109 protein-coding genes, 1 tRNA gene and 2 pseudogenes (2 of these 112 only partly in view) are annotated in these 112510 nt (G+C 65.6%); 65 read left to right on the top strand and 47 right to left on the bottom strand.

All coding sequences use genetic code 11. From position 1 onward, the window contains the following. A protein-coding gene (gene ilvA, locus ACZ5KP_RS03325) for a threonine ammonia-lyase (protein WP_460919879.1) crosses the window boundary here: on the top strand, positions 1 to 267 show its 3' portion. 945 nt of this gene lie to the left of the window's left edge; only the last 267 of its 1212 coding nucleotides appear in the window; its start codon lies off the left edge, out of view; its stop codon occupies positions 265 to 267. Between the two features lie 445 nt (positions 268 to 712). After that, positions 713 to 2107, top strand: coding sequence for an O-acetylhomoserine aminocarboxypropyltransferase/cysteine synthase family protein (locus ACZ5KP_RS03320; protein WP_460919877.1), 1395 nt, complete (start codon positions 713 to 715; stop codon positions 2105 to 2107). 81 nt (positions 2108 to 2188) lie between these two features. Here ACZ5KP_RS03320 and ACZ5KP_RS03315 read toward each other — a convergent pair whose 3' ends face one another. Further along, positions 2189 to 2866, bottom strand: a complete 678-nt coding sequence (locus ACZ5KP_RS03315) for a class I SAM-dependent methyltransferase (protein WP_460919875.1) — start codon at positions 2864 to 2866, stop codon at positions 2189 to 2191. 274 nt (positions 2867 to 3140) lie between these two features. On the opposite strand from ACZ5KP_RS03315, the gene metX reads away from it, so the two are divergent. Beyond that, positions 3141 to 4376 (top strand): homoserine O-acetyltransferase MetX, encoded by a 1236-nt coding sequence (gene metX, locus ACZ5KP_RS03310; RefSeq protein WP_460919873.1) that lies wholly within the window; start codon positions 3141 to 3143, stop codon positions 4374 to 4376. Positions 4377 to 4388: 12 nt separating this feature from the next. Here the strand turns inward: metX and ACZ5KP_RS03305 are convergent, their stop codons facing one another. After that, positions 4389 to 6113, bottom strand: coding sequence for a histidine kinase N-terminal 7TM domain-containing protein (locus tag ACZ5KP_RS03305; RefSeq protein WP_460919871.1), 1725 nt, complete (start codon positions 6111 to 6113; stop codon positions 4389 to 4391). 73 nt (positions 6114 to 6186) lie between these two features. After that, positions 6187 to 6828: a phosphoserine phosphatase SerB gene (gene serB, locus ACZ5KP_RS03300; protein WP_460919869.1), complete on the bottom strand. Its 642-nt coding sequence runs from the start codon at positions 6826 to 6828 to the stop codon at positions 6187 to 6189. A gap of 427 nt (positions 6829 to 7255) precedes the next feature. On the opposite strand from serB, the gene ACZ5KP_RS03295 reads away from it, so the two are divergent. From ACZ5KP_RS03295 to ACZ5KP_RS03270, 6 genes are all read left to right on the top strand, one after another. Further along, a complete protein-coding gene (locus ACZ5KP_RS03295; protein WP_460919867.1) occupies positions 7256 to 8434 on the top strand; it encodes a BMP family lipoprotein in 1179 nt (392 codons plus the stop codon). Between the two features lie 51 nt (positions 8435 to 8485). Continuing rightward, a complete protein-coding gene (locus tag ACZ5KP_RS03290; RefSeq protein ID WP_460919865.1) occupies positions 8486 to 10162 on the top strand; it encodes an ABC transporter ATP-binding protein in 1677 nt (558 codons plus the stop codon). Further along, positions 10159 to 11364 carry an ABC transporter permease gene (locus tag ACZ5KP_RS03285; protein ID WP_460919863.1) on the top strand — a complete coding sequence of 402 codons (1206 nt, stop codon included), beginning with the start codon at positions 10159 to 10161 and terminating at the stop codon, positions 11362 to 11364. The genes ACZ5KP_RS03290 and ACZ5KP_RS03285 overlap by 4 nt, the downstream gene beginning before the upstream one ends. Further along, the gene (locus ACZ5KP_RS03280) at positions 11361 to 12614 is read left to right on the top strand and encodes an ABC transporter permease (RefSeq protein WP_460919861.1); all 1254 of its coding nucleotides are present in this window, start codon (positions 11361 to 11363) and stop codon (positions 12612 to 12614) included. Before ACZ5KP_RS03285 ends, ACZ5KP_RS03280 begins: the two co-directional genes overlap by 4 nt. Positions 12615 to 12731: 117 nt before the next feature. Then, entirely contained in the window at positions 12732 to 13928 is a 1197-nt protein-coding gene (locus tag ACZ5KP_RS03275) for an MFS transporter (protein WP_460919859.1), read from the top strand. 284 nt (positions 13929 to 14212) lie between these two features. Next, entirely contained in the window at positions 14213 to 15535 is a 1323-nt protein-coding gene (locus ACZ5KP_RS03270) for an oxidoreductase (protein ID WP_460919857.1), read from the top strand. Positions 15536 to 15622: 87 nt separating this feature from the next. Here the strand turns inward: ACZ5KP_RS03270 and ACZ5KP_RS03265 are convergent, their stop codons facing one another. The 3 genes from ACZ5KP_RS03265 to ACZ5KP_RS03255 form a co-directional block, all read right to left on the bottom strand. Continuing rightward, the gene (locus ACZ5KP_RS03265; protein ID WP_460919855.1) at positions 15623 to 18412 is read right to left on the bottom strand and encodes a class I tRNA ligase family protein; all 2790 of its coding nucleotides are present in this window, start codon (positions 18410 to 18412) and stop codon (positions 15623 to 15625) included. Between the two features lie 86 nt (positions 18413 to 18498). Next, entirely contained in the window at positions 18499 to 18654 is a 156-nt protein-coding gene (locus ACZ5KP_RS03260) for a hypothetical protein (protein ID WP_460919853.1), read from the bottom strand. Then, a complete protein-coding gene (locus ACZ5KP_RS03255; protein WP_460919851.1) occupies positions 18654 to 18866 on the bottom strand; it encodes a zinc ribbon domain-containing protein in 213 nt (70 codons plus the stop codon). Before ACZ5KP_RS03255 ends, ACZ5KP_RS03260 begins: the two co-directional genes overlap by 1 nt. Before the next feature lie 194 nt (positions 18867 to 19060). Here ACZ5KP_RS03255 and nth point away from each other — a divergent pair, with 194 nt between their 5' ends. Then, entirely contained in the window at positions 19061 to 19744 is a 684-nt protein-coding gene (gene nth, locus ACZ5KP_RS03250) for an endonuclease III (RefSeq protein ID WP_460919849.1), read from the top strand. 91 nt (positions 19745 to 19835) lie between these two features. Here nth and ACZ5KP_RS03245 read toward each other — a convergent pair whose 3' ends face one another. Beyond that, entirely contained in the window at positions 19836 to 20441 is a 606-nt protein-coding gene (locus ACZ5KP_RS03245; RefSeq protein ID WP_460919847.1) for a DUF7321 family protein, read from the bottom strand. A 308-nt stretch (positions 20442 to 20749) separates the two neighbouring features. On the opposite strand from ACZ5KP_RS03245, the gene ACZ5KP_RS03240 reads away from it, so the two are divergent. The 16 genes from ACZ5KP_RS03240 to ACZ5KP_RS03165 all read left to right on the top strand — a co-directional run bounded on the left by ACZ5KP_RS03240 (position 20750) and on the right by ACZ5KP_RS03165 (position 32654). Then, complete coding sequence (locus ACZ5KP_RS03240) at positions 20750 to 21640, top strand: DUF7319 domain-containing protein (protein WP_460919845.1); 891 nt, start codon at positions 20750 to 20752, stop codon at positions 21638 to 21640. A 228-nt stretch (positions 21641 to 21868) separates the two neighbouring features. Then, complete coding sequence (locus tag ACZ5KP_RS03235) at positions 21869 to 22573, top strand: plastocyanin/azurin family copper-binding protein (protein WP_460919843.1); 705 nt, start codon at positions 21869 to 21871, stop codon at positions 22571 to 22573. A gap of 1 nt (position 22574) precedes the next feature. Continuing rightward, on the top strand, positions 22575 to 22961 hold the full coding sequence (locus tag ACZ5KP_RS03230; RefSeq protein ID WP_460919841.1) for a DUF7318 family protein: 387 nt from the start codon (positions 22575 to 22577) through the stop codon (positions 22959 to 22961). Positions 22962 to 22963: 2 nt separating this feature from the next. Further along, positions 22964 to 23815: a ubiquinol-cytochrome c reductase iron-sulfur subunit gene (locus ACZ5KP_RS03225; protein WP_460919840.1), complete on the top strand. Its 852-nt coding sequence runs from the start codon at positions 22964 to 22966 to the stop codon at positions 23813 to 23815. A gap of 1 nt (position 23816) precedes the next feature. Beyond that, a complete protein-coding gene (locus ACZ5KP_RS03220) occupies positions 23817 to 24623 on the top strand; it encodes a cytochrome b (protein WP_460919838.1) in 807 nt (268 codons plus the stop codon). Between the two features lie 7 nt (positions 24624 to 24630). After that, the gene (locus ACZ5KP_RS03215; RefSeq protein ID WP_460919836.1) at positions 24631 to 25572 is read left to right on the top strand and encodes a cytochrome b family protein; all 942 of its coding nucleotides are present in this window, start codon (positions 24631 to 24633) and stop codon (positions 25570 to 25572) included. Positions 25573 to 25575: 3 nt separating this feature from the next. Continuing rightward, on the top strand, positions 25576 to 25950 hold the full coding sequence (locus ACZ5KP_RS03210; RefSeq protein WP_460919834.1) for a DUF7315 family membrane protein: 375 nt from the start codon (positions 25576 to 25578) through the stop codon (positions 25948 to 25950). 7 nt (positions 25951 to 25957) lie between these two features. Then, positions 25958 to 26224: a DUF7314 family protein gene (locus tag ACZ5KP_RS03205; protein ID WP_460919832.1), complete on the top strand. Its 267-nt coding sequence runs from the start codon at positions 25958 to 25960 to the stop codon at positions 26222 to 26224. A 148-nt stretch (positions 26225 to 26372) separates the two neighbouring features. After that, entirely contained in the window at positions 26373 to 26663 is a 291-nt protein-coding gene (locus ACZ5KP_RS03200) for a 50S ribosomal protein L21e (RefSeq protein WP_460919830.1), read from the top strand. Then, a complete protein-coding gene (locus tag ACZ5KP_RS03195) occupies positions 26660 to 27016 on the top strand; it encodes an RNA polymerase Rpb4 family protein (RefSeq protein ID WP_460919828.1) in 357 nt (118 codons plus the stop codon). Before ACZ5KP_RS03200 ends, ACZ5KP_RS03195 begins: the two co-directional genes overlap by 4 nt. A gap of 101 nt (positions 27017 to 27117) precedes the next feature. Beyond that, the gene (locus ACZ5KP_RS03190) at positions 27118 to 27699 is read left to right on the top strand and encodes a DUF655 domain-containing protein (RefSeq protein ID WP_460919826.1); all 582 of its coding nucleotides are present in this window, start codon (positions 27118 to 27120) and stop codon (positions 27697 to 27699) included. A gap of 109 nt (positions 27700 to 27808) precedes the next feature. Next, positions 27809 to 28666 carry a 16S ribosomal RNA methyltransferase A gene (locus ACZ5KP_RS03185; RefSeq protein ID WP_460919824.1) on the top strand — a complete coding sequence of 286 codons (858 nt, stop codon included), beginning with the start codon at positions 27809 to 27811 and terminating at the stop codon, positions 28664 to 28666. Position 28667: 1 nt separating this feature from the next. Next, positions 28668 to 29903 (top strand): mechanosensitive ion channel family protein, encoded by a 1236-nt coding sequence (locus tag ACZ5KP_RS03180; RefSeq protein WP_460919822.1) that lies wholly within the window; start codon positions 28668 to 28670, stop codon positions 29901 to 29903. Positions 29904 to 29907: 4 nt separating this feature from the next. Next, positions 29908 to 30492 carry a HemK2/MTQ2 family protein methyltransferase gene (locus ACZ5KP_RS03175; RefSeq protein WP_460919820.1) on the top strand — a complete coding sequence of 195 codons (585 nt, stop codon included), beginning with the start codon at positions 29908 to 29910 and terminating at the stop codon, positions 30490 to 30492. Between the two features lie 69 nt (positions 30493 to 30561). Then, on the top strand, positions 30562 to 31575 hold the full coding sequence (locus ACZ5KP_RS03170) for a 5-methyltetrahydropteroyltriglutamate--homocysteine methyltransferase (protein ID WP_460919818.1): 1014 nt from the start codon (positions 30562 to 30564) through the stop codon (positions 31573 to 31575). After that, positions 31572 to 32654 (top strand): methionine synthase, encoded by a 1083-nt coding sequence (locus tag ACZ5KP_RS03165; RefSeq protein ID WP_460919816.1) that lies wholly within the window; start codon positions 31572 to 31574, stop codon positions 32652 to 32654. The genes ACZ5KP_RS03170 and ACZ5KP_RS03165 overlap by 4 nt, the downstream gene beginning before the upstream one ends. A gap of 53 nt (positions 32655 to 32707) precedes the next feature. Here the strand turns inward: ACZ5KP_RS03165 and ACZ5KP_RS03160 are convergent, their stop codons facing one another. The 6 genes from ACZ5KP_RS03160 to rpl7ae all read right to left on the bottom strand — a co-directional run bounded on the left by ACZ5KP_RS03160 (position 32708) and on the right by rpl7ae (position 37134). Continuing rightward, positions 32708 to 33076: a hypothetical protein gene (locus tag ACZ5KP_RS03160; RefSeq protein WP_460919814.1), complete on the bottom strand. Its 369-nt coding sequence runs from the start codon at positions 33074 to 33076 to the stop codon at positions 32708 to 32710. Then, positions 33073 to 35601 carry a penicillin acylase family protein gene (locus ACZ5KP_RS03155; protein ID WP_460919812.1) on the bottom strand — a complete coding sequence of 843 codons (2529 nt, stop codon included), beginning with the start codon at positions 35599 to 35601 and terminating at the stop codon, positions 33073 to 33075. Before ACZ5KP_RS03155 ends, ACZ5KP_RS03160 begins: the two co-directional genes overlap by 4 nt. Positions 35602 to 35705: 104 nt before the next feature. Then, positions 35706 to 36164 (bottom strand): nucleoside-diphosphate kinase, encoded by a 459-nt coding sequence (ndk, locus tag ACZ5KP_RS03150; RefSeq protein ID WP_460919810.1) that lies wholly within the window; start codon positions 36162 to 36164, stop codon positions 35706 to 35708. Further along, complete coding sequence (locus ACZ5KP_RS03145; RefSeq protein ID WP_460919808.1) at positions 36161 to 36538, bottom strand: 50S ribosomal protein L24e; 378 nt, start codon at positions 36536 to 36538, stop codon at positions 36161 to 36163. The genes ndk and ACZ5KP_RS03145 overlap by 4 nt, the downstream gene beginning before the upstream one ends. A gap of 2 nt (positions 36539 to 36540) precedes the next feature. Further along, positions 36541 to 36765: a 30S ribosomal protein S28e gene (locus tag ACZ5KP_RS03140; RefSeq protein WP_020445117.1), complete on the bottom strand. Its 225-nt coding sequence runs from the start codon at positions 36763 to 36765 to the stop codon at positions 36541 to 36543. Positions 36766 to 36771: 6 nt separating this feature from the next. Next, positions 36772 to 37134 (bottom strand): 50S ribosomal protein L7Ae, encoded by a 363-nt coding sequence (gene rpl7ae, locus ACZ5KP_RS03135; protein WP_460919805.1) that lies wholly within the window; start codon positions 37132 to 37134, stop codon positions 36772 to 36774. A gap of 823 nt (positions 37135 to 37957) precedes the next feature. Between rpl7ae and ACZ5KP_RS03130 the strand changes: the two genes are divergently transcribed. From ACZ5KP_RS03130 to ACZ5KP_RS03120, 3 genes are all read left to right on the top strand, one after another. After that, positions 37958 to 38524, top strand: a complete 567-nt coding sequence (locus tag ACZ5KP_RS03130) for a hypothetical protein (protein ID WP_460919803.1) — start codon at positions 37958 to 37960, stop codon at positions 38522 to 38524. 1 nt (position 38525) lies between these two features. Then, positions 38526 to 39476: a tyrosine-type recombinase/integrase gene (locus tag ACZ5KP_RS03125; protein WP_460919801.1), complete on the top strand. Its 951-nt coding sequence runs from the start codon at positions 38526 to 38528 to the stop codon at positions 39474 to 39476. 95 nt (positions 39477 to 39571) lie between these two features. After that, on the top strand, positions 39572 to 40873 hold the full coding sequence (locus ACZ5KP_RS03120) for a hypothetical protein (RefSeq protein WP_460919799.1): 1302 nt from the start codon (positions 39572 to 39574) through the stop codon (positions 40871 to 40873). Positions 40874 to 41158: 285 nt separating this feature from the next. Here the strand turns inward: ACZ5KP_RS03120 and ACZ5KP_RS03115 are convergent, their stop codons facing one another. Beyond that, positions 41159 to 41422, bottom strand: a complete 264-nt coding sequence (locus ACZ5KP_RS03115) for a hypothetical protein (protein WP_460919797.1) — start codon at positions 41420 to 41422, stop codon at positions 41159 to 41161. After that, the gene (locus tag ACZ5KP_RS03110) at positions 41419 to 41862 is read right to left on the bottom strand and encodes a hypothetical protein (RefSeq protein ID WP_460919795.1); all 444 of its coding nucleotides are present in this window, start codon (positions 41860 to 41862) and stop codon (positions 41419 to 41421) included. The genes ACZ5KP_RS03115 and ACZ5KP_RS03110 overlap by 4 nt, the downstream gene beginning before the upstream one ends. A 170-nt stretch (positions 41863 to 42032) precedes the next feature. Between ACZ5KP_RS03110 and ACZ5KP_RS03105 the strand changes: the two genes are divergently transcribed. Then, positions 42033 to 42218 carry a DeoR family transcriptional regulator gene (locus tag ACZ5KP_RS03105; RefSeq protein ID WP_460919793.1) on the top strand — a complete coding sequence of 62 codons (186 nt, stop codon included), beginning with the start codon at positions 42033 to 42035 and terminating at the stop codon, positions 42216 to 42218. 11 nt (positions 42219 to 42229) lie between these two features. On the opposite strand, the gene ACZ5KP_RS03100 is transcribed toward ACZ5KP_RS03105, so the two are convergent. Both ACZ5KP_RS03100 and ACZ5KP_RS03095 read right to left on the bottom strand, forming a co-directional pair. Further along, the gene (locus tag ACZ5KP_RS03100; RefSeq protein ID WP_460919791.1) at positions 42230 to 42751 is read right to left on the bottom strand and encodes a type II toxin-antitoxin system antitoxin SocA domain-containing protein; all 522 of its coding nucleotides are present in this window, start codon (positions 42749 to 42751) and stop codon (positions 42230 to 42232) included. Positions 42752 to 42783: 32 nt separating this feature from the next. Then, a complete protein-coding gene (locus ACZ5KP_RS03095; RefSeq protein WP_464761875.1) occupies positions 42784 to 43488 on the bottom strand; it encodes a hypothetical protein in 705 nt (234 codons plus the stop codon). A gap of 159 nt (positions 43489 to 43647) precedes the next feature. Here ACZ5KP_RS03095 and ACZ5KP_RS03090 point away from each other — a divergent pair, with 159 nt between their 5' ends. Further along, positions 43648 to 44301, top strand: coding sequence for a recombinase family protein (locus tag ACZ5KP_RS03090; protein WP_460919787.1), 654 nt, complete (start codon positions 43648 to 43650; stop codon positions 44299 to 44301). Between the two features lie 8 nt (positions 44302 to 44309). Here the strand turns inward: ACZ5KP_RS03090 and ACZ5KP_RS03085 are convergent, their stop codons facing one another. The 3 genes and pseudogenes from ACZ5KP_RS03085 to ACZ5KP_RS03075 all read right to left on the bottom strand — a co-directional run. After that, the gene (locus tag ACZ5KP_RS03085; protein WP_460919785.1) at positions 44310 to 44606 is read right to left on the bottom strand and encodes a DUF3892 domain-containing protein; all 297 of its coding nucleotides are present in this window, start codon (positions 44604 to 44606) and stop codon (positions 44310 to 44312) included. Positions 44607 to 44839: 233 nt separating this feature from the next. Beyond that, positions 44840 to 45187, bottom strand: a pseudogene (locus ACZ5KP_RS03080) (TIR domain-containing protein); the annotation flags it as partial. A gap of 165 nt (positions 45188 to 45352) precedes the next feature. Next, positions 45353 to 45904, bottom strand: a pseudogene (locus ACZ5KP_RS03075) (TATA-box-binding protein); the annotation flags it as partial. Positions 45905 to 46516: 612 nt separating this feature from the next. On the opposite strand from ACZ5KP_RS03075, the gene ACZ5KP_RS03070 reads away from it, so the two are divergent. The 4 genes from ACZ5KP_RS03070 to ACZ5KP_RS03055 all read left to right on the top strand — a co-directional run bounded on the left by ACZ5KP_RS03070 (position 46517) and on the right by ACZ5KP_RS03055 (position 49333). Then, positions 46517 to 46990: a hypothetical protein gene (locus ACZ5KP_RS03070; protein ID WP_460919783.1), complete on the top strand. Its 474-nt coding sequence runs from the start codon at positions 46517 to 46519 to the stop codon at positions 46988 to 46990. Further along, a complete protein-coding gene (locus ACZ5KP_RS03065) occupies positions 46983 to 47231 on the top strand; it encodes a hypothetical protein (protein ID WP_460919781.1) in 249 nt (82 codons plus the stop codon). The genes ACZ5KP_RS03070 and ACZ5KP_RS03065 overlap by 8 nt, the downstream gene beginning before the upstream one ends. A 149-nt stretch (positions 47232 to 47380) precedes the next feature. Then, positions 47381 to 48151 (top strand): hypothetical protein, encoded by a 771-nt coding sequence (locus tag ACZ5KP_RS03060; protein ID WP_460919779.1) that lies wholly within the window; start codon positions 47381 to 47383, stop codon positions 48149 to 48151. A 291-nt stretch (positions 48152 to 48442) separates the two neighbouring features. Beyond that, on the top strand, positions 48443 to 49333 hold the full coding sequence (locus tag ACZ5KP_RS03055; protein WP_460919777.1) for a dihydrodipicolinate synthase family protein: 891 nt from the start codon (positions 48443 to 48445) through the stop codon (positions 49331 to 49333). Positions 49334 to 49340: 7 nt separating this feature from the next. Here the strand turns inward: ACZ5KP_RS03055 and tmcA are convergent, their stop codons facing one another. The 5 genes from tmcA to ACZ5KP_RS03030 all read right to left on the bottom strand — a co-directional run bounded on the left by tmcA (position 49341) and on the right by ACZ5KP_RS03030 (position 54688). Next, positions 49341 to 51791 carry a tRNA(Met) cytidine acetyltransferase TmcA gene (tmcA, locus tag ACZ5KP_RS03050; RefSeq protein ID WP_460919775.1) on the bottom strand — a complete coding sequence of 817 codons (2451 nt, stop codon included), beginning with the start codon at positions 51789 to 51791 and terminating at the stop codon, positions 49341 to 49343. Positions 51792 to 51888: 97 nt separating this feature from the next. Beyond that, a complete protein-coding gene (locus ACZ5KP_RS03045) occupies positions 51889 to 52956 on the bottom strand; it encodes a CNNM domain-containing protein (RefSeq protein ID WP_460919773.1) in 1068 nt (355 codons plus the stop codon). A 98-nt stretch (positions 52957 to 53054) separates the two neighbouring features. Further along, complete coding sequence (locus ACZ5KP_RS03040) at positions 53055 to 53204, bottom strand: DUF7344 domain-containing protein (protein ID WP_460919771.1); 150 nt, start codon at positions 53202 to 53204, stop codon at positions 53055 to 53057. Positions 53205 to 53288: 84 nt separating this feature from the next. Further along, positions 53289 to 53362: transfer RNA gene (locus ACZ5KP_RS03035), tRNA-Lys, on the bottom strand. Positions 53363 to 53413: 51 nt separating this feature from the next. Continuing rightward, positions 53414 to 54688 (bottom strand): MFS transporter, encoded by a 1275-nt coding sequence (locus ACZ5KP_RS03030; protein ID WP_460919769.1) that lies wholly within the window; start codon positions 54686 to 54688, stop codon positions 53414 to 53416. Positions 54689 to 54912: 224 nt separating this feature from the next. Here ACZ5KP_RS03030 and ACZ5KP_RS03025 point away from each other — a divergent pair, with 224 nt between their 5' ends. Continuing rightward, complete coding sequence (locus ACZ5KP_RS03025; protein WP_460919767.1) at positions 54913 to 56364, top strand: DHH family phosphoesterase; 1452 nt, start codon at positions 54913 to 54915, stop codon at positions 56362 to 56364. A gap of 310 nt (positions 56365 to 56674) precedes the next feature. Here ACZ5KP_RS03025 and ACZ5KP_RS03020 read toward each other — a convergent pair whose 3' ends face one another. Next, positions 56675 to 56989, bottom strand: a complete 315-nt coding sequence (locus tag ACZ5KP_RS03020; protein ID WP_460919765.1) for a PRC-barrel domain-containing protein — start codon at positions 56987 to 56989, stop codon at positions 56675 to 56677. 126 nt (positions 56990 to 57115) lie between these two features. Between ACZ5KP_RS03020 and ACZ5KP_RS03015 the strand changes: the two genes are divergently transcribed. From ACZ5KP_RS03015 to ACZ5KP_RS03000, 4 genes are all read left to right on the top strand, one after another. Further along, complete coding sequence (locus tag ACZ5KP_RS03015; RefSeq protein WP_460919763.1) at positions 57116 to 57301, top strand: hypothetical protein; 186 nt, start codon at positions 57116 to 57118, stop codon at positions 57299 to 57301. Between the two features lie 83 nt (positions 57302 to 57384). Further along, the gene (locus tag ACZ5KP_RS03010; RefSeq protein WP_460919761.1) at positions 57385 to 60543 is read left to right on the top strand and encodes an FAD-binding and (Fe-S)-binding domain-containing protein; all 3159 of its coding nucleotides are present in this window, start codon (positions 57385 to 57387) and stop codon (positions 60541 to 60543) included. A 76-nt stretch (positions 60544 to 60619) separates the two neighbouring features. Beyond that, positions 60620 to 61603: an NAD-dependent epimerase/dehydratase family protein gene (locus ACZ5KP_RS03005; RefSeq protein ID WP_460919759.1), complete on the top strand. Its 984-nt coding sequence runs from the start codon at positions 60620 to 60622 to the stop codon at positions 61601 to 61603. 74 nt (positions 61604 to 61677) lie between these two features. Continuing rightward, complete coding sequence (locus ACZ5KP_RS03000; RefSeq protein WP_460919757.1) at positions 61678 to 62736, top strand: NAD(P)-dependent glycerol-1-phosphate dehydrogenase; 1059 nt, start codon at positions 61678 to 61680, stop codon at positions 62734 to 62736. Positions 62737 to 62796: 60 nt separating this feature from the next. Here the strand turns inward: ACZ5KP_RS03000 and ACZ5KP_RS02995 are convergent, their stop codons facing one another. Beyond that, the gene (locus tag ACZ5KP_RS02995) at positions 62797 to 63114 is read right to left on the bottom strand and encodes a hypothetical protein (RefSeq protein ID WP_460919755.1); all 318 of its coding nucleotides are present in this window, start codon (positions 63112 to 63114) and stop codon (positions 62797 to 62799) included. Positions 63115 to 63234: 120 nt separating this feature from the next. Next, positions 63235 to 63465, bottom strand: coding sequence for an Lrp/AsnC ligand binding domain-containing protein (locus tag ACZ5KP_RS02990; RefSeq protein ID WP_460919753.1), 231 nt, complete (start codon positions 63463 to 63465; stop codon positions 63235 to 63237). A gap of 120 nt (positions 63466 to 63585) precedes the next feature. Here ACZ5KP_RS02990 and ACZ5KP_RS02985 point away from each other — a divergent pair, with 120 nt between their 5' ends. Together ACZ5KP_RS02985 and ACZ5KP_RS02980 are read left to right on the top strand one after the other, a co-directional pair. Continuing rightward, complete coding sequence (locus tag ACZ5KP_RS02985; RefSeq protein ID WP_460919751.1) at positions 63586 to 64272, top strand: potassium channel family protein; 687 nt, start codon at positions 63586 to 63588, stop codon at positions 64270 to 64272. After that, entirely contained in the window at positions 64272 to 64502 is a 231-nt protein-coding gene (locus ACZ5KP_RS02980; protein ID WP_460919749.1) for an Lrp/AsnC family transcriptional regulator, read from the top strand. Before ACZ5KP_RS02985 ends, ACZ5KP_RS02980 begins: the two co-directional genes overlap by 1 nt. Before the next feature lie 154 nt (positions 64503 to 64656). On the opposite strand, the gene ACZ5KP_RS02975 is transcribed toward ACZ5KP_RS02980, so the two are convergent. Together ACZ5KP_RS02975 and ACZ5KP_RS02970 are read right to left on the bottom strand one after the other, a co-directional pair. Continuing rightward, positions 64657 to 65190 (bottom strand): DUF5813 family protein, encoded by a 534-nt coding sequence (locus ACZ5KP_RS02975; protein WP_460919747.1) that lies wholly within the window; start codon positions 65188 to 65190, stop codon positions 64657 to 64659. Between the two features lie 61 nt (positions 65191 to 65251). Next, positions 65252 to 65635, bottom strand: a complete 384-nt coding sequence (locus tag ACZ5KP_RS02970) for a DUF7522 family protein (RefSeq protein WP_460919745.1) — start codon at positions 65633 to 65635, stop codon at positions 65252 to 65254. Positions 65636 to 65774: 139 nt separating this feature from the next. Here ACZ5KP_RS02970 and ACZ5KP_RS02965 point away from each other — a divergent pair, with 139 nt between their 5' ends. From ACZ5KP_RS02965 to ACZ5KP_RS02950, 4 genes are all read left to right on the top strand, one after another. Next, the gene (locus tag ACZ5KP_RS02965; protein WP_460919743.1) at positions 65775 to 66599 is read left to right on the top strand and encodes a zinc-ribbon domain-containing protein; all 825 of its coding nucleotides are present in this window, start codon (positions 65775 to 65777) and stop codon (positions 66597 to 66599) included. A 200-nt stretch (positions 66600 to 66799) separates the two neighbouring features. After that, entirely contained in the window at positions 66800 to 67768 is a 969-nt protein-coding gene (locus ACZ5KP_RS02960; RefSeq protein ID WP_460919741.1) for a transcription initiation factor IIB, read from the top strand. 116 nt (positions 67769 to 67884) lie between these two features. Further along, on the top strand, positions 67885 to 68577 hold the full coding sequence (locus ACZ5KP_RS02955; protein WP_460919739.1) for a type I 3-dehydroquinate dehydratase: 693 nt from the start codon (positions 67885 to 67887) through the stop codon (positions 68575 to 68577). A gap of 25 nt (positions 68578 to 68602) precedes the next feature. Further along, positions 68603 to 69028, top strand: a complete 426-nt coding sequence (locus ACZ5KP_RS02950) for a DUF6677 family protein (RefSeq protein ID WP_460919737.1) — start codon at positions 68603 to 68605, stop codon at positions 69026 to 69028. Positions 69029 to 69736: 708 nt separating this feature from the next. On the opposite strand, the gene ACZ5KP_RS02945 is transcribed toward ACZ5KP_RS02950, so the two are convergent. After that, positions 69737 to 70465 (bottom strand): sugar phosphate isomerase/epimerase family protein, encoded by a 729-nt coding sequence (locus tag ACZ5KP_RS02945; RefSeq protein WP_460919735.1) that lies wholly within the window; start codon positions 70463 to 70465, stop codon positions 69737 to 69739. A gap of 105 nt (positions 70466 to 70570) precedes the next feature. Continuing rightward, positions 70571 to 71716: a Gfo/Idh/MocA family protein gene (locus tag ACZ5KP_RS02940; RefSeq protein ID WP_460919733.1), complete on the bottom strand. Its 1146-nt coding sequence runs from the start codon at positions 71714 to 71716 to the stop codon at positions 70571 to 70573. 113 nt (positions 71717 to 71829) lie between these two features. Between ACZ5KP_RS02940 and ACZ5KP_RS02935 the strand changes: the two genes are divergently transcribed. The 3 genes from ACZ5KP_RS02935 (at position 71830) to ACZ5KP_RS02925 (ending at position 74367) form a co-directional block, all read left to right on the top strand. After that, positions 71830 to 72600, top strand: a complete 771-nt coding sequence (locus ACZ5KP_RS02935; protein WP_460919731.1) for a carbohydrate deacetylase — start codon at positions 71830 to 71832, stop codon at positions 72598 to 72600. A 138-nt stretch (positions 72601 to 72738) separates the two neighbouring features. Continuing rightward, positions 72739 to 73965 (top strand): Gfo/Idh/MocA family protein, encoded by a 1227-nt coding sequence (locus ACZ5KP_RS02930; RefSeq protein WP_460919728.1) that lies wholly within the window; start codon positions 72739 to 72741, stop codon positions 73963 to 73965. Between the two features lie 42 nt (positions 73966 to 74007). Further along, positions 74008 to 74367 (top strand): hypothetical protein, encoded by a 360-nt coding sequence (locus ACZ5KP_RS02925; RefSeq protein WP_460919726.1) that lies wholly within the window; start codon positions 74008 to 74010, stop codon positions 74365 to 74367. A gap of 52 nt (positions 74368 to 74419) precedes the next feature. Here ACZ5KP_RS02925 and ACZ5KP_RS02920 read toward each other — a convergent pair whose 3' ends face one another. Both ACZ5KP_RS02920 and ACZ5KP_RS02915 read right to left on the bottom strand, forming a co-directional pair. Next, positions 74420 to 75454, bottom strand: a complete 1035-nt coding sequence (locus ACZ5KP_RS02920; protein WP_460919724.1) for a Gfo/Idh/MocA family protein — start codon at positions 75452 to 75454, stop codon at positions 74420 to 74422. A 125-nt stretch (positions 75455 to 75579) separates the two neighbouring features. Then, positions 75580 to 75807: a DUF6199 family natural product biosynthesis protein gene (locus tag ACZ5KP_RS02915; protein WP_460919722.1), complete on the bottom strand. Its 228-nt coding sequence runs from the start codon at positions 75805 to 75807 to the stop codon at positions 75580 to 75582. 108 nt (positions 75808 to 75915) lie between these two features. Between ACZ5KP_RS02915 and ACZ5KP_RS02910 the strand changes: the two genes are divergently transcribed. Next, positions 75916 to 77484, top strand: a complete 1569-nt coding sequence (locus ACZ5KP_RS02910) for an oligosaccharide flippase family protein (protein WP_460919720.1) — start codon at positions 75916 to 75918, stop codon at positions 77482 to 77484. Between the two features lie 18 nt (positions 77485 to 77502). Here the strand turns inward: ACZ5KP_RS02910 and ACZ5KP_RS02905 are convergent, their stop codons facing one another. The 4 genes from ACZ5KP_RS02905 to ACZ5KP_RS02890 form a co-directional block, all read right to left on the bottom strand. Continuing rightward, positions 77503 to 77784, bottom strand: coding sequence for a hypothetical protein (locus ACZ5KP_RS02905; protein ID WP_460919718.1), 282 nt, complete (start codon positions 77782 to 77784; stop codon positions 77503 to 77505). 115 nt (positions 77785 to 77899) lie between these two features. Then, the gene (locus ACZ5KP_RS02900) at positions 77900 to 79015 is read right to left on the bottom strand and encodes a DoxX family protein (protein ID WP_460919716.1); all 1116 of its coding nucleotides are present in this window, start codon (positions 79013 to 79015) and stop codon (positions 77900 to 77902) included. Positions 79016 to 79116: 101 nt separating this feature from the next. Continuing rightward, the gene (locus ACZ5KP_RS02895) at positions 79117 to 80127 is read right to left on the bottom strand and encodes a hypothetical protein (RefSeq protein WP_460919714.1); all 1011 of its coding nucleotides are present in this window, start codon (positions 80125 to 80127) and stop codon (positions 79117 to 79119) included. A gap of 141 nt (positions 80128 to 80268) precedes the next feature. Continuing rightward, complete coding sequence (locus tag ACZ5KP_RS02890) at positions 80269 to 81357, bottom strand: glucose 1-dehydrogenase (RefSeq protein WP_460919713.1); 1089 nt, start codon at positions 81355 to 81357, stop codon at positions 80269 to 80271. A gap of 221 nt (positions 81358 to 81578) precedes the next feature. Between ACZ5KP_RS02890 and ACZ5KP_RS02885 the strand changes: the two genes are divergently transcribed. The 4 genes from ACZ5KP_RS02885 (at position 81579) to ACZ5KP_RS02870 (ending at position 85653) form a co-directional block, all read left to right on the top strand. Next, positions 81579 to 82832: a Gfo/Idh/MocA family protein gene (locus ACZ5KP_RS02885; RefSeq protein ID WP_460919711.1), complete on the top strand. Its 1254-nt coding sequence runs from the start codon at positions 81579 to 81581 to the stop codon at positions 82830 to 82832. A 611-nt stretch (positions 82833 to 83443) separates the two neighbouring features. Then, a complete protein-coding gene (locus ACZ5KP_RS02880) occupies positions 83444 to 83782 on the top strand; it encodes a cupin domain-containing protein (RefSeq protein ID WP_460919709.1) in 339 nt (112 codons plus the stop codon). A gap of 87 nt (positions 83783 to 83869) precedes the next feature. Continuing rightward, positions 83870 to 85006, top strand: coding sequence for a pyruvate dehydrogenase (acetyl-transferring) E1 component subunit alpha (pdhA, locus tag ACZ5KP_RS02875; RefSeq protein WP_460919707.1), 1137 nt, complete (start codon positions 83870 to 83872; stop codon positions 85004 to 85006). A gap of 77 nt (positions 85007 to 85083) precedes the next feature. Then, positions 85084 to 85653, top strand: a complete 570-nt coding sequence (locus ACZ5KP_RS02870; protein ID WP_460919705.1) for an acyltransferase — start codon at positions 85084 to 85086, stop codon at positions 85651 to 85653. A 114-nt stretch (positions 85654 to 85767) separates the two neighbouring features. On the opposite strand, the gene ACZ5KP_RS02865 is transcribed toward ACZ5KP_RS02870, so the two are convergent. From ACZ5KP_RS02865 to ACZ5KP_RS02850, 4 genes are all read right to left on the bottom strand, one after another. Beyond that, positions 85768 to 86565, bottom strand: a complete 798-nt coding sequence (locus ACZ5KP_RS02865; protein WP_460919703.1) for a mechanosensitive ion channel family protein — start codon at positions 86563 to 86565, stop codon at positions 85768 to 85770. Next, a complete protein-coding gene (gene dacZ / locus ACZ5KP_RS02860; RefSeq protein WP_460919701.1) occupies positions 86565 to 87374 on the bottom strand; it encodes a diadenylate cyclase DacZ in 810 nt (269 codons plus the stop codon). Before dacZ ends, ACZ5KP_RS02865 begins: the two co-directional genes overlap by 1 nt. 174 nt (positions 87375 to 87548) lie before the next feature. Next, positions 87549 to 88478 (bottom strand): DUF106 domain-containing protein, encoded by a 930-nt coding sequence (locus ACZ5KP_RS02855; protein WP_460919699.1) that lies wholly within the window; start codon positions 88476 to 88478, stop codon positions 87549 to 87551. A gap of 153 nt (positions 88479 to 88631) precedes the next feature. Beyond that, positions 88632 to 89279, bottom strand: coding sequence for an adenylate kinase (locus ACZ5KP_RS02850; protein ID WP_460919697.1), 648 nt, complete (start codon positions 89277 to 89279; stop codon positions 88632 to 88634). A gap of 116 nt (positions 89280 to 89395) precedes the next feature. On the opposite strand from ACZ5KP_RS02850, the gene ACZ5KP_RS02845 reads away from it, so the two are divergent. Continuing rightward, positions 89396 to 89872, top strand: coding sequence for a hypothetical protein (locus ACZ5KP_RS02845; protein ID WP_460919695.1), 477 nt, complete (start codon positions 89396 to 89398; stop codon positions 89870 to 89872). A gap of 954 nt (positions 89873 to 90826) precedes the next feature. Here the strand turns inward: ACZ5KP_RS02845 and trpB are convergent. The 5 genes from trpB to gyrB form a co-directional block, all read right to left on the bottom strand. Further along, a complete protein-coding gene (gene trpB / locus ACZ5KP_RS02840; RefSeq protein WP_460919693.1) occupies positions 90827 to 91981 on the bottom strand; it encodes a tryptophan synthase subunit beta in 1155 nt (384 codons plus the stop codon). 115 nt (positions 91982 to 92096) lie between these two features. After that, positions 92097 to 93476 carry a GTPase HflX gene (gene hflX / locus ACZ5KP_RS02835; protein ID WP_460919691.1) on the bottom strand — a complete coding sequence of 460 codons (1380 nt, stop codon included), beginning with the start codon at positions 93474 to 93476 and terminating at the stop codon, positions 92097 to 92099. A gap of 400 nt (positions 93477 to 93876) precedes the next feature. After that, positions 93877 to 94191 (bottom strand): nucleoside triphosphate pyrophosphohydrolase, encoded by a 315-nt coding sequence (locus tag ACZ5KP_RS02830; RefSeq protein ID WP_460919689.1) that lies wholly within the window; start codon positions 94189 to 94191, stop codon positions 93877 to 93879. Position 94192: 1 nt separating this feature from the next. Then, positions 94193 to 96796 carry a DNA gyrase subunit A gene (gene gyrA, locus ACZ5KP_RS02825; RefSeq protein ID WP_460919687.1) on the bottom strand — a complete coding sequence of 868 codons (2604 nt, stop codon included), beginning with the start codon at positions 96794 to 96796 and terminating at the stop codon, positions 94193 to 94195. 99 nt (positions 96797 to 96895) lie between these two features. Beyond that, positions 96896 to 98866, bottom strand: coding sequence for a DNA topoisomerase (ATP-hydrolyzing) subunit B (gene gyrB / locus ACZ5KP_RS02820; RefSeq protein WP_460919685.1), 1971 nt, complete (start codon positions 98864 to 98866; stop codon positions 96896 to 96898). A gap of 364 nt (positions 98867 to 99230) precedes the next feature. Between gyrB and ACZ5KP_RS02815 the strand changes: the two genes are divergently transcribed. From ACZ5KP_RS02815 to rad50, 10 genes are all read left to right on the top strand, one after another. Continuing rightward, complete coding sequence (locus tag ACZ5KP_RS02815; protein WP_460919683.1) at positions 99231 to 101699, top strand: DNA topoisomerase VI subunit B; 2469 nt, start codon at positions 99231 to 99233, stop codon at positions 101697 to 101699. A gap of 75 nt (positions 101700 to 101774) precedes the next feature. Beyond that, on the top strand, positions 101775 to 102875 hold the full coding sequence (locus ACZ5KP_RS02810; RefSeq protein WP_460919681.1) for a DNA topoisomerase IV subunit A: 1101 nt from the start codon (positions 101775 to 101777) through the stop codon (positions 102873 to 102875). A gap of 114 nt (positions 102876 to 102989) precedes the next feature. Beyond that, positions 102990 to 103205, top strand: a complete 216-nt coding sequence (locus ACZ5KP_RS02805) for a hypothetical protein (protein ID WP_460919679.1) — start codon at positions 102990 to 102992, stop codon at positions 103203 to 103205. A gap of 79 nt (positions 103206 to 103284) precedes the next feature. Further along, positions 103285 to 103773: a hypothetical protein gene (locus ACZ5KP_RS02800; RefSeq protein WP_460919677.1), complete on the top strand. Its 489-nt coding sequence runs from the start codon at positions 103285 to 103287 to the stop codon at positions 103771 to 103773. A 200-nt stretch (positions 103774 to 103973) separates the two neighbouring features. After that, positions 103974 to 104285 (top strand): DUF7518 family protein, encoded by a 312-nt coding sequence (locus ACZ5KP_RS02795; RefSeq protein WP_460919675.1) that lies wholly within the window; start codon positions 103974 to 103976, stop codon positions 104283 to 104285. 28 nt (positions 104286 to 104313) lie between these two features. After that, a complete protein-coding gene (gene smc / locus ACZ5KP_RS02790) occupies positions 104314 to 107886 on the top strand; it encodes a chromosome segregation protein SMC (RefSeq protein WP_460919673.1) in 3573 nt (1190 codons plus the stop codon). Next, positions 107879 to 109153: a segregation/condensation protein A gene (locus tag ACZ5KP_RS02785; protein WP_460919672.1), complete on the top strand. Its 1275-nt coding sequence runs from the start codon at positions 107879 to 107881 to the stop codon at positions 109151 to 109153. Before smc ends, ACZ5KP_RS02785 begins: the two co-directional genes overlap by 8 nt. Positions 109154 to 109248: 95 nt before the next feature. Further along, positions 109249 to 110622, top strand: a complete 1374-nt coding sequence (locus tag ACZ5KP_RS02780; RefSeq protein WP_460919670.1) for a phosphohexomutase domain-containing protein — start codon at positions 109249 to 109251, stop codon at positions 110620 to 110622. Positions 110623 to 110719: 97 nt separating this feature from the next. Beyond that, positions 110720 to 112315: a DNA double-strand break repair protein Mre11 gene (mre11, locus tag ACZ5KP_RS02775; protein WP_460919668.1), complete on the top strand. Its 1596-nt coding sequence runs from the start codon at positions 110720 to 110722 to the stop codon at positions 112313 to 112315. Positions 112316 to 112331: 16 nt separating this feature from the next. Further along, positions 112332 to 112510, top strand: partial view of a DNA double-strand break repair ATPase Rad50 gene (gene rad50 / locus ACZ5KP_RS02770; protein ID WP_460919666.1) — the beginning only. 2503 nt of this gene lie beyond the right edge of the window; only the first 179 of its 2682 coding nucleotides appear in the window; its start codon is at positions 112332 to 112334; its stop codon lies beyond the right edge, outside the window.

Raw genomic sequence — 112510 nt, 5'->3', positions numbered from 1 at the left:
ATTATTCGGGGACTCGTCGAGACCGGACGGTACGTCAAACTCCGGACCGTGCTCAAGGACCGCCCCGGCGCACTCGACGACCTGATCTCGATCCTCTCCGAACAGAAGGCCAACATCTACCGCATCCAGCACGACCGCAGCTCCCGCGACATCGACATGAACGCCGCCGAGGTCGAACTCGACCTCGAGACTCGCGGGCACGAGCACGTCGCGGACCTCCTCGACGCGATGGAGGACCGGGGCTACGAGGTCGAACTGCTGGTCTGACTGCGCCGCAACGGACCGCGAACCCCCACCGCTTACCGCGAGCCGACGAATCCACCGCACGCAAACTCGCTCGACCAATCACAGGGTGGGACTGGAAGGGGCCGACCGCTCGATCCGGCCCCGGCGACGGTGAGCCGAGTGCAAGCGAGGCGAACCTCGACAGACTCGCTGCGCTCGTCTGTCGGTGCAAGCACTGGACTGAGCGACCGGAGTCCCGTCGAGCGAAGCGAGGCAGGGCTCGGAAGACGAGCGGAGCGAGTCTTCCGGTGGGAGCGAAGGAAGCGCGCAGCGAGCCGCGGCCGGTCGAGCGGGAGGGGGCTTCCTGACTATTCGCGGTCGCGGCTGCTGCTGCGTCGAGGACTCACTCAACCGATGAGGACCAGTTCACGTCAGGTCTTGCCGTAACTGGTGGTTATAGACGGCTGCAGCCATATGCATCTCGTACATGAGTAACGAGGACTCCCAGGACGCGGAGCCCCAGCCCAGCGGTGCCGAGAGCGGTGGGGGGTGCGGGAAGTGCGGCCATCGCATCGGCACGCGGGCCGTCCACGCCGGGCAGGAAGAGCCCGACCCCACCACAGGAGCCCGCGCACCGCCGATCCACCAGACGACGTCCTACGTCTTCCCGGACGCCGAGGACGCTGCAGCGCGCTACGCGCTCGAACGCGGCGGGCACCTCTACTCGCGGATCTCGAATCCCACGACCGAGATGCTCGAGGAGCGCCTCGCCTCCCTGGAGAACGGCGCCGGCGCGGTCGCGACCGACAGCGGGATGGCCGCACTCGACTCGATCACGCTGATCCTCGCGCGAGCGGGCGACAACGTCGTCTGCTCGACGGACACCTACGGCGGGACGACCACGTACCTCTCGAAGACGGCCGAGCGCCGCGGCATCGAGGCCCGGTTCGTCGACACGCTGGACTACGAGGCATACGAGGACGCGATCGACTCCGACACCGCGTACGTCCACCTCGAGACGATCGGCAACCCCTCGCTCGTGACGCCGGACTTCGAGCGCGTCGCCGAGATCGCGCACGACCGCGACGTGCCGGTCGTCGTCGACAACACGTTCGCGACGCCCGCACTGTGTCGCCCGCTCGACTACGGCGCCGACGTCGTCTGGGACTCGACGACGAAGTGGCTCCACGGCGCCGGCACTACGGTCGGCGGCGTCGTCGTCGACGGCGGCGAGTTCGACTGGGCCGCGGGCGGCTACGAGGAACTCGCCGGCGAGAACCCGGCCTACGACGGCGTCGACTTCAGCGAACGATTTTCCGAGGCGCCGCTGGCTGCCGCGGTGCGACTCCGCGCACTCCGCAGCCTCGGGAACCAGCAGACGCCCTTCGACGCGTGGCAGACCCTCCAGGGCATCGAGACCCTCTCGCTACGGATGCGACAGCACTGCGAGAACGCCGCGATCGTCGCGGAGTATCTCGCGGACCACGAGGCGGTCGCCTGGGTGGCCTACCCCGGTCTCGAATCACACGAGACCCACGAGAACGCACAGCGGTATCTGGGCGATCCGCCCGAGGAGGCGAGCCGCGGTGCCGGAACCGCCGTCGACGGCTACGGTGGCATGATCGCGTTCGGGCTCGAGGCTGGATTCGAGGCGGGTAAACGGTTCTGTGAGGAGGCCGAGCTCGCGAGCTTCCTCGCGAACGTCGGCGACGCGAAGACGCTCGTCATCCACCCGGCGTCGACGACCCACGCGCAGTTGACCGAGGAGGAACAGCACGAGGCCGGCGTCTCCCCCGACCTGTTGCGGCTGTCGGTGGGGATCGAGGATCCCGCCGATATTCTGGCGGATATCGACGCTGGAATCGAGGCCGCGACGGAGTAGGCGATCGGTCGACGTCGATACGCCGACGATTTCCATCGTCGATCGATTCGGGCGACCGAGCCTCGACGACGCGCTGGCGTCTCAGCCTGAGACCGTCCCGGTCATGACGTAGTACTCGTGGTGGGGCTCGCGTCCCCAGAGAACGGGATCCTGGAGCCCGTCGTACTCAACGTCGCGCAGTCCGTGCCGTTCGAGCACGTCTCGAAGCGCCTCGGGTCGCACGCCGTCGTACATCGGCAGGTCGCCGTGCATCTCTTCGTACTCGTCCCAGGGCTCGTCGTGGTCCCAGTACCCCTCGACCAGGAGGATTCGGCTGTCGGGTTCGACGACGCGTCGCCATTCCTCGATCGCAGCCGCGGGATTCGGGAGCGTCCAGAGGAGGTGCCTTGCAGTAACGAGTTCCACGCCGTCGCTGGCGACGGGAAGCGTCTCCGCGTCGCCGCGGACGATTTCGGCCGTCAGGTCCAGCCGATCGACTTTCCGTCGCGCTTCGGCGAGCATCCCCGGCGCGAAGTCGACGCCGGTGACCTCGTGGCCGAGCTCCGCCAAGAGCGTCGAGACGACGGCGGTCCCACAGCCGACGTCGAGCACCCGCCGCGGCGCCTCCCCGGTCCACTCGTCGAGGACCGTCAGCCAGCGTTCGTGTTGTTCCTCGGAGTGGATCCCGTGCTGGCTCTCGTCGTCGAACGTCGCCGCGCGGCGGTCCCAGTGTTGCTGGACGAGCCGTTTCGTCGCGTCGCCGTCGCTTGCTCGCGTCACGCGTCGATCACACCGATCACTCGGGGAGAAACAAGGCCGACCGTCTTATCGTTGTGGTCGCCCGGAGGCGGTTGCGGGCACGTGACCGGGGAGCCACGACAGACTCCTGCAGATGTTGCCGTAACTGTGGGTTATATCCATTTTGAACTATATGCATGTAGTTAATGACAACGTCGCCCAGTTCGCGCCGTGGCGTCGGCACGGAGCACCGCGCGATCAGCCGACGGAGTCGCCGATCGACAGCCCCCTATGCCCCGCCCGCGGAGGTGTGCTCATGTCGACGACGGTAACGACCGAGGACATCGGCGCCTTCGAGTTCGAGTGCGGCGAGTCGATCCCGTCCCTCGAGGTCGCGTACGAGACCTACGGCGAGTTCACCGGCGACAACGCCGTCCTCGTCTGCCACGCGCTGACCGGGAGCGCCCACGTCGCGAATCGCGGCCTCTCCGAGGAGGAAGAAGCGGCGCTCGACGCACCCGTGACCGGCGGCCAGGCACGCGCCTGGTGGTCCGACGTCGTCGGTCCGGGCAAGGCCGTCGACACGAACGAGTACTTCGTCGTCTGCGTGAACGTCCCCGGCTCCTGCTACGGGACCACCGGCCCCGCCAGCGAGAATCCCGAGACGGGGGAGCCCTACGGCACCAATTTCCCGCCGGTCACGGTCGGCGACTGGACCCGGGTCCAGCGTGCGGTGCTCGACTCCCTCGGCGTGGGCCGCCTCCACGCGGTCGTCGGCGGCTCCGTCGGCGGGATGAACGTCCTCGACTGGATCTCCCGCTACCCCGACGACGTCCGGCGGGCGGTGCCCATCGCCGCGGCACCCCGCCTCGATGCCCAGTCGCTCGCGATCGAGGCGATCGCCCAGCGCGCGATCACCAGCGACTGTGACTGGAACGGCGGCGACTACTACGGCGAAGACCAGCCCGATCCCGACCACGGCCTCCAGATCGCCCGGCAGCTCGGGCACGTACTCTACCTCTCGAAGGCGTCGATGGAGGAGCGCTTCGGACGCCGTGCAGCGGGTCGGGAAGCCGAACGGGACGCGTTCCCGCGGGACCGCGCCGGCGAGTTCTTCCCCTACCGCGACGTCGAGTCCTACCTCGATTACAACGCCCGGAAGTTCGTCGAGCGCTTCGACGCCAACAGCTACCTCTATCTCACGCGGGCGATGGACAACTACGACCTCGCGGCGGGCTACGAGGACGACGCCGACGCGCTCGCGGCCTTCACCGGCGAGGCGCTGGTCATGAGCTTCACCGGCGACTGGCACTTCACCGTCGCGCAGGCGGCGGAGCTCTCCGACGCCTTCCGGGAGACCGACGCCCGCGTCGCCCACCACGTCGCCGAGTCCGATCACGGCCACGACGCGTTCCTCGTCGAGCCCGAGACCGTCGGCCCGCCGCTCTCGGACTTCCTCGACGCCGGCGTCGAGGGGAAGGCCGTGACCGACGCCGACGGCGACGTGCCCGAGGAGGACACGATTCCGCCGGTCCACTCGAGCCTGTTCTGAACCGATTCGACGCTACTCGTCCGCGGGCAGCCTGATCTCCACGGTGGTCCCGCTGTCGTCGACGTCGAACGTGGCCTCGCCGCCGAGACTTCCCGCGCCCCAGGTGACGAGCCACAGCCCGAGCCCGCTGCCGTGCTCCAGGTCGGTTTCGGAGCCAGCGCGGATCGGCTCGAGTTCGTGCTCGGGGATCCCCGGCCCGTCGTCGCTGATCGTGATCGTCGCCCAGTTTCCGTCGTGGTTGGCTGCGATCGTGACGCCGGGCCGATCTCCGTCCGCAGCCGAATTCCTCCCGTGTTCGACCGCGTTGTCGACGGCGGCCGTGATCACAGCTTCGAGCGACTGGGAATCCGTCTCCAGCGCGTAGCCTTCGGGAACGTCCACGACGACGTCCGCGCGATCGCGGTAGGGCGCAACGACCGAATCGACGAGGGCACGGAGGTCGACAGTCTGCGCGTTCCGGTCGGGATCCGCGAGCGCCTCCTCGATCGTCCTCGCCTGCTCGCCCAGCGAGAGCAGCCCGTCGGCCTCGTCGACGATCGTCGCCGCCATCGCGGCCCGCTCGGGATCGTCGGTTTCGGCCAGCTCCTCGCCGTACGCGCGCACGACCGTCATGTCGTTCCGGAGGTTGTGCCGCAGTACGCGATTCAGCACCGAGAGCTGCTGGCGCCGGCGCGTCTCCTCACTGACGTCCTGGAAGACGAGCGTGTGCCCGAGCAGCGATCCGCCGTCGCCGCGGACCGGCGAGACGGTGATTTCGAAGGGCTGCTTCCCCGATTTCGTCGCCAGGAGCACCCGGTGGCGACCCTCATCCAGCGGGATGGTCTCGCCGTCGACGCGTCGGGCGTCGTCGCGCTCGTCCGTCACTGCAGTCTGCCCGAGCTCGTCGATCGAGCGCCCGACCAGCTCGCCGTCGTTCCCGGAGCCGAGCAGCTCGACGGCGGCCGGGTTCGTCTCGACGATCCGGCCGCCGTCGTCGACGACCACGACGCCGTCACCGAACTCGGCGAGGAGGCGCTCGCGTCCGAGCCGCCGCGCCGCCGGCGGCGAGTCGAACAGCGGCGATCGGAAGAACACGGCCGTCGCGACGGCGTAGACGAGGCCGAACAGCAACGGCGTGGTCGTCACCTGTGGGTACGGGCCCAGTTCCAGCACCCAGGCGAGGCTGCCGGCGCCCAGCGCGACGACGACCCCGATCAGCGAGACGGCCTGGACGGTGTAGAGCGCTTCTCGCTCCACGATCACCTCGAGGAGGATTGCACCCGCCGCGAGCAACACGGCGTAGGAGTACGCCTTGTGGACGTAGAGCCACGGCTGCTTCTCGTAGGTCACGGTCGCCGCACCGAACGCTTCGTCGACGCGGTAGTCCGTCCACATGAGCGCGTGTTCGCCGCTGGTGATCACCGCGACCATCGTGATGGCGGGGACGACGAGCAGTCCGAGGACGATCGGCCGATCGAGCAGTGCTCGCCGACCCGTGTAGCCGGCGACGAACAGGAGGAAGGCGACGGGAGCGACGCCGTGGCCCAGCCAGATCGGAATCTCGAACAGTCGGCGCAGGCCGGGATCGAAGACGAGCAGCCCGGCGCCGTAGCCGATCGACCAGACCGCGGAGGCCCCCGCGCCGATCTGGAACCAGACGGATCCGGGTTTGGCCCAGCGGCCGCGAACCATCCAGCCCGAGGCGAGACAGAGCGCGCCGGAAACCAGGGAGAGAACGACAAGCGGAGAGACCGACATCGAGCCTACCGACGCACTGCACGTGTATCCGTATTGTGCCCGCGGCCGTCGTGAAACCGACGGCGACTGCGAATCAGGCCTCGAGATAGCCGTCGGCGACCAGGAGCTCGCGCAGCTCCGCCGTGGTCGTCACCTCGACGTCGCAGTGGGGCGCGACCGCGGCCTTGGGTTCGAACCCGACGGCCAGTCCGGCGACCTGCAACATCGGGAGGTCGTTCGCGCCGTCGCCGATCGCGACCGTCTCCGCGAGATCGACCGAGTGGTCCGCGGCCAGCGTCTCCAGCGCCTCGTCCTTCGTCCCCTCGATCAGCGGCCCCTCGACCGCCCCGGTGAGCGCGCCGTCGGCGACGGGGAGCCTGTTCGCGACGATCGTGTCGACGTCGACGCCCTCGCGGGCGAGCGCCTCGGCGACGCCGCGCTCGAAGCCGCCGGTGAGGATCGCGACGTGGTGGCCAGCCTCGCGCAGCGCAGCGATGAGCTCCGCGGCGTCGGGCCGGAGCACGACCTCCTCGAACGCACGCTGGGCGTCCTCGTCGGGGAGGTCCTCCAGGAGCGCCGCCCGCTGGCGGAGGCTCTCGGCGTACTCGATCTCGTCGTTCATCGCGCGCTCGGTGATCGTAGCCATGTCCTCCGCGACGCCGAACCGATCGCCGAGGAGCACCGTCATCTCCGAATCAGAGAGCGTTCCGTCGAAGTCGAACGCGAACAGCGCCATTACCCGACGTGATCCGGTCCGGGCCCATTAACGCGCCGATCCGGGCTGGCCCATTCCGGTGCCGCCTCCGTCTCGGTCCTCCGCACGCGATCCCCGGTAGCGGCTGGATTCTGTCGGCCCGTTCACCGGCCGATCTGGTCGAATGCGGACCAACGACGATCCGGTGACGCCCACTCCCGGCAATAGTTGTAAGCACATTGCCATCGTGGTTCTCATCACCTCTACCCGTTTTCTCCACACTTCGTTACTGATTTGTATCCACGCACGGACTGGTATTTACGGCGGTCTGAGGGGGATTGAACGCAAGATTCGAAGTATTCAATGAACGATTCACAAAGTCCAATCTCGGCGCTCGTTGATCTATCCTCATAATAAATTATATAATCAGCTACATATATATCCCGGTGGCCTACTTATTCCAATTGTTATGTCGTCCAACGGGGAAAATGACGAACGTACCGAACAGAGCACCGACTCGGGGGCACGGTCCCGCATCAATCGGCGGAACGTGCTCCGGTCCGGCGCCATCGTCGGCGGCGCGGCGCTGGCAGGCTGTCTGAGTGGCAGCGGCGGTGGCGACAGCGACGATGGCGGTGACGGCGGGAACGGGAGCGACGGTGGTAACGGCGGCGACACGACGAACGTCGCGATCGTCTCCAGCTCCGCCGGCTTCGGCGACCAGGCGTTCAACACGCTCGCGGTCCAGGGGCTCGAGGCCGCTGCGGAGGAGTACAACATCGAAATCCAGGAGGTCGAAGAGACGTCGCCCTCGAACTACGGGACGACGCAGGCGGACCTGGCCTCCACCTCGAACCCCGACTACGATCTCATCGTGCTCGTCGGCTACGAGCACAGTCCGGACCTCCAGACGAACGCCGCGGACTACCCCGACCAGAACTGGATGCTGATCAACGACCACGTCGACCAGCCGAACGTCGCGGGGCGCATCTGGGCGAACCACGAGATGTCGTACCTCGCTGGCGTGGCTGCGGGGACGATGACCACCCGAGAGTTCTCCTTCGGGTCCAGCTCCACCGATTCCGGCAGCGCTCACGTCGGCTTCGTCGGCGGCGTCGACGGGCCGCTCATCAACGCCTTCGAGGAGGCCTACATCGCGGGCGCCGAGTGGGTCAACTCCGACGTCGAGGTCAGCGTCGGCTACGTCGGCAACTACCAGGACACGCAGACCGCGACCAACATCGCCAGCTCACAGTACGACGACGGCGCCGACATCGTCTACCAGGCTGCCTCCGCTGCGGGTGAGGGCGTCTTCCCTGCGGCACAGGACGCGAACCGATTCGCGATCGGCGTCGACGCGGACCAGTCGGTGACGCTCTCGGACTACCAGGACGTCATCATGGGCTCGGCTGTGAAGTTCATCAACGAGGGGACGCGCAGCATCGCCGCAGCAGTGGCCCAGGACAACTTCGACAGCGTCGCTGGTCGGCAGGTCCTCGGCCTCGAAGAAGAGGCGGTCGAGTTCGTCCCCGGCCAGTCCGTCGGCGAGGAACTCCCCGACGCAGTCGCGACGAACGTCGAGGAGGCCACCCAGGCCATCGTCGACGGCGAGATCACGGTTCCCTGCAGCGCATCGGGCTGTAACTGAGCGGCCTCCGTTTTCGGCTGTTTGCATGTTAGGACATACCAATCGATCGATATGAGTGGGACAGATACCGACGACGGGGACGCGGAGGGATCGAACGCGCCCAGCGACGGCTCGACGGGGGACCAGTACGCCGCCCAGCTATCCGGGATCTCCAAGCGGTTCGGGGACGTCGTTGCGAACGACGGCGTCGACCTCGACCTCGAGCGCGGATCGGTCCACGCGCTGCTCGGCGAGAACGGCTCCGGCAAGACGACGCTGATGAACGTCCTGTACGGACTCTACGAACAGGACGAGGGGACTGTCAGGATCGACGGCGAGGTCCGAGACTTCGACTCGCCCCGAGACGCCATCGACGCCGGCGTCGGGATGATCCACCAGCACTTCCAGCTGGTCGAGCCGATGACGGTGCTGCAGAATGTCGTCCTCGGCCACGAGCCCACGCGAGGTGGCATCGTCGACGCCGACGCGGCCAGAGAGGACGTCGTACAGATCTGCGAGCGCTATGGGTTCGACGTCCACGAGGACCTCGACACGCCGGTTCGCGAACTCGACCTCGGCGCCCAACAGCACGTTGAGATCGTCAAGAGCCTCTATCGCGGGGCGGAGATCCTCGTCCTCGACGAACCGACGGCCGTGCTCACGCCACAGGAAGTCGAGGGGCTGTTCGACGTGATGACGGAGCTGACGGCCAGCGGTCGCTCGTTGATCTTCATCACGCACAAGCTCGACGAGGCGATGGAAGCCGCCGACGAGATCACCGTACTGCGCGACGGAGCGGCCGTCGGTACCGTTTCGGCGGCCGCGACGTCTCGCGAAGAACTCGCGGAGATGATGGTCGGACGAGAGGTCATCTTCGACGCCGAGGATCGTGCGACGGAACCGGGAGCGCCCGTGCTCACGATCGAGGACCTCGAGGTCGTGGGTGATCGCGGCCTCCCGAAGGTGCGCGGCGTGGACTGCACGGTCCGCGAGGGCGAGATCCTGGGCGTGGCCGGCGTCGAGGGCAACGGACAGGCCGAGCTCGCCGAATCGATCGTCGGTCTCCGCTCCGTCGCCGACGGCACCGTCACCTACGAGGGGACGGACATCACGGACGCGAGCAGGCGGTCGCTGATCCAGGACGGGATCGCCTACATTCCACAGGATCGCCAGTCCGAGGGGCTCGTGCTCGATTACGACCTCGAACGGAACGCCCTGCTGGGCAATCAGACGATCGAGCCGTTCGTTCGCCGCGGCGTCATCGACTGGGACGCCGTCGGCGACCACGCCGAGTCGATCGTCGAGAAGTACGACGTCGAACCACACGACACCGCCGCGGTCGCGGAGTCGCTGTCTGGCGGCAACCAGCAGAAGTTCGTCGTCGGCCGGGAGTTCGAGCACGATCCCAGGGCGATCGTCGCGGCGCACCCGACCCGCGGCGTCGACATCGGTTCGATCGAGTTCATCCACGACCGGCTCCGCGAGATGCGCGACGACGGCCTCGCGGTGTTGCTCGTCTCCTCGAAACTCGAGGAGATCCAGCAGCTCTCGGACCGCATCGCCGTCATGTACGAGGGCGAGTTCGTCGACGTCGTCGAGCCGGGTGCCGTTACCGAGCAGGAACTCGGACTCCTGATGACGGGGACGCGACCCGGGGAATCCAACGCTGACGCCTCGTCGGCCGACGCTGCGGCCCGAGATACAGACGCAGGCTCGTCGGCGGCCGATACCGGAGGTGAGGGACAGTGAGTTCCGGAGAGTCGACGCCGGACTCGCAGGATGGCGTCGGTGGGGACGGAGACGACTCGTCGTCCGACGAGTCCCTCGCCCACCGGACGCTCGTCCGGCTCGTCGAAGCGTCGATCTTCGAGCGGCTGGGCATCGCGGTCGCATCGACGGTGCTCGCTCTCTTGATCGGCCTCGTCATCGTCGCAGCCGCTGGGTACGATCCGGTCCTCTTCGTGGACAACATGGTCTACGGCGTCTTCGGAACCTACAGCGTCGCGGAGCTGTTCGGGACGGACAATCGGCTCGCACAGACGCTTCGCCCGACCGTCACGTTCATCATTACCGGCGTCGCGGTCGCGATCGCGTTCCGCGCCGGCGTGTTCAACATCGGCGTGCAGGGGCAGTTCGTCGTCGGCGGCTTCGCGGCTGCCGCAACGATCGTTACGATCGCCGGATCGCTGCCCGCTGGCGCGACCGGTGGTGCGATCGTGATCGTCATCGCGACGCTGGCCGCGATCGCCGCTGGCGGGCTCTACGCGATGCTCCCGGGCATTCTGAAGGCCTACGCGGGCGCCAACGAGATCATCACGACGATCATGCTCAACTTCGTCGCGAGTGGGGTCGTGTTCTGGCTTCTGGACGCGTACTTCCGCCCCGGCGGAACCTTCTTCGTCAGAACCGCCAGGTTCCCCGAGCACGTCTCCTTCCCCCAGCCGATCTTCGAGGGGACGTCCTTCTCCGTGGTCGGACTCGCGATCGCGCTACTGACGGCGGGCGTCGTCTTCTGGATCATGGAGCGCACGCGGTTCGGCTACGATCTCGTCACCAGTGGCCACCAGGAAGCCGCGGCGTCGTACTCGGGCGTCGACGCCAAGCGTACGATCGTCGCAACGATGACGTTCTCGGGAATGGTGGCAGGGCTCGCCGGCGCAGTCTACATCATCATGGTTCTCAGCTACTTCAGCGACCCGGCTACACTCCCGACCTTCGGGTTCGACGCGATCGCCGTGAGCCTGCTCGCAGCGAACAACCCGCTCGGCGTGATTCCGGCTGGGCTGCTCTTCGGCGGCCTCGAATCGGGCGGCAACTTCGTCAACCAGTCATCGGACGTCCCGCGACAGCTCATCGACGGCGTCGTCGGACTGGTCGTGCTGTTCGTCGCCGCACCGGAGCTGTTCCGGATGGCTGGCAAACGCATGGGCGTCGGAGGTGAGGACCGATGAGCCCCGACGACGCCGGACGCGGCACGTCTGCCGGTGACGATCCGGTCGACGAAGCGCCCGACGTGCGAACTGACGGCGGCCCATCCGGCGACAGCGGGTTCGACGGGGCCGATGGTGCGGGGAACGATGACGGGGAGGAGCGTTCCTTCGCGGACGTTGCCTCCGCCGCCGTCCGCGAACACCGGTGGCGACTGCTCGGGTTCGTCGCGACGTTCGTGTCGCTAATCCTCGTTGCAGCGTTGCTCACCGACGTCGCGCTCTCGAAGCTCGTCCAACCCCAGTTCTGGCTCGGGCTGCCCTACGGCGACGTGTTTACCGTCGGGTTCGCCCAGCGAGCCTTGCAGGCCGCGATGCCGATCGCACTTGCTGCCATCGGCGGCCTCTACGCGGAGAAGAGCGGCGTGTTCAACATCGGCCTCGAGGGGTTCATGATCTTCGGCGCGGTCAACGCCGCCGCCGTGTCCTGGATCCTGGCTGGTGGATCGGCTTCCCAGCTCGATCTCTGGATCGCGCTGGTGGCGACGGTGCTGCTCGGGCTGGTCTACACCGCGATCTTCGCGGTGCTGACGATCCGCTACAAGGCCGACCAGATCGTCGCCGGGCTCGCGGTGTGGTTCCTCGGACTCGGCTTCGGTCCGTTCACTGCCGTCGTGATGTGGGGTGGCGTCTCGAGTCCGCCACTCTCGAGCATCGAGCCCGTCTCGGTGCCGGTGTTGGCTGATCTCCCGGTGGTGGGTCGGCTGCTCTTCGAGGCGAACCCGCTGCTCTGGCTCACGATCGCGATCGTGCTCGCGTCGTACGTGGTGCTCTATCACACTCGCTACGGCTACTGGATCCAGGCGGCCGGCGAGAATCCCGAGGCGCTCGATACGGCGGGCGTCTCCGTGCGCCGCGTTCGCTACGCGGCCGTCATGTTCTCCGGCGCCGTGGCGGCGCTGGCCGGCGGGATGCTCTCGATCGGCATCGGGAACGGGTTCACCGGCACTGGCACGACGATGGTCGACGGGCGGGGCTGGATCGCCATCGTCGCCTATCTGTTCGGGAACTACAACCCGATCCTCACCGCGCTCGCGTCCCTGCTGTTCGGCGCTGCACAGATGCTGCGCATCCAGCTGGGCACGATCGGCGTCGATCTACCGTCGTCGCTGCTCGAGCAGTTCCCCTACGTGACGGTCATCGTCGTGTTGACGCTGGTCGGTGCGACCCGGGTGCCGAGTGCAGTCGGCGAGAGTTACGAGAGCGAGGAGTAGGACGCTCCGCGGTCACGCAGTCTCCTTCTCGCTGTACTGCGAACCGTCTCTTGCAACTGGTCTCCGTCCCCACCCGCGAACGCGTCGTTTATCTGGCTCACACGCCAACCACGCGGCGTGACCGTTCGCCGCGACAGGGCGCTCCTCGCCACGGTCGTCGCCGCCGTCCTCTTCGCGCAGGTACTGCTATATCCGGGGATCGGCGGCCTCGTCACGGCGCTGGGCGCCGACACCGAACTCGACGCCGGCATGTACTTCCTCGCTGCCGAGTTCGGCGCGTTCGTCGTCTGCGTGCCGCTCTGGGGCGCGCTATCGGACGTCACGGGCAAGCGGACGCCCTGGATCGTCCTCGGGGCGCTCGCTGCGGCCGCAGGCTACGCCGCGCTCGCCGTCCTCCCGGCCCTGATCGACCTGACGTTCACCGGCGTCCTCCTGCTCCGGATCGTCCAGGGCGCGGCGACGATCGGCCCGTTCTCGCTGGCGATCACGATGCTGATGGATCTCGAGGGCGGCCACGGCAAGAACATGGGTGCCGCGGGTATCGCGATCGGCACTGGCACCGCCCTCGGGGCGCCGATCGGCGGCCAGCTCTCGGAGCTCGATCCGCTCGCGCCGCTCCTCCTCGCAGCAGCGCTTCTCGCGTTGGTGGCGCTCCTCGTCACGCTAATCGAAGATCGCGCGCCGGCCAGCGATCGTTCGCCGCGCGCGGCGCTTGCTGTCGTTCGCCGGACGCCCACGCTCGTCGTGCCCTACGCCTTCGGGCTCATCGACCGCTTCACCGCGGGCTTTTTCGCACTCGTCGGGACGCTGTACTTCCAGGACGCTTTTGGAATCGGGCCCGGAACCACCGGCTTCGTGCTGATGGCATTCTTCGCGCCGTTCGCCCTGCTCCAGTACCCGCTGGGGGCGCTTTCCGATCGCATCGGACGGACGATCCCGATCGTCGTCGGCTCGCTGTGTTACGGCCTCGGCGTGATCGCGGTCGGGTTCGCACCGACGCTCGCGCTCGCAGCCGCGGGGATGGTCCTCGTCGGCGTGCTCGGCGCGCTCGTCTCCCCGTCGACGATGGCACTCGTGACCGACCTCGCGGACGCCACCGACCGCGGTTCCGCGATGGCCGGCTTCAACGTCTTCGGGAGCGTCGGCTTCCTCGCCGGGTTCCTGATCGGCGGCACCGTCGCGGACGCGAGCGGCTACTGGACTGCGTTCCTCGTCGCCGGCGGTCTCGAGATGGCCATCGCGGTGGTTGCAGCGCCGGTCTTCCTCCGGCTGTCGCTTGGCGAGCCGGCGGCCGGCTCGCCCGAGGAAGCCTGAGTGCGCGAACACGGACCGCCGGAAGCGGCGCAACTTCGACCGGCCCATCCACTGGGAACGGCCAGTGCGCCACATCACGTCCTGGCGGACTGAAAGGGCGAGGCCAGGTGGCGAGCGCTCTGTCGGCCCTATCCGAAGGAGCGAAGCGACTGAGAATATCCGGCAGAGCGCTCGCGAGCTGGCCGAGGGCTTTCGAGGCATTCACTGCGTGATCGGCAATCGAAGAAATCATCGACTCCGTTTCGGGGACGGGTTCTTTGCGCTCCCGCCCGAACCATTCGGCCGTGACGACGCTCCGGGATCCCGTGACGATCGGCAACCTGGAGCTCCCGAACCGGCTGTATCGAGCCCCACTATTGGAGTGTGCCGGCACCGACGAGGAGACCGCCGACCGCCTCATTCAGGAACTCGAACCCGCCGCGGCAGCGGGCGCTGGCCTCGTGTTCCAGGGCGCGACGATCGTCCGGAGCGACGGCGGCTGTGCCGCGCCAGGGATGACCCGCTTCGCCGACGACGCGTTCGTCGCCGGGCTGGAATCGGTTCCGGGGGCGATCCACGACCACGGCGGACGAGTCTTTTGCCAGCTCGCTCACGGCGGGCTCCGTAGCATGGAGGTCTGGCACGCAGGCTATCGCTCCGACCATCCCGACCTCGAACAGCTCGCCGTCTCCGAACTCCCCTGGCAGCTCCGCGCGCTCGACCGGCTCGGCGTCCTCGACTTCTCCCCGCACGTCATGTCGACAGGCGAGGTCGAAGAACTCGCAGCGGACTTCGGCCGTGCGGCGGCCCGCGCGGTCGACGCTGGCTACGACGGCATCCACGTTGCCGGCGCGAACATGGGGATCGTCCAGCAGTTCTGCTCCCCGTTCTACAACCGCCGGAGCGATCGCTTCGCCGACGGCGTTCGCTTCCTCGCGGCGATCCACGACGAGATTCGCGCACGTATCGATGCGGAGACGGACCGCGACGGCAGCGAGGTCCCGATCGTCACGAAGGTTCCCTCCGAGCGACCGGCACCCCGGATCGTCCGTCGGCACCTCACGGACGAGGACGCGATTTCTATCTGCGAGCGACTCGATGCGATCGGCTTCGACGCGCTCGCTCCAGTGCGAACCTCGGTGACCTGGGACATGAGCATCGTCCGTGGAAACTACCCGAAACGCTCCTGGTCGGATCCGCAGTTCCAGGACGCCTACGCCGACGCGTTCGGCAGCCGCTGGCGAGCGCGGCTGGTCCAGCTCCTGAATCGGCTCCAGGCCAGACGGTTCGGCTCGGAACCGGGCTGGAACGCCGACCTCGCACGGCGGGTTCGCGAGCGCGTAGACGTCCCGGTCCTCCTCGAGGGCGGGCTCCGCGAGCGCGAACAAATCGACTCCTTACTCGGTGACGCCTGCGACCTCGCCGGGATGGCGCGACCGTTTTACGCCGAGCCGGAGCTTCCGGCCAGACTCCTGGGCGATTCCAACGCGAAAGCGCTCTGCGAGGACTGCAACAACTGCACGGTTCCGCAGGTCGCCAGCGCTCCCGGAGTCTGCCGGACCCCGAGCGTGCTCGAGCGTCGGGGCGAGCTCGAGGAAGCCGGTGCGTACGATCGGGACCACGAGTAGTCTCCTCGCCCGGGGCTGGGCGGCGGTTCCGAATCGAAGCCGCCGAGCGGACGACGTCGCGGGCTGTGCGTCGTCGAGCGCGCTCGCTCACTCCACGTGGATCGCGGGCTTGCGCGGCGTCGCCTTCTCGGCGAGGCCGTCGCCGTCCTCGGCCTGTCGCACCGTCACGTTCGCGCCGAACTCGTCGTCGAGCAGCCAGGCCGCGTCGGCGAGCAGTTCGAGCGCCCGCTCGCCGTCGACGACCGGTTCGAGCCCCTGGCCTTCGCTGGCGAGGTCGCCGGCGAAGGCAGCGGCAGCGTCGGTGTCCGGAACGGCTTCGTCCCCACGAATGTTTCCGACGATCGGCTCGTCGCGACCGGCTCCGCGGGCGATCTCGTACGCGCGGTACTTCCAGTCCTGTGCGACGACCAGTTCGACGTGCTCGGGGTCGTCGATGTCGACGACGTCGACGATCTCCCGGACGTCCGCGAGCGCGTCGTCGACGAGCCGGCGCTCGGCGGCGCGGTCCGCAGTCGGAACGTCGGTGCTCGTCTCGGGCCAGTCCGCCTCGACGACCAGCCCGTCGGCGCGCAGGAGATTCCAGAGCTCCTCGCCGAGGTAGGGGGTGAGCGGTGCGATCAGCGCGGCGAGGGCCTTCAGGGCCCGTCGGTAGCTGTCGTCGTGGGGGACGCCGTAGGCGCTATAGCGGCTGCACAGACCGGCGAGCTCGCGGATCTCCGTCACAGCGCGGTGGAACCGGAAGGACTCGTAGTGGTCGGCGACGGTCTCGATGGCGCGGTCGACGGCCCGATCGAGGTGATCGTCGCGGGGCTCGCGCTCGCGGCGGACGTCCGTGCGCTGGAGGAAGTCGACGACCAGCCCGTGGCAGTCCTGCTGGAGATCGTAAGAAGCGCCGACGTTCCGCGCGGTCCACTCGAAGTCCCGTTCGGGATGGGCGGCGGAGAGGACGAACAACCGCGTCGTCTCCGGGCCGTACTCGTGGGGTGCGACGACGTTGTCGGAGGCCTCGGACATCTGGCGTCCGCTGTGGAGCACCGTCCCCTGGTTGACGAGCCGCTCGACGGGCTCGCGGTGGGTCGCGAGGTCGAGGTCGGCGAGAGCGCGCGCGAAGAAGCGGATGTAGAGCAGGTGGAGCACGGCGTGCTCCTCGCCGCCGACGTAGACGTCGACGGGGAGCCAGTCCTCTGCGAGGTCGGCGTCGAAGGGCGCGTCGTCGAGATCGGGCGAGAGGTAGCGTAGGAAGTACCACGAGGAGTCGACGAAGGTGTCCATCGTGTCGGTCTCGCGCTCCGCGGGGCCACCGCAGTCGGGGCATTCAGTTCGCTTCCAGTCCGTCGCGTCGTCGAGGGGGTTGCCCGTCGTGTGCTCGAACTCTGGAAGCTCGATCGGAAGGTCCTCCTCGGGCACTGGCACGCGGCCGCAGTCCTCGCAGTGGACGATCGGGATCGGGGTGCCCCAGTAGCGCTGGCGGGAGATGAGCCAGTCGCGGAGGCGGTAGGTGGTCGCGGCCTCCGCGGCGCCGAGGTCCTCGAGGAATCGCTCGCGGGCGTCGGCGCTCTCCAGGCCAGCGTACTCGCCGGCAGCCTCGCTGAGCACGCCGTCGTCCGTGAACGGGGCCGCCACGTCACCGGCCGAGGGCTCCGCGTCTTCGGCAGGCTCGATGACGGATTCGATCGGCAGGTCGTGGGCCGTCGCGAACGCGTGGTCGCGCTCGTCGTGGGCTGGAACGCCCATCAGCGCGCCCGTACCGACGTCCTCGAGCACGTATGGCGCGACGTAGATCGGCAGCGACGCTCCAGTGAGCGGGTGGGTTGCGGTGAGTCCGGTGGCCAGGCCAGCTGTTGCGTCGGCGTGGTCGCCCGTGTGGAGTGCATCGAGCGCATCGGCGAACTCGGGATCGTCTCCCGCGCGATCGCGAGCGAGGTCGTGGCCGGGCGAGACCGCGACGTAGCTCGCGCCGTGGATCGTGTCGAGTCGCGCGGAGAACACGGAGAGTGAGCCGTACTCGGGCACGTCGAAGCTGACCTCTGCGCCCTCCTGCCGGCCGATCCAGTCCGCCTGGATGTTGCGGACGCCCTCGGGCCACGCGTCGAGATCGTCGAGGCCCTCCTCGAGCTCCGCGGCGTACTCGGTCGTGCGGAGGAACCACTGCTCCAGGTCCCGCGTCACGACCGGGGTTCCACAGCGCCAGCAGACGCCGCCGTCCTCGTGAGCGTCGTGGTCCCCGTCGTCGTCGCCGATCGCTTCGCTATCCCACTCTTCGTCGCCTCCGTCCTCGCGCTGTTCTCCTCCTGGTGCCGCGGGATCGAGCGGATCCTCGAGCGACTCCGAGCCGGCGTCCGCGAAACTCGACTCGTCGCCGGTCTCGACCTGCGCGTCCGCGAGCACGGTCTCGCAATCGGGACACCAGTTCACCGTCGCGTCGCGGTAGTCGACGAGCCCCGCTTCGTGGAACTGGGTGAACAGCCACTGGTTCCACTGGTAGTACTCGGGATCGCAGGTCGTGATCTCGCGGTCCCAGTCGTAGCCAAAGCCCAGCTCCTCCATGTCGTCGCGCATCCGTTCGATGCAGGAACGCGTCCAGGACTCGGGGTCGGTCAAGCGCTCGTGGGCGGCGTTCTCCGCGGGCAGCCCGAACGCGTCCCAGCCCATCGGGTGCAGGACGGTGTCGCCCTGCATGCGGCGGAATCGGGCGTAGGCGTCGGTGATCGCGTAGTTGCGGACGTGGCCCATGTGGAGACTTCCGGAGGTGTAGGGGAACATTCCCAGCACGTACGTCGGATCGTCGGCGTCGTCCGGGCAGGAATAGACGTCCTCGCGCTCCCAGACGTGCTGCCAGTACTCCTGGACCCGCGCGTGGTCGTAGTGTCTGCGCATTCGTTGCCTCTCCCGTCACGGCGCTCGCTCAAATGCGTTCGCCTCGCGCACGGTGCGACGGCGACCGTCCAAGCCGGATCGTGCGCTCAGCGCTCGCGGTCGTCCGGCGTATCACGCCGCGCGGCGCGCTCGGCCGCTTCGCGGTCCATCGTCTCCCGCTGGTCGTGCTCGGCGCGCACGAGGTAGTAGAGCACCAGCGGAGCGGCGAGCGCCACCGCGAGCAAGAGGACGACGAGCGCCATCACCCCAGGAACACGTCCACGATGTCGCTCGAGCCGGCGGTCTGGTCGCGGTACAGCTCCGAGTAGCCACAGTTCGTACAGGAGACCACTTTGAAGCTGTTCGTCTGGACGTCGAACATCTTCGAGAGGCCGGAGCCAGTCGTCGAGATCGCGCCGACGTCCGTCTCTTCGTGACCACACTTGGGACAGCCGTGTTCGTCGTCGGGGACCATACAGTTTCGCGCATCTGAGACGGAATAAATGTTGTCCGTCACCGCTGGAGGATCGGGCGGAGGATCGACGGAACCACCTGAGCCTGCCGTTCGCGGTCGTTTGCCATCCGGACCGGCCCCTACGTCACGACTCTCCGTCAGGACCCTTCGCCGCAATCGAGAGCCTGAAGCCCGTCCCGCGAAACCGATCGTCCATGGGCGAGCCACTGGAACCGAGAGAAGCGCAGGCACGGGAGGTCGTGGACCGACTGGAGGACGAGTACCCCGACAGCACCATCTCGCTGCACTTCTCGAACCGTCTCGAACTCCTCATCGCGGTGATCCTCTCGGCGCAGTGCACCGACGAGCGCGTCAACAAGGAGACCGAGCACCTCTTCTCCAAGTACGACGCCGCCGAGGACTACGCCGCGGTCTCACAGGAGGAGCTCGCCGAGGACCTGAACTCGATCAACTTCTACAACAACAAGACCGAGTACATCCGTGAGGCCTGCCAGATCATCGTCGAGGAGCACGACGGCGAGGTGCCGGACACGATGGAGGAGCTGACGGAGCTCCCCGGCGTCGGCCGCAAGACCGCGAACGTGGTGCTCCAGCACGGCCACGACGTCGTCGAGGGGATCGTCGTCGACACGCACGTCCAGCGGCTCACGCAGCGGCTGGGGCTGACGGAAGAGTCTCGCCCGCCGGCGATCGAGGAGGACCTCATTCCGGTCGTCCCGGAGGATCGGTGGGTCCAGTTTACGCACCTCCTGATCGATCACGGACGGGCGGTCTGCTCGGCACAGCGTGCGGACTGCGAGGCGTGCGTGCTCGCGGACATCTGTCCCTCCGAGCAGGGCGACAGCGAGATCGATCTCGCGAGCGGCGAGCCCTGGTAACTCATCGCTCCTGCTACTCGATCGCTCGATACTCCATCTCCCGCTGCTTCATCGCCCCGCTGGCGACTGCACGTCGTCTGTTCGAGCAGCGTCAGAACAACAGTGGTGCCCACCGCTTGAACAGCAGGAGCATCCCGAGCAGCCAGGCGATGATCCAGGTCAGCAGGTAGCCGAAGACGCCGACGCGGAGCCGGAAGCGCCAGGCGCTCATGTTCTCGTGGAGCTCGCCGATGTCCACGTCCTGATCGGGGTCCTCGTACAACGAATGAGCGCGCTTGGCGCGGAAGATGTGGAAGATCCCCGTCAGCGCGAATAGCAGGAGTGCGTACGCCTGGAGGCCGAAGAAGACGTGGACTGCAGTCGTTCCAGTGAACCCTTCGAGGAGTCTTGGAACCATCCAGGTCAGCACCGGCACGGTCGTGAGCAGGAGCCCGACTGCGATGTACCGGAGGTGGTGCATGAGCACCGACCAGGTGACGACCTCCGCATCGATCACGATCCACGCGCCGTACAGGTAGAACGGAAGGCTCGCCGTGACGAGGAAGGCGACCAGCGTCGCGGTCTCCGTCGTCCGCGGGACGCCGTCGAACACCCCGCCGAACTGCGCCTGGAGGAGTAGCTGCGCGACCTGGCCAGCGACCTGTGGTCCGCCGCGGAGCACGGGACCGGCTACGCTCGTCGCGAATCCGGGCGCCATCGACTGGTGGTTGGCACCTGCGGCCTAAAAAGGGAGCAGACACGCCCCGGCCGCTGGGAACTGGTGGACTCAGTGTGGGACTGGCTCACGGGATCCCGGTCTGGGAGTGGGCAGCGGGTGGCCTCCTCCCCTTCCACCCCTTCCTCCTCTTCCTTCTCCTCCTCTCGATCGCTTCGAACAGGACACCGTCGTCGGCGCCGTCGCCGATCGGGAGGAGTCGTTCTAGAGTTGTGGACCTCGACGGTTCGATCGCAGCGTCCAGTCGCGAACCGTCACCCTAACGGCGGAGGCGACCGAAGCTTTCGGTCATGAGCGACGCGCCGGATTCGTCCTCACCGTCCGCCGAACCGGACCCCGAAGCATCGGGGGACGCCCGTGGCGACGGAGTGCCACCCGAGGACGTGACGGAGGATTCCGAGGAACTGGAGTCACTGCGCCGGCGCGTCGAGGAGGAGTACGACTTCGAGAACTTCGGCCCGGCCGACATGGCATCGATGGAGCCCGACGAGTGGGACGCCGCCTTCGACGCCGACGCCTGGATCACCGGCGAGGCGCTGCTCGATCGCGTCGAGGCCGATCTCGAGCACCGCATCGCGACCCGGGACGTCTTCGCCGTCGTCGAACGGGTCACGCACGAGGGGCAGCAGTGTCTGCTCGCCTACACTGATTCTGGCTACGCGCTGATCGAGCCCGACGGGTCGGTCGAGGGCTTTGGCACGGTGCTCCGGGACACCAAACCCGTCGTCGCGCTCTGTTCGATGGAGAGCTACGACGTTCCAGACGCGCCCGACGAGGACTTCCTTCTTCCACATCCCGAGGAGGTGCCGGAAACGAGCAACGAGCTGGGGAACCTGATGATGCAGGTCGTCGCTGGCGTCCTCTCGCTGTCCGGCGTGCTCCTCGTCCTCGCAGCGATCTACTCGTTCGCGGCGTCCTACGGCGCCCCCAGCGCTGGGGGCGTCGGCGGGGCCGGTGGCGGTGCGCTCTCGGTCATGATCGTCATCGGGGTCGTCTTCGTCGCGGTCGGGCTCACGCTGTTCGCGACCGTCGCGAACGCCCGCCTCTCCGACACCTTCCGCGCGGAGGAGTACCGCCAGCGGCTGCGAAACATGGGACTCGACGACGGCGAACGGCCGGCGTTCCTCCCCACGGAATCGGGGACGCGCGAACTCACCGACGACGACCGCGGCGACGCCTGATCGGGATGGGTGCGATCGCGCCGATCGCAGTGACGCGTCCGTGCTGTCGAGATTGGAATCGGCCCGCGCAATTCGAACGGTGGCGGCATCCGAGACGGCCCGTCGGAACCTCGCAACAGGCTCCCGTCATACAGGGGGAATCTGGCAGGCTCTGGGGTGTAAACCGGACGCCGCGGATCCGTCCGCATCGGTGGGTTTAAGCGGGGCCAATCCCGAGCGTCAGGTTGTATGAAACGGCGGGACTTCCTCCGAACAGCCGGCGGGGCCGCGGGGGCCGCGGCGGCGACGAGTGCCGCGGCGTCAGCGGCTGCGGCCGAGGGCGGAGTGGGCGCCATGCAGGACGACGGCAACGCGACGGGGCCCGGTGGAAACGATTCCGTCACCGGCGGCAACGGTACGACCACCGGCGGCAACCAGAGCGACGGTGGTGGGAATCAGAGCGACGGTGGCGGACTGTCCGGCGCCGGCGAGACCCGGACGGTAACGGTCGGTCCGGGCGGGGATCTCGTCTTCGAGCCTGCCAACATCGAGATTCTGCCCGGCACCCAGGTCGTCTGGGAGTGGGACTCTGACGGTCACAACGTCCAGCCCCAATCCCAACCCGACGGTGCTTCGTGGGAGGGCCATCCCGACGTCGTCGGTACTGGAACGACGTACCAGCATACGTTCACAGTCGAGGGGACGTACGAGTACGTGTGTACGCCCCACGCCCCAGATATGGCAGGAACCATCGAGGTCACGCAGGACGCCAACTCCGGTGGCGGCGGTGGCGGCTACGAACCGCCAGATCCGTCCCACATGGGAATCCCCATCCAGAAGCACTTCGTCGGTGCGATAGCGTTCATGGGCATCTTCGCGACGCTCGTGTTCACGTTCTATCTCCTGAAGTACGGCGAGTCCGCCCACACGGCAGCACCGAACAAGAGGGACTAACATGGCAACGAAAGGAAGCAACTACGGCGACATTCACCGCTACGAACCCGCAGATGAGAGCGTCGGGGCCGCAGTGGCGATCGTCGTCCTGACCGTTCTCGAAGTCGTCTTCGTCGGGCTGTTCACGTACGGCCTCTACGAGAGCTGGGGCGTCCGAGAGTCCGGGAACGTCTATCTCGGGCTCCTGCTCGGGCTCCTCTTCATCAATCTCGGCGTGATCCTCGCGCTCTACCGGAAGGAGTTCCTCCCGGACGTGATGATCGTCAAGAAGCGCCGCCGAAAGTGGGAGGACCTCTACGTCAGCGAGGACGGCGCCGACGGCGAACAGCTCGGGGGCGATCTCACCGAGAATCTCAAGCGCGCTGTCTACCCCTACTACAAAAAGTAACCATGGACGACCCATACGACAAATATCCCGAAGACACGGATCGCAGGCGCTTCGTCAAGGGCGTCGTCGGCGCGGGGGCGCTCTCGGGCGTCATCGGCGCTTCGGCCTCGATGGTCGACAGTCTGACCGCACCGCCGGGCGCCGGTGGTGGCCCCACCGACTACATGGGAATCGAGCAGACCGGCGGCCCGGCGCCGCGGGGCATGCCACAGATCCCACTGGAGTACGACGACGAGGGGAACCTCAAGGGAATCTGGCCCGAGGTCGAGATGCAGCAGATCGGCGGCCAGACGGTCCCGATCGCCGAAATGGAGCTCGGGGGCACGCTCTACTCGACGACGTGGTACCAGTACTGTGGCTCCCAGAACAATCCGGCCATCGAACCCGACGCCGACCTCGACAACACGATCCGGTACACTGCCAACCCTGCCTACGAGTGGCAGTCGAACCAGGTCGAGGCCGGCGATCCGGTTCGTGCCGAACACTTTTCGGACTACGAAAACTGGGGCAACGTCATTGGCGAGAGCGGGGTCGGCAAGCCCGCGAAGGTGACGTGGCGCTCCACGGAGCTCGAGCCACGCGATCGGCTCCCCGTACAGCTGATCCGCAGTCCACTGATCGAGCAGGCGGCAGAAGACAACGACTGGCTCCAGGCAAGCACCGTCGACGGGTTCATCGCCATCCACAACCAGTGTACGCACTTCTGCTGTGTGCCTGGCTACAAGGATCCGGGCCAGACCGACGCGATGGCTTACGGCGCAGGCGACTCGATCTACTGCCAGTGCCACCAGTCGGTGTACGACCCGTTCACGATCATCGAACAGGACTTCATCGCACTACCGCGGTCTGATTAACATGAGTCTGGAACGCACCGACGAGTTCGACCGCGGCGACTGGCTCGAAGAGAAGGACCTCTCTCGCGTCGAGCGGGGCTACCTCCTCACGCTGATGTGGCTCGACAAGCGACTCCGCCTCGTCGACTATCTCGAGCTGCTGGAGGACGCGTACTACAAGACGAACCTCCAGATGCCCAAGAGCCACACCGAGCAGTACAACCTCGACAACAAGTTCTGGTACTGGTACCCCCTGTACTCGCTGGGATCGCTCTCGATCATCGCGTACGTTTTACTGGCGATATCGGGGGCGTTGCTGGGATTCTACTACTCGCCAACGGCGACCTCCGCTGCCGGGGCCGACGCCACCATCGCGTACAACCAGATCGTCTACATCATGACCGACCTGAACTTCGGGTTCATGCTCCGGTCGATCCACCGGTGGGCGGCCCAGTTCATGGTCGCAGCTGTGTTCCTGCACATGATCCGCGTCTACTTCACGGGCGCGTACAAGGAGCCGCGGGAACTGAACTGGATTCTGGGGGTCGTCCTCATCCTCCTCACGCTCCTCTTCGGGTACTCGGGCTACGTGCTGCCCTGGAACCAGCTCGCGTTCTGGGCGGCACAGATCGGCCTCGAGATGGCGCTGTCGGTGCCCCTCGTCGGCGAGTGGGCCGCCCAGCTGCTGTTCGGTGGCTTCTCGCCCGGCGCACCGACGCTCATGCGGATGTACATCCTCCACGTGTTCGTGTTACCGTTCGTGGTAACGGCGCTCATCGCGATCCACGTGGGTATCGTCTGGATGCAAGGGATCGCGGAACCACACTGATAGACCAATGACTGACACATCCACTTCCCACGACGATTCCGAAGAGGTTCGGACCGACGGCGGAGCGGCGAGCGATGCGAGCCGACCCTCGTCAGCGCTCCGCGCTGACGGTGGTGAGCCGAACGAAGAAAGGCGAACTTCGTCAGAGCTCCGCTCTGACGGTGGTGAGGCGAATGACGAGAGCCGATCCTCGTCAGCGCTCCGCGCTGACGGTGGTGCGATCACGCCCGCGGACGACGACTCGCCGTCGTTCCGCGAGCGCAAGGAGCGAACCGACGGTCTCTCCCGGCTAACGTACGAGTACTTCGAACGGTCCCGGCGAGAGGATCAGGTGCTCCGGGACGACTCCGACTACGTCGAGCGCGACGTGCTGGGGTTCCCGGCCTGGCCCCACGAGATGATCCGAAACCTCTCGATCACGAGCTTCTTCGTCGGCGTCATTTTGTTCGTCTCCGCGACGATGCCGCCGCCACTCGAGGCGCCGGCGAACCCGACGTCGACGCCCGGCGTCATCCTCCCCGACTGGTATCTCTACTGGTCGTTCGGGATCCTCAAGACGGAGACGCTCAACCTGGAGCTAGCGATCCTGGGCGGGAAGACGCTCGCGACCGACCGCACCTTCGCAGTGCTCCTGCACGGGCCGATCATCATGATGATGTTTTTGGTCCCGTTCCTGAACAAGGGGAGCGCTCGTCGTCCGGTCGAACAGCCGTTCTGGTCGGCCGTCGGCGTGTTCGGCGTCATCCTCTCGTTCACGCTGAGCCTGCTGGCGATCAAGAACCTGATGGCGACCCGGGTTCCCATCCTCACCAGCGAACTCCAGCTCTGGCTCAGCTTCGCGCTGCCGTTCATCGGGGCCACGATCACCTACGCGGTCCTGAAGTCGATGCGGGAGGGGTACATGTACGACCTCAACCGACGGTACTATCGACTCCGTCCCCCGCGATAGCGGATGGCGGACGCCTCCGACGGTTCGACGGGCGACGGCAATTCTGATACCGGTCACACTACTGCCGACGACGCCACCAGCGGTGCCACCGATTCTCCGTCGCCCACACGCGGTGGGCGGCCGGAAGTCGTCGTCCCGATGGATCTCTACAAGACTGTCACCGTCTTCTCGACCTTGCTGTCGATCGCACTGGTCGTCGGCGGGATGATCGCACTCGACACTGCGACGGCACGCGCAACTGCCTCGGCGGACGAGGTGAACCTCCCCGTCGCCATCCTCGGCGTGTCTTCGATCGTGATGGGTGCAGCGACGTACGCGTTCGCCGCCCGGTTCCGGGCTGAAGGAATGGGAAACCCTAAAGACGCGGACGACGAATGATCAGCTAATGGCCGACGAATTCGCCAAGGGCTTCGGCATTCTGTCCGTAGCAGGCCTGATCTGGATGATTCTCGCCGGTTGGTACCGAACCCCCAGTTTCGCGGGGAAGCAGCTGACCGCCGAGGTATCGCCAGCGTCGAACATCTACGAGCAGATGGCGTATCTCATCATGGACGCGATGTTCTGGTTCATGATCCTCGGACCACTCACGTTCTGGGTGCTGATCCCGCTCGGTCGTCAGCTCCACGCTGGCTATCGGGCACGTAGCGAGTAACGCCGTCCGCCGTCTTTCTGCAGTCGACTTTTCCCTTTCGAGCGCTCGGTTCGCCCGAACGGCGGTTGACGTAGCTTCTGCGTACGGCTACCGCCGGGACGAGAACGTACGTTTTATACCCGCGGCCGGGATACCGTTGCCCACGACTATGCCCGACTCTCATGGACCTCGCCGGGGAACCCGCGAGAAGCTCTCGAACGACCCACGCCAGCGGGGCACCTCCCCGCCACAGCGCGCCATCGCCGAGTTCGAGGAGGGCCAGTCCGTCCACCTCCGACTCGATCCGAGCGTCTCCGACGGCCGGTTCCATCCGCGGTTCAACGGCCACACCGGCGTCGTCGTCGGCGAGCAGGGTTCGGCCTTCAAGGTCCGCATCGACGACGGGGGCAAAGAGAAGACGATCATCGCGACGGCAGCCCACCTGACGGCACAGGAATGACCATCTTCAAGGAGACGATCGACGAGGAGTATCTGACGATCTCCGAGGCGAAAGAACTGCTCGAGGGCATCGAGGAAGGCCGGGCCGTCGACGAGGACCGGGAGATGCGCTACGAGCTCGCCCGGGCCGTCGAGCACGTCAATCGCTTCGCGGTGCTCGACGCCGAGGAGTCCGTCGAACTCGTCGAGGAGCTCCAGGACCTCGAGAAGGTCGACGAGAAGACCGCGTACAAGATCGCGGATCTCCTTCCCCGGAACCGCGACGAGCTCCGTTCGGTGTTCGCCCAGGAGCGATACACCCTCGAGGGCGACGAACTCGACGAGATCCTCCAGGTCGTCGCGAAGTACGCCTGACCCGGATTCGATCGCGTTTCTCCCGACCGACGGAGCGGGTCTCCGAACGGTTCTCCACCCGGCCGATTCTTTAAGTGGCTACTCGCCGTACGCAACCTATTATGAGCGATTCCGAGAGCGACGAGACTGTCCGTCGCGCTGTCGTACTCGACTATCTCCCTCACGGTCGGAGCGACGACGACCGACCCCAGTACCGACGCTCTGCGGTCGGTTACGGCGTCGATACGCGTGACTTCCGGCTGTACGAGTTCGCGCTCGCGGAGGACGGCGACGCCTCGATCGGCGACGAGGTCGCCGTCGAGCCCTCCTCCGCGTGGGAGCAGGTCGATCACGTCCGCGAGATCGAGTACGACGACCTCTCGAGTGGCGCGCGCTCGGAGCTCGACTACGTGATCGACGAGCTGCTCGAGAACGAGGAGGACCGGTTCGTCGCTGTCTACGACGACGCTGGGCCCGTCACGCTCCGACTCCACCAGCTCAATCTCTTGCCGGGGATCGGTGACAAGCTGCGGGATTCGATTCTCGACGAGCGAAAGCGCGGCCCGTTCGAGAGCTTCGACGACGTGGCCGAGCGCGTCGACGGGCTTCACGATCCCGAGGACGTCATCCGCGAACGGATCTTCGAGGAGATTACCGGCGATGACCTGAAGTACCGGCTGTTCGCGCGACGCGACGAGGAGTGAGCGGCCGATCACTGGCGCGCTCCCGCGCCCCGTCCTGCAATCGTCACCCTCGTGCTTCTCGTGGCTGTGCCGGAGCTTTAACGTCGGGCGACTGCCAACCTCGGGACAGATGAGGGATCCAGACGGGCTGCTCGCCCGCGCCGGGGTGTCGGGGAACCCCGATCGCGACCAGCACTTCCTGATCGACGATCGGGTGCTGGATCGACTGCCCGGACACCTCGATGCGGGAGCGACGGAGCCCGAGGGCGGCGCTCCGTCCAGGTCGGTCGAGCACGTGCTCGAGATCGGGGCCGGCACCGGAGTGCTCACCGACCGGCTCCTCGCGCGGTTCGATCGCGTCACGGCGATCGAACTGGACGGCAGACTCGTCGAGTTCCTGCAGGAGGAGTTCGCGGAGACGATCGCCGACGGCCGCCTCGATCTGATCGAGGGAGACGCCCTGGAGATCGACTACCCCGAGTTCGACGCCTCGATTTCCAACCTCCCTTACGGTGCGTCGAGTGCGTTCCTCTTCGACCTCCTTCCCACTGGCAAGCCGCTCGTACTCACCGTCCAGCGGGAGTTCGCTGATCGGCTCGTCGCCGAGCCGGGTACCGCGGAGTACGGCCGTCTCACCGTCAGCGCGGGCCATTACGCCGACGTCGAGCTCGTCGAGCCGGTGCCACCGGAGGCGTTCTCGCCACCACCGGCCGTCGACAGCGCGGTCGTCCGAGCGATGCCGCGAACCCCGGAGTACGAGGTCGCCGCCGACGAGTTCTTCCTTCGATTCGTCAAGGCCGTCTTCACCCAGCGACGCAAGACGATGCGGAACGCGATCCGGAACACGGCGCACATCTCCGGGCTCGACGATCCAGACGCGGTGGTCGCGGCTGCCGACGAGGAGCTGATGAGCGCTCGACCGGGGGAGCTGCCGCCGTCGACGTTCGCACAGCTCGCCGGGATCGCTCGGCGCGAGGGGGTGGCCTGACGTGTTGTTCGGCCTGGGCGAGCTCGTCTCGAGCGTCGAGGCCCAGATCGCCGTCTCGCTGGTGATCGCCGTCGCGGCGATGATCGGGGCCTACCTGGTCCAGCGGCTTCGTCAGGAACTCGCCGACAAGATCGCACCGCTCGCCGTCGATCTCATCGGCTCAGCGATCTCGATCGCGATCGTGGTCGGCGCGTTACTCGCCATCGTCGATCTCTGGGGACAGACCGAATCTCTGGTCGAGCAGTTCGGACTGCTCGAGTTCGAGGAACGGGCACCGCTGATCGCGGTAACGATCGTCGTGCTCGTCGCGATCCAGGTGTTCACCAGCGTCGCACGCCGACTGCTCGACGACGTCACCCAGGAGAGCGACGCGATGAGCGAGCACGAACGGGAGATCAGCTACCGCCTCACGCAGATGGTGCTCTGGACCGTCGGGGTCATCTTCATCCTCGGCGTCTGGGAGATCAATCTCGGCGGGCTGCTCATCGGGGCCGGATTCCTGGGCATCGTCGTCGGTTTCGCGGCACGAGAGACTCTCGGCGCGGCGCTCGCGGGGTTCGTTCTCATGTTCTCCCGACCGTTCGAGGTCGGTGACTGGATCGGCGTCGGTGAGGGTGCCGAGGAGGCCGAGGGGATCGTCACCGACATCACGCTGATGAACACTCGGATCCAGGCGTTCGACGGCGAGTTCGTGATGGTGCCAAACGACGTGATCGGGAACCGGATGGTCAAGAACCGTTCCCGGAAGGGCCGACTGCGGATCGAAGTCGAGGTTGGCGTCGACTACGAGGCAGACGTCGAGTACGCTCGCGAGATCGCGACCGACGCAGTCTCCGAGATCGACATGATCATGTCCGTCCCGCGAGCCGAAACCGTCGTCAAGGAGTTCGACGACTCCTCCGTGACCCTCGGCGTCCGCGGCTGGATCGAACACCCCAGTTCTCGCCGCCGCTGGCGGGCGCGGACGCGAATGATCCGGAACGTCAAGGGCCGCTTCGCCGAGGAGGGCGTCAAGATCCCGTTCCCGCAGCGGGAGCTCACGGGCCGCGAGGAGCAGGGGGGCTTCCGCGTGCTCGGCGAATCCGAGCCAGCCGGTCCCGAGGCCGACGTCGAACGGCGATCCGAACCTGACGACGGCCAGTCCCACGATGACGCCGACGATAGCTCTGGGAAGGACGCCTCCGAGGAAGGCGACGGGGCCGACGACGAGTCAACTACGTCGGCCGACCGGTCGTAAAACCGTGCCCGATTCCAGCGATCTCGCGGAGCGACGCGGGCAGACCGAAGCCGTGTACCAGCCTGCGGAGGATTCACACCTGCTTGCGACGGCGGCTGCCGACCACGTCGACGCGACGGACGTGGTCGTGGACGTCGGGACCGGATCGGGCTACGTCGGGGCCCACGTGGCGGCCGAAGCGGGTGCGTCAGTGATCGGGACTGACCTGAACCCGATGGCCTGCAGGCAGGCCCGCGACCGAGGGCTCGAGGCCGTTCGGGCAAGTCTCCTGGAACCTTTCGCCGCGGACGCGGTCGACGTCGTGGTCTGCAATCCGCCGTACCTGCCGACGGATCCCGACGACGAGCGTTCGGACTGGATGGAGGTCGCACTCTCCGGCGGGCAGTCCGGACTGAAGGTCATCGAGCCGTTGCTCGCCGACGTCGGTCGAGTACTCCGGCCGGACGGCTGCGTCCTCCTGCTCGTCTCGTCGCTGACCGGCGTCGACGACGTCGTGGCACTGGCGTCGGATGCGGGCTTCTCTGCCGCCGCGGTCGCCGAGGACTCCTTCCCCTTCGAGACGCTGACCGTACTGAAACTCGTACGGTGAAGGGATTACTGTAGGGCATAAAGTGGAAGAGCAAATATTAAAGCCCGTCATTTCCTAGCCGCTACTACCATGACGGAACTCGTCTCCACGACGCCGGGACTGTTCCCGCTGCCCGACTGGGCGAAGCGGGACCTCGAGGGGCTGAAGGGCCACCAGAAACACGACCTGATCGACGGCTCGGAGAGCGCCGAGATCGAATCGGTGTACGACCAGGCGCGAGCGGAGGTCGTCGAGCAACAGATCGACGCTGGCGTCGACCTCGTCGTCGAGGGGCAGCTCCGCTGGGACGACATGCTCGCCCATCCGCTTGCCGTCGCCGACGCCGTGGACACCCGCGGCATCGTTCGCTACTACGACAACAACAATTTCTACCGCGAGCCAGTGGTCACGGGCGATCTCGAGGCCAGCGGCGACGTCGCCGCGGAGCTCGATGCGGCCGCCAACGTTGCTGCTGACGCCGACCGGGCCGCCGACCTCGCGGCCGTCCTGCCGGGGCCGTACACGCTCGCCGACCTCGCGACCGACGAGCACTACGGTGACACGGCCGCGTTCGTCGATGCCGTCGCCGAGTTTCTCTCGAGCGAGATCGCGCAGTTCCCGGACGTGGAGTTCCTGACGCTCCTCGAACCGTCGCTCGTGCAGGCCGCTCCCGGTGAGGGGCTCGACGAGCGCGCGAGCGCCGCCATCGACACGGTCGCGACCGCGATCGACGCCGACGTCGCCGTGCAGCCGGTCTACGGGGCGCTGGAGGAGCGCGTCTACGCGCACCTCCTCGACGCGGACATCGACGCGGTCGGCTTCGACCTCGTCGCCGACCACGACGCCAACGTCTACAACGCACAGGAGTACGGCGCCACCGACGACGTCGTCCTCGGGGTCGTCGACGGCCGCAACACGCTCGTCGAGTCTCCGGAGACGATCCGCGAGCGCGTCGAGTGGTTCGAAGAGCAGACGCCAGCCGCGGACTACGGTCGGATCTACGCGACGGCGAACACAGACCTGTTCTTCCTCCCCACCAATCGCTTCGGCGAGAAGCTCGAGGCGCTCGGCACGGCCGCGGCGACCACGGAGGTGGAAGCATGAGCAAGGACCAGTTCCGTCCCGACGACCACGAGCACGACAACTTCCTGCTGACGACCGTCGTCGGCTCCTACCCCAAGCCGAAGTGGCTCAACCGGGTTCGCGAGCGCTACCACCATCAGGAGGACGTCGACGCCGTCGAACTCGAGACAGTCGACGCCGAGACGCTGCAGGAGGCCGAGGACGACGCCGCCCGCCTCATCACGAAGGAACACGAACGAGCGGGGCTCGACGTCGTCGTCGACGGCGAGATGCGCCGGACCGAGATGGTCGAGTACTTCGCCGATCGCATCGAGGGCTACGAGTTCAACGGGCCCGTGAAGGTCTGGGGCCACAATTACTTCGACAAGCCGTCCGTCGTCTCGGAGGTCGAGTACGACGAGGAGTGGCTCGTCGACGAGTACCGCTTCACCGCGGACGTCGCCGACCGCCCGGTGAAGGTCCCGATCACGGGCCCTTACACGCTCGCCCGCTGGGTGTTCAACGAGCACTACGAGACGACGGCGGATCTCGCGAACGACCTCGCCGATCTCGTCAACGAGGAAGTCGAGAAGCTCGTCGACGCGGGCTGTCGCTACGTCCAGATCGACGAACCCGCGCTCGCCCAGCACGAGGACGACCACGCCATCGTCGGCGAGGCGCTCGAACGCGTCGTCGCGGACCTGCCCGATGACGTCCGGGTCGGCCTCCACGTCTGCTACGGCGACTACTCACGGATCTACCCCGAGATCCTCGAGTTCCCCGTCGACGAGTTCGACCTCGAACTCGCCAACGGCGACTACGAGCAGCTGGACGTGTTCAAAGAGCCGGAGTTCAGCGCCGACCTCGCGATGGGCGTCGTCGACGCGCACGTCGCCGAGATCGAGTCCGTCGAGGAGATCAAGGAGAACATCAAGCGAGGGTTCGAGGTCGTTCCTCCGGAGCAGCTCGTCGTCTCGCCGGACTGCGGCGTGAAGCTCCTTCCTCGTGAGGTCGCCTACGGTAAGATGGAGAACATGGTCCAGGCAGCCCGCGAGGTCGAGGCCGAGCTCGACGCCGGTGAGATCGAGATCGGACAGGCGGCACCCAGCGCGGACGACTGATCGGCGCGTCGTAGCTGAACGCTTTTCTTTTTCGCTCGCTCCCAGCTACGTTTTCAGACGATTCCCCTGACCAGTCCACCGAGCAATCCGAACCCGATTCCGATTTCGACCGCGAGGTAGAAGGGGACTCCCAGCCCGATCGCGGGCCCGAGCGTGCCGGCGAGGAGTAACTGGACGCCGAGCAGTCCGACCACGAGGAGGCCGAAGGCCAGTCCCCGCAGCAGCCCCCGATAGAAGTCCGTCGCCGGCAGTGCGACCAGCATCGCGCCGAGGACGATCCCGAGCGGATCGAGAATTGCTGCGAGGATCCCGAATCCGACGGCGATCGCCGTCGCGACCCAGCGCGCCTGTCGATCGGCGCGAATTCGCTCCAGTGTGGTCCCGACGCTCGCAAACGCCGCTGCGGCCCCCGATCGGCTCACGACTCTCCACCTCCACCGCTCCCGTCACTTCTGCCTCCTCCACCATCGAACGTCGCGAACGTCGAGCCACGGTGCGTGCGGTCCATCGGCTTGTACTCGCCGTCGAACCACATCGATAGCTGGTCGTCGTAGTGCTCGGAGAAGTAATCGCCACTGTTACCACCGGGGAGGATGGCCTGCGAGTCGCCGTTCGGTGGCGCGATCATCCGCCAGCTGCTCCCGACGTCGGTGTTCACGCGCACGTTCTTCAGCGTGGCTTCGGACCCCTCGGCCGGCTTCGCGTCGTAGCCCAGGAACCCCACGCCGAGTGGGTGGTCGATTCCGAGCCGGTTCACGTCCCCGTACTCCTCACGCCCCTTCCCGTCGATCGATTCGGCCGCACGCTCGGCCGCCTCGACCAGCGCGTCGGTGCGTGCTGGGACAGCATCGCGATCGAACCACGGAGCGTCGGCTGGCAGGGTCAGCAGGATCCAGTCGTTGGGAAGCGGGCTGTCCTCCAGCCCAGCATCTTCGTAGGGCTCCCCGAAGACGATCTCGCGGAAGGCGTCGAGCAGCTGGTCGAAGGCGAGTGCGCCGGCGGACCCGGCGCGCATCCGCCGATCCCAGTCCTCGAGGTCGCTCGCGATCGCGTCACCTGCCTCCGATAGCTGCTCCCGAACGTCGAGCAGCTCAGGCACGAGCAGCTCGGCGCGGCGGTCGCGCACGTCCTGCTGGACGCTGACCATCGTCTCGACGTCGATCGATCCGTCCGCGACCGCCGCGTCGAGTCGCTCGTAGGCTCGCGCGCCACGGAACGGCGGCGCGTAGCCGTCGCCGAGGTAGAATCCCGGATCGTCCACCACCCGCTGGTTCGCGGTCGCGACGTAGTCTGGGTTGACGAGGCCGGGCTTGTCCTCGAAGGGGACGAACCCATCCCAGGACGGCGTTCCGTAGGGGTCGAACCCACTCCACTCGCCTTCTTTCGCCGAGCCGTCGAAGACGCGATCGCCGCGGACCCGTTCGGCTTCGGAGCCGGGCCCCGGCCCGTTCCCGCGGATCGGCACGCGACCGGTCGTCCAGTAGAGCGTGTTCCCGTCGGTGTCGGCGTAGACGAAATTCTGCGTCGGGGCGTCGAAGCGCCGGAGCGCCGCGACGGTGTCCGCCAGTCCCTCGCTGTGAGCGAGATCACGGACGGCTGCGAACGTCTCCGTGCCGGCGAGTCCGGTCCAGGCCACGGCGACTTCCTGATCGGCCTCCTCGACGACGGGGCCGTGGACGGTCTTCCGGCGCTCGATCGTCCGGTCGCTCCCGCCGTCGACCTCGATCGTGACTTTCTCGGTCTCGAACTCGCGCCACTCGTCGCCGTAGCGATAGCGTCCCTCGCCGTCGGTCTCGTAGCTGTAGTGATCGCAGACGTCCGCGCCGACGTTGGTGAACCCCCACGCGCCGGATTGGTTCTCGCCGATGACGACGAACGGCGCGCCGGGGAAGGCGACGCCGCGGGTCTCGAATTCGGGACAGTCGAGGTGTTGCTCGTACCACACCGGCGGCGCCATGAGCGTGAGGTGGGGATCGTTACAGACGATCGGTTCGCCGTCGGCGGTGTGCTCCCCGGCGACGAGCCAGGAGTTCGAGCCGACGCCGTCGGGCGAGGTGAACTGCGAGCACCACGCCGCGAGCTCGGGACCGACGCGGTGATCGCCGGAGCCGCTCTCGGTCGGTTCCGTGGTCGAGGTTCCCGCTCGGATCGAACTGCTCCCTCCGGTCGTGTCACTAACGGCACTGGTGGTCGTGGTGGCGCTGCTGCTCGCTGCCTGGGCGGGAAGGTCCCGGGACCCCGAGGCCAGCTCCCGGTCGCGCAGGATCGGCGTGTCGTGGTCCATCCGCTCGGGATAGAGCGCCTCGACGGTCGCCTCGCCGAACTCGTCGGCGACGACGGCGCGCTCCAGCGGTCGGAAATTCCCAGTGAGTGCCCAGGCGATCTGCTTCTCGACGAGCATGACGTCCGTGGTCGTCCAGGGATCCGGCTCGTACTCGAGGAGTCGGAACTCGATCGGCAACCCTTCGCGACGCCGTGCAAGGTTGACGCCCTCGACGTAGGCCTCCACGATCGGCTCGGTCTCCGTCCCCTCGAGACGCTCGACGGTCGCCTCCGCAGCGGCGGTGAAGTCCATGCGCCGGTGAAACTCGTCGGTCTCGACGGTGGCGGAGCCGGCGACCGCGGAGAGCGTGCCGCGCATCTGCCGGCGCACCAGGTCCATCTGGAAGAGCCGATCGACGCCGTGAACGTAGCCAGTCGCGTAGGCGAGTGCCTGTTCGGATTCTGCCTCGACGTGGGGAACGCCGAACTCGTCTTTTCGAATCGTCGCGTCGCCGTATGGGCTCGAGAAGTCGCCGCCGACGTCACGCCGCGCGGCCTCCCAGACGCCGCCCGACAGCGGCGCGAACTGGCGGAGATATCTGCGGATCTGCGGGACGGCCGTCGCGGCGATGCCGCCACCGAGGGCCGCCCCGAGGACCGCCCTTCGTGTGCGATCAGCTACCACACTGCAGGATAATCGTCCGTGGGCTTATAGCTGGGGCTGGCAGGACGGGCTCGCCGCTCCCGATTCGGAGTGCCGGCGGAAAATCGCGGGAGTCGCGGAACTGGCTACTCGTAGAGCCAGGTCTCGTCGATGCGCTCGTAGTCGACCAGTTCGTCCTCGTCGAAGAACAGGTCGATCTCCCGCTCGTTCGCGCCCGGATCCTCGTTGTCGGAGCCGTGGATGACGTTCCGACCGAGGTCCAGACCGAAGTCGCCCCGGATCGTCCCGGGTGCGGCGTCGGCGGGATCGGTCGCGCCCATCATTCGGCGGACCTGTCGGGTTACGTCCTGGCCCTCCCAGACCATCGCGAAGACGGGTCCGGAGGTGATGAAGGAGACGAGGTCGTCGAAGAAGGGCTTGTCCTCGTGCTCGCCGTAGTGGTCCTCGGCGAGATCCTGGTCGATCTGCATGAACTTGCCCGCGACGAGCTTGAGCCCGCGCTCCTCGAGCCGCGAGACGATCTCGCCGATCAGCCCGCGCTGGACGCCGTCGGGCTTGACCATCACGAAGGTGCGCTCGCTCATTCCTCGTCGTCCTCCGACTCCTCGTCGGCGTCGTCCGCGGACGCGTCCGCTGCGTCGTCGGACTCGTCGTCCGCCGTCGCATCGGCGTCGGCGTCCTCGGCGTCTGACTCCGCTTCCTCGGTGTCCGACTCCGCTTCCTCAGTGTCCGACGCTGCTTCCTCGGTCTGCGTCTCGCCTTCCTCGGCGCGACGGAGCTCCTCCGCTTCCTCGTCCTGGATCCACTCCAGGTCTCGGGGCTCGCGGCCGAGGTCGGCGTTCTTCTCGCACTTCGAGGAGCAGTAGTGGATCGTGGCCCCGTCGGTGCGTACGAGCATCGTGCCCGTGCCCGGGGGGATCTCGTCGCCGCAGTAGTCGCAGTCTCGGGTCTGGGGCATCGTTACTGACCTCCGATGGAGTCGGCCTCGCGGGCCGTCTCGCGCAGCTGGAGCACGTCGCCCTCTCGGACGGGGCCCAGCACGTTGCGCGTGATGATGCGTCCCTGGTTGTCGCCCTCGCGGATGCGGCACTTGACCTGCATGGCTTCGCCGTGCATGCCGGTCTTGCCGACCACCTCGATGACTTCAGCCGGCGTGGAACCGGCCTCGGACTCTTCGGCGCTCATGGGCGATTACCGGAGTTCCTCGACCTTGTCGGCGATGTCCTCGACGTCCTCATCGGCGTCGCCGGCGTCGACGACGGCCGCGGCCGCGGAGCCGACCTCGAGGCCGGCAGCGTGGCCGACCTGGTCCTGTTCGTCGACGAAGACGAACGGGACGCCCTTCTCGTCGGCAAGCTCGGGGAGATGCATGACGATCTCCTCGGGCGTGACGTCTTCGGCGATGAGGACGAGCTCGGCGTTGCCTCGCTCGATGGACTTCGTCGCCTCGTTCGTTCCCTTCTTCACCTGGCCTGTGTCCCGCGCGACCTCGAGCGCCTCGAGGGCGTCGTCCTGAAGGTCCGCTGGGACGTCGAAATTGACGTATACTGGCATTGGATCACCTCCTGCACTCGGGCTCGGGCTCCCCTGCCGTACCGGCCGCCTCTTCGACGTACCGGGCCCGCCGTGAGCGGGCGTAGTCCTGTGTGGCTAGGAGCTTCATCAACCCGGCGCAGGCTGTACTCCGTTCTATCGGAGTGGTCCATTAAAAGCGTGTTCAAACGTACGCCGGCGTGGCAGCCCTCCGCACGGGCAGCTATGTGGGTGTGAATGAGTCTTACGCTGCGTGACTCGGCTACTGAGAAATGCAATTGCTGACCGCGGAGTGATTTGGACAGCAGACAGCTTGGAAGCCCCCTCCCGCTCGCGCCCTCTGACTCGCTGTCGCCGAAAATCGAAGATTTTCGTGATGGCGAAAGAGCTGCGCTCTTTCGAACCACGCGCTTCGCTCGTTCGCTCCGCTCACTCGCTGCAGTGCTTACGTCGTCGGAGGGCGCGAGCGGTCGGCCCCTTCCAGTCCCACCCGGTGGATTGAGGTGGGTCTTCGCTCAGGTGGATCGCCAGCAAGCGGAAACCTGGGGGCGATCCCCAGTGCTGAGAACGAACAATTTCCCGCCGCACTTCACTCGCCGAGCCGTTCTCAGGGTGGGGCTGACCGAGAGCGAAGCTCTCGCGAGGTACGGAAGATCTCCGATCTTCCGATACTCCGGAAGGGGCCGACCGGTCGGCGGATGTAACGAAGTAAGCACTGCAGCGAGCGATAGCGAGCGAAGCGCGTGGTTCGAAAGAGCGCAGCTCTTTCGTCATCACGAAAATCTCCGATTACAGCTTGAAAATATAGATAACTTCTATATGGCTCCCTCTATGTCATTGGTGTATGGGAGAAAGAGTACAGATCAATCTCCTAGTGAATGAAGAACAGAAAGCTGAATGGGAGGATTACGTCGAAGAGTCTCGAGAGTATTCCTCACTCTCTCAGCTCATCAGATCTGGAGTGGAAGCGGAGATTAATCGGGATAGCGAGTCTACCCCTTCGAGTTCTCCTGCTCTATCTACCGATATACAGGAGCTGAAAGAGGACTTAGACCGAGTCCGTAAGGATGTCCGTTGGCTCCGTGAGCAGGAGCAGGACGAGGTAGATATCTCTGATCTCGCCCAGACTCTCTACGACGGTCTAGAGCCGCTCCCGGAACCAACATCCGAGATCGACGTTCCCGAGGACGCTGATCCCCAGCAGCATCGTAGGCAGGTTGCAGCAGTCCAAGTGATCGATCCCTCCGGGCCAGACGGCGAGCGTTCTCCGCAGACGACACGAGCGCTCGCGGATCGCTTAGGAGCCGACGAGTCGCGGATAGAGGATGCTATCGAGCACCTTGAGGACAATTTCCTGCCCATCGTTTCCGTCGAGATCCAGGGCCAGACCCACTACTTCAAGGAGGAATAAGATGCACGAGCGAATCCAGACCTACGTTGATATTCTCCAAGGCAAAGACAAGGCCGAGAGCACCGTCACGGAGTATACGAAGGGCTTGGAGCTATTCTCGGAGTGGTTGGCTGAGGAGGACATTGAACCGGAAGACGTCTCTTCTCGGGACCTCCAGCGCTATCTCGGCTACCTCAAAGGCGAGAAGGGGTATGCCCCGAAGACGATCCGGCTGAAGTTTGTCGCAGTCAACCAGTTCTACGAGGACATGGTAGCCGAGGGGGATATCGACCACAGTCCTGCGGAGCATATCGAGGTGAGTGACTGGGCTCCAAAGCGGACCAAAAAGGAGGAGATCACCAAAGAGCGTCGGGTATGGATGGAGAAGGAAGAGCTTGAGCAAGTAGTGGAGAACGTGCCTGCTCCGCAGGTACGAAATCGACTGCTGATCCTCTTCCAGTACTACACTGCACTCCGTCGCCAGGAGGTATGTGACGTGAAGATCTCGGACCTGAACCGGGAGGAGCGCAAGGTCCAGGTTCGGGGCAAGAACGGGACGATTCACACCGCTCACTGGCAACCGAGAATGGATACTTTGCTGACGGCTTGGCTCGACGGAGGCTATCGGAACGGATCACCATATTCCCGTGAGAGCGACTATCTGTTTCTCACGGAGTCGAGCCCGCAGCTGAGTGGGAGCCGCCTCAACGATATCGTCAAGCAGGCTGCCGAGAACGCAGGCATCCAGGAGGTCCTCTACACCAATGCTGGTGGAAACAAGCAGTATAAGATCACCTCGCACACCCTCCGGCACTCCTTCGGGATGCACTTCCTCGAGAACGGCGGGTCGATAGAAGCACTGTCCAAGAACCTCGCTCACTCCTCAGTCACGACCACCGAAATCTACGGTGAGATTCAGGACGAACGGGCGGGGGAGGAGTACGAGAAGTACGCTCCCACGCTCGATATCTGATCTTCTGCTTCACTCTGAGAGAGTTTGAGTAGGTTAATTCTCGTTAGAACAAAGGCTGCCAAAGGATTATCCTTGGATACGGCTAGAAACCTGTTATGAGCGATGAAGTTCCCAGACGGCGTTACTTGAGACTATTTGGAATCTCTGGATTAATCGCTTCAGCAGGCTGCGTTAGCAACTCCGACAGTGGTGATTCTGACACCAACGATTCCACTGGGAGCGGCGGCCAAAATCAGTCAGATTCTGAATCAGGAAGCGGAGACGTAGGATCGGATTCAGACGGTGAAGCAGGAACTGACACAGACGGCGGGGGAGAAGACGACGGAAGTTCCGACGGAGACTCAACCTCATCAGATACAGAGGCGCCTGTGATTCACGATTTCTCTCTATCAGGCCAGGAATTTGAACCAGGCGACACCATGGAAATCGACGTTGAAGTGACTGATCAGTCCGAGATATCACGGGTGTATTTTCGGTTTGAGCACGTAGATGACGGTGGTGCTGTATTCGATGCGTATCGAGATTTTTCACCACCAGTCGATGACGGGACGTATACGATAGAGTACAGCTGGCCCGAGAATACGCCAGGAGGAACGTACGAAGCCACTCAAATCTCTTCAGAAGACAGCATCGGAAACATCGCAGGTTGGGGTGAGGAATTCCCTACAGAGAAAGGCCGGATAGAGATTAACGCAGATTCATCGGACACCACTGGACCTACGATTGAGGATTTCTCGATCTCTGCTGATACCTTTGAGCCCGGTGAGAGCATGGAGATTGACGTTGAAGTCACCGATGAAACTGATATCGAACGTATATATTTCCGGTTTGAGCACGATGACGGCGGAGGTGCCGTTTATGACGCTTATCGGGACTTCTCACCTCCCGTTAGCAGCGGTACGTATACAATCGAGTACCAGTGGCCGGAGAACACTCCAGGTGGATCATACGTAGCAACGTGGATCTTTGCCCGCGATAGTATCGGAAATCAGCGACAGTGGGCGGACTCCTTCTCTGAAGAGAAAAAGACGATCCAAATCGATTCGGAGAACCAGGATACCGACGGTCCAGTCATCCACGATTTCACTGTCTCGAACGACACCTTCGAACCGGGGAGCACCATGCAAATCGATGCAGAAGTTTCCGATGAAAGTGGTATCACACGCATCTATTTCCGGTTCGAGCACACGGATGGAGGAGGGGCTGTCTTCGATGCGTATCGTGATTTCTCTTCGCCCGTAGAAGATGGGACCTATACCATTGAGTACCAGTGGCCAGATGATACACCAACGGGGGACTATATTGCGACCTGGATTTTCGCTGAGGATTCAGTCGGGAACACCCAGGGCTGGAAGGAGGAATTCTCCCAAGAGAAGCGGACTGTAGAGGTAATTTGAACCGGTTCCTCCCACCCAGAACGGTTTCCTCCCGACGTTCGCCGTGCAACCATTCCTTTCCCGAACGCCATACCCCCATTCCGCCGGAACCTGGAGTCTAGGCTCCGAAGGTAAAGACTTCGACCGAACGGCGCTACGGCGTTCTAAGCCGATCCGAGGGTGATCCGACCGGGAACCACGGGCACCATCGTCGCGGCGATGCTACCCCCCTTCCCGTCCGATTTGCCCCCGCCCTACGACCACCCGCTACCCCCGCCAACCCACCGGTAGACCCTCCGGAGCAGCTCATATCTGATAGGGGTTCTTGTCCTCCTCACTCTCGATAGACCAAGATCCTCCGTAGAGGATTCCTGCGACAGTATTCCACCGGTTGATGGGACCGATGAGCTCATCCATATCCATGCGCTGGGCGAGCTCCTTCGGTGTATCCTCGAGGTCAGTCTCCTCTTTCATCCGAGCCCCTTGCGCGGCAATCTGACCGGCAACCTCCTCGCCCATCCCGAAGTGCGAGCGTAGCTCCTCGCGGAACTCCTCTTCGAAAGAGGTCATTCTTGGAGAGCTACCTTCCCGTAGTAGAGGTGGCAGAACTCCTCGATAGCAGGGTCGTCGAACTCCCGGAGGTCTTGCTCACGCTTCCGTTCGGAGTGATCCCCGTGGAGATCCCTATCCAGCTGCTGCTCGTAGTAGTGCTGCCCCAGATCGATGACCTCACCGACGATATCGATGCCATCGAGGCTGTCCTCTACATCGTAGCGAACCGTCACGTCCTGCCCCATTTCGTTGCCCTGGTTGGATCGATACGTGGAGGAGTGGACCGAGATCTCGTCAGTAACAAGCTCCTGGGCCTCATCGTGGAAGTCGGTCTTGAGATCCTCATCGAGCTTCCCGCACGCTCGGATGTTGATCGTCAGTTCGTCCTCTTCGCGCTCTACTCTCGTGGTGATCTCCTGCTGGGAGTCCGGGATCACTGTCTTGAGTCGCTTTGACATAGTGCTCGCAGCAGAACGCCTCGGTAGCCTCGTTGATATATCTATCTCTAACAAGCACGGGTTTAGATAGACTATTTGCACCCATAAAATCCGTACAAGAGACTGGCCTCTCAATGCTCGGTTAAGCGAGCATGTCGGAAGACGAACGGAGTGGGCCATTTACGCAGGACGTGAGCGACGAGGAAATCCTCGAGTTCATCGAACAAGAGGAGGTAGTCTCTACGCAGGAGGTTGCTGAGGAGTTCGACTATCACATTCAGACGGCCAGACGGCGGCTGAAGGAGTTAGAGCAAGGGGGTGAGATCAAGAGAAAGGACGTGGGGAAGCGGTTCGTGTGGTGGATTCCGAAGAAGTAACCTCGGCCCAATTACGCCTCAGAATCCAAGGGGTTAGCGCCATCGATAATAGAGCTAATTGACATTCCTCGATACCGGTCCTTTTCTCGTTTCTCAATCCCAAGCATATCAAGACTTAAATTTTCGAGTTCCGATCCACTCTTGTCCGAGAATTCCTCAGCGATCTCATCCAAGTGCTCCTGCTCTTCAGGGCACAATCGGTGCTCGATATCTGAGATCTTGTTTTCTCCATCGGGAGTTATTTTGATGCGGTGTTGCATCCTTGATGAGTCTTCATCAATATTACCGCTGTATTTCAGATTGTCAAGCTCATCAAGCACCTCTTTGCTGAAAGGCCCGTATTTGAAGATATGGAAATCAAAGGATTCCATCTGCGGCTCCGATATTAGGTCCTCTTCAGATGTATCGAAGTGTTCAGCAAAGAAAGCGAGCTTCATTAACTTCTTACGTCCAAATACCTTGCCAGCATCGCTACTCTGGGAGAGTAAATATAGCAATTTTTCTTTCTCGCTAACGCTTCCCCTTTGGCTCATGAGTGATAATATCGACCGCAAAGTTTAATAAATTACCGACCTATCCCGAATTCCTGTGTCAATATATCTTTAGTTTCTTCAAGAGGTGTAATGTCATGATCTCCAGGGTTAATAGGGGCTGGAATTGTGGCGACGTATCGATTATTTTGCGAATAAAATGAGTCTAGTTCTGGGGAGAGATATTCATACTGGGAGATGAGATCCCTTGCTCTATTAGAGTTTGAAGAATCAGTTAAAGGGAAATACATAGCCAATAGGGAATAGTCTCCGTCTCCGTACGCTTGGACATTGTCACGATGTTCCTGGAGATTATCGAGAATATTCGAGCTTGTTGCCATTCTTTTTACACCGATATCACACAGTGGCATCTCGTCCCTATGTACTGTAATATCAAAATCGTCTGTGCCCGTCATGGACTCGGGAGAACAGCGAAGGCTTAGCTCTGAAGACATATACTGGCAGAATAATTGATTGATCATGTCTCCATGGTAGAATGAGTTATGCACCATATCCATTTGTCCATTTCTTTGTATTGCTCTTCTCTGAGAATCACTAAGGAGGGTATCTAATACTTCCTCGATGTATTGGTCCAGATCACCTCTACTTAAGTCCCAACTCGGGGACGCCTCCCAGTGAGAGGGTTCGAAGCAAGAGACAGAGAAAATGTGCTCTTGTGTGTTTGTATCAACGCTAGGGAATGCAGACAGAAGAGCTTCTTTGTAGACAAACTCCGGCATTCAGTTGGCAACTAATTCACGGGGAGAGGCTAAAAATGCATTCCTCAATTATGCATTCAGCTATCTATCTGTAATAATATCGGTCTGGATTATATTCTTCCACACCAAAAATGGAGTTAACAACTCCGTTTATATGCCTTCATCCCAGCGGCTGCGCCGATGCCTACGGCCATCTACGCCCGTGTATCCACAGAAGAGCAGAACCTTGAGCGTCAACTGGACAGCACTCACGAGTACGCTGAGAACGACCTCGGTGAACCGCTGTCGGACCTAGAAGTATACCGGGACAAGTCCACTGGCACAGACACAGCCCGCTCCGGCTACAAGGAGCTGATGCAGTCCGTCGAAGCTGGCGAGGTTGACCACGTAGTTGTCCATGAGATCTCCCGGCTGGCCCGTTCCCTCCAGGACCTCGAGCGAACCGTCTCACGAGTCACAGACAACGGCGCTGCAGTCCATTTCGTTCGGGATGGGCTATCCTTCGGGGACGGAAAAGAGCGGCCTATGCACCGGCTACAGATGCAGATGCTCGGAGCCTTTGCGGAGTGGCAGGCCAGGGTGAAGCAGATGAACACCAAGGAGGGCATTGCTGCTCGGCAGCAGGAGGACGGCTATCATCATGGCAGACCTCCGCTCGGGTTCGAGAAGGACGAGGGGCAGCTGATCGAGGGGCCGAACTACGATCGAGTCTGTGCCGTTCTGGACATGGTGCAGAAAGAAGAGCTGTCGAAGCGGAAAGCGGCAATAGAATTAGGGACTTCAAGAGCGACTATAACTCGCGCTCTCAAAAGAGGGCAACTTTACGTGTTGTAGCTGTCACATTAAATGTCATCTGGACAGGAATCCAGGTTGTCGAGATTGTCCGATCTAATCTGGTTGCCGTCTGTCCGGATATACTCTCCGTCAACGGTATGAACATCATCTCCTTCTACCCATCCCCCTTGAGCGTCAGAATAATAGCAAGTTTTTACATTCTTGTTGGAGTCATCAATATCAGATATGACCGTCTCTTTCGTCTTTGTGCCGTTCACGAATTTATCCACATTATCTCCGTAGCCAACGCTGAGGATATCTCCGTCGGTGCCTTTGTTTACGCATTTTATATAATAGTCGATCATTTCCTAGATCTAATTCCCAAGTGATTGTCCTCCACTAAATAATTTTGTGGGCATTTCGCTAGTATTGTTCGGGAGATCGAGCAGCAACTCTGCCCATGAGATAAGAGTACTCAGATGGATCAAATTACGCTGTTCTATCGAACGGGGCAACCAATACTTAAAGTATAGCCATTTCGCGCCCCCCGAACGAAAACGGTCGTTTTCGTACAGGTCCCTCCTCTGCGAGATCGTGGTTATTGATCAGAAACGAGTTCTGATACGGTTCCAGCAACTGCAGATATATTGTCGGAATCAACCTCTTCTGCAAGTAGATCAGCCAAGAGCGGGCTCTCTTGCCTAATAGTGGATTGATCAATTTCATGCCATAGCGGGAGAATCACCTTGTCCTCCTCCATATGGCGGGAAACAAGGCTATTGAGCTCATAATTTGTCCACTTCTTATCGAAAAAGTTCTCTGAGAGCACAACGATGCCGTATTCTGAGCTCGTAAGACCTTGATCAATTGACTCCCGGAGACTATCGCCCAAACTCAATTCAAACTCGTCGTACCATACCCTGATACCCCGATCTGACAATTCCTGAGCTAATGGCCGGACGATTTCTTCCTTATCCTCGCTGGCATGAGAAATGAATACATCGTAATGAGATTCCCTTTCAGATTGATCTGTTTTGACCCCCACATTATCTTTCTCAGTCCCTTCATTCTCCGCCTCATTGGATTCTGTATCAGATGGTTCAGTAAGCTCGATTCCAGACTTTTGGAGCTTTGCAGCAAATCGTCGGATGGCAGCCTGTATATCTCCCGATCGTCTAGCACCAGTGACTACTACTTTCCCGGAACTGAAGAGGAGGATAACTACAAAAGGATCACTTAATTGGTACACCAGCCCTGGGAATTGAGAAGTATCAATTTCTACATTCTCAAGGCCGAGGCCAACTGCTGCTGTATTTAGGTCAACAGCGACATTGAGATCCGCGGAGGCCACGAGATTTTGGAACGCGAGATCCGGATCACTAGGGACATCGATCCCGCAGTCTCGTAGTTCTTCGAAAAACACCCAAAGAGCTTGATGAACTCCGTTGATTGACTTTACACCAGTGCAAACGAGCTTCCCGCTCCTAAATAGGAGGAAAGCCGCTCTTGGATCCGTGGTCCGATATACCAAACCTGGAAACTGAGACGGATCATACTCTCCCTCCTCTAGAGAGTCTGCAAGGCTTTCAAGATCAACCTCTTGTCCGATCGAAGAGGATGCAACGATATTCTCAGTCTGAATAGATTTTACGACTGTCGCCATGTCGAGATTGGTCATCTACAGAACGTTTGCAAATAATGAGTTTTGAATGTTACTCTGCTGAGTTGTGGAGATCGGTTATTTCCCAACTTAGGCCCGCAAGTGTATGCACTTGCATGGGGAGGACGGGATGTTAACCGTTCTCCATGTTCCAATACCCGAGATCGGCAAACTTCTGGCCGTATACTCCTACAGGCCGGAGAATAATCCATTGCTCATCTCTAGCGATTCACTGAATCACCATTGACGAACTCATTCCAACGGCCATTCTGAGGCCATTGGTTCACCCATTCACTGAGCCCATTGCAAGAACGTAGACTAGGCGCTAGTATGGCTTCATAGGGAATGGCCGTCATTGAGCTGAAATCTGGAGAAGGGGGGTGGTAGTGGTGGGGATTCTGCATTGCCATTTGAGCTCTCTAGCAGAACCGATGTATCCTAGCCTAGTGAATGATCGAGATAGCGCGTGTCAGGTGAATGATAACATTCAATTCTATTTTCTCCTGCTCACGACGGCCATATAGAGATATTCTTTACCTACATCCATATCTTTAATTTACTTTGTTTATATAATATTGAATATCAATTATAGTGGTGGGGGACCACTACCCCACCATGGGCCAGAACGATGCCCAAGAATGGGGTGACGAGGGGGCGGGAAGCCCCTCCAGTAGCTCCGATACGGAAAACGATGCACAGAACGCAAAGCAGCAAGACCTCCAAGAAGTGGAGGTTGTGGAGGACGACACGGTACGCACCTCTGGGGTAGATGCGCTGGCGACCTTCTCGGAGGACGAAGGCCCGCTCTCAGCACGGATCCTTCCGGTGGTCAAGAGAGGGAGCACCTCTTGGCGAGTCGTAATCTACAGCGAGGGTGTCCAAGGTAGTCTCTACGAGTCCGAGAAGAAGATCACCGACGAGGTTGCTGATGCTCTTGGCATCAGCCCACGGCTCCAGCAACGGATCAACAACGGCCTGGAATACGCTCATCAGGAGCTTGACCTCCCTAGGGAACTGGCTGACGCGCAGCGCCAGAAGCGGTCTCTGCACGAACTCGAGGTCATGATGGAGGACGACGAGAATGCCTGAACCCCGTAACATCCACCAGTTCGTCAGTAGCTACGAGACCTTCTCAGAGCTGCTTGAGGAAGCCGACTCCGAGCAGTCCAGCCACGAACTGTTAGCAGCCGTCGAGGGGCTCGGTCAAGAGGTTCAGGAGATATCCGGAGCCGATCCGGATACCCTCGGCCCGCGAGTGTGTGGCTGGCTCTGGTTGCTCTGGGAGGATATTCATGACGAGGACCCAGAAGCTCCGGAGATGATCGTATAGCAGTCGCTCTCGGTAGTATAGCGCCGGAAAACGGGGAGGATCCCCGGCTTGCACCCTCTCCTCCCCGTTGGTGGCAATAAGGTTTGCGACTAGACACGAACCGATCGCCACCCAACGGCTCGAAAGAGTGATAAATCTAAGCAAAGAGAATGACCTTGACTGACACGGAAGAACTGAATTACAGAGTAGATCAGGAGCTCTACGAAACCTGTCGCTATGACGTGGTTCGGCAATCGGATCAGTGGGACTCCGTAGCTGACCTGACGAGAGCAGCCATTAAAGCTGAAATCACTGATCTCCACGGCACTGCAAAAGGAGGGCGAGTCGCGAGGAAGCTCGTCCGGCGAGTGGACGATATCCGTGAGATCCAGGAAGAGGCTCCGGAAGCTAGTGCTGAGGCGAGAATTGAAGGGAGCGATTCAATGCGGTCGCTCACTGCCGCGATCCCCAAAGAGCACGCAGGGATGCTCAAGGATCTTACCGATGAGACGGAACTGTCTCCCTCGGAAGCTGCTCGATATTGTCTCTTCAAGTATCTATCTGAGGAGATCGATAAAGACGAACTGCTCCAAGAGTGGCAAGACCGGAAGATTACCAAAACCTGGGTGAACCTCCGGAATAGTCTCGTGGAGCCAAAAATCGGTCTCCATCAGGTACTGACCCGCCGCTTCCGGCTGCTCAAGAAAACGCCTTACTTCATCCGGGATGACCCTCAAGCCTTCCGAGATTTTGCAGAGGTCTACAAGGCTGACTTTTACGAAACTGACCTTTACGACCAACTGCAGGGGGTTTACGATGATAGGACGTTTAGCACAGTGGAGAGTATGATCGAGGAGTATACTGATATTGTTCTGGACGCTGATTCAGATCTCCCGGATGACTTTCTCGAAGATATGAGGGATATCAACGAGGATTGGTAGATGCACTACGCACTACGAATCCGTAGTTCGTAGTGCAAAATAAGTATAGAGGAAATCTACAATCTCGATATAATAATCTTCGATTTTCGGCGACAGCGAGTTAGATCCGTCAAGCGGGAGGGGCTTCCGCGCCGGGTCGCTGTCAAGCCGATTCCCACGCTCCGCTCTGATTTCCCTAGTAGTCGAAGAACGTACTTCCACCGTCAACACGCGAGACGACCCTCATCACCAGCCCCAGATCGAGCTACCGGGAGGGCAAGTGCTTTCGGCCAGCGAGCCGCAGGCCAGGGTATGACGGATCTTCAGACCGCACTCGCGGGAGAGACGCCGCCCCTCGTGACGCCGTTCGACGACGACGGCGCCGTCGACCACGACGCACTCGCATCGGTCGTCGAGCACGTCGAATCGGGCGGCGTCGACGGCCTGTTCCCGTGTGGCACCACCGGAGAGTTCGCGAGCCTGACAGCAGCGGAACAGACGGCGACAGTCGAGACCGTCGTCGACGCGAGCGACGAGGCGCCCGTCGTCGCGGGCATCTCTGCGCCCGCGATCGACGACGCCGTCGCGCGAGCCGAGGCCGCTGCCGACGCCGGAGCCGACGCCGTCGTCGCCACGCCGCCGTACTTCCACACGTCGGGCGATCCGGCCGGCGTCGAGGCGTTCTTCGCGGCGGTCGCGGACCGATCGCCGCTCCCGCTTCTGTTGTACAACATCCCGGTCTACGTCGGGAGCTCGATCGACCCGACCACGGCCGCCAGCCTCGCCAGCCGCGAGGACGTCCTGGCAGTCAAGGACTCCAGCGGCGATCTCGACTACACCCTGGATCTCGTCCGGGAAACGCCCGAGGAGTTCCTCGTCCTGCAGGGCTACGATACGCTGCTCCTCCCTGGCCTGCGGACGGGACTCGACGGCGGCGTCAACGCGCTCGCGAACGTCGTGCCGGAGGTGTTCGATGCGATCCTCGACGATCCCCACGGCGAGACTGCACGGCAGGCGAGCGACGCGATCGCGCCGCTGTTCGACGTCTGCGGAGAGCACGGGTTCGCGAGCGTAGCGAAGGCCGGCCTCGTCCAGCGTGGCGTGATCGAGAGCGACGCGGTACGGCCACCGCTGACCGCGGTCCCCGACGACGAGTACGACGCCGTCGGCGCGGCGATCGAGAACGCATTCGACGCGATCTAACGCCCGATCAGGCCCCGTCGCCCTGACCGTCCTCGGCGCTCCTGCCGCCCGGAAGCGTCTCGCCCTCCAGCGCCGGGGTCTCGTCCTCGTCGAGATATCGCGCTCGCTCGGCGAGTGCCACGTCCGTCCCGTAGAGTGACACGAGCGGCTCGAAGGCGTCGCCGTACTCTCTCATTGCCATCCCCGTCGAGTGGTAGCCCAGGTCCGCGGCGACGTCGTCCCAGGTCCAGGACTGCAACGCCTTCCTGACGAGGAGCCGCTCGGCGTCGGCGTCGAGCGCCTCCGGATCGAGCGGGTCGAGCAGGTGGCGGGCTGCCAGCGAGCGGAAGGGACCGGGCGCGACGTCGGCAAGCCCGGGGCCGTAGGACGCGCCGGCGACGACGCGCCACTCCCAGTCGGTGCAGTTCAGCGGCGGTGCTGCAGTCGCGTCGGTCGCGCGCAACGCCGTTCGCACCACGTCCGGGTCGGCGTCGTCGAGCGCGTCGCCGAGCACGTCGCCGATCCGCCGGCCGAACCGCCGCGCTGTGCGGTCGTGGAGCTCCTGGCCAGCCTCCGAAATCGGATCGACCATCAGCGCGGAGTACTCGCCGCTCCGGTCGTTGCGGGTGGTCGCGAGGTGGACGGTCCGGTAGCCACAGTTCGCCCAGAACTGCAGGAGCCCGGGGGTCGCGCCGTAGCCGACGCCGAGCCAGTCGAGCCCGCTACCCTCCCGCTCGGCGTCTGTCGGCGTCGGTGCGTCGGTCCACTCCGGGAGTCCGTCGGTCGCCTCGGTGCGAAGCCGCGCGAGCAAGCGCGAGCCGAGGCCGCGGCGTCGCGCAGCGGGGTGCGTCGCGACCCGGAGCACGCGGGCGCCGACCGGCACCGCGGCGCGCTCGTCGCGGAGCTGGCTGGTGAACACGTCCGGCAGCATGTGGCCGCGGATCCGCTCACCGTCGTACATCGCGGCCCGGCGCTCGGGGCCGAGCCCGCCCTCGCGTGCGAGGAGCGCGACCGCGGCGACGTGCCCGTCTTCGACCAGTGCGCGAACGGCGACGTTCGGCGCGTCAAGCACGCGGGCGAGATCGTCGGGCTCCGTGCGGTAGTGCGCGAGCACGAGCAGGCCGAACGCCTCGCGAAGGAGGTGCTCGTCGGCGAGGAGGTCGTCCGGCGGCAGTCGCCGGTACTCGACGCTCCCCGGCGTCGCGTCCTCGACGACCTGCTCCACGGCGGGACGCGCGTCGAGCAGGAGTGCGTCGAACGCCCAGGCCTCGATCGGATCGCCGGCGGCGTACCGGATCGGCTCGTCGAGTCGAACCTCCGTTTCCTCGTGGCGGCTCTCTTCCAGCCGGTCCCGGAATCGGACCGAGAAGCCGCGTCCAGCGCCCTCGTACCCGTGGATCGTCGTCGCGAAGGCGATCCGGTCGGCAGCGAGTAGCGCTTCGAGACGGGTGACGGGCAGCGCCGCGGCCTCGTCGACGATCACGACGTCCGGAGAAGCCGATGCGGTCTCCTCGTCGGCGACGGCGTCAGCCGCGTCGGCGGGATCGAGGAACCGCACGCGCCCGCTATCGTGATCGCCACCACCGGTGCCGTCCGATCCGTCGTCCTGACCGACTCGAATCTCCGTCGGCGGATCGCCGTCGGTGACCACGTCCAGATCGAGGTCGGCCAGCACCTCCCGGACGCGCTCGAAAATCGCCGCTGCCGCGTCGTACTGCGGCGCGGTGACGAGCACGTCTTCGCCCCTCGCGGCGTAGGCGCCGGCAGCGAGTCCCGCCGCACTGGACTTCCCGCGACCCCGGTCCGCTTCCAGCACGACCGCGGCTGGCCCCGGATCGAGCGCTTCGAACGCCGCGACGGCCTCGGCCTGATCGTTCGTGCGACAGCGATCGTAGACCACTGACGGGAACGTCGTGTCCGCTGGCCGGCCGCCGTCGCGACCGTCCTCGAGCCGCGGTGCGGGGTCGGTGAGCCCGTCGTCTTCGATCCACTCGCCGTCGACGTCCACGATCGCGATGCCGCGGTGGACCTGGAGCCGCTCGAGAAATCTGCGCTTGAACCGGCCACCGACGTCGTCGGCGTCGAAGGGCGGGACCGCGAGCCGCTGGTCGAACGCGTCTCTGTGTTCCGCCCACTCCGAGAGCGGCGGTGCGAGGACGAGGAACAGGCCGCCGCCGTCGACGGCGCCGACGACCTGGCCGACGGCGTTCGGGCGGAGCGCCTCGTGGGTGTCGAGAACCACTGCCTCGCGAGTCGTCCCCAGCAGCGCGTCTGCGCGGTCGGTCGCGACCGTGTTCGCCGGGAGCTGGTTCGGGGGACCGACGACGGTCACGTCGCCAAAGTCGATGTCGGCCGCGCCGAGGACGAGCCGGGCGGCTTCCAGTCCCGCCTCCCGCTCGCCGGCGAGCACGATGCCGCGGCGCTCTTCGGAGCGTTCGGCCTCCGAACGAAGCGACCGGGCGAGTGCCGCGAGATCCATACACTCACCCTGTCGGGGAAGCCACAAGGAGCTTTCTCTCGCGGTGGTCGACGCGAGAACTATCGGGCTCGGCCGCGTGTAGCTCGCGGCCGTCGCCTCACTCGACGCCGCTGCGCTCGTCCATCGGATCGCGCACGTCGCCCATGATGGTCTCGAGTGCGTCCGTGACCGTCACGAGCCCGACGAGCTCGCCGTCCTCGCGGACGAAGGCCAGCTCCTGGCTCTCTCGCTGGAACGCGTCGATCGCCTCGCTGACGGTCGTGTCGAACTCGAGCCAGAGCGGGTCGTGGGCCAGGGACTCGAAGTCGATCTCGTCGTTGGCCAGTGCCTCGCGATGCTCGAGGAGCTCCGGGATGTAGACGATGCCGCGGAAGTCTTCGAGCCCGTCGCCGACGAGCGGGAACCTGGTGTGTGGGCTGCCCGCGATCCGCTCGACGTTGGTCTCCTGGTCCTCGTTCGCTCGGATCGCGAGGATCTCCTCCGGCGGAACGGCGATCTCGCCGATCGGCCGTTCGCCCACGGTCATCGCGTTGAGGATCTCGGTCTGGCGTTCCTCGGGGAGGTCGCCGGCTTCGAGCACTTCGTCCATTCGGGCGTGGAGTTCGGCGCGGGACTCGATCGTCTCGACCTCCGTCTCGAGCCACTCGCCGGACATCTGGACGCCGAAGAGCGCGAGCGTCTTCTTCGCGACCCAGTCGCCCAGCGTGATGATCGGCGCGATCGAGCGGTAGAAGTAGTACAGTGGCGTCGCGCCGTACCGGCAGACGGTCTTCGAGCGCTCGACGCCGAGGTAGGTCGGCGTCTGCTCGCCGTGGGTGAGGTGGACGAGGTTGATGATCAGGAAGGCGAGGATCGCACCGGCACCGACGGACGCCAGCGCGGTGTTCTGGAACACCGGATGGAACAGTGCCGCCAGCGCGGGCTCCGCGACGATCCCGACCGCGATCGAGGAGCCGGTGATTCCCACCTGACAGCTCGTCAGATACAGCTCCAGGTCGTTGGTCATCTCCCAGGCGCGGCGGAGCCCCGGCTCGTCGAACTCCTCCTCGGGGTACTGTCTCGCGCGGGTAAGCGCGAACTCGATCGCGACGAAGAAGGCGTTGGCGAGGATCAGCGCCAACCCCGCGACCAGTCGGATCGTGATCTCGAGGGTCGAGAGGGCCATCCTGCCCGGCACGTCGAACACCAGCCGGATAAATCACCGACAATCGGCACGCCCCGGACGAGGTCGGGCGCACCGGGTATCGGTTACGCTCCTCCCGGTCACGCCTGCTGGATCCGGCGTGCGTCCGCGTCGTACACGAGAACGCCGTAGTCCTCGAGCTTCGGCAGATGCATATGGTGGAGCGCGAGTCGGAGCGAACGCGGTTCACTCGCTGCGAGCGTAGCGAGCAGCGAGTGAGTTTTCCCCACGGTTTTGCGACTGAATGGTTCCCGCAGCGAAACAGCGGCGAAGCCGCTGTTGAGCGAGGATACCCGAAGGAGAAAAAATGGGAGCGGGCCGGGAGGGATTTGAACCCCCGACCGACGGATTAAGAGTCCGTCGCTCTCCCTAACTGAGCTACCGGCCCTCGCTCATCGCTTCCCCGCTGGCAAGTAAAGGCGTTTCGTTACCACTGCCGCTACCACTTGCGCAATCCGCCGGGGCCGTGCGTCCGGACGAGGATCGCGAAGAACGTCAGCGCGCCCGTCACCGCGAACGCGCCGCCGACGTAGAACACCCACGCCATTCCCAGCGAGGTCATCAGCCAGCCGCCGAGGAGTGGTCCGGCGACGCTGCCCGGGCGCCAGATCAGCTCCCGGATGCCGAAGCTGGACGCGACGCCCTCGCCGTCACCTTCGTCGGCGAACAGCGCCATGCTCGCCGGCTCCCGGAAGGCGTCGGCGATGCCGAGCAGCGCGGAGAATCCGACGAGCGGGAAGTAGGCGGCCGGAACGGTGCCGATCAGCGGGAGGCTGACCGCCGTGCCAGCAGCGGTGCCGATCCAGCTCGAGGCGGGGATCGCGATCGCGATGAGGCCGTAGGTGCCCCCGCCGGCGAACACGAACGCCGCGCGACCCCGCCGATCGGAGAGTCGGCCGGTAACGGGCTGGAAGAGCATGTTGGTGAACTTCTCGGATGCGACGGTGAAGCTGATCGCGAGTCCGCTGACGGCGAGGCCGCCGTCGGCGACCGCAACGCCGGCGTAGATCGGGATCCAGGTGCGGACGAGCGTGACTGCGACGGCGTACTGGAGCCGGAAGCTCGCGATCGTCGCGATCTTGCGGTTGACCGCGAGATCGGAGAACGGGAACCCTTCGATGCGCGTCTCGTCGGGCTCGAGAAAGGCGTAAACGCCGACCCAGGCGACGACCATCAGCACGACGATGACGAGGAAGACGGGGCCGAACCCGAGCGCGTCGTAGATGAGCCCGGCAGCGATCGAGCCGAAGATCGACGCGGCCAGCCCGGCGGCGTTGGCCTTGCCGATCGCGTTCGCGCGGGAGCTGCCGTGCGCGATCTGGCCGACCAGCGAGAGGCTCATCAGTCCAGTCCCGGTGACGGCGATCCCCTGGAGGGCCCGCATTCCGATGAATCCCCACGGCGAGGCGACCAGCGGGAAGAGTGCGTAGACGACGATGCCGATGCCGAGCGTGAGCAGGAGGACGGTTCGCTTGTCGTAGCGATCGCCGCCCCAGGCGATCGGGATCACCGCTGCCGTCTGCGCGAGCGTGAATCCGGAGGTGAAGAGGCCGATGACGATCCCGGCGCCGATGGTGAGCCCGAAGATCGTCGTCGCCGACGGATCGAGCTCGGTGATGTAGGGCCCCAGTAGCGTCGTGAGCGCGATGAACCCGAACCCCTCCGCGAAGCGCGTCAGGTAGAGCGACCAGAACTGGAGCCGACGTTCGTTCACGCTCTGCCGGGATCGGTGCCGGAGTAAGGCCGTTTCGTTTCACGCGGCTTGCCGGTTCTCGCCGGTTTCGCTCCACGGAGTCCCGACCCTCGACGGACCGCTACCGTCCCGACAATCGCCGATGGCACCGCAGAACACGGGCCAGAATCGCACGACTGGACTGCAGCCGTCTGGAAACGAAATGTCGGGACCGTTAAGGGGACGGGTCCGGTACGACGGCGCATATGAGCACCGGGGTCACCGTCACGTCGATGTCGACCTATGCCATCCTCGGCTGTGGCAGCGTCGGCCACCTCGTCGCCGAGGAGCTCGTCGAGCAGGGCAAGGACCTGCTCATCATCGATCGGGACGAGGGCCGCGTCGAAGCGCTTCGCGACCAGGACCTCGACGCTCGCACTGCCGACATCCGGGACGAGGACGTCGCAGAGGAGGTCGCGACGATGGACGTCGTCCTGATCATGTCATCCGACGTCGAGTCCAACAAGGAGGCCGTGCGGAACATCCGCGAACAGAGCGGCGACGCCTTCGTCGTCGTCCGAGCGAGCGATCCCGTCGCCGGCGACGAACTCGAGGAACTCGGCGCCGACGTCGTCATCAATCCCTCCGACGTCATCGCGGACTTCGCGCTTCGATCGCTGGAGTCCGGCGAACTCGAGCACAAGGCGACCAGGCTCGAGGACGTCCTCGCGGCGAGCGAGTCACGCGTCGCGATCGTCACGCACAACAACCCAGATCCGGACTCGATCGCCAGCGCCGCCGCGCTCCAGGCCATCGCCGAGCACGTCGGCGTCGAGGCGGACATCATCTACGTCGGCGAGGTCGGTCACCAGGAGAACCGCGCGTTCGTGAACTTGCTGGGCATCGATCTGCTGGACTGGGCCGACGTCGACGCTACCGAGTACGACACCTTCGCGATCGTCGATCACGAGCAGGCGACGGGCGACTCCTTCGAGTTCGACGTCGACATCCTCATCGACCACTACGAGCCGGAGGCCGAACACGACGCCGAGTTCGTCGACGTGCGCCCGAACATGTCCTCGACGTCGACGATCATGACGAAGTACATCCAGGAGTTCGACATGACCGTCGAGGAGGAGGTCGCGACCGCGCTCCTCTACGGTATCCGTGCAGAGACCCTGGATTTCAAACGCGACACGAGCCCCGCGGATCTCACCGCTGCGGCCTATCTCTACCCCTTCGCGAACCACGACACGCTCGAGCAGGTCGAGTCGCCGTCGATGTCGCCCGAGACGCTCGACGTGCTCGCGGAGGCGATTACGAATCGCGAGGTCCAGGGCTCTCACCTCGTCTCCAACGCGGGCTTCCTCACCGATCGCGAGGCGCTCGCCCAGGCCGCCCAGCACCTCCTCAACCTCGAGGGGATCACCACCACCGCCGTCTTCGGCATCGCCGACGACAACATCTACCTCGCCGCTCGCTCGAAGGACATCCGGCTCAACATCGGCCGGGTGCTCGACGACGCCTTCGGCGAGATGGGCGAGGCCGTCGGCCACTCCACGCAGGCCAGCGCCGACATCCCGCTCGGCATCTTCACCGGCATCGAGGTCAACGAGGACAACCGCGACACGCTCCTCCAGCTCACCGAGGAGGCCGTGAAGACCAAGCTCTTCGACGCGATGGGCGTCGAGGGCAGCGAGAGCACGAACGGAAGCTAACCACCGTTTTTGCCGCCGGGACGCCGCCAGCTAGCGCTCCTCTACGCAATCCACCGCGCATCGCGAATTTCGACCACCCACAGGTCGGGTGGGACTGGAAGGGGCCGACCGCTCGGCGATATCTGACGAAGTAAGCGATGACGAGCGAAGCTCGTCAAGTGCCGGAGGAAACCTCCGGCCACCGCAGGCGAGCGGAGCGAGCCGAGGAGCGCAGCGAGTCAGGATCGCCGAGCGGGAGGGGGCTTCCGGGTTGTTTGCTGTCGCTCCCGTCGGATACGCAAATCCTGAAGAAGCAGGAACGTCCTCGAATCTACGCCATCACGTCGTCGTCTTCGACGCCGAGCCGTTCCACGACGTCGCTGACGATGACCACGTCGCCGACGTTTCGAACCCAGCGGTAGGGGACGATCGCGCCGCGTTGCCCGGACTCGAGCTGGCCGGCGAGCAGGTCGGCGTTGATCTCGCCGAGCGCGAGCCCAGTGACCGCCTGTGCGCCGACGTCGAGGCGGACGTCCTCTACCTCGCCGACGTAGACGCCGTTGTTCGTGTAGACTTCGCGACCGACGAGCGTGGTGAGCTCCTCGAGGCCGCCCTCGGACTGGGCTCCGCCGTGAGACGCTTCCATGTGGCCGAAGTCGAGGGGCTGGTTCTTAACTCTTGGCGGAACGAGGCGTGCGATCGACTGGCCGCTGACGATCGTTCAGACCGGGCATCCCAAAACCGATGTATTCGGGCCAAAGTGTGCGGAACGATGCCCGCATCGAGACAGCGAGACATGTTCTACATGCTCTTCGCCATCCAGTTCGTCGTGGTCGGGTCGGAGATCACCGCTTCGGAGGGGCCGATTCTGATGCTGATCGGCATACTGGCGTCCGTGATACTGTTCCTCAGAGAGTGTGCGCGAACGCTGGGGGAAGCACTGAACGCTCGGCGCTAGGGGTCCCGGTCGTCGGTCGGTTCTCGTCCAGTTGCGGCCGGAACGGGCGAAGCTCCTATGGAGTCAGCACGACGACTCCCGCCATGGAATCTGGAGGGAGTTCCCGGAGCTCCGAGGACACCCGTTCCGCTCGCGATCCGTCGAGGGATCCCCGGGCGAACTACGACTACCAGGGCGGCGAGGAACACCGCCCGGACCTCGTCGCAGCGCTCGAAGCGCGGATCGAGGGCGACGTTCGCTTCGACGAGTACAGCCGCCAGCTCTACGCGACCGACGCCAGCGCGTACGAGGTGACCCCGGTCGGCGTCGTCTTCCCGAAATCGACCGACGACGTGGCAGCGGTGATGGGGTACTGTGCCGAGCAATCCGTGCCGGTGCTCCCGCGCGGTGGCGGCACCAGTCTCGCCGGCCAGGCTGTCAACGAGGCGGTCGTCCTCGATTTCACGAAGCACATGGACGACGTGCTCGCCGTCGATCCCGATCCGGACGATCCCGCGGACGCGAGTGCGGACGTTCCCGGCCTCGCTCGCGCCCAGCCGGGCGTCACGCTCGGCGAACTGAACGCCGCTTGCGACGACTACGGTCTCACGTTCGCGCCCGATCCGGCGTGGGGCGACAAGAGCGCCCTCGGCGGTGCGATCGGCAACAACTCCACGGGCGCCCACTCGCTGGTCTACGGCAAGACCGACGCCTACGTCGAGTCCTGCGAGGTCGTGCTCGCGGATGGCACCGTCACGACGCTCGGTGAGGTCGACCTCCAAACGATCCGCGAGGAGGCCGACCCCGATCCAGCGGACGACGCCTTGCTCCCGCAGATCTACGAGGCCGTCCGCCGGATCGTCGACGATCACGCGGAGGCCATCGACGACGCCTATCCGGACATGAAGCGCAACGTTTCGGGCTACAACCTCGATCGACTGGTCGCCGAGGCCCGCGGTGGCATCGGCCCGACGGGTGAGGAGTTCGGCGAGAGCGGAACCGTCAACCTCGCGCGCTTGCTCGCGGGCAGCGAAGGGACCCTCGGGATCGTGACGGAGGCGACCGTCTCCCTCGAACCGCTGCCGGAGACGAAGGCCGTCGCGTTGCTTGCCTACGACGACCTCGTCACCGCGATGGAGGACGTGCAGCCGATCCTGGCCCACGATCCCGCGGCCGTCGAAGTCCTCGACGACGTACTTTTGAGTCTCGCCCAGGACACCGAGGAGTTCGGCGCGCTCGTCGAGACCGTCGTCCCCGACGGCACGGGCGCGCTCCTCCTCGTCGAGTTCTACGCCCGCGACGACGCCCACGGTCGCGAACAGGTCGCGGACCTCCTTGCCGACCGCGTGCCTGCGGACGCCCGAACGACGGAGATCGAGCCGCCCGGCGAGATCCGGACCGACGCCGACCACCGCGCCTTCGCCGGCCTCGAAGCCCACGACGCCGCGGAGCGCGAGCGCTTCTGGAAGCTCCGGAAGTCCGGCCTGCCGATCCTCCTCTCGCGGACGACCGACGAGAAACACATCTCCTTCATCGAGGACTGCGCGGTCCCGCCGGAACACCTCCCGGAGTACGTCCAGCGCTTCCAGGGGATTCTCGAGGAGCACGACACCTTCGCGTCCTTCTACGCTCACGCGGGCCCGGGCGTCCTGCACGTGCGGCCGCTGATCAACACGAAGTCATTCGACGGGGTCGAGCGTATGGTCTCGATCGCCGACGCCGTCACCGACCTCGTCGTCGAACTGGGCGGCTCCGTCTCGGGCGAGCACGGCGACGGTCGCGCTCGGAGCCAGTGGAACCGGAAGCTCTACGGCGACGACGTCTGGGAACTCTCCCGCGATTTGAAGGCCGCGTTCGACCCCGACTGGCTCCTGAATCCTGGGCAGGTCTGTGGCGACGCGACCGGCGCGATCGACATGGCCGAGCATCTCCGGTTCGACCCCGAGTACCAGTTCGACGCGGGGTTCGACCCCGCGCTCGCGTGGGAGAACGAGAACGGGATGCAGGGGATGGTCGAGCTCTGTCACGGCTGCGGCGGCTGCCGTGGTACGCAGGAGGAAACGGGCGGCGTCATGTGCCCGACCTACCGCGCCGCCGAGGAGGAGTCCCTCTCGACGCGGGGGCGGGCGAACGCGCTCAGGCAGGCGATGAGCGGTGACCTTCCGGACGACGCGACCGAGGAGGAGTTCGTCGAGGAGATCCTCGACCTCTGTATCGGCTGCAAGGGCTGTGCACGGGACTGCCCCAGCGAGGTCGACATGGCGACGCTCAAAGCCGAACTGACCCACCAACACCACCAGGAACACGGTACCAGCGTCCGCGACCGCCTCTTCGGAGACATCCGGCGCTGGGCGAAGATCGGCAGTGCAACCGCACCCGTATCGAACTGGCTCGCGTCGCTGCCGGGCTCGGGCTGGCTCGCAGAGAAGACGGTCGGAATCGCGAGCGAGCGGGAGCTGCCGACGTTCGCACGGACCAGCTTCTCGGACTGGATGGCCGGTCGCGATCCGGCTATCGACGCCGACGCCGCGGAGCGGCGCGCGCTGGTCTTTCCCGACACCTACACCGAGTACATCGAGCCCGAGATCGGGAAGGCCGCCGTTCGAGTGCTCGAAGCAGCGAACGTGCGCGTCGAGATCCCCGACGACGTCACCGACAGCGGCCGGCCGGCGTTCTCGAAGGGACTGCTCGACCGCGCACGGGAGCGCGCCGAACGGAACGTCGCCGCGCTCGAACCGCGGATCGAGGCTGGCTGGGACGTCGTCACCGTCGAGCCCTCCGAGGCCGCGATGTTCCAGTCGGACTACGCGACGCTGCTCGGCTCGGACCGCGTGGCGACCGTCGCGGCGAACACCTACGGCGTCATGGAGTACGCCGATCGGTTCGACCTCGAGCTCGGTGCCGACGGTGCCGACGGTGGCGCCGACGAACAGCTGCTCTATCACGGCCACTGCCACCAGACGGCGATCGGCCGCGAGCACCACGCACCGACGATCCTCGAGCGCGCCGGCTACGACGTCGAGGTCCTTGACTCGGGTTGCTGTGGCATGGCCGGCTCCTTCGGCTACGAGGCCGAACACGTCTCGATGAGTGAGGCGATCGGCGGGATCCTCTTCGACCAGGTCGACGACGCGGCGGATCGCCTCGACGACCCGGAGCCCGAGGTCGTGGCGCCGGGAACGTCCTGTCGCTCGCAGTTCGGCGACCTCTCGGACCGGAGCGCGACGCATCCGGTCGTCAAGCTCGCCGGCGCAGTCCAGTAACGCCGCCCCGCTCCCCCGCTCCACCACGCCGATCGAACGCGACCGAACTTTGGTCGCTCGGCCAGAAGGTGGGCGTATGCCCGACGCACTCGTCATCGGCGGTACGCGGTTCATCGGTCGACACCTCGTCACCGAACTGCTCGACGCCGACTACGACGTGACGCTGTTCAACCGCGGCAACCACGAGAACCCCTTCGCTGAGCACGCCGACGTCGCCCAGGTCACGGGCGATCGCACGAGCGACGCGGCGCTTGAGCACGCACGCGACGAGGTCGACCCCGAAATCGTCGTCGACTGCGTGGCCTACTACCCTGGCGAGGTCCGGATGGCGACGGAGGTCTTCGCCGACGCCGACGCCTACGTGTTCGTCTCCAGTGGATCGGCCTACGGCACGAACGAGATTCCCAAGCGCGAGGGGGAGACGGCACTTGAACCCTGCAGCGACGAGCAGGCCGTCGACGAGAGTCACGAAACCTACGGCGCACGCAAGGCCGAGGGCGATCGCGCCGTGTTCGAGGCCGCCGAGGACGGCGTCAACGCGATGAGCGTCCGCCCCACGATCGTCTACGGCCAGCACGACTACACCGGCCGGCTGAACTACTGGACGGAGCGCGTTCGAGCGAACGACCGCATCCTGGTCCCCGGTGACGGGACGAATATCCACCACCTCGTCTCGGTGACAAACGTTGCTCGCGCGATCAGGACCGTCGCGGAGAACGGCACACCCGGCGAGGCGTACAACGTCGGCGACCACCGGATCCTCACGCTCGGCGAGGTGGTCGAGCGGATCGCTGACGGGCTGGAAACCGACGTCGAAATCGTGACCGCCAGCGAGCGCGAACTCGCTGCCGGTGACCTCGAGCCAGCCGACTTCCCGCTGTACAATCCGAACCCGCACGTGCTCTCGACGGAGAAGCTCCACCGACTCGGCTGGGAGCCCGTCGATCCGGCCGACGCCATCGCCGAGACCGTCCGGACGGAGTACGAGACGGAACGCGATCCCGGCCCGCCAGCTGGCGATACCCAGGAATGTCTCCGAGCGCTGGACTCCGCCGAGTAGCTATCAGCGCGGCGGGCCCCTCGCGACCCGCAATGACCCGCACTTACTAAACGATCCCATCGCAACGACTCCCTATGTTCGAGAAGTCTACCTGGATCCGGCTGCCCCGGAACGTCGTCGTCGGCCACGGGGTCGTCGACGACACCGTGGAGGCCGTCGCCGATCTCCACCTCGCTGGTCGACCGCTCATCGTGACGAGCCCGACACCGCGCGAACTGGCTGCCGAGCGGATCGCCGAGGATTTCGCCGACGCCGGTGAGGAGCCGGTGATCGTCGAGGTCGAAGAAGCGAACTTCGATGCGATCGAACGCGTCATCGAGCGAACTCGCGAGGTCGATCCCGGATTCCTGATCGGCGTCGGCGGCGGGAAGGCGATCGACATCGCGAAGATGGCCGCCGAGGAGGTCGATCGCGGCTTCGTCTCCGTGCCCACCGCGGCGAGTCACGACGGCATCGTCTCGGGCCGGGCGTCGGTGCCCGATCAGGGGACGCGCCACTCCATCGCCGCGGATCCGCCGCTGGCCGTCGTCGCCGACACGGAGATCCTCGCGGACGCGCCCTGGGAACTCACGACGGCAGGCTGTGCGGACATCATCAGCAACTACACTGCCGTCCTCGACTGGCGGCTCGCCCGTCGACTGAAGAACGTCCCCTACTCGGAGTACGGAGCGGCGCTCTCCGAGATGACCGCGGAGATCCTCGTCGACAACGCCGACTCGGTCCGGCCGGGACTCGAGGAGTCCGCCTGGATCGTCGTCAAGGCACTCGTCTCTTCCGGCGTGGCGATGTCGATCGCAGGCTCGTCCCGGCCGGCCAGCGGCGCGGAGCACCTCTTCAGCCACCAGCTCGACCGGATCGCGCCCGGGGCAGCGCTCCACGGCCACCAAGCCGGTGTCGGCTCGATCGTCACGGCGTACCTGCATGGTGGCGAGAAGGGCATGTGGCTCGACATCCGCGACGCGCTGGATTCAATCGACGCGCCGACCACCGCTGCGGATCTCGGCGTCTCGGAGGAGCAGGTGATCGAGGCGCTGACGACCGCCCACGAGATCCGGGACCGCTACACGATCCTCGGCGACGGGCTCGAAGAGACGGCGGCGCGGGAGGCCGCGGAGTACACTGGCGTCATCTAGTCTGGCGTCATCTGGTTCGGTAGCTCGTCGGTCGATCTCGGCACGGTCTCCTCGCTCCGCTCAGTTCGCGTCGGCGGGCAGCTCGATTTCGTCGGGCGAGGGCATCCAGAACAGGTCGATGGTGATTCCGAGCGAGAGCGGCAGGACGATCACCAGCAGGAGGACGACGTCGCGCCCGCCGAGGTTGCCACCGAGGCCGAGGAGCCCGCTCAGTAACGACGCCGAGACGATCAGCGCGAGCGGAATCAAGAAGAGCGTGTAGATCGCGGCGCCCCATTCGGTCTTCAACTGCAGGCGGAAGAACCGCGTCAGTACGACCGCGATGGCGGTGTGGACCGCGACGATGATGGCGACGCCGATTCCTGTCAGCACCGACATTGCCGGTCCTTCGAGCGCTCCGTACTTCGGGGTGTCGAAAGACGCCGTGGAGGGCGACGCCGCTGTCCCGAACCGGCACCCACAGGAACACCGTTCGGAACCTCCCGTATCGAGACCGCCCTACTGCATCGAGATGTACGTTCGCGTGTCCGCGACGCCCTCGAGCGACCGAACCTGATTCGCGACGGTGTCGAGGACGTCGTAGACTTCGCCCACGTCGAGTTCGGCGATAATATCGTACTCGCCGGCGACGATGTGCGCTTCGCTGATCGGTCCTGCTGTGCGGAGGCTGTCGACCAGCCCTTCCGAGGAGCCCGCTGCCGTCTTCACCATGACGAACGCGTGGACCATCGATCCGTGTGGTACGTTCTCATATCACAAAATACTTCCCCCGACGTGTGCCGGTGGTTCCGCTCCCGCGCGGTCGCCAGTTTGCAAACCTTCTTCAAGTGCCGGGGTGTAGCTCCCGACATGCGGTTCGTTATCATTGGCGCCGGTCGTGTGGGACTCCGCACGGCACGCGTTCTGGGCGAAGAAGGGCACGAGGTGGTGCTCGTCGAGCGCGACGACACGAAGGCTGAGCGGGCACGCAGCCAGGGCTACGAGGTCGTCGAAGGCGACGGGTCTCGCGAGGAAATCCTCGAAACAGCCGGCATCGAGGACGCCGACGCGCTGGGCGCGCTCACTGGCGATCTCAACGTCAACTTCGCGGCCTGTATGATCGGCAAACACCGCGGCGCGCGCACCGTCCTCCGCATCGACGAGGACTACCGCGAGGAGATCTACCGGAAGTACGCGGCGGAGGTCGACGAGATCGTCTACCCCGAACGGCTCGGTGCGATCGGCGCGAAGAACGCGCTGCTCGGCGGCGACATTCGAGCGATCGCCGACATCGCGCAGCATCTCCAGGTCGTCGAGCTCACGATCACAGAACAGGCGCCGATCCGGGGCTACTCGATCAGCGAGCTGCAGCTCCCCGCCGACGCCACCGTGCTCGCCTTCGGGAAGTCCGACGGACCGCTCGGCATCCCCTCGCCCGACGAGTCCCTCGAGAACGGCGACCGGATCGTCGTCCTCGCGGACTTCGGCGTGCTCGACGACGTGCGACAGCTCGTCGTCGGCGAGGCCGGCCGCGCCGCGGCAGGGGGTGTCAGCTGATGGTCACCGCCTACGTCATGGTCAAGGCCAACACCGGCGCCGCGGATCGCCTCCGCGAGGAGATCTCGGCGATCGAGGGCGTCGTCGATACCCACATCGTCGCCGGCGACGTCGACCTCATCGCCAAGGTCGAAGTCGATACGCCGGGCAAGGTCAAGGACGTCTCTGCGACCTCGATCCAGGCCATTGACGGCGTCGAGGACACGCGGACGTATATTGCCATGGACTAGAGCCCACCTTTTTTCTCGTCGGGTTTCCTCGCTCGCAACGCTCGCTGCGGGAACCCTCCTCGAAAAAATCTGGACCAAAAAAGGCCGCGAGCCGACCTCGCTCCCTACAGTCGCTCGGCCGCTCGCGGATCCATCGCTTGTACTTTCAGCACCGCTACAGCGGCGTTCCGCCCCGCTCCGCACCGCCGTCTTCCCCGCCAGCCTGCTGTGTGGCGCTGTCGAGCAGGCCTGCGACCGGATCCGCGTACTCGTAGCCGGGGATCACCCCCTGGACGTAGGTTCCCTCGACGAAGTCGACGATCGCCTTGGCGTCGTCGACGCCGGCACTCGCGTCCCAGGCGAGGAACGCGAAGCTGGCCTCGACGCGACCGTCAGTCCGGCGGATGTCCGGTTCGCCGTCTGGATCGACCTCCGCCGCGTCGTACGCGTCTTCGAGCCGGAGGGCGAGCGTGTCGAACCAGCCGTCTTCGACGACGTCCCCGACGGTCTCGTTCGCGACGGCGGCGTCGAGGGTCGGCATCGACACGTCGACCTCGAACCGGGCGTCGCGTCCGTCCTGGTCGATCGGCTCAGCGCGGACGGTCGCGTCGAATGCCGTCGTCGTGACCACGTACCCCTCCTCGGACGGTTCGAGGGCGGCGTGGGCTTCGAACGCGCGCCGGGCGGGCTCGGTCGACTCGTCACTCATCGTTGGAGTGGAGGCGTCGCTCACGGTTGGGGGTTGCGATCCACTGGAAACGTGCTGGCACTCACTCCAGCTCTTCGCGGAAGACCTCTCGGAGTGCATCCGCCACGGTCTCGAAGTCGTGGAGCGGTCGGGGATCGGTCGTGACGAACACCCCGTCCCGGTCGCCGGTCACTCGGATGAGATATCCGTTCTCGAAGGCGCGGACGGTGAACTTGTACTTGCCCAGCTCGGTCCCCTCGTAGGCCGCCTGCGTCAGGCGGAATCCGCGCCACTCGTGTCCGATGAACCCCGTAAGGTCCGCGTCCTTCTCGAGGTCGTCCCGGAGGTAGAGCTGCTCGAAGTCGTCCTTGGTGAAGTAGGTCACCGATCGGCAGCTCTCGCCGAGGGCCGTCCGACTGACGCTTCGAATCCGTTCGGCGGCTTCGTCGGCCAGGAGTGCTCCCATATTTCGGCCAATGCCATCCACTGTTATAAGTTGGGTGCCGGCGGCAGTCCGTCACCCACCTGCCGGCGTCGCGTCGTCGAGTTGCAGCGGCTGCAACGGCCCACTGACGTTTATGTGCAGTCGGCAACTACCTCGAAGCATGGCAACGTGCCCTGAATGTGGATCCGAGGTCGATCCGTCAGCACGGTTCTGTACGAGCTGTGGTCACTCCCTCGACGACGTCGATTTCGCAGTCGGCGCCGACGCTGGCGAGCCACAGGGACCCTCCCGCGTCGACGTTCCGGCGAACCCTTTCGAGCTGGACGTGTTCGAGTTCAGCTTCAAGTATCCCCTCGCCAACGGGTTAAAAACTGTCGTACTGGCTGCACTCCTCCTCGTCCTGTCGATCCTCGTGGTGCCCCTCTTCATGTTCACCGGCTACCAGTACCGGACCGGCCGTGCGGCGGCGATCGAAGACGCGTCGCCCCCGGAGATCGGTGACTGGTGGGGGCTCCTCGTCGACGGCATTCGGCTGTTCGTCGCGATGGGGTTACTGCTCGTCCCCCTCATGGGCGCGTTCGTCGGCCTCATTCTGACCGAACGGGTGGCGCTGGCGTATCTGCTCTACTTCCCGACCATGTTGTTCGTCGCGGCGATTCCACCGGTGTTCTACGGGACGGGGAGCGTCCGCGGCGTCTACGGCAACCTCCGGTTCGTCCGGTTCGTCGCGACGGCGAAGTTCTGGATCGGCGTCGCCTACCAGCTGGGGATCAGCGTCGTGCTCCAGATCGCCTTCTTCTTCGGCACGATCTTGCTGTTCATCACCATTATCGGTGTGATCCCGTGGCTCTTCCTGGTACCCGTCTTCTTCGCCTACACGACGTTGGTCCAGGCGTCGCTCTGGGGACGGATCTACCACGACGCGGCCGAGGACGGCGTCGTCGACGACGTCCGGCGCCCGGGACAGATCGAGAGCCGCTGGTAGCGGCCATCGGCGGTCGCTCGCTTTCCCGGTGGTGCCGATCGTTCACGATTACCCGTTGGGAATGCAGCGCCCGTTTCCGGGCGTTTCGCGCCGTCTCGCGGTGCTATATCGGCACGCTTATACGGCGTTCTCGGAAATACCTGAGGCGACGGACCACCGGGCGCGAGCGTCTCCTGTCCCGGTACAACGCATCTATCGCAATGAGAGAACGCACACGAGCCAGCGAGCGAGCCGACGAGGGGACGGTCGAGGAAGAGGAGGCCGCGGAGGACCTCTCCTGTCCGGAGTGCGGGGGTTTGCTCGTGAACGACGAGGAGCACGGTGAGACGGTCTGTGACGACTGCGGGCTGGTCGTCGAGACCGACGAGATCGATCGCGGGCCCGAGTGGCGGGCCTTCGACTCCAAGGAGAAAAACGAGAAGTCCCGCGTCGGAGCGCCGACGACGAACACGATGCACGACAAGGGGCTCTCGACGAACATCGACTGGCGCGACAAGGACGCGTACGGCAACTCGCTGGGCGCCCGCCAGCGCGAGAAGATGCAGCGCCTCCGGAAGTGGAACGAGCGGTTCCGGACCCGCGACTCGAAGGAGCGGAACCTCAAGCAGGCACTCGGCGAGATCGACCGAATGGCGTCCGCGCTCGGCCTCCCGGACAACGTCCGCGAGACCGCCAGCGTGATCTACCGCCGCGCGCTCGAGGAGGACCTCCTCCCCGGCCGTTCGATCGAGGGCGTCTCGACGGCCTGCGTCTACGCCGCTGCGCGACAGGCCGGCGTTCCGCGCAGCCTCGACGAGATCTCGGAGGTTTCCCGGGTCGAGAAGAACGAGGTCGCACGCACCTACCGCTACGTCGTTCGCGAACTCGGCCTCGAAGTCCGCCCCGCGGATCCCGAGAGCTACGTGCCCCGATTTGCTTCCGGGCTCGAACTCTCCGACGAGGCCGAACACCGCGCTCGCTCCCTGCTCCAGAACGCCAAGGAGAAGGGCGTCCACAGCGGCAAGTCGCCGGTCGGGCTCGCCGCCGCGGCCGTCTACGCCGCCGCGCTCCTGACCAACGAGAAGACCACGCAGGCCGCCGTCAGCGAGGTCGCGGACATCTCAGAAGTCACGATTCGGAACCGCTACCACGAGCTCCTCGAGGCCGAGGAGAGCCTCGGCGTCGCCTGATCGGTCGCCGTTCCTTTTCGACGGTTTCGCGCTATTTCGGTCGGACTCCGTCAGGTAGCTACGCGAGCGGGTACCGGTGGAAAGGTTCAATTCACTGGGCGGACAGCAGCGAACAAATGGACTTTGACTCGTTCGTCCTCGCAGTCGCGACGGCCGATCTATCCGACGCGAGCCATCCCGCCGCTCGCGAGCACGCCGACGCCGTCGAGTTCCGGATGGACCTGGCCGGCGGAGATCCGCTCGCGGCGCTCGCCGAGTACGACGCCGACCTGCCGATCATCGCGACCAACCGCGTCGAGTGGGAGGGCGGCGATGCCGCAGACGACGAGGCCCGGCTCGACGATCTCCTCGCTGCAGCGGAGTTCGACGCCGTCGAGGCGATCGACGTCGAACTGGAGGCGATGCGCCGCGGCGACGCGGCGGGCGTTCCCGAGCGCGTTCCCGATCCCGTCACCGTGGTCGCCTCCGTTCACGACTTCGACCGCACCCCGTCGGTCGACGACCTCCGCTCGCTGGCGCGAGCGGCGACGGAGCACGGCGACGTCGGGAAGGTCGTCACCACTGCGGAGTCCGTCGACGACGTGCCACCCCTGCTCTCGGTAACCCGGGAGTTCGTCGCTCAGGGGCGTCCGATCGCGACGATGGCGATGGGCGAGCCCGGCCGTCACTCCCGCGCCGTCGCCCCGATCTACGGCTCTCGCATCGGGTACGCGCCCGTCGATCCCGCCGACGCGACGGCGCCCGGGCAGTTCGACGTCGCGGCGCTTTCGGCACTGGTCGAGGATCTCGCTCCGAACCCGGAAGCATAAACCATCGGGCGGGTAAGCGCCTCGTATGGGACGACCTCGGCCCTGGCTCGCCGCACTCCTCGCCTTCCTCTACCCCGGACTGGGGCATCTCTACCTCCGGGAGTGGGCGCGCTCACTGCTGTGGTTCGTGCTCGGCGTCGGCACAGTGCTGCTCGCGATTCCGCAGGGTCCGCTCTCCGACGCGTCGATCACGGATCCCCAGTCGATGATGGACGCCTCCGAAGCGATGACGGCGGAGGCCTCCACCGTCGGCCTCATCGTCGTCGTCACCGTGTTCGCGTTCAGCGTCGTCGACGCCTACACCATCGCGCGCGGTGCCCGAGCGCGCCGGGCGCGAGAGGCCGCCGGAGAGGTGAGCCAGGACTGCCCCGTTTGCGGGCGGGAGCTCGACGACGACCTCGACTTCTGTCACTGGTGTACGACGCGCTTCGAGCCCCGTTCCGGGGAGTGAGGCTCCGATGTTCTTCGTCGGCGTTCGCTCTCCCCGATTCGACTACTCGGGAAATCAGTGCGGAGCGTGGGAATCGGCTTGACAGCGAACCGCCACGGAATCCCCCTCCCGCTCGACTCGGGCGCCTCGCTGCGCGCTTCCCTCGCTCGCTACGCTCGCTCGGTCCAGTGCTTGCGTCGTCGTCCTTCGTCGAGCGGTCGGCCCCTTCCGAAGTCCCTCCCTGGGAGAGATTTGGGGAGCGTTGCGCGACGGAAATTCGGGCGCGCTCAGCACTGGGGATCACCCCCGGCTTCCGCTCGATGGGCGATCCATCGGAGCGATGATCCACCAAAATCCACCGGGTGGGACTGAGCGGAATCTTTGATTCTGCGAAGGTCGGAAGAGCTTGCTCTTCCGGGACTGGAAGGGGCCCACCGGTCGCGTTCGGTCGCGAAGCCAAGCACTGTAGCGACCGCAGGGAGCGAAAGGCGCAGCGAGCGAGCGGACGCGAGCGGGAGGGGGCTGTCGCGGGCCACGCCCGCGGCGTCCTGGCGAGCAACAGCGAGCCAGGGCTCGTCGATCGACGATCGACGGCGTCGGGAGATCTCCGATCTCCCGGTATCCAAGCTATCTGCTGTCCAAGTCACTCCGCGGTCAGCAATTGATTTCCCGGGTAGTCGAGTCACACAATCACGCCGCAACCGAGAGTCGGCGAACAGTCGAATCCGCCTACACCAGATCGCGCATCGTCGCGCCGGCGTCGTCCAGCGAGGCGATCGGATCGTCGCCCTCGTACTCGTAGATCAGCCACTCGCCGCCGATGTCCTCGAAGGCTGCCGCCGCGGCCTCGATGTCGACGTCGCCCTGGCCAACGGGAACGGAGTGGCCCGCGTCGACGTCGACGTCCTTGACGTGGGCGAGATCGCAACGGTCGCCGACGGCGCGGAGCCGCTCGGCGGGGTCGTCGCCGCCGAGCAGGACGAAGCCGAGGTCGAGTTCGAGGCCGAACTCGCTCTCCTCGATGAAGGTGAAGAATCCGGGCTCGCCGTCGAACTCGGAGTACTCCTGGTCGTGGTTGTGGTAGTGAAGCTGGTGGCCGCGCTCGGCGAGGCGGTCGTCGGCCGCGGAGAGTCGCTCGATCGCCTCGTCGAGCCCCTCGCGGCTGGTGAAGTACTCCTCGTCGAGCCACGCGACGACGAAGTCGGAGACGCCGAGCGTCTCGTAGAAGGAAACGGTGTCCTCGAAGTCGTCCTCGAGGTCCTCGAGGTGGATGTGAGCGCCGGCGGGCTCGAGCCCCGTCTCGTCGAGAACTGCACGAACGTCCTCGGGATCTTCGTCGGGAACGCGATAGGCGAACTCCACGCCGTCGAAGCCGGCGTCGGCGACGGCCTCGAGCAGTTCGTCGAACGGCAGGTCGACGTCGCGGAGCGTGTACAGCTGGATGGCAGTCTTGGCCATACTCCCGACGAGTCGGCCACGCTAAAAGCCGGTTTCCTTGCCCCTCCGGCTTGCCGACTTCGTGCGGAAGGACGACGAGACGACGACGGCGGGGGAGAGCGCAGCTCAGACGTCGATGGCGGTCGATTCGGAGCGCTCGGCGATCTCCTCGGCGGTGAGCTCCCGGCCGGCCTCCTGGGAGAGGTAGATGCCCTCCATGACGAGCATGGAGTTCAGCGCGATCTCGGCGGTCGGGACGACCTCCTCGGCCTCGCCGGTGAGCGTGTCGATCCAGTGGTGGTACTGGCCGACGGCCCGCTCGAAGTCGTAGCCGGTGTCGCCCTCGAGCAGGGCCTGCCGGCCCTCGTACTCCTCGAGGTCCATCGAGACGGTAGCCTGGTAGTCGCCGGTGGTGGTGTAGAACTCGAAGGGGTCGAACTGAACGCCGCCCTTGGTGCCGGCGAGCGCGTCCGAGTCGTCGGGGAGGAACATGTGCCAGGCGGCCCGGAGCGTGAGCAACGAGCCGTCGGCGAGTCGAGCGAAGCCCATCCCAGCGTCCTCGACGTCGTAGCCCGACTCCGCGAGCCGCTCGACGTACTGGTCCTGGTTGTCGCCCACGAGATCCTCGTCGTAGGTGTCGTCGGTGTGTTCGAACGTGGCGCCGGAAACGCGCTCGACGGGCTCGTTACCGAGCAGGTAGAGCAGGCGACCGATGACGTAGGTGCCGATGTCGATGACGGGACCGCCGCCGGCGCTGTCCTTGGAGACGAACGACGGCGTGCCGTAGCCGTCGACGTAGGGGCGACCGCGGCGCCGGGAGAACACGCCGCGGCCGAAGTACGTGTCGCCGAGGTCGCCGCCGTCGAGGAGGGTCTTCGCGGCCCGGGTCTCCTCGCTGAACAGTTCGTAGTTCTGGATCCCGAGGTGAATCCCCGCGTCCTCGGCCGCGTCCATCATCGCCTTCGCGTCGGTGTAGGTCGCCGCCATCGGCTTCTCACAGAAGACGTGGCAGCCGGCCTCGGCCGCGTCGACGGTCACGGGCCGGTGGAGGTTGTTGTGGACGCAGACGTCGATCGCGTCGAGGTCCGCGTCGTCGAGCATGTCGCGGTAGTCGCCGTACGCGGTGCCGCCGACGGCGTCGGCGAGCGCTGCCGACGCCTCCTCGTCGATGTCCGCGACGGCGACGACCTCCGCGCCGTCGACGTCAGCGTACTCTCCAGCGTGCGTCTCGCCTCGATTCCCTGCGCCGACGATGCCGATGTCGATCGTCATACTCGAACTGCCGCCGCACACGGAAATCAATCCTCGCCTGTCGGAAGGTGGCGACGCGCCCGGGCAGACCGTCGGCCGGCACGCTTAGCACGCGGGCCCCGGAGGTCCACACGATGACGGCCGACACCGACGGCGATCGAGTCCGACTGCTCACCCGTGCCGACGACGCCGGGCTGGCGGAGAGCGCGAACGACGCGATCCGGGAGTGCTTCGAGAAGGGAATCCTCCGGAACGTCAGCGTCATGGCACCCACGCCTGCGCTCGACCACGCCGCGGATCGCCTCGCGGACGTCGACGGGCTCTGCGTCGGCGCACACGTGACGCTCACGTCGGAGTGGGCCGATCCGACCTGGGGACCGGTGCTGGATGCCGAGGACGTGCCGACGCTCGTCACCGACGAGGGGAGGTTCCACCGCACACCCGAGGCACTGTTCGACACCGACCCCGATCGCGAGGAGATCCTGGCGGAGGTGACCGCCCAGATCGAGCGTCTCCGGGACGTCGGCTTCGAGCCCGATTACGCCGACACCCACATGCTCATCGAGCCGGCGTCGGAATGGTTCGCCGACGCGTTCGACGATCTATGCCACCGCGAGGGGCTCATCAACTGGTGGGGCGTGCCGCCGCTCCCCGGAACGGAGGGTATCGGCTCGGGGCCCGAATGGCTCCTCGACAATCTCGACGGCGTCGACCCCGGCACCTACATCGTCGTCGGGCACCCGGCGTACGACGACGCGGGGATGGCCGAGATCCGACTCCCCGACGGCGAGCCGGGGACGGTCGCAACCGAACGCGACGCCCAGCGCAGGATGTTCACCGACGAGCGCGTGCTGGCGTACGTCGAGGACGCTGGCGTCGAACCGATCAGGTACGACGAGTTGTGACCGGCGGCTTCGCCGAACGATCTGCCGGGTTCCAATCCGACGTGGCAGCCGTTGCGATCCAGCACTCCACAGCTCACCGCGACCCCACAGCTGACCGCGATCCGAGGAGCTATGGGCGAACGTATACCACACACGACCATGACGGAGAGCTTCGGCATCGGCGTCGTCAGCTGCGGATTCATCACCCGCGAGATGCACATCCCGAGCGTCGAGTACCTCCCGGACGTCCACGTCGCCGGGATCCAGAACCGGACGCGATCGAACGCCGAGGAGGTCGCAACGACCTGCCGCGAGGAAGGGTGGGGCGATCCCTCGGTCTACGGCGAGGACGACGTCGCCGCGCTCGTCGAAGACCCCGACGTCGACGGGCTCTGGGTGACGAGCCCGAACTTCACCCGCGTCGACGTGATCGACGCGGCGGTGGACGCGGTCGAGGACGCCGACGGGAACGATCCACTGATCGACGGTATCGCGATGGAGAAGCCGATCGCGCGGAACATGGAGGAGGCGAATCACGTCGCCGAGCGGATCGAATCCGCCGGGATTCCCAACGCCTACCTCGAGAACTGGCCGTTCGAGCCCGACATCGCGAAGCTCCGGGAACTGCTCTGGCAGCGCGGCCGCGACGCTGGCAGACCCTATATCGCCCGCTCGCAGGCCGAACACGGCGGGCCCCACTCCGCGTGGTTCTGGGACGGCGAACTCCAGGGCGGCGGCGCGCTGACCGACATGCTCTGTCACGCGCTCGCGGGCAACCACGTCCTGCTATCGGATCCCGAGCGGGCAGACGGCGGCCTCGAACCCGTCGCCGTTTCCGCCGACACGGAGACGCTCAAGTGGGGCCGCGAGGAGTACGCCGAACGACTCCGCGATGAACACGGCGTCGACTGGGAGGAGAATCCCGCCGACGACTACGCCCGCGCCACGGTGCGCTACGAAGGCGAGGACGGGGAACCGCTCGTCTCCGAAGCCACAGGCTCCTGGTGCTACGTCGGCTCCGGCGTCCGGCGCTCGATTGAACTTCTGGGTCCGGAGTACTCCGGCCAGGTCATGACCGACGACGAGTCCTCGAGCGTGTTCTTCTCCGACGACCTCAGCGACGGCGAGGGCTGGGCGGAGAAGCAGGCGGCCACCAGCGGCCGGATGCCGATCGGTGCGGGTGCGGTCGTCGACGGCGGTTACGTCGCGGAGAACCGTGACGCCGTCGAGGCGTTCCGCGCCGGCGAGAACGGGACGCTGGACGTCGAAGACGGCCTGCGCGTCCTGCGGATCTGCATGGCCGCGTACAAGGCCGCGGAGGAGGGCGAGGAAGTGGACCTGCGGAGTACCGACCTCTCGGAGTATACCCCACCGCCGGCGCGGTGAAATCGGGGACTAACTTTGTAGCGCTCTCCCGACGCACCGGGCATGGCGCTCATCGACTCCGTCGTCGTCTTCCTCGTCAGCCTCCTGATCGGCGCACTCGGCATCTACGTCGGGGCCCGCGTCGTCTCAGATTACGACGATTACACGTACGCGATCGTGACAGCACTGATCGGTGCGATCATCTGGGCCGTGGTCGGGTTCCTGTTCGGGTGGATCCCGCTGCTCGGTCCGGTGCTGGTGTTGCTCGCGTACGTCGCGGTGATCAACTGGCGCTACCCGGGCGGGTGGGTCGACGCTGTCCTGATCGCGCTGATCGCGTGGATCGCGACGCTGGCGGTCCTCTACGTGCTCGCGCTCCTCGACCTCGCAAGCTTCGGCGCCGTTGGCGTGCCTGGGGTCTGAATTCCCACGCTGTACCGCTTCGCCGGGAACTGGAGGCCCCAAGAACGGGCCGTTAGTCCACCAGCTCCAGTCGCTCCCCAGCGGCCGCGCTCTGCTTCGCGGTCTCGACGATCCGGTGGGCCTCCCGGCAGAAGGCCGGGTCGCAGGGACCCTCCGGTTCCCCGCCGGTCTCCAGCCGGTCGATCACGTAGTGAACGAGGTTCTGGAATCGATCGGGAAGTTGCTCCGGCTCCACTTCGTACCCCTCGGGCTCCGCGTCGGTCTGGACGCGGATCTCGACGCCGCGCTCGACCGTCGAGATCGACCCCTCCGTACCGACGAGTACGTAGCCCTTCATCGGCTGGGGCTCGATCTCCCAGGGGTTCGTCGGCATGCGCCAGGAGGTCTGGAACGCCGAGAGGCCGTCCTCGAAGCGCGCGATCGTCGAGGACTGGACGTCGACCTCGAGGTCCTCCGGGACGTAGTCCTCGGCAGTGACCGATTCAGGGAGCTCGCCGTCGCGGAACCACGTCGAGAAGGTCGCACCGTAGCCGAGGTAGTCGAGCATCGAGCCGCCGCCGGCCGCGGGATCGTAGAACCAGCTGTCGGCGGGCGGCGCGCCGGCGTTCCCGCCGTAGTACTGGATTTCTTCGACCTCGCCGATCGTTCCGTCCTGGACCAGCCGCCGGACCTCGTGCTTGACCGGATCCCACATCACGGGCCAGTTCAGGGCGAACAGGTTGTCCGTCCCGGTCATCGCGTCGATCATCCGATCGGCGCTCGCGAGCGAGTCCGCGAGGGGTTTCTCGATCGCGACGTGGACGTCGTACTCGGCGACCCGCTCGACGAAACGTGCGTGTTCCGAGTTCATCGGGCAGCCGAGCACGACGTCGGGATCAGTCGTCTCGATGCACGCCTCGAGGTCGTCGAAGACGCGGTCGTCGGGAATATCGTGGGCTTCGACAGCGTCCTCGAGCGATCCCGTGGAGGTCGAGGGATCCTCGTCGCAGACGCCGACGATCTCGGCGTCGGGATGGTCGGCGACCCACTCGAGGTTCGTGTTCATGTGCATCTGGTCGAAGTTGGCACCGACGAAGCGGTAGGTCATAGCCGGAGCCTCGTCGCGGTGGGTGAGAAAGGTTTGGCTGGCGGAAATGCGGCGGGTGTCGCGAGCAGCCGGCGGATCGAGGGACCGAATCCGTCGACACGGTCAGACCGCCGTCGAGAAACTGCTCACAGCAGAAAGCAGACCGCGGCTCCGAGGACGCCGGCGATCGTCAGCCCGATGCCGAGCACGTAGGTGAATCCCACTTTCCACTCCGCGGGCTCGATCGGGCCCGCCGGTGCCCGACCGATCGCGTCGAAGAACTCGGTGAACTTCGCGATGCCACGCGGCCACTTCGCGAGCGGCGGACCGACGATCAGGCCGGCCATCGCGACGACCGGGAGCCCCGAGCACATATCCTGTTCGCCGATCGGCGGAATAAAGATCCTTTCGCCAATCGCCACGACGAACCCGTCCGACTTCGGAGCGCTTTATCACTCCGGGCGGAAACCGCCGGCCGAACCGTGAGCGCGGGAGCCGGGGAACGAACGACGGAGCGAGCCGACGGCGAGGAATCGTCGATCCCTCCCGCCGAGCGCGAGGCACTCCTCACGATCGTCCACGGAGCGGTCGTGACCAGCGGCGGCGTCTCCGGCCAGCGCGCGCTGATCGCGGCGACGGAGTTCGTCCTCGCACGCGGACTCGGACCGGTAGCCTACGGCGTCTACGCCTTCGCCTGGCGGATCGCCGAGACGCTCGTCCGGCTGGTGACGTTCGGGAGCGTGCCCGCACTGCAGCGCTACCTCCCCGCTGCGGAGTCCGATCCGGCCCAGCGCTCGAAGACCACCGGACTGGCCTACCTGACGACCCTCGGCGTCGGAACGCTGATCGCCGTCGGAATCTGGTTGCTCGCGGGGAGGATCAACCGCGCCACCGTCGACGACCCGGCGTTTCCCCCGGCCCTGCGGCTGTTCGGGATCCTCGTCGTCCTGATCGGCCTCGTGATGATCGTCTCGGCAATCTTTCGCGCGGTCGGTTCCGCTCGCGGCGAGGTCCTCTTCAACAAACTGCTCAGACCGGCGATGCGGCTCGTCGGTGCCGTAGTCGCGCTCGGACTCGGCTTCACCGTCGTCGGGGTCGCCGGAGCGATGGTCGCGTGTATGGCGGCGCTCGTGCTCGTCGGCGTACCGGTCGCAGTCCGGGTCACCGGGATCCGATCCACGCTTCGTATCGGGGTCGAGGACGCGAAGGAGTACTATCGGTACGCGGCGCCGGTCGCGATGAGTAGCCTGGGGAAGATCTTCCAGAACCGCGTGGACGTGTTCCTCGTCGGCGCGTTGCTCACCGCGGTCGCCGCAGGGATCTACAACGTCGTGCTCGTGTTCGTCGCCGTCGCGTGGATTCCACTGATGGCGTTCAACCAGCTCCTGCCGCCCGTCGCCTCGAACCTCTACGGCGAGGACGACGTCGAGACGCTGAACGCGGTCTACGCGTCGGCGACGCGGCTGATCGTCACGACGGTCCTGCCGATCCTCGCCGTCCAGGTCGTGTTCGGACGGGAGCTACTGGGGCTGTTCGGATCGACGTACACCCGTGGCCACCTCCCACTCGTCGTCTATCTCGGCGGCGTGTTCGTCGGCAGCGGCGTCGGCGCGACGGGCTGGCTCCTGATGATGACCGACCACCAGTACGCGCGGATGGCACTCGACTGGCTCCTGGCCGTATTGAACGTCGCACTGACCTACCTGTTCGTGGTCGAGTTCGGCCTCGTCGGCGCGGCGCTGGGCACGTCGCTGGCCATCGCCGTGCAGAACTTCCTCCAGGTCCTGCTCCTGCGACGGTTCGAGGGGCTCTGGCCGTGGAACGCGTCGTTCCTGACGCCGCTGGCGGCCGGTGCCGTGATGATCGGCGTCATGTGGGCCCTCCGGCGCACGATCGACGGGCCGCTCGGAGTCGCGGTAGCGTTGCTCCTCGGCGTCGCGAGCTATCTCGCTGTGCTCCACGTGCTGGGCGTCGACGAACGGGACCGCTTCGTCGTTCGTGCGCTCGCTGGCCGCTACCGAGCGACGCTGGCGTCCCGAGTGTCGCGCTGAGTGGCTCGTGCCGGGCCGTCAGGACTCGACGCCGAGGGCGTCCGCGATCGCCTCGAGTTCGGCCTTCCGGAAGCTGCTGCCGACGGCCGCGGGGTCGTCCGTCTCCAGCTCGTCGACGCGCCAGAGGATTCCCGCTTGCATCTGTGCGGTCGGCGGATAGCTCTCGTGGTCGATCTCGTAGCCGACGGCCTCGCAGATTGCCGCGAGCGATTCCTTCGTGAACCCCGCGGAATCGGGCCGTTCGAAGCGGTCCACTGCGACGCGGATCTCGTTCCGGAGGTCGCCGACGGTCCTGGTCATACCACACACGGGATCCCGGAGCAACGTGTCTCCTTCGCTCGCAGTGGGACGTTCCGCCGTCGCTCCGGCGTCGGTCAGCCCCGGCTCGGTGCTCGCTCATTCGACAGCATCGGCGCTACTCACCTGACGTCGACGCCCCGGCGTCGCCACCGGTCGGCGTCGGTGAGAACCAGGCCACCAGCCGCTTGTCGAGCGCGAATGGACCAGGCCCGGTGACGATGAGAGCCGACGCGAGCCCGAACAGCGAGACGTGCGCGAGCACCGGATCGTCCGGCAGCGCGAACAGCGTGAGCGTGAACATGAGCAGGGCGACGAGCGATCCGGCGCGGGTGAACGCACCGACGACGAGCGCGAGCCCGAGTGCGATCTCCACGACCCCGGCGCCGACCACCCAGAGGCCGGCATCGACTGGCACCACTGCGGTCAGATCGTACTTGTCCACCACAGAGAGAGCGGTTCCGGGCGCGAGCAGCTTCTCGACGAGACCCAGATAGACGAAGTTGACGCCCAGGCCGACGCGGATCACCGTCGGGACGTACTCGTGGTAGGGAGCGACGCGGTGGCGAAAGGCGCTGGTGACGCGATGAATCGGATCGAGTCTGCCGTAGACCGTTCCCTCCGCGGACGCGACGGTCTCCAGCACCCTGTCGGCGCTCGGCCGGCCGCTGCCGAGGAAGGCGATCGCGAGAAAGCCGGGAACGTACTCCATCGCGAGCCAGAGCTGGGGTTCGAGCGTGGCGACAGCGAGGTAGATCACCAGCCCCACGAACGCCGCGACGCGCGTCGCGAGACCGAACAACAATGCGAAGCCGAGCGCGATCTGGAACAGTCGAGAGACGGCAACGAGTCCGGTCCCCGACGGCGTCACCGCCGGGCTGATGAAGTAGCCCGTGAACCCGGCACCGACGAGTGGCAGCCCGAAGCTCAATCGGAGGAGCCAGGGGAGCAGATCGTCGTACTCGGCGACGGCCTCGCGGAACACGGCGACGTCCCGTCGGAGCGGGAGGCGCCAGAGGTAGACGATCACTGCGAGCGAGACGGCCACCGCGCCGCCGAGCAGGAGTGCCGCGTTGAACGGCTCCGTCACGACGTCGACGAAGAAGGGGAGAGGATCCTCGTGCTCGGCGTTCTCGGCCGTGTACTCGACGTGCGCAGCGGCGGGCATCGTCGCGAGTGCGACCGCGAGGACGCCCGATACGACGATCGTGCCGCGGCGAAGCAGCGAGCGCATCGGTCGTGGTAGGACGTGGCGCGGGATACTCGTTTGGACTCGCGAGTAGCCAGGCGGTCGAGTGGCGGTTCCTCAACGTCGATTGCGGAACCTCCTCGTGGTTACTGCTGTGCGGCCTGTACTTCCTCGAGGAACCCGTTCCAGACGTCCTCGGGCTCCTCACAGGCGATCTCGGAGATCGACTTGCAGCCGTCGTACCCCCACAGCATGACGCTGTCGACGCCGCTCTCGATGGCGGTCCGTGTCGCCGTCCTGACGTCCTCTGTCGAGCCCGCGGGCAGGCGGAAACCCTGGATCCAGATCTGGCCGCGGAGGTCGTACTCCTCGGCCATGTCCGCGATCTTCTCGGAGAAGTAGCCCACGAACTCCTCCGGGCCCTCGGCCTCGGGGAAGACGCCCCAGTATGGGTCGGTAACGAGCACGTCGAGGTACTCGTTGGCGGCGAGCTGATCCCAGTCGCTGAGGCCGTGCTCGGCGTCCTCGCTGGGGAGGAGACAGACGGCGTTCTCACAGCCCTCTTCGCGTGTGAGGGCCATCATCTCGCTGAGGAAGTCCATCAGCTGGTCGGCCTTGAACTCGTGGACGCGGTCGGTGGCTTCCTCCGGCATCGGCTCGCCGTAGGCGTCTTCGTACCGCTCCTGGCAGTGCTCACAGCGGCAGCCCCACTCGTCGTCGGCGAACTCGGCCTCGAACCACTCCGGGATGAACCAGTGTGGCTCGTCCCAGAAGAGCACGTCCGCGCCCAGACCCGCCGCTGCTTTCGTCCACTCGCGCATGTACTCCCGGAACTCGGGGGCGTTGAAACAGGCCGCAGCGACGCGGTTGCCTTCGGAGGTGACCTGCTGGGCGTCGGGATGTTCGCCGATGAACTGCGAGAGCGCCTCGCCGCCGAAGACCCGGCCGACGCTCCACGGGTTCACGTACACCTCGAACCCGCGGTCCTTGCTCGCGGCGACGACGTCCTGCATCGTCTCCTCGTAGTACCGGTGGTCGCGCTCGCTGAAGGTGTGCAGGACGGCGTTGAGCCCCGCGTCCTCGAAACGGTCGAGGTCCGTCTCCGCGTGCGTACGATTCCTGACGCCGAAGTAGCTCGCTCCGTATTCAGTTGTCATGAGTGGCTGAAATCCGATGGATTGACTCGGATACGTTCCTGGAGTAACAGCCGACGCAAAAGACTTCGGACCCCGGCGAGGCGGTCGATGCCGACCGGGCCGACCGTAACCGTGCTAACGAAGACCGGGCGCCCGTGGCCGCTACAGCTCGTCGAATTCGACGACCACCTTGATCCGGTCGTCGCCGGTCTCGAACGCCCGATCGACGTCCTCGGGCTCGAAGACGTGCGTGACGATCTCGTCCGTGAACCACTCCGGGAAACCCGCGAGGGTGTCGACCGCCGCTTCGAAGTGGGGCACGTGTGAGTTCACCGAGCCGAGGAGCGCCTTGTTCTCGAGGACGAACTCGCGATGCAGCCGCCCACCGTCGATCTCGAACTCCCAGTCGCCGGGGATGCCCAGCAGGACGCCGACGCCGTTCGGTGCGAGTGCGTCGATCGTCTCGACGGCGTGGGGCGCGTAGCCCGTCGCCTCGTAGACGAAGTCCATCTGCTCGTGGGCCGCTGGCAGTTCGTCGACCGGTGTCTCGCGGGAGTCGACGTAGGTCGCCCCGAGTTCCTCGATCACGTCGATCGTGGGGTCGGGACGATCCCGGCGGCCGAGACAGTACGTGCGCTCGAACCCCCCGTCTTCGAGCATCGCGAGTGTGAGAAGGCCGAGCGGGCCGTTACCGAGGACGATCCCGGAGTCGGGCGTCCACTCGAACGTCGAGCGGGACGCCGCCGCGAGATCGAAGGCCTTCTCGGAGTTACTGATCGGCTCGACGAGGAAGCCGGTCGCTGCGAAGGCGTCGGGAACGGGGACGAGATAGCGCGGTTCGCTGGTGAAGTACTCCGCCATGTAGCCGTGGGCGCCGGCGATACCCCGCTCGACGTAGGCGCCGTCGGGCGCCATGTCCGGCTCGTCGCGCTCGAAGTACTCGTTGGGCTCGCCGCCGGAGCCGTGGGCGTCGCCGCCCGGCGGCCGACGAACCGTCGGGACCACGAGCTGCCCGTCCTCGAGCTCGGTGCCGTTCGCGTCCTCGACGACGCCGACGGCCTCGTGGCCGAGAATCTGGTAGTCCTCGCCCTCGGGATAGCCGCCGTGGTTGCTCTGAATGACCTCGTGGTCGGTCCCGTCGATTCCGACCCGGAGCGTGCGAACGAGCGCCTCGCCGTCGGCAGGCTCCGGCTCGTCGACCTCGATCACCGTCGGTTCGTCGCCGCCGCGCTCGACTGCGATCGCCCGCATTACTCGATCACCGAAACTACGTCTGCGGCTGCCGTCCACGAATCGTTCATCTACGGCCGATTTTCGGGCGGAACGTAATAAAGTACCCTTTGGCGGTGCGCCCGGCCGGTATCGGCGCAGTCCCTCGATTGGAGGGACCGCCGTCGGCCCGCGGTCGCGATCGCCGTTCCGATACCGGAACGGGGAGGGCGCTTATGTGCACCTGCGCGAATCTCCATGCAATGTCACGGACAGACTCACTCGGAATCGGCTTCGTCGGTGCCGGATTTATCACGGAGACGTTCCACGCCGAGACCCTGCGCGGCATCCGGCACGCTCACGCCGCCGGGATCTACAACCCGACGACGAGCAAGGCCGAACGCGTCGCCGACTCGCTCCGCGAGAACGAGTGCGGGGACCCCTCGGTCCACGAATCCGTCGACGCGCTCGCGCGCGACCCGGAGGTCGAGGCGCTCTGGATCACCAGCCCGAACTTCACGCGCGTCGACGTCGTCGAGTCCGTCGTCGAAGCGGTCGAGGACGGCGCGGCGCTCACCGGCGTCGCCATCGAGAAGCCACTCGCCCGGAATGTCGACGAGGCGAAACGGGTGATCGAGCTGATCGAGTCGATCGACGTCAACCACGCCTACCTCGAGAATCAGGTCTACATGCCGGGCGTCGACAAGCTGAAGACCCTCCTCTGGGACGGCGCTGAGGCGACCGGCCGGCCCTACCTCGCCCGGTCGGCGGAGGAACACGCCGGTCCACACTCCGCGTGGTTCTGGGAGGGCGAGAAACAGGGCGGCGGCGTCCTCAGCGACATGATGTGCCACTCCCACAAGGTCAACAAACACCTGCTGGAGTCCGCTACAGGCGAGGACCTCACGCCGATCGCCGTGAGCTGTGACCTCTCGACGCTGAAGTGGACTCGCGACGACTACGCCGACCAGCTCGCCGACGATTTCGACGTGGACTACCGTTCCGAGCCCTCCGAGGACTACGCCCACGCCACCGTCTTCTACGAGACCGAAGACGGCGAGGTCGTTGTGGGGGAGGCCACCAACTCCTGGTGTTACGTCGGCACCGGCCTCCGGATCACCATCGAACTGCTCGGTCCGGAGTACTCCGGCACGATCAACACGCTCGAATCGGGCACGGACGTGTTCTTCTCCAGCGACGTCGAAGACGAGACCGGCTACGTCGTCGAGAAGCAACAGGCCGGCCAGGGCGAGATGCCCGTAATCGCCGACGAGACCAACACCTACGGCTATCTCCACCAGAATCGCCACGTCGTCGACGCCTTCCGCAACGGCGAGAACGCCCGCGAGGACCTCTACGACGGCCTCGAGGTCGTCGAGCTCTGCATGGCATCCTACAAGGCCGCCGAGGAGGGCGAACGGATCGCGCTGGAAGACGTGGATCTGGAGGGCTACGTGCCCGAGCCCGCACGCGGCGAGTTCGATCCGAGTGCGGACGGCCTCACCGGCGACGACTGATCGCGAGGGGCCGTTGAGGCACAGGTGACGAACGGGGCATTCACTCCGATTTCTTCGACAACTAGGAAATCAGAGTGGAGCGTGGGAAGTAGCTGGGCTGCAACCGCCTTCAGATACCGGGAGATCACAGATCTCCCGACGCCGTCGATCGTAGATCGACGAGCCCTGGCTCGCTGTTGCTCGCCAGGACGCCGCGGGCGTGCCCGCGACAGCCCCCGCCCGCTCGACTCGGGCGCCTCGCTGTCGCCGAAAACCGAAGATTTTCGTGATCAGACGGGAGCACTGCCCCCGTCGACCTCGCGAGACCGAAGATCTCGCTCAGTGACGAAAGAGCTTCGCCCTTTCGAACCACGCTCTTCCCTCGCTCGCTCCGCTCACTGCGGTGGCCGGAGGTTTCCTCCGGCACTTGACGAGCGAAGCTCGTCATCGCTTACGTCGCCGTCCTTCGTCGAGCGGGAGGGCCTTCCAAGCGGTTTGCTGTCCAAGTCACTCGGCAATCAGCAATTGCAACTCTCAGTAGTCGAATCAATCGCATTCTCCGGTTCGTTCATCACGCACTCGTTCCCACTTCTGCCCCACACTTATCGCGCTTGCCCGCGTTCCAGCCAGTCATGGAAGTCGAACCGTTCGACGAGGCCGACACCACCGAAGCGGTCGAGGGCGTGCATCTCGCGTTGCTCGCGGGCGACGAGCGGATGAACGTCCAGGGGTTCGCGATCGAGCCCGGCGCGGTGGTCCCCGAGCACAGCCACGACAACGAGCAGACCGGCGTGATCTACGAGGGTGAGCTGACCTTCCTCGTCGACGACGAGGAGCTTGTCGTCGGCCCGGGCGACACCTACGCGATTCCGGGCGGTGAGCCCCACGGCGCCGAGAACCGCGGCGACGAAACGGTCCGGGGGATCGACACGTTCAGCCCGCCGCGAACGAACCCGAGCTGGGAGGAATAGCGCGGGCTGTCCGGGAATCTGCCGGTCCGGAGTCGAACGCCACATTGACCCCCGATACATTTCTCCGCTCGGCTCCTGAGGGCGACCATGGACCCTGCGGACATCCTCGATCGACCCTACGACGATCCGGTCTCCCTGCTCTCCCCGGAGGGCGAGCTCACCGAGGGCTACGAACCGGATCTCTCCGACGAGGCGCTGGTCACGCTTTACGCCGACATGCGGCTCTACCGGCGCTTCGACGAGCGAGCTGTCAGCCTCCAGCGCCAGGGCCGGATGGGGACCTACCCGCCACTGGCCGGCCAGGAAGCAGCGCAGGTCGGGACCACCTACGCCTTCGCGCCCGAGGACTGGATCGTCTACCAGTACCGCGAGCACGGTGCCGCGCTCTCCCGCGGCGTGATCGGCGGCTACCTCAAGTACTGGATGGGCCACGAGGCCGGCAACGAGGCGCTCGCCGACGCGAACGTGTTCCCGCTCAACATCTCGATCGGGTCGCAGGTCCCCCACGCCGCGGGGCTCGGGATGGCGATCGACTACGAGGACGACGACGCCGTCGTCTGCTGTCAGTTCGGCGACGGCGCGACGAGCGAGGGCGACGTTCACGAAGGAATGAACTTCACGGGCGTCTTCGACGCGCCCGTCGTATTCGTCTGTAACAACAACCAGTGGGCGATCTCTGTGCCGCGGGATCGGCAGACCGCCAGCGCGACGATCAGCCAGAAAGCCGAGGCCTACGGCTTCCGCGGCGTGCAGGTCGACGGGATGGATCCGCTCGCAGTCTACGAGACCACGAGGGCCGCCGCGGCCCAGGCTCGCGATCCGGACGCCGATCTCGTCGACGACCGCGTTGGTCGCGCCAGCAAGCCGACGCTGATCGAGACGCTCACCTACCGCTACGGTGCGCACACGACCGCGGACGACCCCACAGCGTACCGCGAGGAGGCAGAGGTCGAGGAATGGAAGGAGAAGGACCCGATCGACCGGATGGAGGCGTTCCTCCGCCGGACGGACCGACTGGACGACGATCGCATCGACGAGATCGAGGACCGGATCGAGGAGACCGTCGCCGAGGCGATCGCGGAGGCGGAAGCCGTCGAAGGGAACCCGGCTTCGATGTTCGAGTACGTCTTCGAGGAGCAGTCGCCGCGGATCGAACGGCAGCAGGCGGAGCTGGCCGCGATTCGAGACCGCCACGGCGACGACGCGCTCACCCGCGACGAGTGACGGCAGCCGGCGCTCGCCAGCGGATCGACGCAGCGCACAGGGAAACCCACTATACCCTCCCCTGCGAACGGGCTGGCGTGAGCGACGACGAGGACGCACGCCGGCATCACGGACTCTCCCGGCATTCGACGACGGGGCCACGGAACTCGCTCCGCCACTGGCCGGACGCGAAGCACCCGCTCCGCGTGGTGGTGAACTACGTCGTCATCGTCTGCTGTCGGATCTCGCCGAGCCTGCGGCTGAAGAACTGGCTGCTCCGGCGGCTCGGCGTCGACGTCGGCGAGGGTGCGGCCTGGGGGCTCGAGTCCACGCCGGACGTGTTCTGGCCGGAGCTGATCTCCGTCGGCGAGGACGCGATCGTCGGCTACGACGCCACGATCCTCTGTCACGAGTTCCTCCAGGACGAGTATCGGACGGGCGAGGTGATCGTCGGCGACCGCGCGATGATCGGTGCCGGCGCCATCGTCCTCCCGGGCGTCGAGATCGGCGAAGATGCACAGGTCGCGGCGAACTCACTCGTTGCCGAGGACGTTCCGGCGGGCACGACCGTCGCTGGCGTTCCCGCCGAGCCACTCGACGCTGGCGGCACTGACGACGTGGACGATTCTGGTGGCACGAGCGACGCGACGGGCACCGGAGCGAACTGATCGAAACGACGTCCGCTGCTCGGCTGAACCGTCGCGGTCACAGCGCTGTTCGTTGCCAGAATCCGACGGGGCGGATCCGGCGAAAACGGAATCCGGACGTTCGTCTCCCGACCGTCAGTTTCGCTCCCGCCGAATGCCGTGGTCGAAGACCTCGCTGTTTGGCACGACGTACTCCGCGTCGTCGTCCTCCAGATGCGTAACGAGCACACCGACCTCCTGGACGACGCCCTCGCGCTCGCCGATCGTGACGCGATCGCCGATCCCGTAGGGCTCGCGCAGGAGCAGGTAGATCCCGGCGGCAGCGGAGGAGAGCAGATCCTTCGTCGCGACGACGGCCACGATTACCGCGCCGAGGACGTAGATCCCCAGCAGCACGAGGAGCGCCGTCGTCGCGACGCCGATCTGGCCGAGTGCGATCAGGAACGCGACGTAGATGACGGTGTACTTGACGACGCGAGGGATGAGCGAGACCTCGGGGAGTTTGACGCCGCGGAGCCGTTCGCTGACGATCAGTTCGGCCTTGTCGGCGGCGACGAACCCGACGACGACCACGAACACCGCGACGAAGACGTGGGGGACGAAGACGACGATGCGCTGCCAGATCCAGTCCGTGTCCGCGGGGCGGAAGGCGTAGATCGCGGTGAGCACCGTCACGCCGTAGACGAACCAGGAGAGCATCCGGGAGACGATCGAGACGGTCGACGTCCCGAGACTCTGTGCGGTCCGCTCGAACGCCGTCCCCTCGACCGATTCGGGAACGCCTGCCGCTTCGAGGACGCTCCTGCTCCCCCGTCCCAGCAAGTATCCAACGACGACGCCGACGAGGACGATCACGCTGATCAGGAGGATCGGCCAGTCGAGCAGCCACTCCGGAATCTGCTCGGTCTCGGGGAGCTGGGCGGACAGGGCCATCAGTACTCCTCCGGATCCAGCTCCAGCACCAGCGAGCCACCTTTGAACGCCCGCACCATTCCGTCGCTCTCGGAGAGCACGATCGCCGTCGCGTTGGTGTCACGCGTGATCGCGCCCGCTGCCATGTGTCGCGTTCCGAGCCCCTTCGGGATGTCGACGCCCTCGGCGGAGGGTTCGAGATACCGGTAGGCCGAGACGATCTTCCCGGCGTCGGAGATGACGAATGCCCCGTCGAGCCGGGAGAACTCCTTGAGCATGACCTTCACGATCGGGTCACCGACGTGGACGTGGCTCTTCTCGAAGGGGTTGTAGGACAGCGGCCGGGACTTGTTCATCACCTTCCCGGCGTCGCCGACGACGAACAGCGCGCCGACGGGCTGGCCCTTCTGGCCCTTCTTTCCGAGTTCGATCACGAGCTCGAGGACCGACCGGAGGACGTCCGGTTCGGCGCGGGTGTTCGCGAACAGGTCGTAGACGCCGGAGGTCGCGTCGGCGTCGACCCGTACGCGAGAGACCGTGTCGAGGTCCTCGTCGAACACCGACGAGACGCAGGCGACGACGTCGCCGTCGTCGAGCAGGTCCTGCTCCATCGCCCCTTCGATGCCGAAGCGGACGCGATCGTACACGTCCTGGAACTCGACGGGGAGTTCGACGAACGGATCGGCGTCGAGGTCGTTCTCGCCAGCGACGACCACGACCTCGACGTCTGCGTCGACGAACCGCTCGTAGTACGACGTCGTCGGCGAGAACAACAGGATGCCGTCGACGTCGCCGAGTATCTCCTCGAGCAGCTCGTTCGGGTCGGCCATTGGACGAACGGTCGAAGGGAGAGGGAAAAAGTGTTGTGACCGCGAGGGGCGAGGCTCCACGATCGGCCGGCGATTCACGTCGAACTACTCGGCGCGTTGTCACGGATGGCGCGAGAAACTGGTCGAACTGCCGGCGGAGCCGAACCGTCGGCGAGTCCGGGAACCGCTGCCAGCTCAGCTTGGGGAGGCGCGGATGTTCAGCGTCTTCCGGAGGATCTGCCCGAACCCGAAGGAGCAGCCGATGTACCAGATAATCCAGGCGCGCATCGGGCCGATGACCCCGTCGTTCCAGTCGATGCCGCCCACGAGTGGCATGTACATGTCCGGGCCGTTCTCGACGCCGACACCGCCCTGGTCGATCGTCCACCAGAGCCAGAGGAAGACCGGGATCGTGAGCAGCATGACCCAGACCATCGGGCGGAACTGGGACTTCATCATCCCGAGCTGGTCGCCCATCATCTCCATCTGCTTCTCCTGGATGCGCTCAACGGCCTCGTCGTCGCCGCGATCCTTGGCCTCCTTGCGTTTGTCCTGGATGGCGCTCATCCGGTCCTGGTAGACGGACATCGTCTCCTGGTCCATCAGATTCGCCATCAACAGCGAGGAGTACAGCCCGGTCAGTAGCGCGACCGAGAAGATCACGAGGTAGAACGGCAACACGTTGAGCAGGGGCCCGAGCGCGAGGTCCAGCGCTCCGCCGACCGCGTTCTGGACCGGGTCGAAGTAGTAGCCGACCATCATCATGACCGCGCCGACCGCGGCGAGCTTGTCCCACTGCGACCAGGAGGCGGCCTCCTCGGCTTCCTCGTCGATCTCCGGAATGTCCGAGAAGTCAAGATCGACGACCTCCGCGTCGGCGTCGCCGTTGAGCGCCGCGTCGACGCCGTCGGGATCGTTCAGCTCGAACCCGTCGCCGTCGGCGCTCTCGAGGAGCCCCGTCTCGATGATGCGGCCCCACTGGCCGCTGGTGAGGTCGTCGTCGACGTCCTCCCAGGCGACGGCGCCACCGTTGGCCTCCGCCACCGAGTGAACCGTCCGGAGGGCGTCCTCCATGTCCTCGCCCTCCTCGACGAGCTCGTGTACCTTCCGCGCGGTCCGTGCCATTGCCGAAGGTTACGAGGGCGCCGTAATCAACCTTTCACATCGGGTGTCCCGGCCGACCGGGAGATGGCAGGGGAATCGGCGCCTTTCACGCCGATCGACGGACGACGCCCTCCGTCGATTCGAGTGCAGTACCGGCGAGGTCGCAGTGCGAGACTACAGCGCGCCGTCGATCGCAACCTGCAGATCCTCCCACACCTCGTCGGGGGACTGTTCGCCGTCGATCCGGGCGAGGTCCCCCTCCTCGTCGTAGAACTCGACGACGGGAAGCGTGTTCTCCTCGAAGACGCGGAGGCGCTCGCGGGCGGTCTCCTCGGTGTCGTCCTCGCGCTGGATCAGATCGCCACCACACTGATCGCAGACGCCCTCCTCCTCCTCGGGCGGCGCGTATTTGACGTGGTAGTTCGCACCACAGTCATCGCAGACCCGGCGGCCGGTCAGCCGGTCGATCAGCTCCTCGTCGGAGACCTCGAAGTACGCAGCGACGTCGAGGTCGGTGATGTCCGCGAGGTACTCCGCCTGCTCGACGTTCCGGGGGTACCCGTCGAGGACGAAGCCGCTGCCGGACGCCTCGGCGTCGGCGAGCGCTGCCTCGACGATTTCATTGACGACCGGGTCAGGAACGAGTTCGCCGGCCTCCATGTACTCGCGGGGCGTGCCGTGCTCGGTCTCCATGTCCTTGTTCGCGCGGAGCGCGTCGCCCGTCGTGACGTGTTCGACCCCGTACTCCTCGACGAGGTTCGCGCTCTGCGTTCCCTTCCCTGCGCCTGGCGGCCCGAGCAGCAGAATCTTCGGCTGGCTCATACCTGATCGAAGCTCACCCCCGCGTAAAACCTTGCAGGATTCGGAACTCCGGACGTCGTCAGCCTGGCGTCCCGGACACCCGTGGCTTTTCGGGGCCGCTCCACGACGGTACGGCTATGACCAGATTCGACGCGGCCACGCCCGCGGAACGCCGCTCCCTCGTCGCCGACACCATCGTCGCCCACCGGGAGCGCGGGAGCATCTTCTGCACCGTCGAGGCCGACGCGCCGCCCGGCGGCCCAATCGAGGTGGACGAGGAAGCGACAGCTGCCGACGTGGGGGAGGACGCTAACGCCGTCGAGGGTGCGGCGGCGGAAGCGTCCGACGCACCCGCGTGGATCCAGTTCAGCGCCGCCGAGTCCCAGCTCAATCTCGATTGCACCGACGAGGAGTACGACCGGATCACCGACGTGCTCGGGACGGCATCCGCGTTCACGATCGACGACCAAGCCTCGCCGGAGGACGCCGACGGTCGCAATCTCCGGGTCACCAGCTACGCCGATCCCGAGCGGATCGCCGACGTCGTCGACCGCATCTTCGTCGAGGGGTTCGACTACGAAGCGGACTTCCGGCTCTGGGCGACGGAGATCTAGGATCGGGACGTTTGCTTCGATTTCTTCGACTACTGAGTATTGCAATCGCTGACCGCGGAGTGACTGGAACTGCAAACCGCCAGGAAGCCCCCTCCCGCTCGCCGCAGCTACCTCGCTGCGGTCCTCGCCTCCCTACCGGTCGGCTGCGGTCCTTACTTCGGTACCAGCGGCGACCGGTCGGCCCCTTCCAGTCCCGGATGAGCAAGCTCTTCCGACCTTCGCAGAATCAAAGATTCTGCTCAGTCCCACCCGGTGGATTTTGGTCGATCATCGCTCCGGTGGATCGTTCAGGCGAGCGGAAGCCGGCGTGCGATCCCTCGTGCTGAGCGATCCCAAACTTCCGCCGCGTTTCGCTCCCCTAATTTCTCCCAGGGCGGGACTGAGCGAGAGCGGAGCTCTCGCGAAGCACGGAAGAGCTCCGATCTTCCGGTACTGAGCAGGACCGAAGGTCCTGCGACGTGTGGAAGACCGGCGGTCTTCCAGCACTCCGGAAGGGGCCGACCGCTCGGCGAAGGACGGCGACGTAAGCGATGACGAGCTTCGCTCGTCAAGTGCCGGAGGAAACCTCCGGCCACCGCAGTGAGCGAAGCGAACGAGGAGCGTCGTTCGAAAGACGCTTTGCGTCTTTCGTGACTGAGCGGGATCTTCGATCCCGCGAGGTCGACGGGAGCTTTGCTCCCGTCTGATCACGAGAGAGCTCTGCTCTCTCGGACGACAGCGAGCCGCCCGAGTCGAGCGGGAGGGGCTGTCGCGGGCACGCCCGCGGCGTCCTGGCGAGCAACAGCGAGCCAGGGCTCGTCGATCTATGATCGACGGCGTCGGGAGATCTGTGATCTCCCGGTATCCGAAGGCGGTTGCAGCCCAGCTACTTCCCACGCTCCACTCTGATTTCCCCAGTAGTCGAATCCCGAACGTCCAAAGGCGTCCATTCGACCAGCAATCGACAGAGAGCGATTAGCCCAGATCGAAGTGCTGGGCGGCCTGCTCCATGTCCTTGTCGCCGCGACCGCTACAGTTGATGACGATGACGTCGTGCTCCTTGGCGAGATCCTCCGCCAGCGCGATCGCGTGACTGGTCTCCAGCGCGGGGATGATCCCCTCGTCTTCGGAGAGCGTCCGGAACGCCTCGAGCGCCCGGTCGTCCTCGATGCCGACGTACGTCGCGCGACCAACCTCCCGGAACATGGCGTGCTCTGGTCCCACGCCGGGGTAATCGAGCCCCGCGGAGACGGAGTGCACGTCGACGTCCTCGTCGATCACGCGGGTCTCCATGCCGTGGAGGACGTCGTCGCGGCCGGTGTCCAGCGGCGCGGCGTGGCGCTTGGAGTCCGCACCCTCGCCGCCGCCCTCCGCGCCGTAGAACGCCACGTCGTCGTCGCGGAAGGCGTGGAAGAGGCCGATCGCGTTCGAGCCGCCACCCACGCAGGCGACGCAGGCGTCGGGGAGCTGTCCCTCTCGCTCCAGAATTTGCTCGCGGGCCTCCTGTCCGATGACGGACTGGAACTCGCGGACCATCCGCGGGAATGGGTCGGGGCCGACGACGGAGCCGACGAGGTAGTGCGTGTCCTCGACGTTCTGGGCGAAGTCCTCCAGCGCGGCGTCGACGGCGTCGGCGAGGCCCGCACCGCCCTGGGTGACCTCGTTGACCTCCGCGCCCATCAGGCGCATCCTGAACACGTTCATCCGCTGGCGCTCGACGTCCTTCGCGCCCATGTAGATCTCCGTCGGGATGTCGAGCATGGCACCCACCATCGCCGTCGCGGTGCCGTGCTGGCCCGCACCAGTCTCTGCGATGAGGCGCTCCTTCCCGGCGGCCTTCGCGAGCAGCCCCTGGCCGACGGTGTTGTTGATCTTGTGCGCGCCGCCGTGGAGCAAGTCCTCGCGTTTGAGGTAGATCTCCGCCCCGAAACGCTCCGAGAGGTTCTCGGCGTGGTACAGCGGCGTCGGTCGTCCCGCGTACTCCTCCAGGGTCGCCCGCAACGATTCCTGGAACTCCTCGCTCGGCACCACGTTCTCGAAGGCCTCCGTGAGCTGCTCGAGTGGCTCTTCCATGACCGGTGGAACGTGGCGTCCCCCGTAGCTGCCGAACGCGCCGTCGTCTGCTGTCATACCGACCGAAGACCGTCGGCGCTCCCACTAATACGTATCGACGTTTGCGTACATCGATGGTGATGGATTGTCATTGCATGCCATAGTTCAACACACCACTCTCTCCCGGCACACGTCAGTGTTCCAGCAACTCCTGGCTACTCGCACGAAGCCGCTCGACCGACGCGGGGTGCCCACTCGCGACGATCGTCACCGAATCGCCCTCGTACTCGACGTCCGCCACCGATAGCTCGTCGTAGGCCTGCGAGACCAGCGTCATCGCCTCGGAGCAGTTCGGGAGCGTCACCTCGACGCGCTCGGAGGGCAGGAGGCTGGCGAGGCGCCGGCGAAGGATCTCGCAGCCGTGTCCCTCGATTGCGCTGATTGCCACCGGGTCGGATCCATCGAGTTGCTCGCGAACGCGCCGCTCCCTCGCCGCCAGCGATCGCTTCCCCACCGCATCGACTTTGTTCAGCACGGGGAGTATCGGCGCGTCGGCCCGATCGGCCAGCGTCTCCACCGCCGTTTCCAGTCGAACCTCGAACCGCTCCGCCGATGCGCTCGCGTCGAGGACGAGCAACACCACGTCCGCGGTCTCCACGGCCCGCAGCGTCGACCGAAACGACCGGACGAGCCAGTGTGGCAGGTCGCTGACCACGCCGACGGTGTCGGTCAGCAGGACGCGCCGCCCTCGGATCGTCGCCCGCCGGGTGGTCGTCTCCAGCGTTTCGAACAGCCGGTCCTCGACGGTCACGCGCTCGGCGACGTCCGCGTGCCCGCTCGTCGAATCCGGCGCCGTCTCTCCGTCGACGTCACTGGGACTTTCGTCGGCACCGTTGCCGACCACTTCGTCGGCCGCTTTTTCGGCCATTTCGCAGAGTTCCTCCTCGTCGGCCAGCCGGCGCAACAGCGTGGACTTCCCGGCGTTCGTGTAGCCGGCGACGGCGACGTGATCGAACCCTTCCTCGCTACGGCGCTCGCGACGCTGCTCGATCACTGCCCGCGTCGATTCGAGCGACGCCTCCAGTGCCTCGATGCGCTCGTCGATGTGTTTGATCTCGCCCTGTTCGCTCGCCTCGAACTCGCCCAGGGTCCGCCGTTCGTTCGCGGCGTCTTCCTCGAGTTGCAGCGCGGCCCGCACGCGCTTGCGCTCGTACCGCAACTCCGCCAGTTCGACCTGCAACTGAGCAGCCCGGTCCGTCGCCCGATCGGCGAAGATCTCGAGGACCAGCCGATAGCGTCCGAGCACCCGCGTTCCCGGCGGGCACAGCTCCTCGAGGTGGTAGGCCTGCTGTGGCGTCACCCTGTCGTCGAACAACAGTGCATCGACGCCGGTGTCGGCGACTCGCTCGGCCAACTCCTCGGCCTTCCCGCGGCCGACGTGGTACGTCGAGTCCTCCGCCCGACGCTGGGACGCCGTGCCGATCACGTCGTAGCCGGCCGTCTCTGCCAGTCCGCGAAGTTCGGTCGCGTCGGTCGATGCTCGCTCGCGTCTCGTGACCAGTATCGCTTGCATGGTGGTGTCGATCGCCGTAGCTGTCGCTCTCGGTTCGGTCCACGCCGGGAATTGCAGCGAATCGCCGCTTGGGTTACGGTAGATCAGCGTGGACGCGTCGCTACTGATCGTCGAAGCGCGAGCACACGTCGCCGCTGTCCCAGGTGTTGCCGATCGGAGTTCGAGCGATCCGAATACCGATCGGCAGACGGGCGGTCATGTCGCTACGAACTAGTGAGTGTAGCGACGAGAACCGAGAATCGGGAGCCTCGCGAACGGGCTACGGCGATCCGCTCGCGATCGGGCGACGAGTGCTCCCGTTCAGAAGGAGGTGGTCATCGGACGACTCCGGCTACACTGGAAATCGTGAAAAACGTTCCGCCGAGGGAGCACGAGCGCCGTTCACAGTGAGTCGTAGCGTCTACTCCTCGACTCGCTCGAGGACGATTCGATCGCCGAACCCGCCGCGTTCGGCGGCCTTCGCCTCGCGCAATCGGTCGAGCTCCTCGGTCGAAATCTCGGCATGCTCCCGGTAGGCGTCGACGACGGCGAGTACGTCAGCGAGCTCCTCAGCCTCGCCGCTCTCGGCGAACTCCCCGGCCTCCTCGAGTAGTTTCTCGCGGAGCCGCCGTTCGTACTCCGCGTCGTCGGCGACGTGGACGATCGGCTCCTCGCCGTCGGCCTCGATCACCGCCGGAATCTCGTCGCGAACGAGCTTGTCGTACTCGCGGGCCATCTCACTCGTCGCTGGCGTCGTCGGACGCCGCGCCGTCCTGTTCGCTGGGTGCCGCGTCGTCCGCTGCTTCGTCGGACGGCGCGGATTCGTCGTCCGCTCCGCCGTCGGCTTCCGTTTCGTCCTCCGCCTCCGATTCGTCGTCCGCGTCGTCGTCACCGTCGTTCACGTCGAGCACGGCGACGTCGGCGACCTCGTCGCCCTCCTCGACGCCCATCACGATGACGCCCATCGTGTTCCGGCCGACGACGGAGACGTCGGCGGCGCGGGTTCGCATGATCTGGCCCTCGCGGGAGTAGAGCACGAGGTGGTCGTCCGCATCGACGGCTTCGACGGCGACGGTGGGGCCGTTGCGATCGACGGTCTCGATGTCGACGAGGCCCTTGCCGAAGCGGGACTGCGGGCGGTACTCCGCGAGCTTCGTGCGCTTGCCGTAGCCGTTCCGGGTAACCGTGAGGAGTTCGCCGTCTGTCTCGCTGATGGCGGTGATCCCAGCGACTGCGTCGTCGCCGACGAGCTCGATGCCGCCGACGCCGCGGGCACTCCGGCCCATCGCGCGGGCGTCGCTCTCGGGGAAGCGGATCGCCATGCCGTTCTCGCTGGCGATCAGGAGGTCGTCGTCGCCGGTCGTCATCGCCGCGTCGACGATCGCGTCGTCGGGATCGACGTCGGCGGCGATGATCCCCGTCGAGAGGACGTTCTCGAAGGCCGTCGCGACGGTCCGCTTGACGTAGCCTTCCCGGGTGGCGGTGACGACGTACTGGTCGGTGTCGATCTCGTCGTAGGCCAGCACCGTGGCGATGGTCTCGTCGTCCTCGATGTCGAGGAAGTTCACCGCCGCCGTGCCGCGGGCGGTCCGGCCCATCTCCGGGATCTCGAAGCCGCGGGTCTCGTAGACCTCGCCGGACTCGGTGAACCAGAGGAGCGTGTCGTGGGTGTTCGCGGTGACGACCCGGTCGACCCGATCGCCCTCCTTGACGTCCGCGCCGATGACGCCCTTCCCGCCGCGGCGCTGGTCGTCGAATCGGGCTGCGGGCATCCGCTTGACGTAGTCCTCCTCGGTGAGCACGATGACGGACTCCTCCTCGGGGATGAGGTCCTCGTGCGTGACCGTGCCGTCGTCCTCGACGATGCGCGTCCGGCGGTCGTCGTCGTACTCGTCTTTGACCTCGCGGAGCTCCCGCTTGATGACCGCCATCAGCTCGTCCTCGTCGCCGAGGATGGTCTCGAGGCGCTCGATCTCGGCCTGGACCTCCTCGTACTCCTCGCGGATTTCCTGGGCCTCCAGCGAGGTGAGGCTGCCGAGTTGCATCCGCACGACGTGCATTGCCTGCTCCTCGGTGAACTCGAACTCTTCCTGGAGCCCCTCGACGGCCTCCGATCGATCCTCGGAGTTCCGGATCAGCTCGACCACGTCGTCGATGTTGTCGAGCGCGTGCAGCCGGCCTTCGAGGATGTGTGCGCGGTGTTCGGCCTCCTCGAGGTCGTACTCGCTACGCCGGCGGACGACCTCACGGCGGTGGTCGACGTAGTGCTGGAGCGCCTGCTTCAGCGTGAGCACCTGGGGCTGGCCGTCGACCAGGGCAAGGAGGATGACGCTGAAGGTGCGCTCGAGGTGGTGCTCGAGCAGCTGGTTCTCGACGAGCTCGACGTTCGCGCCGCGCTTGCACTCGACGACGACGCGGACACCGTCGCGGTCGGACTCGTCGCGGAGGTCCGAGATGCCCTCGATGGTGCCCTCGTTGACGTCCTCCGCGATCCGCTCGACCATCCGCGCCTTGTTCTGCTGGTAGGGAAGCTCCGTGACGACGATCCGGTCCTTCCCGTTCTCCTCGCGCTGGAGCTCGTACTCGGCGCGGAGCCGCAGCCGTCCGCGACCGCCGGAATACGCCTTGTAGATCGCGTCCCGACCGACGATGTTCGCGCCCGTCGGGAAGTCCGGCCCGGGGACGTGCTCCATCAGGTCCCGCACCGTCGCGTCGGGATTGTCGATGAGGTGGACGACGGCATCGATCACCTCGCCGAGGTTGTGCGGCGGGACGTTCGTCGACATCCCGACGGCGATCCCGGAGGCACCGTTGACGAGCAGGTTCGGGAACGCCGCTGGGAGGACCTCCGGCTCCTGGAGGCGGTCGTCGTAGTTCGACGAGAAGTCGACGGTGTCCTTCCCGATGTCGTCGAGGAGCTCCTCGGAGATCTCCGACATCCGCGCCTCCGTGTAGCGCATCGCCGCTGGTGGGTCTCCGTCCATCGACCCGAAGTTCCCCTGGCCGTCGACCAGCGGATAGCGCATCGAGAAGTCCTGGGCCATCCGCACGAGGGCGTCGTAGATCGGGCTGTCGCCGTGTGGGTGGTAATCACCCATCGTCTCCCCGACGATCGAAGAGCACTTCCGGTGGCCCGAGTTGCTGGTGACGCCCATCTCGTGCATCGCGAAGAGGATGCGCCGATGGACGGGTTTCAGGCCGTCGCGGACGTCGGGCAGCGCCCGGCCCGCGATGACGCTCATCGCGTAGTCGATGTAGCTCTGCTCCATCTCGTCCTCGACGCGGACCGTCTCCACGTCGGCGGCCTCGATGTCGCCTTCCTGTGGGAGGTCGGAGCTCATGGCTCACCTCGAGGGAGGACTTCTGGACGTCTCGTCCGTACTGTGTGTCGTGTCATGTGTGGCTGAGTAGTGTCGTCGGATCGATTCGCTCGTGGTTGCTCAGATGTCGACCCACTCCGCTTCCGGAGCGTGCTCCTCGATGAACTGCTTGCGGGGCTCGACGGCGTCGCCCATCAGCACCGAGAACATCCGATCCGCCGCGGCGGCGTCCTCGACGGTGATGCGCTTGAGCCGTCGGTTCTCGGGGTTCATGGTCGTCGCCCAGAGCTGCTTGGGGTTCATCTCGCCGAGTCCCTTGAACCGCTGGACCTGCGTGGGGTTACCGTCGCACTTCTCGGCGACGATCTGATCGCGCTCGGCGTCGGTCATCGCGTCGTAGGTCTCGCCACGGTACCGGACCCGGTAGAGCGGCGGCTTGGCTGCGTAGACGTAGCCCGCTTCGAGCAGCGGCTGCATGTGACGGTAGAACAGCGTCAAGAGTAGGGTGCGGATGTGGGCGCCGTCGACATCGGCGTCCGTCATGATGATGATCTTCTTGTACCGGGCCTCGGACATGTCGAACTCGTCGCCGATCCCCGTACCGATCGCGGTGATCAGCGAGCGAATCTCGTTGTTCTCGAGGATCCGGTCGAGTCGGTGTTTCTCGACGTTGAGGATCTTCCCCTTGATCGGTAGCACTGCCTGGTTCTCGGGGTTGCGGGCCTGCTTCGCACTGCCGCCCGCGGAGTCCCCCTCGACGACGAACAGCTCTGCCTCGTCGGGATCCTGGACCTGGCAATCGGATAGCTTCCCGGGCAGCGCGGTGTTCTCGAGCGCCGACTTCCGGCGCGTGAGCTCCTCGGCCTTCTTGGCGGCCATCCGGGCCTTCGCGGCCTCGACGGCCTTCGAAATCACCGCGCGAGCGGTGTCGGGGTTCTCCTCGAAGAAGGTGCCGAGGTGCTCGTGGACGGCGCTCTCGACGACGCCGCGGACCTCGGAGTTCCCGAGCTTCGTCTTCGTCTGGCCTTCGAACTGCGGGTCGGGATGTTTGATCGAGATGACCGCGGTGAGCCCCTCGCGGATGTCGTCGCCCTTGAGGGTGCCGTCGATGTCGTTGAGCATCCCCTCCTCGGTCGCGTAGTCGTTGACCGTCCGCGTGAGCGCGGTCTTGAACCCGGTCATGTGCGTACCGCCCTCACGCGTATTGATGTTGTTCGCGAACGCGTGCAGCGAGCCCTGGAGCTCCTCTGTGGCCTGCAGCGCCACCTCGACGTGAACCTCGCCCTCCGCGCCTGCGGCAGGCTGGGCGTCCTCGAAGTAGATGACGTCCTCGTGGAGCACGGACTTCGTCTCGTTGAGGTACGTGACGAACTCGCGGATGCCGCCCTCGTACTCGAAGACCGAGCGCGTTGGTTCGCCCGTTCCGTCACCGTCCTCACTGTTCTCCACGTCACGCTCGTCCGTGAGCACGATCTCCACGCCGGAGTTGAGGAAGGCCAGCTCGCGGAGCCGGCTCTCCAGCGTCGAGAAGGAGAAGTTCGTGTGTTCGAAGATGTCGTCGTCGGGCCAGAAGCGGATCTCCGTGCCGGTGTCCTCCTCGTCCTCGAGGTCGCGAACGCGTTCGAGGTCGCCCGCGGGCTCGCCGCGCTCGAAGGACTGTCGCCAGAGCGCGCCGTCGCGCTTGATCGTGACGTCGAGCTGCTCGGAGAGGGCGTTCACGACCGAGACGCCGACGCCGTGGAGGCCGCCGGAGACCTGGTAGGACTTGTTGTCGAACTTCCCGCCCGCGTGGAGGATCGTCATGATCACCTCGACGGCGGGCCGGTCGTACTCGGCGTGGTCGTCCACCGGGATCCCCCGGCCGTCGTCAGAGACGGTGACGGAGTCGTCCTCGTGGATCGTCACGCCGATCGAGTCGCAGTAGCCCGCGAGGGCCTCGTCGATCGCGTTGTCGACGACCTCGTAGACGAGGTGGTGGAGCCCTCGCGTGTCCGTGGACCCGATGTACATTGCGGGCCGCTTGCGGACCGCTTCGAGGCCTTCCAGCACCTGAATCTCCTCGGCGCCGTAGGCCGGATCGTCGCCGTTCATAAAACCTGATGACGCCTAGCGGTGGAGGGGTCATAAATCCCCCGTGTGCGCGCTCGCGCGCGAGCGAGTGCAGGAACGACTAATCTTCGGGCGTAACGCGGGTGAAGTATATTCGGGCTACCGAGTTCGGCGCCTACGCCCGTGTTCGACGGAGAGCCGTTGCAACTGGGGCTACCGGCCACTGGCCGGGGATCCCTGGGTGCTCCACGGGTACCCTTTCGGCCGAGTCTCTCGAACAGCACCCGGGCTGCCACGCGCTGGCACTCGACCAGCGTCCGCGACCACTACGCCGTCGTTCAGTTTCGCTCCACTTTCACCCTGGTTGCGCACGACTTATACCACGCGGGGCGCTATCCGGGCCGTAATGACGTCCTTCCAGCAGACCCTCGGCGCGGAAGAGGGGGTCGCCGAGGAGCTCGCCGAGACACAGCGAGCCATCTCCATCGCGGAGTTCTTCGAGAAGAACAAGCACATGCTCGGGTTCGACAGCGGGGCCCGAGGACTCGTCACCGCAGTCAAGGAGGCAGTGGACAACGCGCTCGACGCGACGGAGGAGGCGGGGATCCTGCCGGACATCTACGTCGAGATCGAGGAGGTGGGCGACTACTACCGCCTCACCGTCGAGGACAACGGACCGGGGATCACGAAGGAGCAGCTCCCCAAGATCTTCGGGAAGCTGCTCTATGGCTCCCGGTTCCACGTGCGAGAGCAGAACCGCGGCCAGCAGGGGATCGGGATCTCCGCCGCCGTCCTCTACTCCCAGCTCACGAGCGGGAAGCCCGCCCAGATCACCTCCCGGCCGAAAGGTGCCAGTCGGGCACAGTACTTCGAACTCATCATCGACACCGACGAGAACGAGCCGGAGATTCGAGCCGACGAGGAGACGACGTGGGATCGACCCCACGGCACCCGCATCGAACTCGAGATGGAGGCGAACATGCGGGCCCGCCAGCAGCTCCACGACTACATCCTCCATACGGCCGTCGTCAATCCCCACGCGCGGATCGAACTCCGCGAACCGGGGCTCGACGAGCCGCTGAAGTTCGAGCGCGCGACCGACGAACTCCCCGCCGAGACCGACGAGATCCGTCCCCATCCCCACGGCGTCGAACTCGGAACGCTCCTGAAAATGCTCAAGGCGACTGACTCCCACTCCGTCTCCGGGTTCCTCCAGGGTGAGTTCACCCGCGTCGGGAAGAAGACCGCCGACGACGTCATCGACGCCTTCCGCGACGAGCACTTCGGCCGCGAGCTGTCCTGGTCCTCGCCGGGCGCCCACGAGGACGCGGACGTTCGCCGGGCCGTCCAGCGAGCCGTCTCGAACAAGGGCAAGGAGGCGACCGCTGACTTCGCCGATCGAATCGCGGACGTCCTCGAGGAGCGCGAGCGCGTCAGCTACCACGAGCTCGCGGCAATCGCCGACAACGCCGCCGACGCCGTCGAGGAGGAGTTCCCGAAGGCCTTCGGCTCGACCGTCCGAGAGAACGCCGTCGAAGCCGTCTGGAAGCAGGTCACCGGCGACGCGGCGCTTGAGGACGAGGCCGGAGCCGACGGTGCCGACCCCGACGCCGAGACCCGCCGTCGCGCGGACGTCTACGCGCTGGTCGAGGATGCCACGAGCGATCGGAAGGACGACGAGACGCTCGACGGGCTCGCCCGCCGGATTGCCGAGAAGCTCGCTGCCGAAACCGGGCCGAAGGATCGCCTCACGCTCGACGACCTCGGGCAGTACGTCGCGCGATCCGCGGATATGACCGAGAAACAGGGTGACGGCGTCTCCATCGGCGATACTGCTCGCGAGAACATCGTCGAGGCGCTCTGGGGAATCTCGCGGACGGTCCCCGACGACCCGCCGAAGGTCAGGTCCCTGCAGGACGACCGCGACGCGGCGAGCAGTCTGCTCGAAGGGATGCGCGCTGTCGACGTGATGGCGCCGCCAACGTCGTGTCTCGCACCTATCACGGACGAGCTAATCGAGGCCGGCCTCAAGAAGGAGTACGACGCGGACTTCTACGCGGCCTCGACGCGGGACGCCGACGTTCACGGCGGCGACCCGTTCATCGTGGAAGCCGGGATCGCCTACGGCGGCGAGATCGACGAGGAAGGAACGGTCGACGTCATGCGCTTTGCCAACCGCGTGCCGCTGGTCTACCAGCGGGGCGCCTGTGCGACGACGGACGTCGTGAAGTCCATCGGCTGGCGGAACTACAACCTCGACCAGCCCGGGGGCTCGGGCATCCCGAACGGTCCCGCCGTCATTATGATCCACGTCGCCTCGACGAACGTTCCGTTCACCAGCGAGTCCAAGGACGCCGTCGCGAACGTGCCGGCGATCGAGGACGAGATCGAGCTGGCGATCCGGGAGGCGGCTCGCGAACTGAAGAGCTTCCTCAAGAAGCGCCAGTCGATGCAACAGCGCAAGCACAAACAGAACAAGCTCGGGGAGATCCTCCCGGAGATGGCGCGCAAGGTCGCGGAGGTCACCGAGCAGGACGAGCCCGTCTTCGACGACGCGCTGGCGCGAATCATGAACAACGTCCTGATCGAGCGGTCTGTCGATGAGGACGGCGATGCGACGAGCGTGTCGGTGACCGTCGAGAACAACAGCGACCGGTCGGAGTCGCCGAAACTCACCGAGATCGTCACCGCCGAACCCCGGGACGTCTCGGACGGTGCGAGCGTCACGGAGATGGACGGAGAGTGGTTCCTCACCTGGGAGCCGTCCGTCGGTGGGGGTGAGTCGGCCACCCTCGCCTACGAAATCGACGGCGACGCCGAGTTCGACCTCCAAATCGACGGCGTCGAGGATCCCAAGCTGACGCTGAGCGAGTGATCTGACGACCATACCGATACGACGCACGAACCACACCACGAACCCCACATCGACCCCACTCCACGATCCACACCAATGACAGCCGACACCCAACTCGACGAACAGGAGGCCCGAGAGCAGCTCATCGACCTCGCCGCCGACATCTACGACCAGATGAACGCCGGCGAGATTCCGAACATGACGATCCCGACCCGGACGAAGTCCAACATCGAGTACTCCGAGGAGGAGAACGTCTGGGTCTACGGCGACCGTACTTCGACGAGATCCGCGAACAGCGTTCGTGGCGCCCGGAAGCTCCTCAAGGCCGTCTACACGGTCGACTTCCTCGCCGACCAGCTCGACCAGGACCGTTCCTCGACGCTCAGGGAGCTGTACTACCTCTCCGAATCCTGGGACAACGACGAGGCGCAGTTCAACGACCAGGACGAGTCCAACCAGCTCGTCGAGGACCTCGAGATCGTCACCGAGGTCACCCGCGAAGACTTCCACATGCGACCCGAGGAGTCCGGCGCGAAGGTGATGGGCCCGCTGCACCTTCGGGAGCAGACGAACCGTGGCGACCGCGAGATCCACTGCCAGCTCGACGTCGGGCAGGGCGGGTACCAGATCCCCAACAACCCCGACACGATCGAGTTCCTCGAGAACGACGCCGAGTTCGTCCTCTGCGTCGAGACCGGTGGGATGCGCGACCGGCTCGTCGAAAACGGCTTCGACGAGGAGTACGACGCGATCATCGTCCACCTGGGCGGGCAGCCAGCCCGCGCGACTCGGCGGCTCACGAAACGGCTCCACGACGAACTGGACCTGCCGGTCGTCGTGTTCACTGACGGTGACCCCTGGTCCTACCGGATCTACGGCTCCGTCGCGTACGGTTCGATCAAGTCCGCCCACCTTTCGGAGTACCTCGCGACGCCGGAGGCGGAGTTCATCGGCATCCAGCCCGAGGACATCGTCGAGTACGACCTGCCGACGGACCCGCTGTCGGACTCCGACGTCAACGCCCTCGAGAGCGAACTGGAAGATCCGCGGTACCAGACCGACTACTGGGAGGAACAGATCGAGCTCCAGCTCGACATCGAGAAGAAGTCCGAACAGCAGGCGCTGGCATCCCACGGCCTCGACTTCGTGACCGACACCTACCTCCCGGAGCGCCTCGAGGAGATGGGCCACATCTAGGCGACGACGGTCGTTTGACTACCCCACCTCTGACTCGGCGTCGTGAGGGCGCAGTTGGGACACTCGACGGTGCGCGGCAGAAGAATCATGACGAACCCGTCCCAATCCACATGTATGGAGGATGACAGCGTCACCGTGCCGCCGGAAGTTCGTGACGGACTGCAGCGGTGTCAGGACGCCGGAGCACTCCAGGAAGGACGGAGAGAGGCAGCAATCGAGTGGGCGGAGGAGCACGATCGCGACGAGACCGTGAAGTGGCTGCGGAAGGTCGACGAAGTCGTCTACGACCGGGCGGCGCAGGGCCGGTTCGTCGGAGGCGACGAGGACTGAGCCCAGACGAACGCCGATACGTAGCAGCTACCGATCCTGGTGCGAGCAACTTACCATCCCTGCCTCGCTAGCGACGGATATGTCGGAGCCGGAGAAGAGCAGGTCCCAGCCGGAGCGGGACGAGTCGGAGCAAGACGACGGGCTCACGAGCGAGCAGTTCCGGTGGCTCGTCGTCGTTGCCGTCGGGATCGGCGTGCTCCTCCTCGCGACGATCCTCGGGTTGACTGCCGCCTCCTACGCCTGGGGAGCGAACGATCCGGGCGATCCCGTGGCCGCGTTCAACGTCGACACGATCGATCGCGAGAGCGGAGTCGCGGCGAACGTCACGCACGCTGGCGGCGACGCCGTCAACCCGAACGAAATCGTGATCGAGGTGAACGGGGAGCCCCGCGGAACCTGGACCGAACTCGGCGGCGAGGGGCCGGACATCGTCGCCGAAGGCTACGAACTCGTGCTCTCCGACGTGAGCCCTGGCGACTCGATAACCGTCGTCTCGACCGCCGGGGAGGGCGATCCGACTGTGCTCGGCACTGGCACCGTCGAAGCGGGCCCGAATGCGAGCGCCTGAGACACTGGAAACCGTTGGATAGTGGGCCGTTGGATAGCAGGGATCGATCTGTGGGCCCTCGTCAGCGAACAAACCGAAACGAACGCCTCGATTAGCTGCTACCGAACGCCTCGAGTAGCTGCTACGCGCCGCCGGAATACCTCGAATATGTTACACACGTCTGACGAATACTTATGGTGCCGGCGCGGGGGCGTTACTGTATGTCGAACCGGGTAGAGCAGCTCGAGACGACCGTTTCGGAGCTCGAGTCGACGATCGAGGGACTGACCGAGGAGCTCGTCGAGACCAAGGAGCGCCTCCGCGTAATCGAATCGCAGCTGGACGTCGACGCGGCCGACGTCGTCCAGGAGACACAGATCCGGGACGCGTCCGCCGAGGACGCCCCGACGAAGGAGGCAGCGCCCGACGAGGTCGAGCAGGCGGTCGAAGCGGATAAGGAGCCGGAGGATCAGGAAGCAGACGAGGCGGAGGGGAGCGGTTCCGGTCTCGGCGACGACATCATCGTCGCCTGAGGCGGGGCCGACCCCGGGCCCAGAAGGCATGCACATTCAGGAAATCGTCCTCGAGAACTTCAAGAGCTTCGGGCGGAAGACCCGAATCCCGCTCTACGAGGACTTTACGACCATCTCCGGGCCCAACGGATCCGGCAAATCGAACATCATCGACGCGGTTCTCTTCACGCTCGGCCTCGCACGCACCAGAGGCATCAGGGCGCGGAAGCTGACCGATCTCATCTACAATCCCGGGCACGAGGCAGGCGCGGACGCTGCCGGACCGAAGGAGGCGACCGTCGAGGTCGTGCTCGACAACACCGACGGGCGACTCACCCGTGCGCAGGTCGTCAACGCCGCCGGCACCGAGAAGGTGGGCGACGTCGAGCAGATCTCGATTCGACGGCGCGTCAAGGAGACCGAGGACAACTACTACTCCTACTACTATCTCAACGATCGCTCGGTCAACCTCTCGGACATCCAGGACCTGCTGGCACAGGCCGGCGTGACGCCGGAGGGGTACAACGTCGTGATGCAGGGCGACGTGACCGGCATCATCAACATGACCGCCGGCGAGCGCCGGGAGATCATCGACGAGATCGCTGGCGTCGCGGAGTTCGACGCCAAGAAGGAGGACGCCCTCGAGGAGCTGGAGGTCGTTCAAGAACGCATCGACGAGGCGGAGCTCCGGATCGAGGAGAAGGAAGAGCGGCTCGAACAGCTCGCCGACGAGCGTGAGACCGCACTCGAGTACCGCGACCTTCGCGAGGAGAAGAAGGAGTACGAGGGCTACCTCAAGGCCGCGGAGCTCGAAGAGAAACGCGAGGAACGCGAGGAGCTCGAGGACGAGATCGAGGAGAGCGAAGCCGAACTCGAGGAACTGGAATCGGAGCTCGACCAGCGCCAGGGCCGCGTCACGCGCCTGGAGGAGGACCTCGAGGACCTCAACGCCGAGATCGAGCGCAAGGGCGAGGACGAGCAGATGGAGCTCAAGCGCGAGGTCGACGCGATCCAGAACTCGATCGCACGCCTCGAAGACAAGATCGAGCTCGCCGAGGAACGCATCGAGGAGGCGGAGGCCCGACGGAAGGACGCGTTCGTCAAACTCGACCGGAAAAACGAGGAGATCGACGAACTCGAGCGCCAGATCCGCGAGACGAAGGTCGAGCAGTCCTCGGTGAAGTCCGAACTCGAAGAGCGCGAGGAGGCGCTCGCGGAGGTCGAGGAGCGCATCGACGCCGTAGACACCGAGTTCGAGGCGCTCAAGGACGACCTCCAGACGGCGAAGGAGGAACGCGAGGAGCTCCGCGAGGAGAAGAACGAGCTCCAGCGCGAGCAGGACCGCCTGCTCGACCAGGCGCGACGACGCTCTAGCGAGATCGAGGAGGCCAAGGCCGAGCGCGAGGACCTGGAGGAGAAGCTCCCGGAACTCGAAGCCGAGCGCGACGACCTCGAGTCGGAGCTGCGCAAGGCCGAGGCGAACCGCGAGAACATCGCCGAGGTCGTCGACGACCTGCAGGAAGAGAAGCGCGAGGAGCAGGAGGAACTGGACGCCCTCGAGGACGAGATCCAGGCGAAACAACAGGAGTACGCACAGCTCGAAGCCCAGGCCGGCGACAACGGCGACTCGTCCTACGGCCGCGCGGTCTCGACGATCCTGAACGCGGACAAACCGGGCGTCCACGGCACGGTCGCCCAGCTCGGGAGCGTCGAGGACCGCTACGCGACCGCCTGCGAGACCGCCGCTGGTGGCCGGCTGGCAAACGTCGTGGTCAACGACGACGGCGTCGGCGAGGACTGCATCGAGTACCTGAAAGCCCAGAACGCGGGCCGTGCGACCTTCCTCCCGCTGACGGAGATGGACAAACGAGGCCTGCCCAGCGCACCCGACGACCCCGGCGTCGTCGACTTCGCGTACAACCTCGTCGACTTCGGCGGCGAGTACGAGGGGATCTTCTCCTACGTGCTCGGCGACACGCTCGTCGTCGAGGACATGGACACGGCACGGGCCTACATGGGCCAGTTCCGGATGGTCACGCTCGAGGGCGACCTCGTCGAGAAATCGGGCGCGATGACCGGCGGCTCGACGAGTGGCTCCCGCTACTCCTTCACCAAGACCGGGAAGGGCAAGCTCGAGCGCGTCGCCGAGGAGATCAACGAACTGCAGGACCGCAGGAGCGAGCTGAAGTCCGAGATCCGCGATCTCGAGGAACGCATCGACAGCGCCCGAGATCGCCGCTCCGACGCGACCGAGGAGGTGCAGTCGCTGCAGGCAGACGTCGATCGCGTCGAGGACGAGATGGCCGACGTTCGCGAGGAGATCGAGGAACAGGAGGAGCGCGTCGACGAGCTCGAGGACCAGCGCGAGGCCGTCGACGAGGAGATGAGCGAACTCGAAGAGTCCATCGACGAGGTCGACGACGAGATCGCCGACCTCGATGAGCAGATCGAAGACATCGAGAGCGAGCTGGCCGACTCGGAGGTCCCCGAGCTGACGGCCGAAGCCGAGGAGATCGAAGGAGAGATCGCCGATCTCGAAGACAGGATGGACGCGCTCGACGCCCGCCGCAACGAGTACGAACTCGAGAAGGGCTATGCGGAGGACGCCATCGACGACCTCAACGACGAGATCGAAGGTGCCCAGGAGACGAAGGCCGACCAGCAAGAGGAGATCGCGGCCTTCGAAGACGAGATCGAGGAGCAGGAGGCGACCCTCGAGGAGACTCGCAAGGAGATTCTCGCGCTCGAAGAGGAGCTTTCGGACCTCAAGGAGGAGCGGACGGAGCTCCGGGACACCGTCCAGGAGGCCGTCGACGCCCGCGACGAGGTCAAATCCGACCTCCAGACTGCCCGAACGGAGCTGAACGAGCACCGTGAGCGGGCCAGGAAGCTCGACGAGGAGATCGAGGAGCTCGAAGCGGAGGTGGACGCCTACGACCCCGAGGACGTGCCCGATCACGACGAGGTGCGCCGCCGGATCGGCGAGCTGGAGTCCGAGATGGCGACCCTCGAGCCGGTGAACATGAAGGCGATCGAGGACTACGACGCCGTCGAGGCCGACCTCGAGGACCTCCAGGGGCGCAAGGACACCCTCGTCGAGGAACGCGAGGGGATCACCGACCGGATCGAGTCCTACGAGAGCCAGAAGAAGTCGGCGTTCATGGAGGCCTTCGAGGCCATCGACGACCACTTCCAGCGTATCTTCGAGCGCCTCTCGAACGGCACCGGCGAGCTCGTTCTCGAGGACGAGGAGGACCCCTTCGAGGGCGGGATGACGATGAAGGCCGAGCCCGCGGACAAGCCAGTCGCCCGCCTGGAAGCGATGAGCGGCGGCGAAAAGTCCCTCACCGCGCTCTCCTTCATCTTCGCGATCCAGCGTTTCGACCCCGCGCCGTTCTACGCGCTGGACGAGATCGACGCATTCCTCGACGCCGCCAACGCCGAGCGCGTTGGCGAGATGGTCGACGAACTCGCGGGCGACGCCCAGTTCGTCGTCGTCTCCCACCGCTCGGCGATGCTCGAACGCTCCGAGCGCGCGATCGGTGTGACGATGCAGGACGACAACGTGAGCGCGGTGACGGGCATCGACCTCGGTGGTGACGGGGTGCCGGCCGATGACTAACGAGGCGGACGAGGAGACGGAGTCGACGACGGCCGCCTCGGTACAGTCGAGCGGTGTCTCCGCGAGCGAAGCGAGCGGAGGCTCGTCGGATTCACGATCCGACGGTGAGCGAAGCGAGCCGCGAGATGACGAGGCGGACGAGGCGACGCCCGAGGAGGCATCGCCGACGAGCGGCGATACCGACGATCGGGATTCCTCCGACGACGACATTCCCCTCGACATCGCCGGCCACGAGGATCGCGATCCACCCGGTGCGGACGGCGAGCTGCCCGGCGACGGCGACGAAACCGACGCGGGTCCGGCCGAGGACGATTCAGTCGCGACGAACGGCGGCGCGGCCGCGATCGAGACAGGCACGCCGAACGCCGACGCTGGCCCGGTCGAGGAGGCGGACCTTCTCGCGGACGAGATCGCGGCGGAGAACGGCCACGCACCCGCCGGTGCCGAGGGAGACGGCGAAGCGACGGCGGGCGCCGACGACGATGACGAGGAGATCGAACCGATCGAGTTGCTCGTCCAGCTCGCGAAGGACGGCGAGATCGACCCGTGGGACATCGACGTCGTCGAGGTCACCGAGGAGTTCCTCGCCGCACTCGACGAGGGGAGTCTACGCGAGTCCGGCCGTGCGCTATTCTACGCGTCCGTCCTCGTTCGCATGAAGAGCGACGTGCTTCTCGATCCGGAGATCGCGGAGGAGGCCGAGGACGAGTGGGACGCGCCGATGGAGGCACCCGACGACGCGCCCCCGGCCTTCGACCCCGTCGACTCGCTCGAGGACGAGATGGAGCGTCGGCTCCAGCGCAAACACGTCCGGGGAACGCCGGAGACGCTCGACGAACTGGTCCGGGAGCTCCGGGAGGCCGAGCGGGGCTCGTGGTGGAAGGAGGGCCGCGAGTACGACACCAGCGAGTCGCCCGCCGGCTTCGACCGCGGGACCCAGACCGTCGACTACCACATGGACGACGATCGGCGCCTCGAGGGCGAGCCGACCGCCCAGGAGGTCACCGAACGGACCCACGGCGAGGACATCGAGGGGATCATCGACGAGGTCCGGGCGGAGCTGCAGGAACACTACGACGCGGGACGTCCCGAAGTCCTCTTCCGCGAGGTCGAGGATTCAGGTGGCTCGCGCGTCCACACGTTCCTCTCCGTGCTCTTCCTCGCGAACCGCGGCGAGATCAGGCTCCAGCAGGACGAGCTGTTCGGCGACCTCTGGATCCAGGACCCCACCGCGGAGCTCGGCGTCGAGGGCGCGGTGGCGGACTGAGGGAACGTCCCGCGAGTGGGGACGAAGCCACCAGTTCCGCGACGCAGTCCGTCGATCCGACGAAGCTTTTTCCCCAGCGGTGCCGACTGCACAGTATGGACGAAATCTCGTTCGGAACCGACGGCTGGCGGGCCCACTCTGAGCTCGTGACGCCCGAGCGACTCCACGCGATCACGCAGTCGGTGGTCGATCTGCTCGCCGAGGACGGTCTCGATGGCGAGCCACTCGTCGTCGGCTACGACGCACGGGACGGCGCCCGGGAACGAGCCGAGGAGATCGCCCGAGTTCTCGCCGCGGGCGGCCACGACGTGGTGCTCGCGGATCGTGACTGCCCGACGCCCGCCGTCGCCCTGGCGATCGTCCAGCGCGACCTCGCGGGCGGCTTCGTCGTCACGGCTTCGCACAACCCGCCAGAGTACAGCGGCGTGAAGTTCATTCCCCACGACGGTGCGCCGGCGCTTCCGGTGGTCACCGAGCGGATCGAGGAGGGACTTCGCGGTCCCGAGCCAGTACCCGAGAACGAGCGCGGCGAGATCGAGGAGGTCGACCTGATCGAGTCACAGATCGGCGCAGTGCTGGACCTCGTCGAACCGGATCTCGACGGACTGACGGTCGCGTACGACGCGATTTACGGCAGTGGCCGCGGCGTCACCGACGAGGCGCTCGAACGCGCCGGCGCCGACGTGTTCCGGCTGCGGTGTAGCCGCGATCCGACCTTCGGCGGCGGCGAGCCGAACCCCGAGCCCGAGATGCTCGAGGAGCTCTCCGGGCTGGTCGCCGAGGGCGAGGTCGATCTCGGGATTTCCAACGACGGCGACGCCGACCGGGTGGCGATCGTCACGGCCGACGGCTTTCTCGACGCCAACGAGCTGTTGGCGACGCTGTACGAGTACATGCTGCAGTCCGATTCGGGGCCGATCGTCCGCACGGTCTCGACGTCGAGTCTCGTCGATCGCATCGCCGAGGACCACGGCGAATCCGTCGCCGAAACGCCGGTCGGGTTCAAGTGGGTCGCGCAGGCGATGGCCGAGGAGGACGCGCTGATCGGCGGCGAGGAGAGCGGCGGGCTCTCGATCCGCGGGCACGTCCGCGAGAAGGACGGGACGCTCGCGGCCGTGCTGGCTGCCGCTGCCCACGCCGAGGAGCCCCTCCAGGACCGGATCGCACGGCTGCGTGAGACGTACGGCGACCTTCGACAGGACCGCGTGAGCGTGGACTGTCCCGACGATCGGAAGGGCCCAGTGATGGCCGACCTCGAGGGCGCGATCCCCGACGAGATCGCGGGCTCGGCCGTCGAATCGATGAACCCCGCCGACGGCGTCAAGTGTATGCTCGCCGACGGCACCTGGCTGCTCGTCCGCCCGAGCGGCACGGAGCCGAAGCTGCGGATCTACGCCGAAGCAGAGACCGACGCGCGGATCGACGAGCTGCTCGCGGCCGGGCGAGCGATCGTCGAGCCGCTGATCTGACGGCCGGCGCACCGGCGGATCGGCCGGCCGGCGACAGCTGCTCCACTTTCGGTCCGGTCGCAGAAGGGCTAAGGGATCGCGGTCACTGTCTCAACGCGTGACCAGGGTACTGCACACCGGGGACACCCACGTGGGCTACCAGCAGTACCACGATCCCCGCCGCCGCCGGGACTTCCTCAAAGGCTTCGAGGCCGTGATCGAGGACGCCATCGCCGACGACGTCGACGCCGTCGTCCACGCGGGCGATCTCTTCCACGATCGGCGGCCCGATCTCCAGGACCTGCAGGGCGTCGTCGCCGCGCTTCGCGAACTCCGTGCAGCCGAGATTCCGTTCCTCGCGATCGTCGGCAACCACGAGGCGAAACGCTCCGGCCAGTGGCTCGACCTCTTCGCCGACATCGACCTCGCGGAGCGGCTCGACGACGAGCCACGGGTCGTCGGCGGGACGGATGCCGACGGCGGAGCGGACGCGCTCGCGCTCTACGGGCTCGATCACGTTCCCGAGAGCGAGCGCGAGGACCTCGACTACGAGTTCGCCGATCCGAGCGAGAGCCCGGATGCCAGCGACGCGACGCCAACCGCGCTCGTCGCACACGGCCTGTTCGGGCCGTTCGATCCCGCGGAGTGGGACACCGAACACGTCCTCGAATCGGCGACCGTCGACTTCGACGCCATGCTGCTCGGGGACAACCACATCCCAGGGAAGCAGCAGGTCGACGACACCTGGGTGACGTACCCGGGTTCGACGGAGCGTGCGAGCGCGAGCGAGCGCGCCGATCGCGGCTACAATCTCGTCACAGTCGAGGACGGCGAACTGCGGATCACTCGCCGGACGCTCGAGACCCGCGAGTTCGTCTTCGTCGACGTCGAACTGGCCGAGGGCGAGGGCGCAGACGTCGTCCGCGATCGCGTCCGCGAGTTCGACCACGAGGACGCGGTAACGATCGTGACGGTCGAGGGCGAGGGCGAGCCGATCGCGCCCGGCCCGATCGAGGAGCTCGCGACCGAGCAGGGCGCCATCGTCGCCCGCGTGAACGATCGACGGGAGCGTGCCGACGCTGAGGAGGCCGAGCACGACGTCTCCTTCGCCGATCCCGACGAGGCCGTCCGGCAGCGAATCCGGGAGATGGGGCTGAGCTCGGCTGCTCGGGATCTCGACGGCGTCGTCCGCGACGGGTCGATCGCGGACTCGAACGTCCGGGAGGCCGCCCGCCGTCGCGTCGAGGAGCGTCGGGAGGAGGGACTGGCCTCGTTCGAGCCGGTCCCCGAGGAGGAAATCGACCTCGAGGACGACTCCGAGTCTGAATCGGCGGAGTCCGATACCACGACGACCGCCGCGGTGGACTCTGACGATCGAGCCGGTTCTGGGGCGGATCTCGATCCCCATGCTGAATTGGATGCGGACGTCGATGCCGATACCGACGCCGATGTCGACGCCGACGCGGACGCCGAGTTGAACGCAGACTCCGAGTCGGACGCCGACCCCGAGTTGGACGCCGGCCTCGACGATCCCGCCGCGTCCGACGCAGATTCCGCCGACACTCCCTCTCCAGACGACGTCGCGTCAGCGAACGACGACGCCTCGTCCACGGACGACGCTGGCTCGGAAGACGAAGCGAGCACGCCAGCGGACGAAACGGAAGAACCGGCGGACGAAGACGACGGGCAGGTATCGATGGAGGATTTCCTGTGACACTGGAGGTGTCGCCGTGAGGATCCAGCGCGTCCGTCTCGAGAACGTCCGCTGTTACGGCGAGGCAGAGATCGATCTCGACGCCGGCGTGACCGTCGTTCACGGACCCAACGGCAGCGGCAAGACCACGCTGCTCGAGGCTGCTTTCTTCGCGCTCTACGGCGCCCGCGCCCTCGACGAAACGCTCGACGACTT

This window comes from Salinarchaeum chitinilyticum, assembly GCF_055390775.1.
The sequence above is the reverse complement of the archived record's forward strand: the minus strand, read 5'-3'. Positions and strand labels throughout refer to the sequence as shown.

Excerpts from the sequence above, each read along its gene's own strand:
- ACZ5KP_RS03320 (WP_460919877.1), top strand. The coding sequence starts at position 713 with ATGAGTAACGAGGACTCCCAGGACGCGGAGCCCCAGCCCAGCGGTGCC.
- metX (WP_460919873.1), top strand. The coding sequence starts at position 3,141 with ATGTCGACGACGGTAACGACCGAGGACATCGGCGCCTTCGAGTTCGAG.
- ACZ5KP_RS03305 (WP_460919871.1), bottom strand. The coding sequence starts at position 6,113 with ATGTCGGTCTCTCCGCTTGTCGTTCTCTCCCTGGTTTCCGGCGCGCTC.
- serB (WP_460919869.1), bottom strand. The coding sequence starts at position 6,828 with ATGGCGCTGTTCGCGTTCGACTTCGACGGAACGCTCTCTGATTCGGAG.
- ACZ5KP_RS03295 (WP_460919867.1), top strand. The coding sequence starts at position 7,256 with ATGTCGTCCAACGGGGAAAATGACGAACGTACCGAACAGAGCACCGAC.
- ACZ5KP_RS03290 (WP_460919865.1), top strand. The coding sequence starts at position 8,486 with ATGAGTGGGACAGATACCGACGACGGGGACGCGGAGGGATCGAACGCG.
- ACZ5KP_RS03280 (WP_460919861.1), top strand. The coding sequence starts at position 11,361 with ATGAGCCCCGACGACGCCGGACGCGGCACGTCTGCCGGTGACGATCCG.
- ACZ5KP_RS03265 (WP_460919855.1), bottom strand. The coding sequence starts at position 18,412 with ATGCGCAGACACTACGACCACGCGCGGGTCCAGGAGTACTGGCAGCAC.
- ACZ5KP_RS03260 (WP_460919853.1), bottom strand. The coding sequence starts at position 18,654 with ATGGCGCTCGTCGTCCTCTTGCTCGCGGTGGCGCTCGCCGCTCCGCTG.
- ACZ5KP_RS03255 (WP_460919851.1), bottom strand. The coding sequence starts at position 18,866 with ATGGTCCCCGACGACGAACACGGCTGTCCCAAGTGTGGTCACGAAGAG.
- nth (WP_460919849.1), top strand. The coding sequence starts at position 19,061 with ATGGGCGAGCCACTGGAACCGAGAGAAGCGCAGGCACGGGAGGTCGTG.
- ACZ5KP_RS03245 (WP_460919847.1), bottom strand. The coding sequence starts at position 20,441 with ATGGCGCCCGGATTCGCGACGAGCGTAGCCGGTCCCGTGCTCCGCGGC.
- ACZ5KP_RS03240 (WP_460919845.1), top strand. The coding sequence starts at position 20,750 with ATGAGCGACGCGCCGGATTCGTCCTCACCGTCCGCCGAACCGGACCCC.
- ACZ5KP_RS03235 (WP_460919843.1), top strand. The coding sequence starts at position 21,869 with ATGAAACGGCGGGACTTCCTCCGAACAGCCGGCGGGGCCGCGGGGGCC.
- ACZ5KP_RS03230 (WP_460919841.1), top strand. The coding sequence starts at position 22,575 with ATGGCAACGAAAGGAAGCAACTACGGCGACATTCACCGCTACGAACCC.
- ACZ5KP_RS03225 (WP_460919840.1), top strand. The coding sequence starts at position 22,964 with ATGGACGACCCATACGACAAATATCCCGAAGACACGGATCGCAGGCGC.
- ACZ5KP_RS03220 (WP_460919838.1), top strand. The coding sequence starts at position 23,817 with ATGAGTCTGGAACGCACCGACGAGTTCGACCGCGGCGACTGGCTCGAA.
- ACZ5KP_RS03215 (WP_460919836.1), top strand. The coding sequence starts at position 24,631 with ATGACTGACACATCCACTTCCCACGACGATTCCGAAGAGGTTCGGACC.
- ACZ5KP_RS03210 (WP_460919834.1), top strand. The coding sequence starts at position 25,576 with ATGGCGGACGCCTCCGACGGTTCGACGGGCGACGGCAATTCTGATACC.
- ACZ5KP_RS03205 (WP_460919832.1), top strand. The coding sequence starts at position 25,958 with ATGGCCGACGAATTCGCCAAGGGCTTCGGCATTCTGTCCGTAGCAGGC.
- ACZ5KP_RS03200 (WP_460919830.1), top strand. The coding sequence starts at position 26,373 with ATGCCCGACTCTCATGGACCTCGCCGGGGAACCCGCGAGAAGCTCTCG.
- ACZ5KP_RS03195 (WP_460919828.1), top strand. The coding sequence starts at position 26,660 with ATGACCATCTTCAAGGAGACGATCGACGAGGAGTATCTGACGATCTCC.
- ACZ5KP_RS03190 (WP_460919826.1), top strand. The coding sequence starts at position 27,118 with ATGAGCGATTCCGAGAGCGACGAGACTGTCCGTCGCGCTGTCGTACTC.
- ACZ5KP_RS03185 (WP_460919824.1), top strand. The coding sequence starts at position 27,809 with ATGAGGGATCCAGACGGGCTGCTCGCCCGCGCCGGGGTGTCGGGGAAC.
- ACZ5KP_RS03170 (WP_460919818.1), top strand. The coding sequence starts at position 30,562 with ATGACGGAACTCGTCTCCACGACGCCGGGACTGTTCCCGCTGCCCGAC.
- ACZ5KP_RS03165 (WP_460919816.1), top strand. The coding sequence starts at position 31,572 with ATGAGCAAGGACCAGTTCCGTCCCGACGACCACGAGCACGACAACTTC.
- ndk (WP_460919810.1), bottom strand. The coding sequence starts at position 36,164 with ATGAGCGAGCGCACCTTCGTGATGGTCAAGCCCGACGGCGTCCAGCGC.
- ACZ5KP_RS03145 (WP_460919808.1), bottom strand. The coding sequence starts at position 36,538 with ATGCCCCAGACCCGAGACTGCGACTACTGCGGCGACGAGATCCCCCCG.
- ACZ5KP_RS03140 (WP_020445117.1), bottom strand. The coding sequence starts at position 36,765 with ATGAGCGCCGAAGAGTCCGAGGCCGGTTCCACGCCGGCTGAAGTCATC.
- rpl7ae (WP_460919805.1), bottom strand. The coding sequence starts at position 37,134 with ATGCCAGTATACGTCAATTTCGACGTCCCAGCGGACCTTCAGGACGAC.
- ACZ5KP_RS03130 (WP_460919803.1), top strand. The coding sequence starts at position 37,958 with ATGGGAGAAAGAGTACAGATCAATCTCCTAGTGAATGAAGAACAGAAA.
- ACZ5KP_RS03125 (WP_460919801.1), top strand. The coding sequence starts at position 38,526 with ATGCACGAGCGAATCCAGACCTACGTTGATATTCTCCAAGGCAAAGAC.
- ACZ5KP_RS03120 (WP_460919799.1), top strand. The coding sequence starts at position 39,572 with ATGAGCGATGAAGTTCCCAGACGGCGTTACTTGAGACTATTTGGAATC.
- ACZ5KP_RS03115 (WP_460919797.1), bottom strand. The coding sequence starts at position 41,422 with ATGACCTCTTTCGAAGAGGAGTTCCGCGAGGAGCTACGCTCGCACTTC.
- ACZ5KP_RS03110 (WP_460919795.1), bottom strand. The coding sequence starts at position 41,862 with ATGTCAAAGCGACTCAAGACAGTGATCCCGGACTCCCAGCAGGAGATC.
- ACZ5KP_RS03100 (WP_460919791.1), bottom strand. The coding sequence starts at position 42,751 with ATGAGCCAAAGGGGAAGCGTTAGCGAGAAAGAAAAATTGCTATATTTA.
- ACZ5KP_RS03095 (WP_464761875.1), bottom strand. The coding sequence starts at position 43,488 with ATGCCGGAGTTTGTCTACAAAGAAGCTCTTCTGTCTGCATTCCCTAGC.
- ACZ5KP_RS03090 (WP_460919787.1), top strand. The coding sequence starts at position 43,648 with ATGCCTACGGCCATCTACGCCCGTGTATCCACAGAAGAGCAGAACCTT.
- ACZ5KP_RS03085 (WP_460919785.1), bottom strand. The coding sequence starts at position 44,606 with ATGATCGACTATTATATAAAATGCGTAAACAAAGGCACCGACGGAGAT.
- ACZ5KP_RS03070 (WP_460919783.1), top strand. The coding sequence starts at position 46,517 with ATGGGCCAGAACGATGCCCAAGAATGGGGTGACGAGGGGGCGGGAAGC.
- ACZ5KP_RS03065 (WP_460919781.1), top strand. The coding sequence starts at position 46,983 with ATGCCTGAACCCCGTAACATCCACCAGTTCGTCAGTAGCTACGAGACC.
- ACZ5KP_RS03060 (WP_460919779.1), top strand. The coding sequence starts at position 47,381 with ATGACCTTGACTGACACGGAAGAACTGAATTACAGAGTAGATCAGGAG.
- ACZ5KP_RS03055 (WP_460919777.1), top strand. The coding sequence starts at position 48,443 with ATGACGGATCTTCAGACCGCACTCGCGGGAGAGACGCCGCCCCTCGTG.
- tmcA (WP_460919775.1), bottom strand. The coding sequence starts at position 51,791 with ATGGATCTCGCGGCACTCGCCCGGTCGCTTCGTTCGGAGGCCGAACGC.
- ACZ5KP_RS03045 (WP_460919773.1), bottom strand. The coding sequence starts at position 52,956 with ATGGCCCTCTCGACCCTCGAGATCACGATCCGACTGGTCGCGGGGTTG.
- ACZ5KP_RS03025 (WP_460919767.1), top strand. The coding sequence starts at position 54,913 with ATGAGCACCGGGGTCACCGTCACGTCGATGTCGACCTATGCCATCCTC.
- ACZ5KP_RS03020 (WP_460919765.1), bottom strand. The coding sequence starts at position 56,989 with ATGGAAGCGTCTCACGGCGGAGCCCAGTCCGAGGGCGGCCTCGAGGAG.
- ACZ5KP_RS03015 (WP_460919763.1), top strand. The coding sequence starts at position 57,116 with ATGCCCGCATCGAGACAGCGAGACATGTTCTACATGCTCTTCGCCATC.
- ACZ5KP_RS03010 (WP_460919761.1), top strand. The coding sequence starts at position 57,385 with ATGGAATCTGGAGGGAGTTCCCGGAGCTCCGAGGACACCCGTTCCGCT.
- ACZ5KP_RS03005 (WP_460919759.1), top strand. The coding sequence starts at position 60,620 with ATGCCCGACGCACTCGTCATCGGCGGTACGCGGTTCATCGGTCGACAC.
- ACZ5KP_RS03000 (WP_460919757.1), top strand. The coding sequence starts at position 61,678 with ATGTTCGAGAAGTCTACCTGGATCCGGCTGCCCCGGAACGTCGTCGTC.
- ACZ5KP_RS02995 (WP_460919755.1), bottom strand. The coding sequence starts at position 63,114 with ATGTCGGTGCTGACAGGAATCGGCGTCGCCATCATCGTCGCGGTCCAC.
- ACZ5KP_RS02990 (WP_460919753.1), bottom strand. The coding sequence starts at position 63,465 with ATGGTCCACGCGTTCGTCATGGTGAAGACGGCAGCGGGCTCCTCGGAA.
- ACZ5KP_RS02985 (WP_460919751.1), top strand. The coding sequence starts at position 63,586 with ATGCGGTTCGTTATCATTGGCGCCGGTCGTGTGGGACTCCGCACGGCA.
- ACZ5KP_RS02980 (WP_460919749.1), top strand. The coding sequence starts at position 64,272 with ATGGTCACCGCCTACGTCATGGTCAAGGCCAACACCGGCGCCGCGGAT.
- ACZ5KP_RS02975 (WP_460919747.1), bottom strand. The coding sequence starts at position 65,190 with ATGAGTGACGAGTCGACCGAGCCCGCCCGGCGCGCGTTCGAAGCCCAC.
- ACZ5KP_RS02970 (WP_460919745.1), bottom strand. The coding sequence starts at position 65,635 with ATGGGAGCACTCCTGGCCGACGAAGCCGCCGAACGGATTCGAAGCGTC.
- ACZ5KP_RS02965 (WP_460919743.1), top strand. The coding sequence starts at position 65,775 with ATGGCAACGTGCCCTGAATGTGGATCCGAGGTCGATCCGTCAGCACGG.
- ACZ5KP_RS02960 (WP_460919741.1), top strand. The coding sequence starts at position 66,800 with ATGAGAGAACGCACACGAGCCAGCGAGCGAGCCGACGAGGGGACGGTC.
- ACZ5KP_RS02955 (WP_460919739.1), top strand. The coding sequence starts at position 67,885 with ATGGACTTTGACTCGTTCGTCCTCGCAGTCGCGACGGCCGATCTATCC.
- ACZ5KP_RS02950 (WP_460919737.1), top strand. The coding sequence starts at position 68,603 with ATGGGACGACCTCGGCCCTGGCTCGCCGCACTCCTCGCCTTCCTCTAC.
- ACZ5KP_RS02945 (WP_460919735.1), bottom strand. The coding sequence starts at position 70,465 with ATGGCCAAGACTGCCATCCAGCTGTACACGCTCCGCGACGTCGACCTG.
- ACZ5KP_RS02940 (WP_460919733.1), bottom strand. The coding sequence starts at position 71,716 with ATGACGATCGACATCGGCATCGTCGGCGCAGGGAATCGAGGCGAGACG.
- ACZ5KP_RS02935 (WP_460919731.1), top strand. The coding sequence starts at position 71,830 with ATGACGGCCGACACCGACGGCGATCGAGTCCGACTGCTCACCCGTGCC.
- ACZ5KP_RS02930 (WP_460919728.1), top strand. The coding sequence starts at position 72,739 with ATGACGGAGAGCTTCGGCATCGGCGTCGTCAGCTGCGGATTCATCACC.
- ACZ5KP_RS02925 (WP_460919726.1), top strand. The coding sequence starts at position 74,008 with ATGGCGCTCATCGACTCCGTCGTCGTCTTCCTCGTCAGCCTCCTGATC.
- ACZ5KP_RS02920 (WP_460919724.1), bottom strand. The coding sequence starts at position 75,454 with ATGACCTACCGCTTCGTCGGTGCCAACTTCGACCAGATGCACATGAAC.
- ACZ5KP_RS02915 (WP_460919722.1), bottom strand. The coding sequence starts at position 75,807 with ATGTGCTCGGGGCTCCCGGTCGTCGCGATGGCCGGCCTGATCGTCGGT.
- ACZ5KP_RS02905 (WP_460919718.1), bottom strand. The coding sequence starts at position 77,784 with ATGACCAGGACCGTCGGCGACCTCCGGAACGAGATCCGCGTCGCAGTG.
- ACZ5KP_RS02900 (WP_460919716.1), bottom strand. The coding sequence starts at position 79,015 with ATGCGCTCGCTGCTTCGCCGCGGCACGATCGTCGTATCGGGCGTCCTC.
- ACZ5KP_RS02895 (WP_460919714.1), bottom strand. The coding sequence starts at position 80,127 with ATGACAACTGAATACGGAGCGAGCTACTTCGGCGTCAGGAATCGTACG.
- ACZ5KP_RS02890 (WP_460919713.1), bottom strand. The coding sequence starts at position 81,357 with ATGCGGGCGATCGCAGTCGAGCGCGGCGGCGACGAACCGACGGTGATC.
- ACZ5KP_RS02885 (WP_460919711.1), top strand. The coding sequence starts at position 81,579 with ATGTCACGGACAGACTCACTCGGAATCGGCTTCGTCGGTGCCGGATTT.
- ACZ5KP_RS02880 (WP_460919709.1), top strand. The coding sequence starts at position 83,444 with ATGGAAGTCGAACCGTTCGACGAGGCCGACACCACCGAAGCGGTCGAG.
- pdhA (WP_460919707.1), top strand. The coding sequence starts at position 83,870 with ATGGACCCTGCGGACATCCTCGATCGACCCTACGACGATCCGGTCTCC.
- ACZ5KP_RS02865 (WP_460919703.1), bottom strand. The coding sequence starts at position 86,565 with ATGGCCCTGTCCGCCCAGCTCCCCGAGACCGAGCAGATTCCGGAGTGG.
- dacZ (WP_460919701.1), bottom strand. The coding sequence starts at position 87,374 with ATGGCCGACCCGAACGAGCTGCTCGAGGAGATACTCGGCGACGTCGAC.
- ACZ5KP_RS02855 (WP_460919699.1), bottom strand. The coding sequence starts at position 88,478 with ATGGCACGGACCGCGCGGAAGGTACACGAGCTCGTCGAGGAGGGCGAG.
- ACZ5KP_RS02850 (WP_460919697.1), bottom strand. The coding sequence starts at position 89,279 with ATGAGCCAGCCGAAGATTCTGCTGCTCGGGCCGCCAGGCGCAGGGAAG.
- ACZ5KP_RS02845 (WP_460919695.1), top strand. The coding sequence starts at position 89,396 with ATGACCAGATTCGACGCGGCCACGCCCGCGGAACGCCGCTCCCTCGTC.
- trpB (WP_460919693.1), bottom strand. The coding sequence starts at position 91,981 with ATGACAGCAGACGACGGCGCGTTCGGCAGCTACGGGGGACGCCACGTT.
- hflX (WP_460919691.1), bottom strand. The coding sequence starts at position 93,476 with ATGCAAGCGATACTGGTCACGAGACGCGAGCGAGCATCGACCGACGCG.
- ACZ5KP_RS02830 (WP_460919689.1), bottom strand. The coding sequence starts at position 94,191 with ATGGCCCGCGAGTACGACAAGCTCGTTCGCGACGAGATTCCGGCGGTG.
- gyrA (WP_460919687.1), bottom strand. The coding sequence starts at position 96,796 with ATGAGCTCCGACCTCCCACAGGAAGGCGACATCGAGGCCGCCGACGTG.
- gyrB (WP_460919685.1), bottom strand. The coding sequence starts at position 98,866 with ATGAACGGCGACGATCCGGCCTACGGCGCCGAGGAGATTCAGGTGCTG.
- ACZ5KP_RS02815 (WP_460919683.1), top strand. The coding sequence starts at position 99,231 with ATGACGTCCTTCCAGCAGACCCTCGGCGCGGAAGAGGGGGTCGCCGAG.
- ACZ5KP_RS02810 (WP_460919681.1), top strand. The coding sequence starts at position 101,775 with ATGACAGCCGACACCCAACTCGACGAACAGGAGGCCCGAGAGCAGCTC.
- ACZ5KP_RS02805 (WP_460919679.1), top strand. The coding sequence starts at position 102,990 with ATGGAGGATGACAGCGTCACCGTGCCGCCGGAAGTTCGTGACGGACTG.
- ACZ5KP_RS02800 (WP_460919677.1), top strand. The coding sequence starts at position 103,285 with ATGTCGGAGCCGGAGAAGAGCAGGTCCCAGCCGGAGCGGGACGAGTCG.
- ACZ5KP_RS02795 (WP_460919675.1), top strand. The coding sequence starts at position 103,974 with ATGTCGAACCGGGTAGAGCAGCTCGAGACGACCGTTTCGGAGCTCGAG.
- smc (WP_460919673.1), top strand. The coding sequence starts at position 104,314 with ATGCACATTCAGGAAATCGTCCTCGAGAACTTCAAGAGCTTCGGGCGG.
- ACZ5KP_RS02785 (WP_460919672.1), top strand. The coding sequence starts at position 107,879 with ATGACTAACGAGGCGGACGAGGAGACGGAGTCGACGACGGCCGCCTCG.
- ACZ5KP_RS02780 (WP_460919670.1), top strand. The coding sequence starts at position 109,249 with ATGGACGAAATCTCGTTCGGAACCGACGGCTGGCGGGCCCACTCTGAG.